The sequence below is a fragment of the Streptomyces sp. NPDC089424 genome, assembly GCF_044749345.1.
Lineage (GTDB): Bacteria > Actinomycetota > Actinomycetes > Streptomycetales > Streptomycetaceae > Streptomyces.
On record NZ_JBIVHU010000004.1, the window covers coordinates 98,001 to 210,012 of the forward strand.

At 71.1% G+C, this 112,012-nt stretch carries 106 protein-coding genes, 4 tRNA genes and 3 pseudogenes (1 of these 113 running past the window's edge); 56 read left to right on the forward strand and 57 right to left on the reverse strand.

All coding sequences use genetic code 11. The annotated features are described in order from the left end of the window. Positions 1-461: 461 nt before the first annotated feature. Positions 462-1,055: an HhH-GPD-type base excision DNA repair protein gene (locus ACIP2X_RS20095; protein WP_401674752.1), complete on the reverse strand. Its 594-nt coding sequence runs from the start codon at positions 1,053-1,055 to the stop codon at positions 462-464. Positions 1,056-1,205: 150 nt separating this feature from the next. Here ACIP2X_RS20095 and ACIP2X_RS20100 point away from each other — a divergent pair, with 150 nt between their 5' ends. The 5 genes from ACIP2X_RS20100 to ACIP2X_RS20120 all read left to right on the forward strand — a co-directional run bounded on the left by ACIP2X_RS20100 (position 1,206) and on the right by ACIP2X_RS20120 (position 4,839). Next, positions 1,206-1,382: a hypothetical protein gene (locus ACIP2X_RS20100; protein ID WP_401674755.1), complete on the forward strand. Its 177-nt coding sequence runs from the start codon at positions 1,206-1,208 to the stop codon at positions 1,380-1,382. Further along, positions 1,382-1,675 (forward strand): Dabb family protein, encoded by a 294-nt coding sequence (locus tag ACIP2X_RS20105; RefSeq protein ID WP_401674758.1) that lies wholly within the window; start codon positions 1,382-1,384, stop codon positions 1,673-1,675. The genes ACIP2X_RS20100 and ACIP2X_RS20105 overlap by 1 nt, the downstream gene beginning before the upstream one ends. Positions 1,676-1,820: 145 nt before the next feature. Further along, entirely contained in the window at positions 1,821-2,711 is an 891-nt protein-coding gene (locus ACIP2X_RS20110; RefSeq protein WP_401674761.1) for an RNA polymerase sigma factor SigF, read from the forward strand. A gap of 337 nt (positions 2,712-3,048) precedes the next feature. Beyond that, complete coding sequence (locus ACIP2X_RS20115; RefSeq protein ID WP_401674764.1) at positions 3,049-3,984, forward strand: RNA polymerase sigma factor SigF; 936 nt, start codon at positions 3,049-3,051, stop codon at positions 3,982-3,984. A 39-nt stretch (positions 3,985-4,023) separates the two neighbouring features. After that, positions 4,024-4,839, forward strand: coding sequence for a hypothetical protein (locus ACIP2X_RS20120; protein ID WP_401674767.1), 816 nt, complete (start codon positions 4,024-4,026; stop codon positions 4,837-4,839). 8 nt (positions 4,840-4,847) lie between these two features. Here ACIP2X_RS20120 and ACIP2X_RS20125 read toward each other — a convergent pair whose 3' ends face one another. Then, positions 4,848-5,042 carry a hypothetical protein gene (locus tag ACIP2X_RS20125; RefSeq protein ID WP_401674770.1) on the reverse strand — a complete coding sequence of 65 codons (195 nt, stop codon included), beginning with the start codon at positions 5,040-5,042 and terminating at the stop codon, positions 4,848-4,850. Positions 5,043-5,224: 182 nt separating this feature from the next. Here ACIP2X_RS20125 and ACIP2X_RS20130 point away from each other — a divergent pair, with 182 nt between their 5' ends. From ACIP2X_RS20130 to ACIP2X_RS20140, 3 genes are all read left to right on the forward strand, one after another. Continuing rightward, positions 5,225-5,674 (forward strand): MarR family winged helix-turn-helix transcriptional regulator, encoded by a 450-nt coding sequence (locus ACIP2X_RS20130; RefSeq protein WP_401674773.1) that lies wholly within the window; start codon positions 5,225-5,227, stop codon positions 5,672-5,674. 15 nt (positions 5,675-5,689) lie between these two features. After that, positions 5,690-8,197 (forward strand): MFS transporter, encoded by a 2,508-nt coding sequence (locus ACIP2X_RS20135; protein WP_401674776.1) that lies wholly within the window; start codon positions 5,690-5,692, stop codon positions 8,195-8,197. A gap of 75 nt (positions 8,198-8,272) precedes the next feature. Next, positions 8,273-9,094 carry a YceI family protein gene (locus ACIP2X_RS20140; protein WP_401674778.1) on the forward strand — a complete coding sequence of 274 codons (822 nt, stop codon included), beginning with the start codon at positions 8,273-8,275 and terminating at the stop codon, positions 9,092-9,094. A 12-nt stretch (positions 9,095-9,106) separates the two neighbouring features. Here ACIP2X_RS20140 and ACIP2X_RS20145 read toward each other — a convergent pair whose 3' ends face one another. Next, on the reverse strand, positions 9,107-9,871 hold the full coding sequence (locus tag ACIP2X_RS20145) for a GAF and ANTAR domain-containing protein (protein WP_401675807.1): 765 nt from the start codon (positions 9,869-9,871) through the stop codon (positions 9,107-9,109). Positions 9,872-10,086: 215 nt separating this feature from the next. Between ACIP2X_RS20145 and ACIP2X_RS20150 the strand changes: the two genes are divergently transcribed. Both ACIP2X_RS20150 and ACIP2X_RS20155 read left to right on the forward strand, forming a co-directional pair. Next, entirely contained in the window at positions 10,087-10,440 is a 354-nt protein-coding gene (locus ACIP2X_RS20150) for an STAS domain-containing protein (RefSeq protein WP_401674781.1), read from the forward strand. A gap of 56 nt (positions 10,441-10,496) precedes the next feature. Further along, complete coding sequence (locus ACIP2X_RS20155) at positions 10,497-10,967, forward strand: PPOX class F420-dependent oxidoreductase (RefSeq protein ID WP_401674784.1); 471 nt, start codon at positions 10,497-10,499, stop codon at positions 10,965-10,967. 21 nt (positions 10,968-10,988) lie between these two features. Here the strand turns inward: ACIP2X_RS20155 and ACIP2X_RS20160 are convergent, their stop codons facing one another. The 5 genes and pseudogenes from ACIP2X_RS20160 to ACIP2X_RS20180 form a co-directional block, all read right to left on the reverse strand. Continuing rightward, positions 10,989-11,750, reverse strand: a complete 762-nt coding sequence (locus ACIP2X_RS20160; RefSeq protein WP_401674787.1) for a TetR/AcrR family transcriptional regulator — start codon at positions 11,748-11,750, stop codon at positions 10,989-10,991. A 148-nt stretch (positions 11,751-11,898) separates the two neighbouring features. After that, positions 11,899-13,407, reverse strand: coding sequence for an MFS transporter (locus ACIP2X_RS20165; RefSeq protein WP_401674790.1), 1,509 nt, complete (start codon positions 13,405-13,407; stop codon positions 11,899-11,901). A 259-nt stretch (positions 13,408-13,666) separates the two neighbouring features. Further along, a pseudogene (locus ACIP2X_RS20170) lies at positions 13,667-15,044 on the reverse strand (ATP-binding protein); the annotation flags it as partial. Continuing rightward, positions 15,041-15,781, reverse strand: a complete 741-nt coding sequence (locus ACIP2X_RS20175; protein ID WP_401674793.1) for a response regulator transcription factor — start codon at positions 15,779-15,781, stop codon at positions 15,041-15,043. The pseudogene ACIP2X_RS20170 and the gene ACIP2X_RS20175, both read right to left, overlap by 4 nt. A 101-nt stretch (positions 15,782-15,882) precedes the next feature. Beyond that, positions 15,883-16,785, reverse strand: a complete 903-nt coding sequence (locus tag ACIP2X_RS20180) for a DUF2797 domain-containing protein (protein WP_401674795.1) — start codon at positions 16,783-16,785, stop codon at positions 15,883-15,885. Between the two features lie 109 nt (positions 16,786-16,894). Here ACIP2X_RS20180 and ACIP2X_RS20185 point away from each other — a divergent pair, with 109 nt between their 5' ends. Beyond that, entirely contained in the window at positions 16,895-17,251 is a 357-nt protein-coding gene (locus ACIP2X_RS20185; RefSeq protein WP_401674798.1) for a DoxX family protein, read from the forward strand. Between the two features lie 14 nt (positions 17,252-17,265). On the opposite strand, the gene ACIP2X_RS20190 is transcribed toward ACIP2X_RS20185, so the two are convergent. Further along, a complete protein-coding gene (locus ACIP2X_RS20190; protein ID WP_401674801.1) occupies positions 17,266-17,598 on the reverse strand; it encodes a hypothetical protein in 333 nt (110 codons plus the stop codon). Between the two features lie 135 nt (positions 17,599-17,733). Between ACIP2X_RS20190 and ACIP2X_RS20195 the strand changes: the two genes are divergently transcribed. Continuing rightward, complete coding sequence (locus ACIP2X_RS20195) at positions 17,734-18,303, forward strand: hypothetical protein (protein ID WP_401674803.1); 570 nt, start codon at positions 17,734-17,736, stop codon at positions 18,301-18,303. A gap of 77 nt (positions 18,304-18,380) precedes the next feature. On the opposite strand, the gene ACIP2X_RS20200 is transcribed toward ACIP2X_RS20195, so the two are convergent. Both ACIP2X_RS20200 and ACIP2X_RS20205 read right to left on the reverse strand, forming a co-directional pair. Then, positions 18,381-18,453: transfer RNA gene (locus ACIP2X_RS20200), tRNA-Arg, on the reverse strand. A gap of 193 nt (positions 18,454-18,646) precedes the next feature. After that, a tRNA-Ser gene (locus ACIP2X_RS20205) sits at positions 18,647-18,737 on the reverse strand. Between the two features lie 168 nt (positions 18,738-18,905). Between ACIP2X_RS20205 and ACIP2X_RS20210 the strand changes: the two genes are divergently transcribed. Both ACIP2X_RS20210 and ACIP2X_RS20215 read left to right on the forward strand, forming a co-directional pair. Next, complete coding sequence (locus tag ACIP2X_RS20210; RefSeq protein ID WP_401674806.1) at positions 18,906-19,412, forward strand: SSI family serine proteinase inhibitor; 507 nt, start codon at positions 18,906-18,908, stop codon at positions 19,410-19,412. A 285-nt stretch (positions 19,413-19,697) separates the two neighbouring features. After that, positions 19,698-24,068, forward strand: a complete 4,371-nt coding sequence (locus ACIP2X_RS20215) for a PAS domain-containing protein (protein ID WP_401674808.1) — start codon at positions 19,698-19,700, stop codon at positions 24,066-24,068. 167 nt (positions 24,069-24,235) lie between these two features. On the opposite strand, the gene ACIP2X_RS20220 is transcribed toward ACIP2X_RS20215, so the two are convergent. The 7 genes from ACIP2X_RS20220 to ACIP2X_RS20250 form a co-directional block, all read right to left on the reverse strand. Next, the gene (locus tag ACIP2X_RS20220; protein ID WP_401674811.1) at positions 24,236-24,976 is read right to left on the reverse strand and encodes a hypothetical protein; all 741 of its coding nucleotides are present in this window, start codon (positions 24,974-24,976) and stop codon (positions 24,236-24,238) included. A gap of 79 nt (positions 24,977-25,055) precedes the next feature. Next, the gene (locus ACIP2X_RS20225; RefSeq protein WP_401674813.1) at positions 25,056-26,711 is read right to left on the reverse strand and encodes a long-chain fatty acid--CoA ligase; all 1,656 of its coding nucleotides are present in this window, start codon (positions 26,709-26,711) and stop codon (positions 25,056-25,058) included. 151 nt (positions 26,712-26,862) lie between these two features. After that, the gene (locus ACIP2X_RS20230) at positions 26,863-27,420 is read right to left on the reverse strand and encodes a SigE family RNA polymerase sigma factor (RefSeq protein WP_401674816.1); all 558 of its coding nucleotides are present in this window, start codon (positions 27,418-27,420) and stop codon (positions 26,863-26,865) included. A 208-nt stretch (positions 27,421-27,628) separates the two neighbouring features. Then, complete coding sequence (locus ACIP2X_RS20235) at positions 27,629-28,768, reverse strand: lipid-transfer protein (RefSeq protein WP_401674818.1); 1,140 nt, start codon at positions 28,766-28,768, stop codon at positions 27,629-27,631. Continuing rightward, positions 28,765-29,160 carry an acyl dehydratase gene (locus tag ACIP2X_RS20240; protein WP_401674821.1) on the reverse strand — a complete coding sequence of 132 codons (396 nt, stop codon included), beginning with the start codon at positions 29,158-29,160 and terminating at the stop codon, positions 28,765-28,767. Before ACIP2X_RS20240 ends, ACIP2X_RS20235 begins: the two co-directional genes overlap by 4 nt. Next, positions 29,157-30,149 carry a bifunctional MaoC family dehydratase N-terminal/OB-fold nucleic acid binding domain-containing protein gene (locus ACIP2X_RS20245; RefSeq protein ID WP_401674823.1) on the reverse strand — a complete coding sequence of 331 codons (993 nt, stop codon included), beginning with the start codon at positions 30,147-30,149 and terminating at the stop codon, positions 29,157-29,159. The genes ACIP2X_RS20240 and ACIP2X_RS20245 overlap by 4 nt, the downstream gene beginning before the upstream one ends. Positions 30,150-30,368: 219 nt before the next feature. Further along, positions 30,369-30,692 (reverse strand): hypothetical protein, encoded by a 324-nt coding sequence (locus ACIP2X_RS20250; protein ID WP_401674826.1) that lies wholly within the window; start codon positions 30,690-30,692, stop codon positions 30,369-30,371. 362 nt (positions 30,693-31,054) lie between these two features. Here ACIP2X_RS20250 and ACIP2X_RS20255 point away from each other — a divergent pair, with 362 nt between their 5' ends. The 3 genes and pseudogenes from ACIP2X_RS20255 to ACIP2X_RS20265 form a co-directional block, all read left to right on the forward strand. Then, a complete protein-coding gene (locus ACIP2X_RS20255; RefSeq protein WP_401674829.1) occupies positions 31,055-31,930 on the forward strand; it encodes a bifunctional DNA primase/polymerase in 876 nt (291 codons plus the stop codon). A 9-nt stretch (positions 31,931-31,939) separates the two neighbouring features. Further along, entirely contained in the window at positions 31,940-32,371 is a 432-nt protein-coding gene (locus tag ACIP2X_RS20260; protein WP_401674831.1) for a hypothetical protein, read from the forward strand. A 24-nt stretch (positions 32,372-32,395) separates the two neighbouring features. Further along, positions 32,396-32,530, forward strand: a pseudogene (locus ACIP2X_RS20265) (SMI1/KNR4 family protein); the annotation flags it as partial. Between the two features lie 30 nt (positions 32,531-32,560). Here ACIP2X_RS20265 and ACIP2X_RS20270 read toward each other — a convergent pair. From ACIP2X_RS20270 to ACIP2X_RS20285, 4 genes are all read right to left on the reverse strand, one after another. Then, positions 32,561-32,932: an antibiotic biosynthesis monooxygenase family protein gene (locus ACIP2X_RS20270; protein ID WP_401674833.1), complete on the reverse strand. Its 372-nt coding sequence runs from the start codon at positions 32,930-32,932 to the stop codon at positions 32,561-32,563. 450 nt (positions 32,933-33,382) lie between these two features. Further along, a tRNA-Ser gene (locus tag ACIP2X_RS20275) sits at positions 33,383-33,469 on the reverse strand. Positions 33,470-33,565: 96 nt separating this feature from the next. Next, positions 33,566-34,435: a GNAT family N-acetyltransferase gene (locus tag ACIP2X_RS20280; protein ID WP_401674836.1), complete on the reverse strand. Its 870-nt coding sequence runs from the start codon at positions 34,433-34,435 to the stop codon at positions 33,566-33,568. A 133-nt stretch (positions 34,436-34,568) separates the two neighbouring features. Beyond that, a complete protein-coding gene (locus ACIP2X_RS20285) occupies positions 34,569-36,059 on the reverse strand; it encodes a S1C family serine protease (protein ID WP_401674838.1) in 1,491 nt (496 codons plus the stop codon). A gap of 237 nt (positions 36,060-36,296) precedes the next feature. Between ACIP2X_RS20285 and ACIP2X_RS20290 the strand changes: the two genes are divergently transcribed. From ACIP2X_RS20290 to ACIP2X_RS20300, 3 genes are all read left to right on the forward strand, one after another. Further along, complete coding sequence (locus ACIP2X_RS20290) at positions 36,297-37,124, forward strand: glycerophosphodiester phosphodiesterase (RefSeq protein WP_401674841.1); 828 nt, start codon at positions 36,297-36,299, stop codon at positions 37,122-37,124. A 139-nt stretch (positions 37,125-37,263) separates the two neighbouring features. Next, a complete protein-coding gene (locus ACIP2X_RS20295; RefSeq protein ID WP_401674844.1) occupies positions 37,264-37,902 on the forward strand; it encodes an ATP-binding protein in 639 nt (212 codons plus the stop codon). 640 nt (positions 37,903-38,542) lie between these two features. Further along, positions 38,543-39,508, forward strand: coding sequence for a DUF5926 family protein (locus tag ACIP2X_RS20300; RefSeq protein WP_401674847.1), 966 nt, complete (start codon positions 38,543-38,545; stop codon positions 39,506-39,508). 386 nt (positions 39,509-39,894) lie between these two features. On the opposite strand, the gene ACIP2X_RS20305 is transcribed toward ACIP2X_RS20300, so the two are convergent. Further along, positions 39,895-40,524 carry a hypothetical protein gene (locus ACIP2X_RS20305; RefSeq protein ID WP_401674849.1) on the reverse strand — a complete coding sequence of 210 codons (630 nt, stop codon included), beginning with the start codon at positions 40,522-40,524 and terminating at the stop codon, positions 39,895-39,897. A gap of 55 nt (positions 40,525-40,579) precedes the next feature. Continuing rightward, positions 40,580-41,245 (reverse strand): bifunctional DNA primase/polymerase, encoded by a 666-nt coding sequence (locus ACIP2X_RS20310; protein WP_401674852.1) that lies wholly within the window; start codon positions 41,243-41,245, stop codon positions 40,580-40,582. Between the two features lie 503 nt (positions 41,246-41,748). Between ACIP2X_RS20310 and ACIP2X_RS20315 the strand changes: the two genes are divergently transcribed. Beyond that, entirely contained in the window at positions 41,749-43,257 is a 1,509-nt protein-coding gene (locus tag ACIP2X_RS20315; protein ID WP_401675809.1) for a PP2C family protein-serine/threonine phosphatase, read from the forward strand. Positions 43,258-43,338: 81 nt separating this feature from the next. Continuing rightward, on the forward strand, positions 43,339-44,805 hold the full coding sequence (locus tag ACIP2X_RS20320; protein WP_401674854.1) for an aminopeptidase P family protein: 1,467 nt from the start codon (positions 43,339-43,341) through the stop codon (positions 44,803-44,805). 270 nt (positions 44,806-45,075) lie between these two features. Here the strand turns inward: ACIP2X_RS20320 and ACIP2X_RS20325 are convergent, their stop codons facing one another. Continuing rightward, positions 45,076-45,525: an ATP-binding protein gene (locus ACIP2X_RS20325; RefSeq protein ID WP_401674856.1), complete on the reverse strand. Its 450-nt coding sequence runs from the start codon at positions 45,523-45,525 to the stop codon at positions 45,076-45,078. Between the two features lie 268 nt (positions 45,526-45,793). On the opposite strand from ACIP2X_RS20325, the gene ACIP2X_RS20330 reads away from it, so the two are divergent. From ACIP2X_RS20330 to ACIP2X_RS20370, 9 genes are all read left to right on the forward strand, one after another. Next, positions 45,794-46,606, forward strand: coding sequence for a hypothetical protein (locus ACIP2X_RS20330; RefSeq protein WP_401674859.1), 813 nt, complete (start codon positions 45,794-45,796; stop codon positions 46,604-46,606). A 183-nt stretch (positions 46,607-46,789) separates the two neighbouring features. Continuing rightward, positions 46,790-47,566: a YcnI family protein gene (locus ACIP2X_RS20335; RefSeq protein WP_401674861.1), complete on the forward strand. Its 777-nt coding sequence runs from the start codon at positions 46,790-46,792 to the stop codon at positions 47,564-47,566. Between the two features lie 74 nt (positions 47,567-47,640). After that, positions 47,641-48,297 carry an SCO family protein gene (locus ACIP2X_RS20340; protein WP_401674863.1) on the forward strand — a complete coding sequence of 219 codons (657 nt, stop codon included), beginning with the start codon at positions 47,641-47,643 and terminating at the stop codon, positions 48,295-48,297. After that, on the forward strand, positions 48,294-48,737 hold the full coding sequence (locus ACIP2X_RS20345; RefSeq protein ID WP_401674865.1) for a copper chaperone PCu(A)C: 444 nt from the start codon (positions 48,294-48,296) through the stop codon (positions 48,735-48,737). The genes ACIP2X_RS20340 and ACIP2X_RS20345 overlap by 4 nt, the downstream gene beginning before the upstream one ends. Positions 48,738-48,750: 13 nt before the next feature. After that, positions 48,751-50,646, forward strand: coding sequence for a copper resistance CopC/CopD family protein (locus tag ACIP2X_RS20350; RefSeq protein ID WP_401674867.1), 1,896 nt, complete (start codon positions 48,751-48,753; stop codon positions 50,644-50,646). A gap of 7 nt (positions 50,647-50,653) precedes the next feature. Further along, the gene (efeB, locus tag ACIP2X_RS20355) at positions 50,654-51,976 is read left to right on the forward strand and encodes an iron uptake transporter deferrochelatase/peroxidase subunit (protein ID WP_401674870.1); all 1,323 of its coding nucleotides are present in this window, start codon (positions 50,654-50,656) and stop codon (positions 51,974-51,976) included. Positions 51,977-52,086: 110 nt separating this feature from the next. Continuing rightward, positions 52,087-53,019, forward strand: a complete 933-nt coding sequence (pheA, locus tag ACIP2X_RS20360) for a prephenate dehydratase (protein WP_401674873.1) — start codon at positions 52,087-52,089, stop codon at positions 53,017-53,019. Positions 53,020-53,557: 538 nt separating this feature from the next. Beyond that, positions 53,558-54,835: a serine--tRNA ligase gene (serS, locus tag ACIP2X_RS20365; protein WP_401674876.1), complete on the forward strand. Its 1,278-nt coding sequence runs from the start codon at positions 53,558-53,560 to the stop codon at positions 54,833-54,835. Next, positions 54,832-55,728, forward strand: a complete 897-nt coding sequence (locus ACIP2X_RS20370) for an HAD family hydrolase (protein WP_401674879.1) — start codon at positions 54,832-54,834, stop codon at positions 55,726-55,728. The genes serS and ACIP2X_RS20370 overlap by 4 nt, the downstream gene beginning before the upstream one ends. Positions 55,729-55,917: 189 nt before the next feature. Here ACIP2X_RS20370 and ACIP2X_RS20375 read toward each other — a convergent pair. From ACIP2X_RS20375 to ACIP2X_RS20400, 6 genes are all read right to left on the reverse strand, one after another. Then, positions 55,918-56,005, reverse strand: a tRNA-Ser gene (locus ACIP2X_RS20375). Positions 56,006-56,275: 270 nt separating this feature from the next. Next, the gene (locus tag ACIP2X_RS20380; protein ID WP_401674881.1) at positions 56,276-56,572 is read right to left on the reverse strand and encodes a hypothetical protein; all 297 of its coding nucleotides are present in this window, start codon (positions 56,570-56,572) and stop codon (positions 56,276-56,278) included. A gap of 98 nt (positions 56,573-56,670) precedes the next feature. Next, positions 56,671-57,390 carry an ABC transporter permease subunit gene (locus ACIP2X_RS20385; RefSeq protein ID WP_401674883.1) on the reverse strand — a complete coding sequence of 240 codons (720 nt, stop codon included), beginning with the start codon at positions 57,388-57,390 and terminating at the stop codon, positions 56,671-56,673. Positions 57,391-57,401: 11 nt separating this feature from the next. Continuing rightward, positions 57,402-58,313, reverse strand: a complete 912-nt coding sequence (locus ACIP2X_RS20390) for an ABC transporter ATP-binding protein (protein WP_401674886.1) — start codon at positions 58,311-58,313, stop codon at positions 57,402-57,404. Further along, positions 58,310-59,218, reverse strand: coding sequence for an ABC transporter permease (locus ACIP2X_RS20395; RefSeq protein ID WP_401674889.1), 909 nt, complete (start codon positions 59,216-59,218; stop codon positions 58,310-58,312). Before ACIP2X_RS20395 ends, ACIP2X_RS20390 begins: the two co-directional genes overlap by 4 nt. Beyond that, positions 59,208-60,209, reverse strand: coding sequence for an ABC transporter ATP-binding protein (locus ACIP2X_RS20400; protein WP_401675811.1), 1,002 nt, complete (start codon positions 60,207-60,209; stop codon positions 59,208-59,210). The genes ACIP2X_RS20395 and ACIP2X_RS20400 overlap by 11 nt, the downstream gene beginning before the upstream one ends. Positions 60,210-60,457: 248 nt before the next feature. Between ACIP2X_RS20400 and ACIP2X_RS20405 the strand changes: the two genes are divergently transcribed. From ACIP2X_RS20405 to ACIP2X_RS20430, 6 genes are all read left to right on the forward strand, one after another. Continuing rightward, positions 60,458-61,300: a M24 family metallopeptidase gene (locus ACIP2X_RS20405; protein ID WP_401674891.1), complete on the forward strand. Its 843-nt coding sequence runs from the start codon at positions 60,458-60,460 to the stop codon at positions 61,298-61,300. A gap of 2 nt (positions 61,301-61,302) precedes the next feature. Then, entirely contained in the window at positions 61,303-63,054 is a 1,752-nt protein-coding gene (locus ACIP2X_RS20410) for an SDR family oxidoreductase (RefSeq protein ID WP_401674893.1), read from the forward strand. A 13-nt stretch (positions 63,055-63,067) separates the two neighbouring features. After that, positions 63,068-64,003, forward strand: coding sequence for a MerR family transcriptional regulator (locus ACIP2X_RS20415; RefSeq protein ID WP_401674896.1), 936 nt, complete (start codon positions 63,068-63,070; stop codon positions 64,001-64,003). A gap of 123 nt (positions 64,004-64,126) precedes the next feature. Continuing rightward, the gene (locus ACIP2X_RS20420) at positions 64,127-64,675 is read left to right on the forward strand and encodes an RNA 2'-phosphotransferase (RefSeq protein ID WP_401674899.1); all 549 of its coding nucleotides are present in this window, start codon (positions 64,127-64,129) and stop codon (positions 64,673-64,675) included. Positions 64,676-64,784: 109 nt separating this feature from the next. Continuing rightward, on the forward strand, positions 64,785-65,687 hold the full coding sequence (locus tag ACIP2X_RS20425) for an LLM class flavin-dependent oxidoreductase (protein WP_401674901.1): 903 nt from the start codon (positions 64,785-64,787) through the stop codon (positions 65,685-65,687). Between the two features lie 153 nt (positions 65,688-65,840). Further along, entirely contained in the window at positions 65,841-66,710 is an 870-nt protein-coding gene (locus tag ACIP2X_RS20430) for an HAD hydrolase family protein (RefSeq protein ID WP_401674903.1), read from the forward strand. Between the two features lie 86 nt (positions 66,711-66,796). Here the strand turns inward: ACIP2X_RS20430 and ACIP2X_RS20435 are convergent, their stop codons facing one another. The 5 genes from ACIP2X_RS20435 to ACIP2X_RS20455 all read right to left on the reverse strand — a co-directional run bounded on the left by ACIP2X_RS20435 (position 66,797) and on the right by ACIP2X_RS20455 (position 75,901). Continuing rightward, complete coding sequence (locus ACIP2X_RS20435) at positions 66,797-67,855, reverse strand: peptidoglycan DD-metalloendopeptidase family protein (protein ID WP_401674906.1); 1,059 nt, start codon at positions 67,853-67,855, stop codon at positions 66,797-66,799. A gap of 171 nt (positions 67,856-68,026) precedes the next feature. Continuing rightward, positions 68,027-69,676: a GAF domain-containing sensor histidine kinase gene (locus ACIP2X_RS20440; protein ID WP_401674908.1), complete on the reverse strand. Its 1,650-nt coding sequence runs from the start codon at positions 69,674-69,676 to the stop codon at positions 68,027-68,029. Between the two features lie 82 nt (positions 69,677-69,758). Next, positions 69,759-73,319 (reverse strand): thiol reductant ABC exporter subunit CydD, encoded by a 3,561-nt coding sequence (gene cydD / locus ACIP2X_RS20445; RefSeq protein ID WP_401674911.1) that lies wholly within the window; start codon positions 73,317-73,319, stop codon positions 69,759-69,761. 51 nt (positions 73,320-73,370) lie between these two features. Further along, on the reverse strand, positions 73,371-74,375 hold the full coding sequence (gene cydB, locus ACIP2X_RS20450) for a cytochrome d ubiquinol oxidase subunit II (protein WP_401674913.1): 1,005 nt from the start codon (positions 74,373-74,375) through the stop codon (positions 73,371-73,373). Positions 74,376-74,395: 20 nt separating this feature from the next. After that, positions 74,396-75,901 carry a cytochrome ubiquinol oxidase subunit I gene (locus tag ACIP2X_RS20455; protein WP_401674915.1) on the reverse strand — a complete coding sequence of 502 codons (1,506 nt, stop codon included), beginning with the start codon at positions 75,899-75,901 and terminating at the stop codon, positions 74,396-74,398. A gap of 202 nt (positions 75,902-76,103) precedes the next feature. Here ACIP2X_RS20455 and ACIP2X_RS20460 point away from each other — a divergent pair, with 202 nt between their 5' ends. Continuing rightward, entirely contained in the window at positions 76,104-76,493 is a 390-nt protein-coding gene (locus ACIP2X_RS20460) for a cyclophilin-like fold protein (RefSeq protein ID WP_401674918.1), read from the forward strand. A gap of 163 nt (positions 76,494-76,656) precedes the next feature. Here the strand turns inward: ACIP2X_RS20460 and hisC are convergent, their stop codons facing one another. Next, entirely contained in the window at positions 76,657-77,736 is a 1,080-nt protein-coding gene (hisC, locus tag ACIP2X_RS20465; RefSeq protein WP_401674920.1) for a histidinol-phosphate transaminase, read from the reverse strand. 417 nt (positions 77,737-78,153) lie between these two features. Here hisC and ACIP2X_RS20470 point away from each other — a divergent pair, with 417 nt between their 5' ends. The 3 genes from ACIP2X_RS20470 to ACIP2X_RS20480 all read left to right on the forward strand — a co-directional run bounded on the left by ACIP2X_RS20470 (position 78,154) and on the right by ACIP2X_RS20480 (position 81,633). Beyond that, a complete protein-coding gene (locus ACIP2X_RS20470) occupies positions 78,154-79,266 on the forward strand; it encodes a LacI family DNA-binding transcriptional regulator (protein WP_401674923.1) in 1,113 nt (370 codons plus the stop codon). A 204-nt stretch (positions 79,267-79,470) separates the two neighbouring features. After that, entirely contained in the window at positions 79,471-80,574 is a 1,104-nt protein-coding gene (locus ACIP2X_RS20475; RefSeq protein ID WP_401674925.1) for a metallophosphoesterase, read from the forward strand. Positions 80,575-80,766: 192 nt separating this feature from the next. After that, the gene (locus ACIP2X_RS20480) at positions 80,767-81,633 is read left to right on the forward strand and encodes a hypothetical protein (protein ID WP_401674927.1); all 867 of its coding nucleotides are present in this window, start codon (positions 80,767-80,769) and stop codon (positions 81,631-81,633) included. Between the two features lie 139 nt (positions 81,634-81,772). Here ACIP2X_RS20480 and thiC read toward each other — a convergent pair whose 3' ends face one another. Beyond that, complete coding sequence (gene thiC, locus ACIP2X_RS20485; RefSeq protein ID WP_401674929.1) at positions 81,773-83,569, reverse strand: phosphomethylpyrimidine synthase ThiC; 1,797 nt, start codon at positions 83,567-83,569, stop codon at positions 81,773-81,775. A 533-nt stretch (positions 83,570-84,102) separates the two neighbouring features. Between thiC and ACIP2X_RS20490 the strand changes: the two genes are divergently transcribed. Then, positions 84,103-85,815: a YibE/F family protein gene (locus tag ACIP2X_RS20490; protein WP_401674932.1), complete on the forward strand. Its 1,713-nt coding sequence runs from the start codon at positions 84,103-84,105 to the stop codon at positions 85,813-85,815. 139 nt (positions 85,816-85,954) lie between these two features. Here ACIP2X_RS20490 and ACIP2X_RS20495 read toward each other — a convergent pair whose 3' ends face one another. The 4 genes from ACIP2X_RS20495 to ACIP2X_RS20510 all read right to left on the reverse strand — a co-directional run bounded on the left by ACIP2X_RS20495 (position 85,955) and on the right by ACIP2X_RS20510 (position 88,226). Continuing rightward, entirely contained in the window at positions 85,955-86,392 is a 438-nt protein-coding gene (locus ACIP2X_RS20495; protein WP_401674935.1) for an SsgA family sporulation/cell division regulator, read from the reverse strand. A gap of 99 nt (positions 86,393-86,491) precedes the next feature. Continuing rightward, a complete protein-coding gene (locus ACIP2X_RS20500) occupies positions 86,492-87,217 on the reverse strand; it encodes an IclR family transcriptional regulator (protein ID WP_401675813.1) in 726 nt (241 codons plus the stop codon). Between the two features lie 283 nt (positions 87,218-87,500). After that, positions 87,501-87,713 (reverse strand): DUF5326 family protein, encoded by a 213-nt coding sequence (locus ACIP2X_RS20505; RefSeq protein WP_401674938.1) that lies wholly within the window; start codon positions 87,711-87,713, stop codon positions 87,501-87,503. Positions 87,714-87,908: 195 nt separating this feature from the next. Then, positions 87,909-88,226: a cupin domain-containing protein gene (locus tag ACIP2X_RS20510; RefSeq protein WP_401674941.1), complete on the reverse strand. Its 318-nt coding sequence runs from the start codon at positions 88,224-88,226 to the stop codon at positions 87,909-87,911. A gap of 57 nt (positions 88,227-88,283) precedes the next feature. Between ACIP2X_RS20510 and ACIP2X_RS20515 the strand changes: the two genes are divergently transcribed. From ACIP2X_RS20515 to ACIP2X_RS20535, 5 genes are all read left to right on the forward strand, one after another. Next, the gene (locus ACIP2X_RS20515) at positions 88,284-88,661 is read left to right on the forward strand and encodes a phage holin family protein (protein ID WP_401674943.1); all 378 of its coding nucleotides are present in this window, start codon (positions 88,284-88,286) and stop codon (positions 88,659-88,661) included. Between the two features lie 5 nt (positions 88,662-88,666). After that, positions 88,667-89,158, forward strand: a complete 492-nt coding sequence (locus tag ACIP2X_RS20520) for a low molecular weight protein-tyrosine-phosphatase (RefSeq protein WP_401674945.1) — start codon at positions 88,667-88,669, stop codon at positions 89,156-89,158. Then, positions 89,155-90,312 (forward strand): cystathionine gamma-lyase, encoded by a 1,158-nt coding sequence (locus ACIP2X_RS20525; RefSeq protein ID WP_401674947.1) that lies wholly within the window; start codon positions 89,155-89,157, stop codon positions 90,310-90,312. The genes ACIP2X_RS20520 and ACIP2X_RS20525 overlap by 4 nt, the downstream gene beginning before the upstream one ends. A 230-nt stretch (positions 90,313-90,542) precedes the next feature. After that, positions 90,543-91,448 carry a LysR family transcriptional regulator gene (locus ACIP2X_RS20530; RefSeq protein ID WP_401674950.1) on the forward strand — a complete coding sequence of 302 codons (906 nt, stop codon included), beginning with the start codon at positions 90,543-90,545 and terminating at the stop codon, positions 91,446-91,448. An 88-nt stretch (positions 91,449-91,536) separates the two neighbouring features. Continuing rightward, entirely contained in the window at positions 91,537-92,019 is a 483-nt protein-coding gene (locus ACIP2X_RS20535; RefSeq protein ID WP_401674954.1) for an NUDIX domain-containing protein, read from the forward strand. 29 nt (positions 92,020-92,048) lie between these two features. On the opposite strand, the gene ACIP2X_RS20540 is transcribed toward ACIP2X_RS20535, so the two are convergent. Both ACIP2X_RS20540 and ACIP2X_RS20545 read right to left on the reverse strand, forming a co-directional pair. Continuing rightward, positions 92,049-93,659, reverse strand: coding sequence for a globin domain-containing protein (locus tag ACIP2X_RS20540; RefSeq protein ID WP_401675815.1), 1,611 nt, complete (start codon positions 93,657-93,659; stop codon positions 92,049-92,051). A gap of 687 nt (positions 93,660-94,346) precedes the next feature. Beyond that, on the reverse strand, positions 94,347-94,979 hold the full coding sequence (locus tag ACIP2X_RS20545) for an HAD family hydrolase (protein ID WP_401674957.1): 633 nt from the start codon (positions 94,977-94,979) through the stop codon (positions 94,347-94,349). A gap of 229 nt (positions 94,980-95,208) precedes the next feature. Between ACIP2X_RS20545 and ACIP2X_RS20550 the strand changes: the two genes are divergently transcribed. Beyond that, on the forward strand, positions 95,209-96,075 hold the full coding sequence (locus ACIP2X_RS20550) for a GNAT family N-acetyltransferase (RefSeq protein WP_401674960.1): 867 nt from the start codon (positions 95,209-95,211) through the stop codon (positions 96,073-96,075). Positions 96,076-96,151: 76 nt separating this feature from the next. On the opposite strand, the gene ACIP2X_RS20555 is transcribed toward ACIP2X_RS20550, so the two are convergent. Continuing rightward, on the reverse strand, positions 96,152-96,574 hold the full coding sequence (locus ACIP2X_RS20555) for a heme-binding protein (protein WP_401674962.1): 423 nt from the start codon (positions 96,572-96,574) through the stop codon (positions 96,152-96,154). An 86-nt stretch (positions 96,575-96,660) separates the two neighbouring features. Beyond that, positions 96,661-97,869, reverse strand: coding sequence for an MFS transporter (locus ACIP2X_RS20560; protein ID WP_401674964.1), 1,209 nt, complete (start codon positions 97,867-97,869; stop codon positions 96,661-96,663). 139 nt (positions 97,870-98,008) lie between these two features. Here ACIP2X_RS20560 and ACIP2X_RS20565 point away from each other — a divergent pair, with 139 nt between their 5' ends. Together ACIP2X_RS20565 and ACIP2X_RS20570 are read left to right on the forward strand one after the other, a co-directional pair. After that, positions 98,009-98,467, forward strand: a complete 459-nt coding sequence (locus ACIP2X_RS20565; RefSeq protein WP_401674967.1) for a MarR family winged helix-turn-helix transcriptional regulator — start codon at positions 98,009-98,011, stop codon at positions 98,465-98,467. Between the two features lie 9 nt (positions 98,468-98,476). Continuing rightward, on the forward strand, positions 98,477-98,929 hold the full coding sequence (locus tag ACIP2X_RS20570) for a GNAT family N-acetyltransferase (protein ID WP_401674969.1): 453 nt from the start codon (positions 98,477-98,479) through the stop codon (positions 98,927-98,929). Between the two features lie 57 nt (positions 98,930-98,986). Here the strand turns inward: ACIP2X_RS20570 and ACIP2X_RS20575 are convergent, their stop codons facing one another. Then, a complete protein-coding gene (locus ACIP2X_RS20575) occupies positions 98,987-100,372 on the reverse strand; it encodes a serine hydrolase domain-containing protein (protein WP_401674972.1) in 1,386 nt (461 codons plus the stop codon). A gap of 222 nt (positions 100,373-100,594) precedes the next feature. Between ACIP2X_RS20575 and ACIP2X_RS20580 the strand changes: the two genes are divergently transcribed. Further along, positions 100,595-101,158: a dihydrofolate reductase family protein gene (locus ACIP2X_RS20580; protein ID WP_401674975.1), complete on the forward strand. Its 564-nt coding sequence runs from the start codon at positions 100,595-100,597 to the stop codon at positions 101,156-101,158. 188 nt (positions 101,159-101,346) lie between these two features. Here the strand turns inward: ACIP2X_RS20580 and ACIP2X_RS20585 are convergent. From ACIP2X_RS20585 to ACIP2X_RS20595, 3 genes and pseudogenes are all read right to left on the reverse strand, one after another. Beyond that, positions 101,347-101,742: pseudogene (locus ACIP2X_RS20585) on the reverse strand (hypothetical protein). A 39-nt stretch (positions 101,743-101,781) separates the two neighbouring features. After that, positions 101,782-102,084, reverse strand: a complete 303-nt coding sequence (locus ACIP2X_RS20590; RefSeq protein ID WP_401675817.1) for a hypothetical protein — start codon at positions 102,082-102,084, stop codon at positions 101,782-101,784. Positions 102,085-102,142: 58 nt separating this feature from the next. Next, positions 102,143-102,478, reverse strand: coding sequence for a hypothetical protein (locus tag ACIP2X_RS20595; RefSeq protein WP_401674978.1), 336 nt, complete (start codon positions 102,476-102,478; stop codon positions 102,143-102,145). Positions 102,479-102,622: 144 nt separating this feature from the next. Here ACIP2X_RS20595 and ACIP2X_RS20600 point away from each other — a divergent pair, with 144 nt between their 5' ends. Further along, entirely contained in the window at positions 102,623-103,096 is a 474-nt protein-coding gene (locus ACIP2X_RS20600) for a hypothetical protein (RefSeq protein WP_401674980.1), read from the forward strand. A 22-nt stretch (positions 103,097-103,118) separates the two neighbouring features. Here ACIP2X_RS20600 and ACIP2X_RS20605 read toward each other — a convergent pair whose 3' ends face one another. The 3 genes from ACIP2X_RS20605 to dnaB form a co-directional block, all read right to left on the reverse strand. Next, positions 103,119-103,541, reverse strand: a complete 423-nt coding sequence (locus tag ACIP2X_RS20605; protein ID WP_401674983.1) for a LysR family transcriptional regulator — start codon at positions 103,539-103,541, stop codon at positions 103,119-103,121. Between the two features lie 256 nt (positions 103,542-103,797). Then, positions 103,798-104,421: a TnsA-like heteromeric transposase endonuclease subunit gene (locus ACIP2X_RS20610; RefSeq protein ID WP_401674986.1), complete on the reverse strand. Its 624-nt coding sequence runs from the start codon at positions 104,419-104,421 to the stop codon at positions 103,798-103,800. Between the two features lie 285 nt (positions 104,422-104,706). Further along, the gene (gene dnaB / locus ACIP2X_RS20615; protein WP_401674989.1) at positions 104,707-106,185 is read right to left on the reverse strand and encodes a replicative DNA helicase; all 1,479 of its coding nucleotides are present in this window, start codon (positions 106,183-106,185) and stop codon (positions 104,707-104,709) included. A gap of 460 nt (positions 106,186-106,645) precedes the next feature. On the opposite strand from dnaB, the gene ACIP2X_RS20620 reads away from it, so the two are divergent. Further along, positions 106,646-107,983, forward strand: coding sequence for an MATE family efflux transporter (locus ACIP2X_RS20620; RefSeq protein WP_401674993.1), 1,338 nt, complete (start codon positions 106,646-106,648; stop codon positions 107,981-107,983). A gap of 162 nt (positions 107,984-108,145) precedes the next feature. Here ACIP2X_RS20620 and rplI read toward each other — a convergent pair whose 3' ends face one another. The 4 genes from rplI to rpsF all read right to left on the reverse strand — a co-directional run bounded on the left by rplI (position 108,146) and on the right by rpsF (position 109,863). Further along, positions 108,146-108,592 (reverse strand): 50S ribosomal protein L9, encoded by a 447-nt coding sequence (rplI, locus tag ACIP2X_RS20625; protein ID WP_401674995.1) that lies wholly within the window; start codon positions 108,590-108,592, stop codon positions 108,146-108,148. A gap of 18 nt (positions 108,593-108,610) precedes the next feature. After that, on the reverse strand, positions 108,611-108,847 hold the full coding sequence (rpsR, locus tag ACIP2X_RS20630) for a 30S ribosomal protein S18 (RefSeq protein WP_003949403.1): 237 nt from the start codon (positions 108,845-108,847) through the stop codon (positions 108,611-108,613). A gap of 56 nt (positions 108,848-108,903) precedes the next feature. Next, positions 108,904-109,497 carry a single-stranded DNA-binding protein gene (locus tag ACIP2X_RS20635; RefSeq protein ID WP_401674998.1) on the reverse strand — a complete coding sequence of 198 codons (594 nt, stop codon included), beginning with the start codon at positions 109,495-109,497 and terminating at the stop codon, positions 108,904-108,906. 75 nt (positions 109,498-109,572) lie between these two features. After that, positions 109,573-109,863, reverse strand: a complete 291-nt coding sequence (gene rpsF / locus ACIP2X_RS20640; protein WP_019324683.1) for a 30S ribosomal protein S6 — start codon at positions 109,861-109,863, stop codon at positions 109,573-109,575. Between the two features lie 263 nt (positions 109,864-110,126). Between rpsF and ACIP2X_RS20645 the strand changes: the two genes are divergently transcribed. From ACIP2X_RS20645 to ACIP2X_RS20655, 3 genes are all read left to right on the forward strand, one after another. Next, positions 110,127-110,435 carry a hypothetical protein gene (locus tag ACIP2X_RS20645; RefSeq protein WP_401675001.1) on the forward strand — a complete coding sequence of 103 codons (309 nt, stop codon included), beginning with the start codon at positions 110,127-110,129 and terminating at the stop codon, positions 110,433-110,435. Between the two features lie 190 nt (positions 110,436-110,625). Continuing rightward, on the forward strand, positions 110,626-111,747 hold the full coding sequence (femX, locus tag ACIP2X_RS20650) for a peptidoglycan bridge formation glycyltransferase FemX (RefSeq protein WP_401675003.1): 1,122 nt from the start codon (positions 110,626-110,628) through the stop codon (positions 111,745-111,747). Between the two features lie 108 nt (positions 111,748-111,855). After that, a protein-coding gene (locus ACIP2X_RS20655) for an alanine racemase (RefSeq protein ID WP_401675005.1) crosses the window boundary here: on the forward strand, positions 111,856-112,012 show its 5' portion. It continues 875 nt past the right edge of the window; the window shows 157 of its 1,032 coding nt (coding positions 1-157); the start codon lies at positions 111,856-111,858; the stop codon falls past the right edge of the window.

A 112,012-nucleotide genomic window follows, 5' to 3' on the forward strand; every position in this document is an offset into this window, starting at 1 on the left:
GCCGGCGCACTCGCCCGTCCCGGCCGGCAGGCCAACCTGCCCGACCTGCGGCCCGCCTGTCCCAGCCCCCGGGCCTGTTTGTTCCAAGCGGCGGTCCTGCTCTCACCCGAGGTCCGGCCCGCTCGATACGGCCCTGCGCGCCTGCCTCTTCCGGCGTGCAGGGATGCCGCTTACGACCGCGGATCGGCCACCTCGAACCGGCGCACTCGCCCGTCCCGGCCGGCAGGCCAACCTGCCCGACCTGCGGCCCGCCTGTCCCAGCCCCCGGGCCTGTTTGTTCCAAGCGGCGGTCCAAGCTCTCACCCGAGGTCCGGCCCGCTCGATACGGCCCTGCGCGCCTGCCTCTTCCGGCGGGCGGGGCTGCCGCTTGCGACTGCGGGGCGGCCCGCTCGGGCCTGCCTGTGCCGGCCGGCAGGCCGACCTTGCTCGATCGGCAGGCCCGGCTGTTGCGGTCCGTGGGTCTACTTCTTCGCGGACTTCGCCGCCTTTGCCGCTGCCTTGATCTCCTGTTTGTGTGCCCGCACCTTGGCGAGTGACTCGGGTCCCGTGATGTCGGCGACGGACCGGAAGGCCTGCGGGGGGCCGTAGTCGCCCGCGGCCTCCCGCCAGCCGCGCGGCGTCACGCCGAGCTGCTTGCCGAGCAGCGCGAGGAAGATCTGCGCCTTCTGCTTGCCGAAGCCGGGCAGCTCCTGAAGCCGCCTCAGCAGTTCCGGCCCGTCGTCGACGCCCTCCCAGATGCCGCTCGGGTCACCGTCGTACGTCTCGACCAGGAATTGGCACAGCTGCTGGATCCGCTGTGCCATGGACCCCGGGTAGCGGTGCACGGCCGGCTTCTCGGAGAGCAGCGCCGAGAACGCCTCGGGGTCGTACGCGGCGATCTCCCGCGCGTCCAGGTCGTCCGCGCCCATCCGGCCGGCGATGGTCGCCGGTCCCTTGAACGCCCACTCCATCGGGATCTGCTGGTCCAGCAGCATCCCGATCAGCGCGGCGAGCGGGGAGCGGCCGAGCAGCTCGTCGGCCTCGGGGTCCTGTGCGAGGTGCAGTGTGACGTCCATGCACCGATGATCCCGCGCGGGCCGCCGCGCCGCCTCCTCGTGCACGGTCGCCGTTCAGCGCGCCGTTGGTCCTCAAATACGACGTGAAGCTATGCTCGCCGCCGGCAAACAGGCGTTCCAAACGGGCACAGCAGCGCAGGGGAGGCCGCGGTGGCGGTGAATTCGAAGAAGATCGCCGTCTATGTTGTCGTGGTCTTCGCGCTCTACGTGATCATCACCGATCCCGCCAAGGCCGCGGACTACGTCCAGATAGGCTTCGAGGGCATATCGGACGCCGCGCAGGCCATCGGCGACTTCATGACCTGGATCGCCAACGGAGGAGAGTGATGATCCGCCACCTGGTCCTCTTCAAGCTCGACGAGGGCGTCGAGCGCGACGACCCGCGCGTGGTCGCGGGCGTGGAGGCCTTCCGCGCCCTCGACGGCAGCATCGACGAGCTCCGCTCCTGGGAGCTCGGCTGGAACTTCAGCGACCGCCCCATCGCGTACGACTTCGCGATCAACTCCTCGTTCGACGACCGGGCCGCCCTGGGCCGGTACCTGGAACATCCGGACCATCAGGCGGGCGTCGCGCTGTGGCGGGAGTTCGCCACCTGGGTGATCGCGGACTACGAGTTCTAGACCCACGGCCACGAGCCCCCCACCGTGACGGCGGGGGGCTCACTTGCGTCTTATGCCCCAACTTGCCGTCAACACGGCATTATGCGGTGCTTGCACACAGTGCACATGTCTTGTGATGCTATGACCGCTTTTGACGGATGAGTTGATGGATCATGAGGTGGAGTTGACCGTGCCGGCCAGTACTGCGCCTCAAGCCCCGCCCCAGGAGACACCCGCCCCAGAAGCAGCCGCACCGGAAACGCCCGCCCCCGAACCCGCGCCCCAGCGCAGCAGCCGGGGCGCCGACACCCGGGCGCTCACCCAGGTGCTCTTCGGTCAGCTCAAGAACCTGGAGCCGGGCACACAGGAACACACCCGGGTACGGGGGGCGCTCATCGAGGCCAACCTCCCGCTGGTGCGCTACGCGGCAGCCCGCTTCCGCTCCCGCAACGAGCCGATGGAGGACGTCGTCCAGGTCGGCACCATCGGCCTCATCAACGCCATCGACCGCTTCGACCCGGACCGCGGCGTGCAGTTCCCGACCTTCGCGATGCCCACCGTCGTGGGCGAGATCAAGCGGTACTTCCGGGACAACGTCCGCACGGTGCACGTACCACGCCGGCTGCACGAGCTGTGGGTGCAGGTGAACAGCGCCACCGAGGACCTGACCACCGCGTTCGGACGCTCCCCGACCACCGCCGAGATCGCCGAGCGGCTGCGCATCACCGAGGACGAGGTGCTGTCCTGCATCGAGGCCGGGCGCTCGTACCACGCGACCTCGCTGGAGGCGGCCCAGGAGGGCGACGGACTGCCCGGACTGCTCGACCGGCTCGGCTACGAGGACCCGGCCCTGGACGGCGTGGAGCACCGCGACCTCGTACGGCACCTGCTGGTCCAGCTCCCCGAGCGCGAGCAGCGGATCCTGCTGCTGCGTTACTACAGCAATCTGACGCAGTCCCAGATCAGCGCGGAACTCGGCGTCTCCCAGATGCACGTCTCCCGGCTACTGGCACGTAGCTTCCAGCGCCTGCGCTCGGCGAACCGCATCGACGCCTAACTCCTGCGCCCCCTCGGGCGCAAGAGCGAACGGGATCACCGCGCAGCCGCGAATCGAACCGGCGCACAACCGAAAGCGGGCTCGACGCGTCACCGTGGAGAGCGAATCGCTCACCAGGCACTTTGGCGGTCCTTCCGTCCCGAATATCCGTCAGACCCCCTTCTGCCAGGGCGTATTCGCATCTCGCATGTCGACATGTCACTACAGCGCGTTGCCGACATGTGACATTCTGCGGGAAGCGCGTTTGCCGGTGCCCCGGCTCCGGTATTCAGGTGAAGGCTGCGCTCCGCAACGAGGAGCGTTCGCCGCGACCGTCCCGCGACCCAAAGGGGGTGGCATGTCCGCAGACCAGGGCAGCTCGAAGGTGCTGACGCTCACCAAGAGCGAGACAGCGCCCGAGGCGCTCGACGCGCACGACGCGCTCGACCCCATCGATGACGTCTCGGCCCTGGCGGCCGCACCGGCCCCGGCCCTCACGGCCGCGGACGTCCCGGCCCCGCAGGCTTCCGCGGACCTCGACACCCGCACCCTGTCCCGCTCGCTGTTCCTGCGGCTCGCCGCGCTCGGCGAGGACAGCCCGGAGCGCGCGTACGTCCGGGACACCCTGATCGAGCTCAACCTCCCCCTCGTGCGCTACGCGGCAGCCCGTTTCCGCTCGCGCAACGAGCCGATGGAGGACATCGTCCAGGTCGGCACCATCGGCCTGATCAAGGCCATCGACCGGTTCGACTGCGAACGCGGCGTGGAGTTCCCGACGTTCGCGATGCCGACCGTCGTCGGCGAGATCAAGCGGTTCTTCCGCGACACGTCCTGGTCGGTGCGGGTGCCGCGCCGGCTCCAGGAGCTGCGCCTTGCCCTGACGAAGGCCAGCGACGAGCTGTCCCAGAAGCTGGACCGCTCCCCGACGGTCACCGAACTCGCCACGGTGCTCGGCGTCTCCGAGGAGGACGTCGTCGACGGCCTCGCGGTCGGCAACGCCTACACGGCCTCCTCGCTGGACTCCCCGGCCCCCGAGGACGACGGCGGCGAGGGCTCGCTGGCCGACCGCCTCGGCTACGAGGACACCGCGCTGGAGGGTGTGGAGTACCGCGAGTCGCTGAAGCCGCTGCTGGCCAAACTCCCGCCCCGGGAGCGGCGGATCATCATGCTGCGCTTCTTCGCCAACATGACCCAGTCGCAGATCGGCGAGGAGGTCGGCATCTCCCAGATGCACGTCTCCCGGCTGCTCACCCGCACGCTGGCACAGCTGCGCGAGGGCCTCATCTCCGACTGACCGCTTCCTTCCTGACGCATCGTCAGCCACACTGGCGCGATGCGTGGGGCATGGAGCGCGTGGAGCACACGGTCGCCTCGCCGCCGTGGCGCCCTGCTGGGTGCCGCGGCGGCCCTCGTGTGCACGGGCGGCCTGCTGGCCACCTGCGGCGGCGGGGACGAGGGCGAAGGGTACGTCGCGGTCGGCCCGGCGGGCGGCCCGCCGCGGGCGCCCGGCACATCGGGCGCGCCGCCGGACGGGGTCACCCTGGTGCCGCTCGACGGGACCGGGACACCGGCCGGGACGGCACAGGGGCGCGACTCGCCCGGGAGCCACGAGGATCCGGCCGCCGGAGCACCCGCGGCCCCGGATCGGCGGCCGGGCGGCACCTCACCGTCCCCCGAGGCCTCCACCCCGGCGGACGACAGCCGCACGGCACCCTCCACGGACGCGGGCACCGACACAAGCACAGGCACCGGCACCGGCGGCACGACGACCGAGCCACCCGCGCCGACACCCACACGCCCGGGCAGCCCCTCACCGGCGCCCGGCCCGCCACCACCCCCCGGACCCGCCGAGGTGAGCATGGGCACGCCCGTGCGCGCGCCCGCGGACCAGCGGTGGTGCCAGCGGGTGACCGTCGCCTTCCACAACACCGGCGAGACAGCGGTGCGTTCGGGCACGGTCACCTTCGGCACGCACGTCGTCGGCGCGCTCGGGATCGACTGGGCGACGATCGAGTCGGCCGAAGCACTCCCGGCGCCGATCGCGGCCGGCGCGCGGAAGGAAAGGACCTGGACGGTGTGCGTGGACGCCTGGCGGGTGCCGCTCGGCATGCACGTGGAGACGCGGGACGTCTCCGTCCGGTGGGAGTGAGGGAGCGGTTACTTCAGCGCGAGCCAGGCGACCGCGGCGACGATGACGACGGCCGCCACGATACCGACGATCAGACCGATGCGCGGGCCGGCCGGCGCGGCCGCCTGCTGCCGGCCCTGCGGAGCCTCGTCGACGAAGGCGCGGAACATCTGGGTGTTGCCTGCGGGGTCGTGGTTGCCCTGGGGACCCGGGTTGTTAGCCATGCCCCGAGACCCTAGCGAAAAGGCCTGACGGGCCCAAGTGGGGGTCGCACCGGGCCCGACCTGCACGTTTACGGTCGCAATACTTGCCTTTGCCAAGTTTTTATGGCGCTGCACCCGATTTAATTTGCCTGCGGCAACCAACCTTTCTATGGTTGCTCTAAGCAACTGAACTGGGAGAGGTCATGGCAGAGCGGGCGCAGTACGAGGAACTGGCGCGTCAGTTCAGCGCCTTCGCGGCCGTCAAACGGGAGATGGGGCGGATCCTGCCGTCCGAGTGCCCGAGCGGCTCCGCCGCCGTCCTCACCCTGCTCGGCCGGTACGGCGACATGCGGATGAGCAGGCTCGCCGAGCTGCTCAGCGTGGACATGTCGGTCACCAGCCGCCATGTCGCGCACGTGGCCGGGCGGGGCTGGATCGAACGTAAGCCGGACCCGGCGGACAAGCGCTCCCGCATCCTCAGCCTGACCCCCAGCGGCCTGGATCAGCTCGACGAGCTGTCCCGGCGCACCACACACCTGCTCGCCCAGCGGCTGAGCGACTGGAACGACGACGAGGTCGGCCGGCTGATCGAACTGATGGCCAGGCTCCGGGCGAGCTTCGACGACTGCACCCGTACACCCGCAAACACGTAGGAGAAAAGGAAGCCCATGGCAACATCCACACCAGCCGGTGTGCGGGCCCACGCCAAGCACGGAGGCGGCGGCCACGGCTCGCACGCCTCGGGTGCCCCGATGACGCACCGGCAGATCATGGAGGCGCTGACCGGGCTGCTGCTCGGCATGTTCGTGGCGATCCTCTCCTCGACGATCGTCTCCAACGCCCTGCCCGACATCATCCAGGACCTCGGCGGCGGCCAGAGCGCCTACACCTGGGTGGTCACCGCGTCGCTGCTCGCGATGACCGCGTCCACCCCGCTGTGGGGCAAGCTCTCGGACCTCTTCTCCAAGAAGCTGCTGATCCAGCTGGCCCTCGTGATCTTCATGCTGGGCTCGGCGGCGGCCGGTCTGTCGCAGAACCCGGCGATGCTGATCACCTTCCGCGCGGTGCAGGGCATCGGCATGGGCGGTCTTTCCTCGCTGGCGCAGATCATCCTCGCCGCGATGATCTCTCCGCGGGAGCGCGGACGTTACAACGGGTACCTCGGCGCCACCTTCGCGACCGCCATGGTCGGCGGACCGCTCATCGGCGGCGTCATCACCGACACCGACTGGCTCGGCTGGCGCTGGTGCTTCTACGTCGGCGTCCCCTTCGCCGTCATAGCCCTGATAGTCCTCCAGCGCACCCTGCACCTTCCGGTCGTCAAGCGGCGGGTCAAGGTCGACTGGGCGGGCGCCTTCTTCATCACCGCCGCCGTCTGCCTGCTGCTGGTCTGGGTGACCTTCGCCGGCGACAAGTACGACTGGGTGTCCTGGCAGACGTACGCGATGGTCGGTGGCACGGTCGCGCTGCTCCTGATCTTCCTGCTGATCGAGACGAAGGCCTCCGAGCCGATCGTGCCGCTGCGGCTGTTCCGCAACCGCACCATCACGCTGGCCTCGCTCGCCTCGCTGTTCGTCGGCATCGCGATGTTCGCCGGCACCATCTTCTTCAGCCAGTACTTCCAGCTCGCCCGGGACGAGTCGCCGACCATGTCGGGCGTCCTGACCATCCCGCTGATCGCCGGACTGTTCGTCTCCTCCACCGTCTCCGGGCAGGTCATCACCCGCACCGGGCGCTGGAAGGCGTGGCTGCTGGCCGGCGGTGTGCTGGTGACCGGCGGACTCGGCCTGCTCGGCACGATCCACTACGACACCGAGTACTGGCACGTGGCGGTCTACATGGCGCTGCTCGGCCTCGGCGTCGGCATGATGATGCAGAACCTGGTGCTCGCCACGCAGAACCAGGTGGCCCCGAGCGACCTGGGCGCCGCGAGCTCCGTGGTGAACTTCTTCCGCTCCCTCGGCGGCGCCGTCGGCGTCTCCGCGCTGGGCGCGGTGCTCACCCACCGCATCACGGACTACGTCAAGGAGGGCGCGTCCGCGCTCGACCCGAAGTCGGCCGCCGCGCTCGCCGGTTCGAACTCCAGCGGCAGCATCCCGGACCTGGACGCGCTGCCCGGACCGCTGCGCACCCTCTTCGAGAGCGCCTACGGCGACGGCATCGCGGACGTCTTCCTGTACGCCGCGCCGGTCGCGCTGCTCGCGCTGGTGTGCTCGCTGTTCATCAAGGAGGTCCCGCTGAAGACCAAGGGCGCGCTGGCGCAGGCCGCCGACGACGCGATCCCGGCCCAGGCCGCCGCTCCCGCCGCCGAGCCGCTGCCGCGCAGGCCGGTCCTGGCGGACACGGAGGCCGGTCCCGACGGCACCCAGCGGCTCGCGGCCGCCGTCGCCGTGGCCACCGATCCGCCGGTCCCCGGCGGCATCCCGGTCCGCGGTCATGTCCGCGGCGCCGACAACGTGCCGGTCCCGCAGGCCGCCGTCACGCTGATCTCGCTCTCCGGCCGTCAGCTCGGCCGGTCGGTCGCGCAGGCCGACGGGGCGTACGCGGTGGACGCGCCGGGCACGGGTTCCTACGTCCTGATCGCCTCCGCCGACGGCTTCCAGCCGCAGGCCTCCACCGTGGTCGTGGGCGGCGAGCCGGTGTCGTACGACATCCTGCTCAGCGGCACCAGCGGGCTGACCGGTGTGGTGCGGGCGGCCGGGAGCGTGCTGCCCGTGAAGGACGCGATGGTGATCGTCACCGATGTCCGGGGCGACCTGCTGGCCAGCCAGACCACCGGAGAGCAGGGCGAGTTCGGCTTCGCCGAGCTGGTGCCCGGCCCCGTGACGGTGGCCGTCAACGCCGCCGGGTTCCGGCCGCGCGCGCTGCCCGTCGAGGTGGGCGGCACCGGCGTCACCCGGGTCGAGGTCGACCTGGACGCGGGGGCCCAGGTGCAGGGCGTCGTACGGGCGCCGCACGGGCCGCTGGCCGACGCGCGCGTGACGCTGGTGGACGCGGCCGGCAACGTCGTCGGCAGCGCCACGACCGGGACGGACGGGGCGTACGCCTTCACCGACCTGAACGCCGGCGACTACACGGTGATCGCGACCGGCTACCCGCCGGTGGCCACCGCGCTGTCCGTCGGCGGCACCGGCACCGACGGACACGACATCGAACTCGCCCACCCCGGCGAGTAGTTCCAAGAGGATCGGATCCGGCCCGTGGCGGGTGCCCCGTCACGGGCCGGTTCCAGTACAGGGAGTCACGAAGAAATGGGACTGACCGCGAGGATCCGTACGCGGGACGGATGGGCCGTGTCGCACGCGATCGTCACCGTGACGGACGCGAGGGGCACGCAGGTACTGCGGGCCGAGGCGGACGCCGAGGGCGCGGTGCGGGACGCCACGCCGCTGGAGCCGGGGGCGTACACGGTCGTCGTCACGGCGGTCGGGTACGTGCCCACGGCCGCCGGCGCGATCGTCACGGCGAGCGGGCGGGCCGAGGTCGGCGCGGTCACGCTGTCCCGGCAGGGCGGGGCGGAGCTGCCGCCACCGGGGCCGTGGACCATCGACCCGGCGCACTCCGGCGTGGCGGCGGTCGCACAGCACCTGGGCATCTCCAGCGTGCGGGGCCGGTTCACGGATTTCGCCGGCACGATCGAGATCGCCCCGGACGACATCGCCAAGTCCCGGGTCACGGCGGTCATCCGGGCCGCGACCATCGACACCGGCAACGGCATGCGCGACCAGCACCTGCGCTCCCCCGACTTCCTGGACGTCGAGCGGTACCCGGAGATCGCCTACCGGTCGACGGGTCTCACGGCGGCCGGGGCCGACCGGTGGACGGTGCACGGCGAACTCTCCCTGCACGGCGTCGTCCGCCCCGTCGACCTCGACCTCGCCTACCTCGGCACCGGCGCCGACACCTGGGGCGGCACCCGGGCCGCGTTCCGGGCGACGACCGAACTGCGGCGCGAGGACTTCGCCATGCACTACAACCAGGTCGTGCAGGCGGGCATCGCCGCCATCGGGACGACGCTCAAGGTGGAGCTGGACGTGCAGGCGGTGCGGGGGGAGTCGCTGCCGGCGGCGTGAGCCGGCCCCGGCTCACGCCGGGGGGTGCGCGTCCACGAGCCGGCGGGCGAGGTCGCGCAGCTTGATGTTCTCCCGCTGGGAGGCGCGCACGAGGCTCTCGAAGGCCTCCCCCGCGTCCATGTTCATCCGTTCCATCAGGATCCCCGTGGCCTGCCCGATCAGGTCGCGGGTGCGCATGGCCTCGGTGAGCTGCTCGCGCACGGTCGCGGAGTCCAGGGCGATGCTGACGTGCGCGGTGAACAGGCGGCCGATCCGGGTCGCCGTGTCGTCGAAGACGTGCGGCCCCCGGGCGTAGGCCGTCAGCACCGTCAGGCTCCGCTTGTCGGCCCGCAGCCGCAGCGCCAGCGCCGAGCGCAGCCCGAGGCCGGCCGGGCCTTCGCCGCCCTCCTCGGCCTCGCTGTCGGTGAGCCGTACCACGGGGGCGTTCCACAGCCTGGTCCAGTACGGGGGCCGGGCGCCGTCGCCGCCGAACGCCTCGACGGCGCGGACCAGCTCGTCGCTCCAGGCCACCGTGCGGCGGTCGCCGTCCCGTTCGATCACCGAGATCGCGGCGTACTCGGCGCCCGGCAGCAGCCGCACGGCGAGCTGCACGGCGGTGTTCAGGGTGGTGTCCGGAGTGAGGGTCCCGTGCAGTTGCTGCGCCGCCACCGTCAGCGCTTCGGCCAGCTCGAAACCAGCTGGAAAACGGTGCAAACCAGAAAACTCGGACGCAGTCACCACGAACCTCTTCAGCGAGCGCGGCCACAAGGCCGTGCGCAGGAGAGCTCCGCAGCACATTCCCGACTGCGAGCACAGGACGGACAGCACTTTATCTGCTCCGTTGCACTGAGGTGACGCCCGGCTGACGGTCTTTCCGGACACCTTTGAACCAGGCGGCAGCCGTGGTGGAATGGGCCGACGGGTCAGGAAGCGGCCTCTTCGGAATCGGAATTCGGAATTCGGAACCGGACGATCGTCTGCCGTCTGCCTATGCCGTCTGCCAGGTGAGTGCCGTGACCCCCTTCCCGACCCCGTGCCGGGTGCGCGACCTGCCGGGCTGCACCCTGCTCACCCTGCCCACCGAGATCGACCTCGGCAACGCCGCGGCCCTGTACGCCGCGACGGCCGCCGTCGCCGACGCCCGCGCCGGCGAGCTGCGGCTGCTGGTGCTGGACTTCACCGGCACCGAGTTCATGGACTCCCAGGGCGCCCGCCTCGTCGCGGACGTCCGCCATCATCTGCCCCCGCACGTCCGGCTCCGCGTGGTGGCACCCCCCGACCGCGTGCCGAGCCGGGTCCTGGAGGTGACCGGCGTCCGCCGGGACGTCCCGGTCCACCCCGACCTCTCGGAGGCACTCGACGCGTGACCCTGCCCCCGCCAGGGACACCCTCACCCGGCCCCGCCACCCCTAGGCTGCCGTCCATGGCACCGAACATCGCGACCAACACCCGCGTCTCGCTCGACGAGCTCCTGGAGTTCGTACGTCCCCGCCACCGCGCCCTGCTGCTCACCCGCCGCGCCGACGGCTCCCCGCAGGCGTCGCCGCTGACCTGCGGGGTCGACGACTCGGGCCGGATCGTCGTGTCCACCTACCCGGAGCGCGCCAAGACCCTCAACGCCAAGCGGGACCCGCGCGTCGCCCTCGTCGTCCTCAGCGACGACTGGAACGGGCCCTGGGTCCAGATCGACGGCACCGCCGAGGTGATCGACACCCCGGACTCCGTGGAACCGCTCGTGGAGTACTACCGCAACATCGCCGGCGAGCACCCGGACTGGGCGGAGTACCGGCAGGCCATGGTGAAGCAGGGCAAGTCGATCATCAGGGTGACTCCGGAGCGGTGGGGCCCGGTGGCCACGGGCGGCTTCCCGGCGCGGCTGGTCGAGGGGGACTAGAGCCTGTCCGACAGGCCCTGGTCAGCCGCGTTCGACCATGGCGTCGATGCCGGCCAGCAGGAGGTCCAGGGCGAAGGCGAAGTCCCGGTCCATCATCTCCGCGACCGTGTCACCGCCGCGGGCCGCCATGAGGCTCCTGGACTCCTCGATGACCTCGGCGGTCCGCGGCACCTCGCTCACCGAGCTCATGGCCTCCTGGAAGTAGACGTCCGGGGCCATGCCGGTCTCGGCGGCTCGGGCGAAGAAGTGGCCCTCGATCGTGCCGTAGCCGTAGACGAACTGGAAGACCGCCGAGATGGCGCCCGTCACGCCGTGCGCCGGAAGCCCGGTCCTGCGGATCACCCGCTGGACGACACGGGAGAAGGCGAGGTGGTTCGGCCCGATGTTGAGGTACGTCCCCGCGAGCGGCGACAGCCAGGGGTGGCGCACCAGCAGCGCCCGGTACTCGGTGGCGAGCGCGCGCAGTTGGTCGCGCCAGTCCTCGGCGGCGTCCGGGTCCGGCAGCCGCAGCTCGCCGAAGGCGGTGTCCAGGGCGAGTTCGAGGAGGTCGTCCTTGGTGTCGACGTACCAGTAGACGGACATCGCCGTGACGTTCAACTCGGTGGCCAGGCGCCGCATCGAGAACTTGGCGAGGCCCTCGGCGTCCAGCAGCCGCACGGTCGCCTCGGTGATCCGCCGGCGGTCGAGGCCCGAGGGCTGGCCGCTCCGGCCGCCACTGCGGCGCGTCCTCTCCTCCAGCCAGACGCTGGTCCGCGCCGCCCGCCCCGCCGCTGCCTTCGCCATGGCGCACCTTCCTCGACAGTGGGTCCCTGATCACAAGGCTAGGCCGCGACGCCCGATATGGGGCGGGCGCGGGGGACCGTGGCGAATCACTCCCTGCGGCCGGTGCCCGCGGGACGCCTGGCGACCCCGGGCTCCCGCGCTCAGGCGCTCAGGCGTCCGCCCGATCCGCCGGATCCGGCCGCTCCGCCCGCTTCAGCAACGCGGCCGCCAGCAAGCCGCCCAGCAGCACGGCCGCGGAACCGACCAGCAGGCTGGTCCGCAGCCCGGACGAGAACGCCTCGGTGATCTCCTGCCGCTCGGCGGACGACCCCGCCGAGGCCAGCGCGGCCGGCAACGACGTCGCGGCCACCGGGATCAGCGCCGCGAACCGGGAGTTGAGCACGGCGCCGAGCACGGCGACGCCCAGCCCGTTGCCGAACTCCGCGAGCGTGCCGTTGATTCCGGCGCCCATCCCCGCCTTGGCGGGCGGAATGGCGCTCATGATGGCGTGCGCCATCGCGGGGTTGGCGACGGCACAGCCCACGCCGATCAGCACCAGCCCGAGGAGCGTCCCGGCGTAGCCCTCGGAGGCCGGCGTCGCGATCGACACCAGCCCGGCCGACATCATCACCATGCCGAGCCCGATGGAGACCGGCGTGCCGAGCCGCACCGTCCACTTCGCCGACAGCCCCGAGAAGTTGAGCAGCACCACCACGAGGGCGAGCGGCGCCGTGCGCAGGCCGGCCTCCAGCGGCTCGTACCCGAGCACGTACTGGAGGTGCTGCGTGAGCAGGAAGAGCGCGCCGCCCATGCCGAAGGTGATCAGCACCGCACCGGCCACCGCACCCGTGAACCGCTGGTCACGGAAGAAGTGCAGATCCAGCATCGGGTGGGCGATCCTGCTCTCCCACCAGGCGAAGAGCGCGAGCGCGACCACCGCGACGCCGCCGCCGGCCAGCACCCGGCCCGACGTCCAGCCGTGCTCGGGACCGGAGATGATCGCGAACACCAGCGAGGACATGCCGATCGTGGAGAGCAGGGCACCGAGCAGATCGGGCCGGTCGCCCTGCGGGTTCTTCGACTCGGGCACCAGCGCCACCACCGCGACCAGGCCGATCGCCACCACCGGCAGGTTGATCAGGAAGATCGCGCCCCACCAGAAGTGGTCCAGCATGAAGCCGCCGATCAACGGGCCGGTCGCGAAGCCCAGCGCGTTGACGGCGCTCCAGATGCCGATCGCCCTCGGGTGCTCCTCGGGCGCGAAGATCTGCATCGCCACGGCGAGGGTGGTGGTCAGCAGCAGCGCGCCGCCGACGCCCATCCCGGCGCGCGCGGCGATCAGCTGCCCGGTGGTGTCGGCGACCCCGGCCACCAGGGAGCCGACGCCGAACAGGGCGAGGCCGGTGATCAGCATCTTCTTGCGGCCGTAGCGGTCGGCCGCGCTGCCCGCGCTGAGCAGCAGACCCGACTGCACGAGCGAGTAGGCGTTGATCATCCACTGGATGTCCGAGGTGGCCGCGTCCAGCTCCTGCGTCAGGGAGGGGATCGCCACGTTCAGCACGGTGTTGTCCAGCAGCACGGTGAGCTGCGCGAGGCAGATCACCCCGAGGATCAGCCAGCGCTGCGGGTGACCGGCCGGCGTCCCTTCGGGGGCCTTGACGGGGGAGGTCGTCGTCATGCCATACAGCGTATAGCAGCTCCCATACGGCGTACAAGAAAGCTCCTGGTACGGGGTACGGGCGTCAGCTCGTCGGCTGCGTCAGGTCGTGGAACACGGTCGAACCGACCGTCACCTCCTTGAAGTTCTTCTCGACCCAGGCGGTGATCTGGGACGACGTGCCGCCGGACGCGCCGCCCATGCCGCCGCCCGAGATGAAGTAGTGGATCCTGCCGTCCGCCACGTACTGCTGGAACTGCGACAGCGTGGGCGACGGGTCGGTCACGGCACCGCCGTGCGCGGCGGCGACGGCCCGCACGATGGCGAGCCCGAGGCCCGTCGAGCCCGTCGCCCGCGAGCGCGCCGAGTCGCCGCGCGCGAACCGTTCGAAGACATGCGGGAGCAGCGCGTCCGGGATGCCCGGCCCGTCGTCGTGGACGTCCACGCACAGCCACGGCCCGTCCCCGCGGACCCGTGCGGTGCGCGCGTTGGCGAGCAGATTGACGAGCACCTGCTGCAGCCGGGCGGAGTCCGCGTGGACCGGCGCGGGTTCGTCGGGCAGGTCGAGCCGCCAGATGTGGTCCGGCCCCGCGACCCGGGCGTCGCTGACGGTGTCCACGACGAGCGGTACGAGGTCGGTCCGCGCGAAGCTCAAGGGCCGCCCGGCGTCGAGGCGGGCGAGCAGCAGCAGGTCCTGTGCCGGGTGTCGGGCCCGGTCGGCTCGTGCCCCCGCCGGGTCAGTTCGGCGTAGCCGCGAATGGAGGCGAGGGGAGTGCGCAGCTCGTGGCCGGCGTCCGCGACGAACTGCCGCACCCGCGTCTCGCTCCGCTGCCGCGCGTGCAACGCGCCGTGCACATGGTCGAGCATGCGGTTGAGCGCGGCGCCGACCTGGCCGACCTCGGTCCGCGGGTCGGTCTCGGACTCGGGGACGCGCTCGCTGAGGTCGACCTCGCCGCAGTGCAGGGGGAGTTCGGAGACCCGGGTGGCGGTCGCGGCGACCCTGCGCAGGGGACGCGCGGCGAGGCGACGATGACCGCGCCGGCGAGCGAGGCGGCGATCAGACCGGCCGCGGTGACGCTGATCTCGACCAGGACCAGGGTGCGGACGGTGCTGGTGACATCGGCGGTGGAGAGGGCCACGTAGTAGCCGGTGCCGTCGCCGCCGGTGCGGTACTCGACCCGGCACGGGCCCAGGCCGGGGATGTCCACCGTGTGCCTGCGGCCGTCCTGGGGGACGGAGTTGAGCGCCTCGATCTGCGCCGCGCTCGGCGTGCCGGCGCTCATCCGGTACGCGTCCGTGCGGGTGCCGACCCTGGCGTCGGTGATCGTGCCGTCGTGCACCTCGGCCGCGATCGTGCCGCCGGGCTGCGGGCCGCGCGTGACGAACTCGGCGAGGTCGGTCTTCGAGGGCTCCCCGCTCCCCGGGAGCCCGTCGCCGTCCGGCCCGCCGCCGGGAGGCCGGCCCAGAGCCCGTGCCATGGCGTCGCCGAGCCGGCCGTCGAGCTGGTCGTACAGATGCGAGCGCAGCGCGAGCGTCGTGACGGTGCCGATCACCGCGCACACCACGGCGATCAGCACCACCGAGGCCACGACGAGCCGCGTCCGCAACGTGCGCGGCCGGACCGTCGGCCACGGGCGCGGCCGGCGGCGCCGGATCACGACACGGCAGGCTTGATCAGGTAACCCGCCCCGCGCCGGGTGTGGATCATCGGCTCCCGGCCGGCGTCGATCTTCCGCCGCAGATACGAGATGTACAGCTCGACGACGTTGGCCTGCCCGCCGAAGTCGTAGGACCAGACGCGGTCGAGGATCTGCGCCTTGCTGAGCACGCGCCGCGGATTGCGCATCAGGAAGCGCAGCAGCTCGAACTCGGTGGCCGTGAGATGGATGCCCACCCCGGCCCGTGTCACCTCGTGGCTGTCCTCGTCGAGCGTGAGGTCGCCGAGGACGAGCACCGAGTCCGGGTGCCGGTCGGCGGCACCGGACCGCCGGATCAGCCCGCGCAGCCGCGCGACGACCTCCTCCAGGGAGAACGGCTTGGTGACGTAGTCGTCGCCGCCCGCGGTGAGCCCGGCGATGCGGTCCTCGACGGCGTCCTTGGCGGTCAGGAACAGCACGGGCACGTCCGGCAGCTCCCGGCGCAGCCTGCCCAGCGCGGCCAGCCCGTCCATGTCCGGCAGCATCATGTCGAGCACGACCGCGTCGGGCCGGAACTCGCGCGCGGCCCGTACGGCCCCCTGACCGTCCCCCGCGCTGCGTATCCGCCAGCCCTCGTAGCGCAGGGCCATGGACAGCAGCTCGGTGATCGACATCTCGTCGTCCACCACCAGCACCCGGACGGGGCTCCCGTCCGGCCTCAGCAGTTCGGTGCGCCCCTGGGGCGAGATCGTGGTCATGCTCGTCACCCTGGCGGGCGCCTCTGAGAGCGCCCTTGCGGCAACCTGTGATTTGCCTGAGAAAGGCGCGGGCGGCGTGGGCCAGACGCGGGCGGCGTCGGTCAGAACAGACCGTCCTGTGCGGCGTCCGCCCGGGGGAACTCGCGGACGGGGAAGGTGAGGACGGACGCGCCTCGGCCCGCGGGAGCCGGAGCCCCGGCCGGCGACGCGATCAACTCCCACCCGCTCATCAGCCGCGTGTCCAGCACGACCACGCGCCCGCCGGTGTCGAGATGCAGATCGGGTCCGGCGGCGGCCACCAGCTCGCCGCCGGCCACCCCGCCGGCGACCAGCTCACTCACCTCGCCGACCGCGCCCGGCGCCGCGTCCAGCCCGAACGCCCGCACATGATCGACGGCGCGGAACGGCCTGCGCTCCAGCGACTCGGGCCACGCGGCAAGAGCGGTGGCCCGCGCGTGCAGCTCCGCGATCTCGGCGGCCCGCTCCGCCGCGGTCCCGGGCAGGGCGGCGCGCACGGCCCGCTTGGCGGCGTACGGAATCCGGTCGGGCACCCGCGAGGCGGCCCGCAGCATCTCCTCGGCCCGCCGGGCGGCCATCAAGGGCCCGGCACCCAGCCAGCTGAAGCAGACGGCTCCCTGTTCCAGCAGCCGGGCCTCGCCGCGCTCCACGGCGGTGATCCCGACCTTGACCATCCCGGGTCCGAACCACGCCAGATACACGTGGTATGTCCGCGGATCGTCGGGCACGGCATCGGCGGCCACCGAATGGGCCCGGTCCAGCCGCCCGCACTCCTCGCACCGCGCCCCCGTACTCCGCCCCGTCACGACGGCACCCAGGGGACACGCGTGACCCCTCGCCCCCACGCACCTGCGGACACCCCCCTCCACGACGCCGAAGGCGATCTTCTTCCCCCGGTCGAGCACGCTTCGCCGGCCCCCGCTCCAGACGAGCACGGGCGCACCGTCGGTCCACCGCAGCCCCGAGCACTTCCACACGTCAGCCATCGACGTCCGAGCGTAGGCGCAGCCACTGACAACGGCCGGTCACCTCTGCCCCGCCCGGACCGTCACACCGGTGACCGACCGACGACCACCGACCGAGCGGGAGCACGCCATGTCCACCCCCCACCTCGTCCTCACCCTGCTCACCACCGCGGCCACCGCGAGCGCGGCCGTCGCCGATCTGACCGGCCACCCCTACCCGAGGGCCCAGGCGGACCGCCTCGGCGTCCCCCACTCCTTGATCCGCCCTCTGGGCATCCTGCTGGCGGCGGCCTCGCTCGGCCTCCTGGCCGGTCTCGCCGTCCCCGCGCTCGGCACGTGCGCCGCGGCGGGCCTCGTCCTCTACTTCCTGGCAGCCCTCGGCGCCCACCTGCGCGTCGGCGACACCCAACTGGGCGCGTGGTCGGCGTACTTCATCCTGTCCCTGGCGACCCTGGCACTGAACGTGGCCCGTCTGGCCGGTCGATGAGGACACCGGCCCCGTCAGCAGGACCGCTGACCCGTGCGATACCCGACGTTGAAGCCGTCCTTGTATCCGCTGCGGTAGTCCCTGCTCTGCTCGGGGAATTGGCTGAGCGCCCGGCGGTTGTCGTACGCGTCGCACTTGCGCTCACCCTGGCGGAACCCCTGCTTGAACCCGTCGCTGAAGCCCCGGCGGTAGTCCCTGCTCTGCTCGGGCACCAGCGTCGCCGCACCGACATGGGTCCCGCTGGGCGTGGCCGCGGCGGCCTGCTGGAAGGTCACCGGCATCAGACCGAGACTCAGGGCGATCACCGCCGAACTCAGGACGGCGGCTCCTCTTCGTGAAGCGGGCATGCCTGCCCCCTCTCACACGCACTTCTTCCGGATATAACAACTCTAATCACCCGAATAGCCACCGCAACTCGCGCACGCGCACGACACGTTGATATCCGGTTTCCCGTCAGGGGCGCCGCTGCCACACTCGGTCGCGTGCCTCGCCCCGAACTCTCCGAACTGGACCACCTGCGGGAGATCGAGCGGCTCGCCAGGGCGGTGGCGGCCGCGGCGCTCGACGCGGGCCACCTCTCCTACGCACCCGACCCGGACGACGCCACCCCGCTGCAGCGCGCGGTGAACGCGCTCGCCCGGGAGATACGGCACCACCACTTCCCCGGCGACGGCTGCCTGCCCGAGGAGGACCGGCCCACGGTACGGCTGGCCGGCGTGGTCCTGCTCCGTCCGGCCCCCTCACCCCCGGCCACGGAGGAGACCTACGAGACGGCCTGCGCCCGCCTCGGGGTCGAGGCCCGCGCCGAGGGCTGGGCGCAGTGGAACACCTGGGGCAGCGGCGGAGCGAGGATCACCATGGTGGTCTCGTCGGTCGACACGACCCTCGGGCTGCTGGCGAACTGGGCGCGCGGCAGGGACGTCTACCCGGTGCGTCCGCTGCCGTCCCAGGTGGCGCTGGTCCGGCAGGGCTGGGCCGGCCCCATGACGCTCTCCCCATGGGGCGCCGCCCGCCTCGACCTCACGGACCAGTGGCCGACACCAGCGGAATGACCGCCGGCTCCCCGTCCCCGCGACGACACAAAGACCCGAGGCCCTGTGGATCGCTCCACAGGGCCTCGGGTTCACTGTGCACTCGGCAGGATTCGAACCTGCAACCTTCTGATCCGTAGTCAGATGCTCTATCCGTTAAGCTACGAGTGCTTGTTCGTTGTTCTGTTGTCTCCGCCGCTCCCGGCCCTTTCGGCCCGCTCGCGGCGACAGGAAGAACATTACATGACTGCCGCCGCCATGTGAAATCCATTAGCCGCACCCCTTGTGACCTGCGAAAACGCCATCAGGAGCGCTGAAACGACCGAAGCCCCGGTCCGGGGAGGACCAGGGCTTCGGTGATGCGCGGAGGCGGAGGGATTTGAACCCTCGATGGGCTTTAAGGCCCAAACCGCATTAGCAGTGCGGCGCCATAGACCGGACTAGGCGACGCCTCCAGCACAGCCGCTCTCGCGTGCGCGAGCGGTGTGTGCAGATGATGACACAGTCGAGCGTGCTGTCACCAATCGCCCCCCACGGTACTAGGCGGCCGGGTCGCAGGGCAAAGGGCTTCGCCGCCGGTGGGGCGCGCGCAACATCCGCGGCCGTGGGGCGTTAGTCAGGTCATGTTGCAGGTCATGAGCTTCACGCTGCCCCGGCTCGCCCTCGCCGCCGGTGCCTCCCTCGCCGCGCTCTCCTCCCTCTCCGCCCCCGCGGCCGCCGCCCCGCCCTCCCCCTTCCTGGGCGAGCACCGCGAGCACCCCGGGCACCGCGACCACCCCAGGCCCCACGCCGGCCGCGAGTCCGATCACCTCACCGTCACCGTGAGCGATGTGGGCGGTGGTGCCGACGGGACCTTCGAGGTGCGGTGCCACCCGAGTGGCGGGAGTCACCCGGACCCCGACGGCGCCTGTCAGGCACTGGAGAGGGAGACCCGCTGGGGACAGGACGTCTTCGCGCCGGTTCCCCGGGACACGATGTGCACCATGCAGTACGGCGGGTCCGCCACCGCCCGCGTCACCGGGACGTGGGCGGGACGCCCCGTCGATGCCACGTTCGACCGCAGCAACGGTTGCGAGATCTCCCGCTGGGACCGGCTCGTCCCGCTGCTCCCCGCGACGGGGCGCGCATAGATCCACCCATAAGCCTCGACCCCGCCGACCCGGGCCGCGCCCCCGCCCTCCCTCCACCCCCACACGTAAAGATCCGGCGCAGGGGGCGCAAACGGCGCGTGGCGGTGGTGTGCCGGGAGCCGGTACGCACTCCCGTTCGGTGTCACTTCGTCGTGCGACCTCTCTCTCATCCCGCGTCGCGAGGCCAACCCCAGCCCTTAGACTCCCTCGCGTGACACGTCGCGGGCCGGTTGGCAAGATGGCCCGAGCGGTCGGCAAGGTGCGGTAACAGGAGGGAAGCGTCTCGTGAGCAGCAGGCCATCCCGAGGCGCTGCTCGCCTCGCAGCCATACTGGACGCGCTGCCCGACGCGTTGGTCCTGGTCAACGCGAACGGGACCGTCGTCAACGCGAACACCATCGCGCTGGAGGCCTTCGAGGCGCCCGGCACCGCCCTGGTCGGGCGGGGGCTGCTGGATCTGCTGCCCGAGTTCGACTCGAAGCTCATCCCGGGCTCCATGCGGCGCCCCGACCACATCGACCCGCGCGGGCGGACCAAGCCGACCCGGATGATCGCCCGGCGGACGGACGGCAGCGAGTTCCCCGTCGAGGTCACCAGCGCCAACCTGGAGAACGGCCAGCAGGCCTACGACACTTACGGCTACACCAGCGACGAGCTGCTGATGCTCGTCGTGCGCGATCTGTCCGGCACCGTCGACACCGAGGCCGAGCTCGCCCGCTCGCAGCGGCAGACCGAGATGATCCTGCGCGCCGCGTCCGAAGGCGTCGTCGGCACCGACACCGACGGCCGGATCGTGCTCGTCAACCCGGCCGCCGCCCAGATCCTCGGCTACCGCGCCGGCGAACTCGGCGGCAAGGAACTGCACAACCTCGTCCTCCACTCCCGCGCCGACGGGTCACCCTTCCCGTACGCGGAGTCCGCGCTCGCCGACACGCTGCGCTCGGGGCGCAAGCACCGGGTCCGCGGGCAGGTGCTGTGGTCCAAGGGCGGGGACAAGGTCTCCGTCGACCTGACGACCGCGCCCGTCCGGGACGGCGACCAGCTCGTCGGCGCCGTGATGACCTTCGCCGACCGGCGCCCCTACGACGTCCTCGCCGAGGAGAAGTCCGCCGTCGAGAAGCGGCACGCCGACGAGCTGGAACGGCTCTCCGAGGAGCACGCCTCCGACCTCACCGCCCTGCGCCAGCAGCACGTGACCGAGCTGGAGGAGCTGCGCGAGCAGCACATGGAGGAGGTGGCGGCGAGCGAGGAGCGGTACGCCGCGCTCGCCGAGCGGGAGAAGGACCGCTACGAGGCCCTGGCCGGTCGCCACGACCAGCTGCTGACGCTGCTCGGCCGCTCCCTGCGCGGACCGCTCGACGAGCTGCGCCGCGATCTGGCGGCGCTGGCCGCGGACGACGCGGGCCAGCTGTGGCCCGAGGCCAACCAGGTCCTGCACCACCTCTCCGCCGGGTACTCCCGGATCACCCAGCTCATCGACAACGTCCTCGCCTACCAGCGCATCGACGCCGGCGCCGAGGCGATCACGCGGACGAAGGTGATGCTCGACGCGGTCGTCGCGGCCGGTGTCGACGGTGCCGTCGAACTCGTCGGCCCGGGTCGCGTGCAGTTCGCCGTGCACGCGCCGCCCATCGAGGCCGAGGTCGACCCGCAGCGCCTGGCCACCGCGCTCGCGCATCTCGTCGCGGACGTGGCGGGCGTGGACGCGACCGGGAACGCGCCGGTCTCCGCGGGCGGTTACATGGACAACACGGTCGTGGTCGCGGCGGCGCAGCGCGGCGAAGTCGTACGGATCGAGGTGCGGGGGCCCTACCCCGGGGGAGACCCGGTGCACGAGCCGATCGTGCGCGGGATCGTCCGCGCGCACGGTGGCGTGCTCCAGACGCACGAGGTGCCGGGTATGAGCGGCACCGCGTTCGTGCTCGAGGTGCCGCTCGGCGGCGGCGCGGGGGCGGTTGCCGCTCCGGCCGTGCCGGCCCTGCCGGAGGCCGCGCCCGAGGCCGAGGAGAGCTCGGGTGGCGGGCGCCGCCGGGCGCGACGGGCCTCCGTGGACGCCTTCCTGGAGAGCGAGGTGCCGCAGGCCGGGGCCGCCGAGAACGAGGGCGCTGCCCCGACCGGACGCCGTAGGCGGCGGGCCGCGTCCGAGGCGGCACCGGCAACCGCCGCGGCCGACCCCGCCGAGGCCGGTGGCGGCACCGGGCGGCGGCGCGGGCGTCCGGCCGAGGGTGCCGAACTTGCCCTGCCGGGCGGTACGACGGACGCGGCGGGGGACGACGTCAGTGAGGGCGCGGTCGTCACCGCCGCCGAGCATGCGGCGGGGACCGCGGCGACGGCGAGCGGCCTGGGCGGGACGGTTCCGCCGCAGGGCGTGCCCGGTTCCGGCACCGGGCGGCGGGCCCGGCGCGCGGCGGGCGAACAGCACGCTCTGCCCGCGGCGTTGCCCGCCGGTGCCCCGGACGCCGCGGCGGCTCCCGTGCCTGACGCGTCCGCCGCGGTCGTCCCGGCCGGGGCCGGCGCCGAGGGGCAGCAGGCGAGCGGGCGTCGGCGCCGGGCGCTGGCGGCGGCTCAGGAACGGGCCGCCGCGCAGGAGACGGGTCCGCGCACGGTGTTCGCGCTCCCGCCCGCCGACGCCGATCGGGGTGCGGCGGCGCAGACGCCGGTTCCCGCGGCCGGGCAGCCCCAGGGTCCGGGGCCGGCCGCGGTCCAGGTGCCGGGGCAGGGCGGTCCGCAGGCGGTCCCGCAGATCGGCACTGCGCAGGCACAGGTGCAGCAGGCACACGCACAGGTGCAGGTCCAGGTGCCTCAGGTGCCTCAGGTGCCTCAGGTGCCGAACCAGGGCTCGCCCGGCGCCCAGCACCCCGACGACCACGGGCGGCACGACGCCGTATCGCACGACCAGTCCGAGGACCACACTCCGCCGCAGCCGCATCCGGCGAGCGCGCCGACCGGGCGGCGCCGTCGGGTGGCCGCCCCGCAGGCGGAGGGCAACGGGGCGCCCGCGCAGGCCATCCCGGCCCAGGCGATTCCGGCCCAGGCCCAGCCGGCCGGCCAGCCCCAGACCCAGCCCCAGGCGGTCCCCGCCGCCCCGGGTGCGCCGCCGGCACAGGCTCCCCAGACCGCTCCCGCCGCGCCGCCGCAGGGCGTTCCCGCGCAGGCCGTCGCGCAGCCGCTGCCGGGTACGACCGGTACGGCCCAGCAGGCGGCCCCGGCCCAGCAGTCGGCCCCCGGCCGGCCCGTACCGGCGCAGCCGCATCCGGCGCAGACCGCCGTACCGTCGCAGGCCCCGGCCGCCGGACAGCCCCTGCCCGCCGAGGCGGGGACGACGCACGGCACGCCGCCCCCGCAGCAGTGGCCCGCCAGCGCCGGTGCCGACGAGACGTCCGGTGCGGGCGCGCCCGCCCCCGAGCAGGCGCCGCCCGCACCGCAGCCCCCGGCCCCCGCTGCCCCGCTGCCCCCGGAGACGGCGGCCGGCCCGACCACCGCGACCCAGGCACGCATGGCACAGCCGCTGCCCGCCGAGGCGGCCGGCGCCGCCGCGCCGGTGGATCCGAACTCCACGCAGGGCCGGGCGATCAGCGTGCGGACGCTGGGCCAGGGAGTGCCGTTCACCCGTCAGGCGGCCCAGGTGCAGCAGCCGTCGGCCGGTGCCACGCCGCCGCCGCACCACCCGACCGGTGGCGGCCGGCGCCGCAAGCTGGGCACGCCGCCCGAGCCGGCCGCCGCGCGCCCGCATCCGCAGGGTGAGCCGCCGTCCGCCCAGCAGAAGCAGTCGGGGCAGTCGCGGCTGGCCGGGCCGGCGAGTGAGGGCGCCGGGCGGTCGTACGCCATAGGGGCACCTGACGAGAACGCCGCCGAGGGGCCCGAGCCGCTGGACGGTCCCGGTGGGGCCGTCGAGGTCGCCGATCCGCCGCGCCCCCAGCCGATGGACGACGAGTTGCCACCTGAGCCGCTGGACAACCCGCGCCGGCTGCTGGTGTGGCCCGCGCCGGACGTGTCGACGCAGCAGGCGCTCAGCGACCGCGGCTACCGGCCGGTGGTCGTGCACTCGCGCGAGGAGGTCGACGCGCAGATCGCCGCTTTCCCGGCGGCGCTGTTCGTGGACCCGCTGACCGGGCCGATCACGCGGACGGCGCTTCAGTCGCTGCGTCAGGCGGCCGTCGCGGCTGAGGTGCCGGTCCTGGTGACGGCCGGGCTCGGGCAGGCGACGCGTGAGGCGGCGTACGGCGCCGACCCCGCCGTCCTGCTGAAGGCCCTCGCGCCACGGGACAGCGAGCAGCACCCGCCACGGGTGCTGCTCATCGAGGAGCACGCGGAGATCGCGCTGGCGCTGACCGCGACGCTGGAGCGGCGCGGGATGCAGGTGGCGCGGGCGGCCGGCGACGCGGACGCGGTGACGCTCGCGGGGCAGTTCCGCCCGAACCTGGTGGTGATGGACCTCATGCAGGTGCATCGCCGGCAGTCCGGGATCGTCGACTGGCTGCGTGCCAACGGGCAGCTCAACCGCACCCCGCTCGTCGTCTACACGGCCGCCGTCGACCAGGCCGACCTGCCACGGCTCGCCTCCGGCGAGACGGTGCTGTTCCTGGCCGAGCGGTCCACGAGCACGGAGGTGCAGAGCCGGATCGTGGAGCTGCTGTCACGTATCGGCACCAACTGACCCCACCGCCCCACAGGAACCCCACGCTCCCGGACCACCCTGCTCCACCGACGCCCGGTCACCCGCCCCGGCGGCGCTCTTCAGCGCGCTGAGGACGGCCCGTCGGCCGTGGCCTGCCGCGCTCACACGCCTCGACCCGGCCTCGACCCAGATCCGTCAGCAGCCGCTCACCTCACCCCGCCCGCGCTCCTCAGCGCGCTGAGGACTGCCTGTTCGCCGTGGCCGTGGACGGACTTCTCCAGGCTGTCGTCGACGCGGCGGGAGAAGCGTTCGCCGCGGGCCACGTCCTCCTCGGAGAGGGCCCGCCCGCACCATTCGCCCCGTCCCGCCACGCGGTCGTCGAACGGGAGGGCCGCGCCCTCGCCGAGCACCGCCCAGCCTCCGGCCGTCCAGCGCACGGCGAGCAGATAGGTGTGGCCCGCCTCCAGCCGGGGAGCGGAGGCGGCGGTCCGCTCGACGCGGTCGCCGCTCGTGCGCAGGACGCGCCAGCCGGGGGCGGTGAGTTCGAAGCTCTCGTCGATCGTCCGGCGCGGGCGCGGTGCCGACCAGAGGACGTCGTCCGTGCGCAAGGTGACCTCGCGGTCGATCCGGTAGCGGTACGCGCCCCTCTCGAACTCGCGGCGGTCGGTCTCCTGTTCGCCGACCGGCGCCGCCACGACGACGTGGTCGGCGTTCCCCACCCAGTCCTGGGCGGTCTGCGAGGGGAAGGGATCCTGCGCCGGACCGCAGCCGACCACCGTGTCCAGACCGCCTCGGCCGACCAGCACGGCTCCGGCGACACCGGCCAGGGCCAGGAACGCCGCGACCGGGCGGAGCGGGACGCCGCGCGCTGAGTACGTCAGGTTCATGACGTAGTAGACGATCATCCGGCCGGGCCGGTGCGCCGGACACGGTGCGTCGTGGATCACTTCCGCTGTGCTGTCGGCCGTCACGTCCGTGCGGCGGCGGCCGAGCGCGCCGCCGCCGCCGTACGGACGTCTGCGGCTGTCAGAGCTGGGTGACGTCCAGCTCCCCGGCCGCGTACTGCCTGCGCAGCACCTTCTTGTCGAACTTGCCGACGCTCGTCTTCGGGACCGCCGGGATGACGGTCCAGCGCTCCGGGAGCTGCCACTTGGCGATCTTGCCCTCGGCGGCCAGGAAGGCGCGCAGGGTCTCGAAGTCGGCCGAGGAGCCCTCCTTCAGCACCACCGTGGCCAGCGGCCGCTCGCCCCACTTGTCGTCGGGGACGGCGACCACGGCGGCCTCGGCGACGTCCGGGTGGGCCATCAGGGCGTTCTCCAGGTCGACCGAGGAGATCCACTCGCCGCCGGACTTGATGACGTCCTTGGCGCGGTCGGTCAGGGTGAGGAAGCCGTCGGGGCCGATCGTGCCGACGTCGCCGGTCTTGAGCCAGCCGTCCTCGCTGAACTTGTCGGCGGGGCGCAGCGGTTCGGCGTCGGGGCCGTTGTAGTAGGCGCCCGCGATCCAGGGACCGCGTACCTCCAGTTCACCGGCGGACTCGCCGTCCCAGGGCAGGCGCTCGCCGCCGGGACCGGTGAGCCGGGCCTCGACGCCGGCCGGGAAGCGGCCCTGGGTGAGCCGGTAGGCGAACTCCTCGTCGGTGCCGACCGCGTGGGCCGGCGGGCGGGCGACCGTGCCCAGCGGGGAGGTCTCGGTCATGCCCCAGGCGTGACAGACCCGCATGCCCAGCTCGTCGAAGGCCGTCATGAGCGCGGGCGGGCAGGCCGAGCCACCGATGGTGACCTGGGTGAGGGAGCGGACGTCGCGCGGGTTGGCGGTCAGCTCGGCGAGCAGTCCCTGCCAGATGGTGGGGACCGCGGCGGCGTGCGTCGGCTTCTCCCGCTCGATCATCTCGGCGAGCGGGGCGGGCTGGAGGAAGCGGTCCGGCATCAGCATGTTGACGCCGGTCATGAAGGTGGCGTGCGGCAGCCCCCAGGCGTTGACGTGGAACTGGGGGACCACCACGAGGGAGGTGTCCTCGTCGGTCAGGCCCATCGACTGGGTCATGTTGACCTGCATGGAGTGCAGGTAGACCGAACGGTGGCTGTAGACCACGCCCTTGGGGTCGCCCGTGGTGCCGGAGGTGTAGCACATGGCGGCGGCCTGACGCTCGTCGAGCTCCGGCCAGTCGTAGGTGACGGGCCGGTCGGCGAGCAGGTCCTCGTACTCGTGCACCTGGACGTCGGCCTCGGCGAGCAGCGAGCGGTCGCCCGGGCCGGCCACGACGACGTGCTTGAGCGTCTTCAGGTGCGGAAGCAGGGGCGCCAGCAGCGGGAGCAGGGAGCCGTTGGCGACCACCACGCGGTCGGCGGCGTGGTTGACGATCCAGGCCAACTGCTCCGGGGGGAGCCGAAGGTTCAGGGTGTGCAGGACCGCGCCCATCGAGGGGATCGCGAAGTACGCCTCGACGTGCTCGGCGTTGTTCCACATCAGGGTGGCGACCCGGTCGTCGGCCTCGACCCCGAGGTCGTCACGCAGGGCGTTCGCCAACTGGGCGGCGCGGGCGCCGATCTCGGCGTAGGAGCGGCGCTGCGGATCGCCTTCGCCGGTCCAGGTGATCACCTGCGACGATCCGTGGATCGTGGACCCGTGGGCCAGGATCCTCGAGATCAGCAGCGGTACGTCCTGCATGGTGCTCAGCACGGCGGTCCTCCCGGGGCGACATTGCCTACGCGGCGGTAAGGCGTGCGCTGATTCTGCGCACATACCGCGCGGTATGTCACTAGATCCGGCTGATCGATCACCTCACGTTGCCGGACAGAAGGCCGCGAGAGCGAACAACTCCCAGCTCAACTCATCGGACCAGCCCGAGTTCGGCGTCCTCGCGCAGCTTGCCCAGCGCCCGCGACACCGCCGACTTCACCGTGCCGACGGACACGCCGAGCACCTCGGCCGTCTGGGCCTCGCTCAGGTCCTCGTAATACCTGAGGACGACCATCGCCCGCTGCCGGGCCGGGAGTCTTGTGATCGCGCGCCACATGGCGTCGCGCAGCGCCTGCTGCTCGGCCGGGTCGTCACCGCCGGGCAGCGGCTCGGGCTCGGGCAGCTCGTCGCAGGCGAACTCGTCCACCCGGCGCTTGCGCCACTGCGACGTACGGGTGTTGAGCAGCGCGCGGCGGACGTAGCCGTCGAGCGCGCGGTGGTCCTCGATGCGCTCCCAGGCGACGTACGTCTTGGTGAGCGCGGTCTGCAGCAGGTCCTCCGCGTCGCACGGGTTCGCCGTGAGCGACCGGGCGGTGCGCAGCAGCACGGGCTGGCGGGCCCGGACGTACGACGCGAAGGACGGGTACGTGAGGGTCTGCGTGCGAGGTGCGGCCGCGTTCGATGCGGTGGTGCAGACGGGTGCGGTCATGGCTCCAAGCTAGGTTCGGGACCCCCTCGCGCGAATCGCCCGCAGGTCCCGAAGGCGGGTCCCCCTCAGGGTGTAGAGGTGGGGCTCGCTGCACCTCCTGGAGGTGGACGAGCGGTGGACCCCGACTGCGGGTGCGCCCCCCTGCTCCCCCTAGGGGGCGTACGGAACGCGGGCCTCCGGCGGCTTCCTCGACCGGCGCCGGGTCGGTTCACGTCCCGGGGGTCAGCACCAGTCCCGACGTCGGCACACCGGTCCCCGCCGTCACCAGCACCCGTTCCGCCCCCGGAACCTGGTTCACGGATGTGCCGCGCAGCTGCCGTACCGCCTCCGCGATCCCGTTCATGCCGTGCAGGTACGCCTCCCCGAGCTGTCCCCCGTGCGTGTTCATCGGCAGCCGGTCCTCGGCGACGAAACCGGCCGCCTCACCGCGCCCGCAGAACCCGTACTCCTCCAGCTGCATCAGCACGAACGGCGTGAAGTGGTCGTAGAGGATCCCCACGTCGATGTCGGCGGGGCCGCAGCCCGCCGTCCGCCAGAGCCGCCGCGCCACCACCGCGGCCTCCGGCAGTCCGGTCAGGTCGCCGGTGTGGAAGCTCGTCATCTGCTCCTGCGCGCGGCCCGCGCCCTGGGCGGCGGCCGCGATCACGGCGGGGGTGTGCCGCAGGTCCCGGGCGCGTTCGGGCGAGGTGACGACGAGGGCCTGGCCGCCGTCCGTCTCCTGGCAGCAGTCCAGGAGCCGCAGGGGTTCGGCGATCCAGCGCGAGGCGGCGTGGTCGGCGAGGGTGATCGGGCGGCCGTGGAAGTACGCCGCCGGATTGGCCGCGGCGTGCCGGCGGGCCATGACGGCGACCGGTCCGAAGGCCTCCTCGGCGGTCAGTCCGTACGTGTGCAGATACCGCTGCGCCGCCATCGCCACCCAGGACGCGGGCGTGAGCAGCCCGAACGGCATCACCCAGCCCAGCGCCACCCCCTCCGCCGTCGGCTCCCGGTGCCGGACGCCGGAACCGAAGCGGCGGCCCGAACGTTCGTTGAACGCGCGGTAGCAGACGACCACGTCCGCCGCCCCGGACGCCACCGCGAGCGCCGCCTGCTGCACGGTCGCGCACGCCGCGCCGCCGCCGTAGTGGACGCGGGAGAAGAAGGACAGCTCGCCGATGCCGCACGCCTGGGCGACGGTGATCTCCGGGTTGGTGTCCATCGTGAAGGTCACCATGCCGTCCACGTCGGCGGGCGTCAGCCCGGCGTCGTCGAGCGCCGCGCGCACCGCCTCGACGGCCAGCCGCAGTTCGCTGCGGCCGGAGTCCTTGGAGAACTCGGTGGCGCCGATGCCGGCGATCGCGGCCCTCACGGGGTGCCCCCGGCGGGCAGCGTGAGGGTCACCGTGCCGGTGACGTGCCGGCCGATGCCGTTGTCGCCGGTGACCCGGACCACGGCCGTCGGCCCGTCGAGCGCCTCGACGCGGCCGCTGAGCACCAGGGTGTCGCCGGGGTGGTTGGGCACGCCGAGCCGGATGGCCACCTTGCGCAGGACGGCGGCGGGGCCGAAGTGGTCGGTGACGTAGCGGCCGACGAGGCCGTTGGTGGTCAGGATGTTCATGAAGATGTCCGGCGACCCCTTCCGCCGGGCGAGTTCCGGATCATGGTGGACGTCCTGGTAGTCGCGCGAGGCGATCGCCCCGGCCACGATCAGGGTGCGGGTGATCTCGACGGCCAGCGGCGGCAGTTCGTCCCCCACGTTCACGACGGTCCTCCTCGGAAGACGGGCAGCACCAGACCGTCGTCGTAGCTGCGGAACTCCAGCCGCACCGGCATCCCGATCCGCACCTTGTCGTACGGCACCCCGACCACGTTGCTGACGATCCGCACGCCCTCCGCCAGGTCGATCAGGCCGACGGCGTAGGGCGGGTCGAAGGCCGGGAAGGGCGGATGGTGCATGACGACGTACGAATGGACCGTGCCGTGTCCGGACGCCCGCACGGTGTCCCAGTCGAGGCCGCCGCACGCGGGGCACCCGGGCAGCCAGGGGAAGCGCGGGGCGCGGCAGCCGGAGCAGCGCTGGATGAGCAGTTCGTGCCGCCGGACGCCCTCCCAGAAACCGGCGTTGTCGCGGCTGACGACGGGACGGGGGCGGATCGCCGCCGGGGTCTGCCGTCGCGCGGGGGCGTACTTGAGGATGCGGAAACGGTGGGTCCCGGCGAGTTCGCCCCCCGCGTGGACGCGGGTGCGGGTGGTGACGAAGTAGCCGGTGCCGAGCCTGGTGGTCTTTCTCGCGGAGACCGACTCGATCACCGTGTCGAAGGTGATCTCGTCGCCGGGGCGCAGCGGGCGCAGGTACTCCTGCTCGCAGTCGGTGGCGACGACCGAGGTGCAGCCGGCCTCGTCGAGCAGCCGCAGGAGCTCGTCGTACGCAGGGGTCCGGGCGGGAGGGCCGGCGGAGGCGGCAGGTGTGGAGGTGGCGGGGCCGGAGGTGGCGGGGCCGGAGGTGGCGGGGCCGGAGGTGGCGGGGCCGGAGGTGGCGGGGCCGGGGTAGCCGGTCATCGTCCAGGCCTGGAGCATGGTGGGCGGGGCGACGGCATCGGGGCCCGTGTACGCCGGGTTGGTGTCGCCGAGGGCCTCGCACCAGTGGCGGATCATCGGCAGGTTGACGGGGTCCTTGCCGGTGCCGGCGAGCGTGGCGGGGCGCCCTTCGCAGGCCTTGAGGCGCGCGAACAGCTCGTCGTCGTCGGCCATGGCCCGTACCCCTTCCCGAGGACAGTTTCTGACTGTCCGTCAGATCAGGAGGGCTGTCAAGGCCGGTGAACACGTGGCACGGGCCGGTCCGCGGGCGGCACGGGAAAACGCCTGCGCGGCGGTGCAGGAGCACCGCCGCGCCGGCTGACCTTGTTCACCCCACTGAACACGCCCCACGCGTGAGTCGAGAGGACCGGCGCCGCACGCCGGCCCCTCAGCTCACCACCAGGGGTAGAAGTTGACGGCGACGTTCTCGTTGCCCTGCTGGACGGCCGTGTACGCCGAGTCGTCGACCTGCGCGGTGTTGCTCTGGTTCGAGGCGCCGGCGCCGACCGCCTGCTGCTGCGTGGTGGACGAGTTGCCGTTGTTGTTGCCACCGACACCGCTGCCGACGATACCCGCGAGCGCGCTGGTGGCGGAGGCGGTCGATCCGTTGTCCGCGAAGGAGCCGTTGTCCGCCGTCGCAACACCGGCGAAGAGGGCGGCTGCGAGCGGAAGGGCGGAGACGGCGGCGACCACGCGAGCGGTACGGATGCTTGCCATGTTGGGTTCCTCCAGTAGCAAATACGCCCGGCCGGACGGCCTGGAGCGCGTGAAGTACGGCTTTCACCAGGGCAGTTGGCCGACCACCCCGGCGGTGTGAGCACGACGTCGCGAGATCAGGATTGCCCACCGAATCCCTGGCGAACCACCCCGGAAGCGGCGATTCGCCCTCAAGCGTGATGACAAGTCGATAAACCCCTTTGGCCATGTCGAGCCCGCGCTTCAGGGCACAGGGGACGCCTCCACTCCAAGCGGCACAAGAGGGGAAGCGTTCCGCCAACTTTTCCGACAATCGCCTGGCCACCGGCGCGTCGAACACACCCCCTCTTCCCTTCCTCGAACACTCGTACGAAAATAAAGTCATGGCCACCATCGACCGGCAGGCCACGACGCTGGCCCTCGCACACGCCCTGTCAGCCGCCGAACGCGGCCTGGCCGTCATCCCCCTGTCCCGGACCAAGCTCCCGGCCCTCCGCTCCCCCCACCGCACCGATCCGTCGGCCCCCGCGTGCCACGGCGAGTGCGGCCGCTTCGGACACGGGGTGTACGACGCCTCGACCGACCCGCGCCGGATCCGCGAACTGTTCGCCGCCGCACCCTGGGCGACCGGGTACGGCATCGCCTGCGGACTGCCCCCGCACCATCTGATCGGCCTCGACCTCGACACCAAGTCGGGCACGGACTCCTCCGCCGCCCTGCGCGAACTGGCGCTGCGGCATCTGTTCACCATCCCGCAGACGGTGGTCGTCCTCACCCCCAGCGGCGGCCGCCACCTGTGGCTCACCGGGCCCCCGGACACCGTCGTCCCCAACTCGGCCGGCCGCCTCGCACCCGGCATCGACATCCGCGGCGCCGGCGGCTACCTCGTCGGCCCCGGCTCCCGCACCGACCACGGCGTCTACGGCACCGCACCCGGGACGGCCCATCTGGCACCGGCCCCCTGTCCACCGGCCCTGCTCCGCCTGCTCCTGCCACCGCCGCGCACGCCCAACGCGTCGAACGCCCGCTCCGGGCACGGCGGCGGCCACGGTCAGGGCCTCGTCCAGTTCGTCCTCGCGGCGCACGAGGGGCAGCGCAACACCCGCCTGTTCTGGGCGGCCTGCCGCGCCTACGAGAACGGGCTGGCCCCGGACCTGATCCCCGCGCTCGTCGAGGCGGCGCTCGGGACGGGCCTGAGCGAACGGGAGGCTCGGGCGACGATCGCCTCGGCCGCCCGCCTGACCGGACACCGCCCGTAGGGTGGGCCCATGTCGTTGACCAAGATCGCCCTCTCCCGCGGCCGTTCGATCGAACTGACGGAACTGCGCATGTCGTCGACGTACGGCGACCTGCTGGAGGGCTACCCCTGCGCGCCGGTCAACGACATGAGGATCAACGCGCTGGTCCGAAGCACCCAACGGGCCTACCCGACGACGCGGGTGCACCTGGTCCCACCGCCGCGCGAGTACCCCGACCGGACGGCCGGTGCCTTCGGGCCGGTGGAGGTGCTGCCGGCGGTGGCCTGCGCGGGGGCGTTCCGTTCCACGCCGGTGAGCGCGTCCCACGACCCGGTCCTGTACCGCTCGCGGCTGACGGTGGTCTGGTTCCAGCCGACGCCGACGACGCCGTCGGGACACGAGGCGGATCCGGCCCTGCTGGACCTGGACTGGGAAGAGCTGGCCCAGGACCACGAACTCTGACCCACGCGCCCCGCACACGGCCTCCGACCGGAACGGGCCGTCTCTCCGCTCACGGCGACATGGCTGTCGGAGGAGGAGTTCGACGCCCGGACGGACTCCGTGTTCGACCACGGCTCACTGCTGCTGGGCACCGACGGCTGCGGCATGTACTGGTACCTGGGCCCAGGGGCGCTCCTGGTTCGCCGAGGCCTAGGGCAGCGGCGGGACCTGCGCTCGCGTGAAGTCGTGGCTCCGTTCCACTTTCGCCACATGCAGCGTGTAGCTCTGGTACCACTCGGCCCGCCCGCGCTTCTGCGCCGCACGGTGCTCGGCGTTGGTCCGCCACTCCGCGAGCGCGTCGGCGTCGCGGAAGTATCCGACGGTGATGCCCAGCCCGCCGGGAGTCTGCGCGTGGTCCATCCCGAGGAACCCAGGGACGTCCTTCACCAGCTCTTCCATGCGCGCGTCGGTCTCGCTGTAGCCGCTCTGGTCCTGGGTTCGCACCGTGGTGAAGACCGCCACGTAGTAAGGGGGTTCATACGCCGCGACGGGCACGACAGACACTTCCGACTGCTCGCTCATGGCGCCACGGTATGGCGGGACACCCCGACGATCCACCGGTCACCTGGCTTCAGTAGACGACGACTCTCCAGCGCTCGACCCACCGCAGCTCGCCACTGTCCCTACCGCGTACCTGGACGCAATCACCCTCCACCTGCCAGGCCTCTCCGTAGAAGGTGGCGTCGGGGAGGTCCACCCTGACGACGTCATGGACCTCCAGGTCGTCCTCGACCGGCCGAGACCACGTGTGCGCACAGTGATCGCAGCGGTAGCCGACTGCATCGTGCCCCGCAACGGTCATCGGCCTCCCCGCACGAATCGCCTCGACGAAGCACCGAGGGCAGGGATCGGCGGTATGTGCGCCTACTGATCGGGACATCGCGTCGGCACTCCGGGGAACGACGGTCACTGACAGGCATCGCGCATGGCGAGGCCCCTGACCGACGTTCCTGGTCAGGGGCCGTTCGCGTGCGGTGGGTGTGGGATTTGAACCCACGGTGACATCGCTGCCACGACGGTTTTCAAGACCGTTCCCTTAGGCCGCTCGGGCAACCCACCTCCGCGCCCACCAGTGGCGGAGCGGATACAGCGTACCGGGAGGTGCCGGTGTGTGGGGCTGTGGTCCGGGCAGGCCGCGGATCTCCCGCGGGGCTTTCAGTCCCCGTCGGGGAAGTCGCAAGACCCCCAGTCGTCGAGCGTGCGATAGCCGAGTCGCTGGTAAAGGGCGTTGCTGGTGGGGTTGGACCGGTCCGCGAACAGGACGACGTCGGTCGCGCCCGCGGCCAGCGCGGCGCGGCTCACCTCCGCCGTCACGGCGGCCGCGTAGCCGCGTCCGCGGACGTCGGCCGGGGTGTAGACGATGTCCACCTGGATCTGGCCGCCGATCAGCGGGTTCATGCCCGCGACGGAGACCGCGGTGCCGTCCGGGGTCTCCCAGAGCGTGTACCGCTTGTCGGCGAAGCGGCTCTCGGCCCAGGTGCCGGCGTCGAGGGTGACGTCCTCCCCGACGGCCTTCGCGAACTCGCCGCACCAGAACATCGCCTCGTCGAGGTCCCCCTCGCCCAGCACGCGACTGCGACCGGCCGGCGGCGGCTCCGGTGGGGTGAGCGTGCCGAGGCGGTACAGACGGAGCCGTATGTCGCGCGGTCTCGGCGTCACGCCGGTGTGGCGCTGCCAGGCCTCGGCGAAGGCGGTGACGGTGCCCTGGTCCGCGCTGACGGAGGGCACGGGGTGTCCGAGAGCGGCCAGGCGCGCGGCGAGGGAGTCGGCCTGCTCGGGGGTGAGGGGGGAGAGGCCGTAACCACGGGAGGGGAGGCGGTAGAAGGTGGCCTCGACCTTTCCCGCCCGCTCCAGCGCGCCGAAGACGGGGGACCCGGGTCCGAACGCGTGCGCCCCGCGCTTGCGCACTCGCTCGGCCCACGTCAGCTGCATGACGTGCCGGCCGGGCCGCGAGCGCAGGAAGTCCCCGGCCCGGGCGAGGAACTCGTCGACGTCGTCGGTCAGGTGCCAGTCATCGGGTCGCATGCCTCATGCTTTCGCATCCCGCGGACGCGCGTCCGTGATTCTCATCCCTGCCTCGCACCCCCGGGTGGCCATGCGGAAGGGGTGCCCCTCCGTGAGGGACACCCCTGTCGGCCGGCGGGCGCGCCCGCCGGGCTCAGCTGTCGCCGACGCGCGAACCCAGCGTGACGTCGACCGTGTCGGTCTTGCCGCCGCGTTCGTAGGTGATCGTCACCTTGTCGCCGGGCTTGTGGGTCCAGATCTCGCCGATCAGGGTCGGGCCGCTGTCGATCACCGTCTCGTCGAGCTTGGTGATGACGTCGCCCGGCTTCAGGCCGGCCTTGTCGGCGGGGCCGCCCGCCTCGACCGGGTCGGTGCCGCCCGCGCCGGTGTCGGTGATCTTCGCACCGCCGCTCGAGTCCTCCAGGGAGACGGACGCGCCGATCTTCGCGTACACCGGCTTGCCCGTCTTGATCAGTTCCTGGGCGACGTACTTCGCCTGGTTGATCGGGATGGCGAAGCCCAGTCCGATCGAGCCGGACTGACCGGTGCCGAAGCCGCCGTTGCTGCTGGACTGGATCGCGGAGTTGATGCCGATCACATTGCCCTTGGCGTCCAGCAGCGGGCCGCCGGAGTTGCCCGGGTTGATCGAGGCGTCGGTCTGCAGCGCGCTCATGTACGACGCCTGGCTGCCGGTGCCGTCGCTGGAGGCCACCGGGCGGTCCTTGGCGCTGATGATGCCCGTCGTCACGGTGTTGGACAGACCGAAGGGGGCGCCGATGGCGATCGTGGAGTCGCCGACGGCCACCTTGTCGGAGTCGCCCAGCGTGAGCGGCTTCAGGTCCGAGGGCGCGTTCTTGAGCTTGACGACCGCGACGTCGTAGCCCTGCGCGTTGCCCACGACCTCGGCGTCGTACTTCTTGCCGTCCGGGAACGTCGCCGTCAGCTTCCCGCCGTCGACCGCGTCCGCCACCACGTGGTTGTTGGTGAGGATGTGACCCTCGGTGTCGAAGACGAAGCCCGTGCCCGTGCCGCCCTCGCCGCTGCTGCTCTCGGCCTCGATGGTGACCGTGCTCGGCAGCGCCCTGGCGGTCACCGCGGCGACCGTGCCGGCGTCCCGCTTGAGGTCGCCACCGCTGTCCGAGGCGGAGACGGTGGTGGAACTGGAGTCGTCGTCCTTGGCCAGCGTGTAACCGATGCCGCCGCCCAGTCCGCCGGCCACCAGCGCGGCCACCGCCACGGCGGCGAGCAGTCCGCCGCGCCGCCCACGGGGCTTCGGCGCGGGCTGCGCGTACGGCGTTCCCCAGCCGGAGCCGTCACCCGGGCCGCCGGGGCCGGGCTCGGGGTAGGCGTGCGTGGGGGGCGGCGGGGGCGGCCAGCCACCCTCGGGGGCCCCGCCCGGGGCACCGCCGTGGGGGTTCGCGGACGCGTACGCCGGTATCCCAGGGGAGTGGGTCGGCTGCTCCGGGGCGCCCGAGGTGCCGGGAGCGCCGGGCGGTGTGACCGGCATCTGCGCCGTCGGGCCGTCCTCGGCGGAGGCGTAGGGGGCGTGTGCGGGTTGCTGCGGGGAGGCTGCGGGAGTGTCCACCGGCACGGGAGGTGCAGACGGGGCCGGGGGTACCGCAGTGCCCTCGTTCTCGGTGCTCACAGCTTGTCTCCTCGGTCCACTGCTGTTGGTCAGGCGCGATGCCGCTGTCGCTGCGCTCGCTGGTGCGTTTGTATGCCGTCAGCTTTTCCCACAGGCCGTCAGGGCACCATAAGCGGTAGCTGTGGGTGTTCGACTCACCTTTATATGGGACCAGTCCTATTAAAGAGTCGCATTCCGACCGCAGCCAAATCAGCTCCGCCTCCCCGGCTGCCCAGGGCCGATGGCACCATGACGCGGGTGACCCACGCACGACAGCACCAGATCCAGGTCGTCGCCCACCGCGGGGCCTCCGAGGACGCCCCCGAGCACACCCTGGCCGCATACAAGAGGGCGATCGAGGACGGGGCGGACGCCCTGGAGTGCGATGTCCGGCTGACGGCCGACGGACACCTCGTGTGCGTCCACGACCGTCGCGTCAACCGTACGTCCAACGGCCGGGGCGCGGTCTCCGCCCTGGAACTGGCCGACCTCGCCACCTTGGACTTCGGTTCCTGGAAGTACCGCGGGTCACTGCACCACCGGGACGAGGAGCCCGACTGGGTGCACCGCCCGGAGGACCCGGCCGAGACCTCCGTCCTCACCCTCGAACGGCTGCTCGAGCTGGTCGCGGACGCCGGGCGGCGGGTGGAGCTGGCCATCGAGACGAAGCACCCCACCCGTTGGGCCGGGCAGGTGGAGGAGCGGCTGCTGATACTCCTGAAGCGGTTCGGGCTGGACGCCCCGGCCTCGCCCGAGGAGTCCGCCGTACGCGTCATGAGCTTCTCGGCGCGCTCGCTGAACCGTGTCCGGATCGCCTCGCCGACGCTGCCCGTGGTCTACCTGGTGCAGTTCCTGTCCCCCCGGCTGCGTGACGGGCGGCTGCCGGCGGGTGTCCGAATCGCGGGCCCCTCGATGCGGATCGTGCGCAATCACCCGGCGTACATCCGGCGCCTGAAGAAGGCCGGGCACCAGGTGCACGTGTGGACCGTGAACGAGCCCGAGGACGTGGATCTCTGCGTTGACCTGGGCATCGACGCCATCATCACCAACCGGCCGCGCGCGGTGCTGGACCAACTGGGTCGCTGACCCATGAAACGAACCTTGACCTCCGGGCTTTCCTGCACCATTCTCCGATCTCGGCCACACCGTCGAAATCCAGCCATACGTTGACCGGTCCATTACAGGGAGTGCTCCGGCGCGTTCGTTCCGTGTTCGATCGTTGCGAATGCGTCTCCGGACCTGGAACGGCCGGTTTCCGGTACAGGCCAATGGGGCATCCACACCGTGGCGTGGGGCGAAGGAGGTCTCGGGGGTGGCGTTGGTGGTGGCACAGGAGGTGCCCACGTCGTCGAGCATGGCCGTACCCCATGGCCCTGCGGGCGTGGGCAAGGCGCGGCACCGGATGCGCGATCAGTTGCGCAGGGGCGGTGTGCCGGAATCGGTCATCGATGACGCCGTTCTGATCCTTTCCGAACTCTTGAGCAATGCGTGCAAACACGGTCGGCCGCTGGGTGAGGCCCTGGCCGGGGACGGTGACGTCCGCGCCGCGTGGCGCGTGGACCAGGGCGGCAGGCTGCTGGTCGAGGTGACGGACGGCGGCGGACCGACGCGTCCGGCCCCGGCGACACCCTCGGTGACCGCCCACGGCGGGCGCGGGCTCAACATCATCACGGCGCTGGCCGACGACTGGGGCGTACGGGACGACACCCAGGGCGAGGTCACGGTCTGGGTGGTGGTCCACGACGGCGTGCACGATCCGGCTGCGGGGCACCGCCGCGAGGACTTCGCTACGCGTGTCACAGCCCCACCCGTCTCGGCCCTGCCCGAGCTGGACTTCACGGACGCGTTCGACGACCTGGACTGAGCCCTGCTGCGGCCTTCGGCCGACACCGGCCGGGGCAACGGCGGAGCGCCTTCCGGCAGCGCGCCGCACTTGCGGGGGCTTGGTGCGACGAGCCCGGGTCCGGCTGGCCCCTTCCTGATCAACGGCCCGGCGTCGGCTGGGACCCCATCCGTGGCCGTCAATGGCACAAGGGCGGAGGGACCGTCCCGTCAACGGCCGGGCCGACTGAACCCGTCCCGGTCCACGGCCCGGCGTCAACCGGGACCCCACGTCACTGACCAGCGTCGGCAGCCCCGTCAACGGCCATGGGTCGGCTGCGTGCCCCCAGCGGCACGGGCCCGGCCGGGCCCCCACGCCTGCCCGGGGCAGGCAGAGTCCCTTCCGTCGACAGACCGAGGACAGCAGGGACCGCCCCGGTCGACGGCCCCGGGCCGACACAAACCGTCCGCCGGAAGACCCCACCGCAGGATCAGCGGATCGCCGCGCACTCACCGCCCCCGCCGAACGGCCACCCGTGGCATCGACCCGCCCGCCCGCCGGGCGCGGCCTCCACCTCGAGGGGTGTCCACAACGCCCCGTGCGTCCACAGGGTCCCGTCACCTCGCGCGCGAGCGGCTAGGCTCCCGCCGTACCAGACGAGCCGTAACCGGGAGACACCCACATGGCCAAGAAGCGCCCCCAGACGAAGGCCAAGCGCCCGCAGCTCACGGACGGAGAGATCCCGGTTGTCGGCGCCCGTGAGCCCTGCCCCTGCGGCAGCGGGCGCCGTTACAAGGCGTGCCACGGCCGGGCCGCCGCGCAGGCCGCGACCGAGCTGGTGCACCGCCCGTTCGAGGGTCTGCCCGGCGAGTGCGACTGGGTGGCCCTGCGCGAGCTGGTCCCGGCGGCGACCGCCGAGCTGACGCTGAAGGACGGCCTCCCCGAGGGCGTCCCCTCGGTCACGCTCGCCACGGTGCTGCCGATGGCCTGGCCCGCCCTGCGCCGCGACGACGGCTCGGTCCTGCTCGGCCTGCAGAACGACACCGCGTCCGGCGACATCAGCCGCGACCTCGCCGACACCCTGACGCGCGCCCTGGAGGCGCAGCCCGGCACGCCGGTCAAGGGCCGCCGCGCCCCCGCCGAGGGGCCCCGCCTGCAGGACCTGCTCGACCCCAAGGCGCCGTTCGAGCCCGTGGTGCACCCCGGTTTCGAGTTCTGGGTGCCGGACCCGGAGAACGCCACGCCGGACGTGACCGCCTCCCTGGAGCGGGCCAACGCCGCCGCCATCCCGACCGTCAAGCTCCAGGGCGTCGACTCGGCGTACTGGTGCGAGACCCCGGAGAAGAACCACCTGCGCTGGGTCATGCCGCACCCGGAGGAGCAGCTTCTGGACGCCCTCGCGCGGCTGCACGCGGCGGGGCGGTCCGGCCTCGGCGAGGGCACGCGGCTCGTCGGTTCGTTCCGCGGGCACGGCCTGACCGTGCCGGTGTGGGACCTGCCGAGCGGGGTCACCGCGGACGACATCGAGAAGCCGGCGGCCGAGTTCGCCGAGCGGCTCGCCGTCGCGCTGACCACGGACGCGCCGCTCACCGCGGACGAGCGCCGCGCGCGTGGCGGCCTGACCAACCGGCAGGTCACGCTCAGCTGACGCACAGCCCCTCGACGCCCTCGACGCCCTCGACGCCCTCCGACGCGTTCGGCTGACCGGTCGGTCAGCCGAACGGACTCCCCCGGAACGGGTGCGTCCCGCCGCAACTCCCGTTGTGGACAAGCCAGTCGGTGTCCGAAAGGCCGAGGAAAACAAGAGATCGAATTTGCGAACCGCCGATCTCTTGTTACCGTTTCAGTATCCCGGTTGCTGGTGCATCCCCCGTCGCCAGCAACCGGGTCTTTCCATGTGCGGCGCCACTCACGGAACGACGCGACGCATCAACTGCGCGTATGCGCGGCGGAGTTGCTCCCGGAATTACTTCCGAATGCCACTCTCGGAGTCGCGCGCGGAGCGATTGCCGCAGTCACTGCCGGAGGCAGGAGTCACTGCCGGAAGCCGGCGTCACTGCCCGAGCTTCCGCCGAGGTCGCCCCCCAAGGTGTGCCCGGAGTGGCTTCCCGAGCGCAGCAGCGCGGGCCCCGCCCCACCACGCGCACCGAACTCCGTGATCGCCGAGTAGGCCGCCGGCTCGCCGTGCGACCGCTCCCGGGGGGTCTCGCAGCTGGCCGGCTCGTCCTCGGCGCTCACCGTGCACCGCATCTGCACGGTCCGCCCGTCCGGCCCCATCATGCTGAGCACGGCGTCCAGGGCGTCGCCCGTCGCGTTGCGGTAGTACGTGCGAGCCCAGGTCTCCTCGCCCTGCGTCAGTACACAGGTCTGCGCCTCGATGCCGTCGGGCGAGGTGACCTCGGGGCCGCAGCGGGTGGCGGTGGCGAGCCCCAGCCCGAGGAGGTGGGCGGAGCGGGCGGGGTCGGGCACGGCGGCGTCCTCGCCGGGAGACCCGGCGTCGCCGCGCGGCCCCTCGTCGACCGGCGCCCTGACGGCACCGCGTCCGGCAGCCGGCGCGGCCTTGGCGTCTCGGTCGTCACCCGCGGGCCCCGCGGACGCCATGGCCAGCGGCAGCGCCACCGCACACGTCACGACGGCCGCGAGAGCGAGCAGGCGGAGATTCATGAGGGGACGATAACGACTGGTGCCGGGCACCCGGTTCCGCGCGCGCCCGACACCCTCAGAACTCGGGTGCGCTCACACCCGTACGAGTGAGCGCGTCGACCACTGCGTCCACCACGGCCTCCACGTCGGGCACCCAGGGAGCGGCCGAGCCGGGCAGCGGGGCACGCTCCCAGTGGATCTGCCCCTGACCGGTCTCCGACGGCGGCAGCGCGACGTAGCCGCCCTCGCTGTGGAAGCGCAGCGAGCCGGGCACGAAGTCCTTCGCGTACAGCAATTCGCCCAGCTGTTCCATGGAGTAGGGCCTGACGAGCACGGCCCAGCGGGTGCGGGACGCGAGGACCGGGCCGAGGCGCATGCCCGAGCGGTCCAGCGCGGCCAGGGCGCGGGCGGCCGCGGGGGCCGGCAGGCTGACCGCGCAGGGTGCCGTGCCGCCGGTGGCCAGGACGATCGGCGCCGTGGGCCGGTTGCTCCACCACCAGCGCACCATGCGCTCGTCGGTGCTGGCCGCGAGGAGGCCGGGGTCGAAGGGGTGCGCTCCCGGCACCGTGCACTCCGGATCGGGGCAGCCGCAACGGGCCCGGCCCTGCGGGTCCGTCGTGACGCCCGGGAGTACGGGCCATTTCCATTCCGTCGCAAAGGTCAGGGCCGCGCTGAGCATTTCAGGCTTCCCGTCGTTACGCCTGGTCAGGAGCCTGCGTCGCCTTCCGAGGATCTCGCGCATGAGCGCTCGTTCCTTTCCGTTGCACGCCTGGCAACACCGTGGTCCACATCACATCATGTGTCGATCACTTCACTGTGCGTACCTGTTGGCGCATCACATCCCGGCTATCCAGCACGGGTAACCCCTATGGGCCGAGCGTGGGCAGTGCCGCGCCCCTACGCAGTCCATCAAATGCACGGGCGTGGCGTGGGGTGGCGAAGTATGGCGTTTGCCGTCGCGCGTATTTCTCTTCGCCGCCGTCACGGGAGGATGGGGCTCGGTCGTCGATGGCTAGGACGCCCGGCTCCGTCACCAGGTTCCGGGTGCCCCCCAACCACCCCTGGCCTTCACCGAGTACGTACCCATCACGACCGCTGTGACGCTCCGTCGAGCAAGCCCAGTCGACCGCAATAGGGCATTACCCGAAGCAGTTTTCAGCCAACTTCCGCTTTCCGCAAGAGATCCCGGGAGATCCGTCCCGGAACCACAACAAGCCCATGGACACCAGGAATCCCAGCAGGACAATGCTGGACATCCCCTCACGAGTGCGTGTACATGTGGAGACACCGCTAGCGGCGCAAAATGACATGGGGGTTTGCGATGCTTCTGAGCAAAACGCACCGGTCGGAAAGCCGGACGCCATGAACGCCCCGCACCCTCCGAAAGTGGCCGGAATCGATTCTGCCGTTCCGCCCCCCGCACACACTGTCGCGCCCTCCTCACCGGCCACCGCCGCCGTCACCACCGGCCCCGGTGCCCTCCTGCAGGATCGGCTCGCCGGCTGGGTCTCGGACCTCACCACGCTGCACGAACTGACCGAACGCCTGGCCCGGACGGACTCCCTGGCCGCCGCCCTCCAGGAACTGCTGCGCGCCGGAGCCGCCCTGGTGGGCGCCCGGCGCGGTCTCGTCGTACTGGAACCGGCCGACGGCCTCGGCCCGTGCAGCACCATCGGTCTGGGCCTGGCCCAGGCGGATCTCGGACACATCGAGACCGTGCCGCGCGGCGCGATGCCCTACGGCGACCTGCTGGACACCCCGGTGGGCCCGCCGGGTGGTGTGCGGGAGATCGTCCGGCCCGATCTGTTCGCCGAGGACGGCCTCGACCCGCGCCACCGCGAGGTGGCCCGCCGTCTCGGCTACGCCGCGAGTTACGCGCTCCCCCTGTCGGCCGAGGCCGCGGGCCGCCTCGGCGCCGCCGTGTGGCTCTACGACGAACCGGCCGAGCCGGTCGAGCGGCAGCGCCATCTGGCCGGTCTGTACACCCGGTACGCCGCCGAGCATCTCGCCCGGCTGCTGGAGGTCGAGCGCACCCGCGCGAGCATGGCGACCATCGCCGAGGAACTGCTCCCCTCCCGCCTCCCCCGCGTCTCCGGCGTCCAGCTCGCCGCCCGGCACCGCACCGGCCCGCGCGGCGGCGGCGACTGGTACGACGCGCTGCCGCTGCCGGACGCGGCCCTCGGGCTCGCCGTCGGGTCCGTCACCGGGTCGGGGCCCAGCGCGGTCGCCGCGATGGGACGGCTGCGGGCCTCCTTGCGCGCGTACGCCGTGATGGAGGGCGAGGATCCGGTCGCCGTCCTGTCCGACCTGGAGCTGCTGCTCCGGCTGACCGAGCCCGCGCGTTCGGCCACCGCCCTGTTCACCTACGTCGAGCCCGCCCTGCACAAGATCACGCTGGCCGGTGCCGGGCACTGCCCTCCGTTGCTGATCGGGGAGCGGCGCACGGAGTTCGTGGAGACCTCGGTCTCGGCGCCGCTCGGCATGCTCGCCTGCTGGGAGGCGCCCAGCGTGGAGGTGCAGGCCGAGCCCGGAGAGACGGTTCTGCTGTACACCGACGGACTGCTCCAGCGCACCGGCGACCCGATGGACCGGGCGTTCGCCCGGCTGCACGCGGCGGCGGCCGGGGTGCCGCGGGCCAAGCGGCGGGACCCGGACGCGCTCACCGACCACGTCCTGCGCACGGTGCTGCCGGACGGACTGGACTCGGCCGACAGCGAGGAGGACGTGGTGCTGCTGGCGGCGCGGTTCGAGTGACGCCGGTCATGGGTCTTCCGGCCCTGGGCCCCCTTTCGTGCGACCGTACGATGGAGGAGGTCGAGTGCCGTATCGAGGAGGATGACCGTGGCCGAAGAGCTCCCGGAGACCCCGGTGGAGACTTCTGAGGAAGAGCCCATCAAGCAGCGGAAGAACGGACTGTACCCGGGCGTGTCCGACGAGCTGGCCGAGAACATGAAGTCCGGCTGGGCCGACACCGAACTGCACGACCTGCGGCCGATCCCGCAGGCCACCGAGACGGCCGCCCGCCGCGCCGCGCTCTCCGCCCGCTTCCCGGGCGAGCGCCTGGTGATCCCCGCGGGCAACCTCAAGACCCGCTCGAACGACACGGAGTACGCCTTCCGCGCCTCGGTCGAGTACGCCTACCTCACCGGCAATCAGACCGAGGACGGCGTCCTGGTCCTGGAGCCCGCGAACGACGGCCACAAGGCCACGATCTACCTGCTACCCCGCTCCGACCGCGAGAACGGCGAGTTCTGGCTGGACGGCCAGGGCGAGCTGTGGGTCGGCCGCCGGCACTCGCTGGCCGAGGCCGAGCAGCTCCTCGGCATCCCCGCCTCCGACGTCCGCGAGCTGGCCGACGCGCTGCGCGAGGCGACCGGCCCGGTGCGGGTCGTGCGCGGCTACGACGCCGGCATCGAGGCCGCGCTGACCGACAAGGTCACCGCCGAGCGCGACGAGGAGCTGCGGGTCTTCCTCTCCGAGGCGCGGCTGGTCAAGGACGAGTTCGAGGTCGGCGAGCTGCAGAAGGCGGTCGACTCGACCGTGCGCGGCTTCGAGGACGTCGTGAAGGTCCTCGACAAGGCCGAGGCGACCAGCGAGCGCTACATCGAGGGCACGTTCTTCCTCCGCGCGCGCGTCGAGGGCAACGACGTGGGCTACGGCTCCATCTGCGCCTCCGGGCCGCACGCCTGCACGCTGCACTGGGTGCGCAACGACGGGCCGGTGCGCTCGGGTGATCTGCTGCTGCTGGACGCGGGCGTGGAGACGCACACGTACTACACGGCGGACGTGACGCGGACGCTGCCGGTGAACGGGCGGTTCAGCGAGATCCAGCGGAAGATCTACGACGCGGTGTACGAGGCCCAGGAGGCCGGCATCGCGGCGGTGAAGCCGGGGGCGAAGTACCGGAACTTCCACGACGCCGCCCAGCGCGTGCTCGCCGAGAGGCTGGTCGAGTGGGGGCTCGTCGAAGGCCCGGTCGAGCGGGTGCTGGAGCTCGGGCTGCAGCGCCGGTGGACGCTGCACGGCACCGGGCACATGCTCGGGATGGACGTCCACGACTGCGCGGCGGCGCGGACCGAGACGTATGTGGACGGCGTCCTGGAGCCGGGGATGTGCCTGACCGTCGAGCCGGGGCTGTACTTCCAGGCCGACGACCTGACCGTCCCCGAGGAGTACCGGGGCATCGGCGTCCGGATCGAGGACGACATCCTGGTGACCGCGGACGGCAACCGCAACCTGTCGGCGGGTCTTCCCCGGCGGTCGGACGAGGTCGAGGAGTGGATGGCCTCGCTCAAGGGCTGAACCGGCCGAGTGACGAGCGGCGGGGGGGGGGGGGGGGGGGGGGGGGGGGGGGGGGCGCGCCGCCCCCCCGGGGGGGGGGGGGGCCCCCCGGGGGGGGGGGGGGGGCCCCGCGGGCCCCCGGGGGGGGGGGGGCCCCGGGGGGGCGGGGGGGGGGGGGCGGGGGGGCCCCCCCCCGGGGGCCCCCCCCCCCCCCCCGCCGGGGGGGGGGGGGGGGGCCCCGGGGGGGGGCCCCCCCCCGCCGCCGTCGCTGTCGGGAGGGTCGCCGGGCCGCTAGACGGCCATCAGCGGAGCGTCCTCTCTCCATTTGAGGATCTTGTCGAAACTCACCACCGCGCCGTCCCTGCCGGGGTTGTTGCCGATGTGGACGTGGTCGGCGAGCTCCTCGATGAGGCACAGGCCGCGGCCGTGTTCGGCGTCGGTGCGGGCGGGCACCGGGCGCGGATGGGGACGAGTGAAGCCGGGGCCGGAGTCGGTGACCTCGATACGGCACTTCTCGCCGTCGAGGTAGGCGGTGACGCGGTACGCCCCGGTGGAGACCCCGTGCGCGGTGTCGCCGCCGTGCTCCACGGCGTTCGCGCAGGCCTCGGTGAGGGCGACGGAGAGGTCGTACGAGACGTCGGGGTCGACACCCGCCGTCTCCATCGTGCCGAGCAGCAGGCGTCGGGCGAGCGGCACGCTCGCGGCCTCGCGCCGCAGATGGAGAGACCACCAGATGCTCATGCTCCAGCCTCCTGGCTGCGGCTCGACATACCGTTACGTATTACCGCCCGTACGCGTATGTAAGCGCGGAATCAACGTGATGCCGCCCATACGGGCGATGCGCCGAAGGCGGCGAACGGTGTATGTGGGACGTGAGTGTTCCGGACGGGTGACCGACGGCGGTCGTCGCACCTGACAGATCGGCACAAGAAGGAACCTTCCGGCCCGTACGGAATCTTGTGGACCTGCCGTATGGCGGCCTGGGGCGCAGTGCGATGATGAGGCCGCCATGTCTGCCCCCCACCGGCGCACAGCGCGCCCCGGAGCCGGGCTCCGGATCTCGCGGGCCGCGGTCCTCGCCGCGGTCTGCGTCGTGCTGTCCGGGGCGGGGCACGCCCTCGCCTCCTGCGCCACGGTGCCGTGGTGGACGCTGGGCGCCGGGTTCCTGGGCATGCTCGCGGTCGCGGTGCCGCTCGCCGGGCGGGAGCGCTCGCTGCCGGGGATCGCGGCACTGCTGGCGGTCGGACAGACCGTGCTGCACACCCTGTTCGGGCTCGGGCAGCACGCCACCGCGGCATCCGAGGCCACGCGCACCGACGCCACCTTGGTCGCGCAGGCGGCACGGCTGGTGTGCGGGGGCCCGGTCACGGCGATCAGCCCGGTACAGGCCCGCCAGATCCTCGCCGAGGCCCGGCTGTATCCAGGCGGCGGCACGGGCGCGCACGCCGCGCACCACCCGGCGGACGCCATGTCCACCACCACCGACTCCTCCGTCGCGCTGCTGCCGTCGCTGCCGATGCTGCTCTGCCACGTCCTCGCGGCGGTCGCCGCGGGGTGGGTGCTGCGGCGGGGCGATCTCGCCCTGCTGCGGATCAGCGAACTCTCGGCGCATCCGGTCACGGAGGGGACGCCCGTACGATCCCTGCGCGCGGCCTTCGCGCTGGCGCGCGCCCTGCGTGCCGGGCTCCCGGGGGCGTCGGGCATCCGTCCGCGGATCCGGCGCGTTCCCGTCCTCGCGGCACCCGAGCCGCGCACCACCGCACTCCAGCACACCGTGATCCGGCGCGGACCACCCGCCGCCGTGCTCGTTCTCGCCGCCTGACACGACGCGCGCCGCCACTTCCCTGCGTGGTCCGCCGCTGTCGCGCGGCACGCGCGCGTACCCGCTGTCCGGCGAACGCTCCCCGGTGGAACCGTCTTCGGTGACAAGCCCCACGGGCACCTCCACGCGCGCGTACCCCTCTTCACCAACGGATCCCTCACTCGAAGTGGAGTGCTCATCGCCATGAAGGCTTTCCGTCTCACCGCCGCCGCTGCCGTCGCCGCCGCCTCGGCCGTCGTCGTCCTGTCCGCCCCCGCCTTCGCGCACGTCAGCGTGCAGCCGGAGGGCCCGGCCGCCAAGGGCGGCTACGCGGTCGTCGACTTCAAGGTCCCCAACGAGCGCGACAACGCCTCGACCACCAAGCTGGAGGTCAGCTTCCCGACCGAGCACCCGCTGTCCTCGGTGATGCCGGAGCCGGTGCCGGGCTGGAAGATCGACGTCACCAAGTCCAAGCTGGACAAGCCGATCGAGGCGCACGGCCGGCAGCTCACCGAGGCCGTCAGCAAGGTGACCTGGACCGCCACCGGCAAGGGCGTCGAGCCGGGCTACTTCCAGAAGTTCCCGGTCTCGCTGGGCGCGCTGCCCGAGGACACCGACGAAATGGTGTTCAAGGCGATCCAGACGTACTCCAACGACGAGGTCGTGCGCTGGATCGAGGTGCCCCAGGAGGGCGCGGAGGAGCCGGAGAACCCGGCGCCGGTGCTGAATCTCTCCGCCGCCGAGGACGGCCACCACGGCTCCGCGGGTCCTGAGAAGGAGTCCGAGGCGCCGTCCGACGACGCCTCGGCCGCCGCCGAGTCCACCTCCACCTCCACCTCCACCTCCACCTCCGCGGCCGCCGAGCCGGCCGACAGCACCGACACCACGGCCCGTGTGCTCGGCATCGTCGGCATCGTCGTCGGCGCGGCCGGTGTGGCGTACGGCGTGCTGGCCGGCCGTCGGCGCGGCACCTCCGCCTGACGCCTCCCCTCCGACGGTGTGCGCCTGACGGCGTCCGGCGCACACCGGAGATCTCACTTCCGGGACATTTCTCCATGCGTAAGAAGAAGTTCGCGGCGGCCGCGCTGCTCGCCGCCGCCACCCTGACCCTGTCCGCCTGCGGCGACGGGGCCGACGACAGCGGCTCGCCCGTCTCCGTGGTCTCCGAGGAGGGCGGCGGCGACGCCAAGGCCGCCACCGTTCTCGACCAGCCGTTCGAGAAGCCGGACCTGGTGCTGACCGACACCAAGGGCGAGAAGTACGACCTCCGCAAGGAGACCGCGGGCAAGCCCACGCTGATCTACTTCGGCTACACCAACTGCCCCGACGTGTGCCCGCTGACGATGAACAACATCGCCGTCGCCAAGACCAAGCTGCCGGCGGCGGACCAGGACGAGCTGCGGATCGTGTTCGTCACCACCGACCCGGAACGGGACACCCCGGCCGCGCTCGGCACGTGGCTGAAGGGCATCGACCCGCAGGCCGTCGGCCTGTCCGGCGACTTCGCCACCGTCCAGGCCGCCGCCCGCACGCTCGGCATCTCCATCGAGCCGCCGCACAAGGAGAAGGGCAAGATCGTCTCCACCCACGGCACCCAGGTGGTCGCCTTCTCCCCGAAGACCGACGCGGGTTACGTCCTCTACGGCGAGGACGCCACCGTCGACGACTACATCAAGGACCTCCCCAAGCTGGCCAAGGGGGAGAAGCCGTGAGGCGGACGGCGCTGACCACGGCCCTGCTCACGGGGGCGCTGGCGCTCACCGGGTGCGGGCCGGACGCGGAGGCCGACCTCTCCGTCAGCGCCGCCTACATGCCGCAGCCCGTCTCGGACACCATGGCGGCGGGCTTTGTGACCATCGCCAACAAAGGCGGCACGGCGGACGAGTTGACGTCCGTGACCAGCGACATCGGCGAGGTGACCGTGCACGAGACGGTCGACTCGGCGATGCGCGAGGTCCAGGCGCTGCCGGTGCCCGCGCACGGTGAACTCGTGCTGGAGAGCGGCGGGAACCATCTGATGTTCGAGAACCTGAAGCGCAAGCCGAAGCAGGGCGAGACGGTCTCCGTCGAACTGCGCTTCGCCGAATCCGGCACGGTCACGGTGAAGATGCCGGTGAAGTCCGCCACGTACACCCCGGATTCCGGGCACTGAGGGAGGGACCACCTTGACACCGACCATCGCCCCCCGCTTCCGGAGCCTCGTGCTGCTGCTCCTGGCCGCCGCCGGGCTGCTGCTCGGCGGCGCCGGCACCGCCTCCGCGCATGCCGCGCTGACCGGCAGCGACCCCCGGCAGGGGGCGGTGGTCGACAAGGCCCCGGCACAGGTCTCGCTCACCTTCTCCGAGGCGGTCTCGCTCTCCGACGACTCGCTCCAGGTCCTCGACCCCCAGGGCGAACGTGCCGACACGGGCGAGGCCGACAACGTCAGCGGGACGACGTACGCCGTGAAGCTGCACTCGGGGCTGCCCGACGGCACCTACACGGTGGCCTATCAGGTCGTGTCCGCCGACAGCCATCCCATCTCCGGCGCCTACACCTTCTCCATCGGCGCTCCCTCGTCGACCTCCGTCTCGGTGGCGGACCGGACCGCCGGCGGCGGGGTCGTGGGGTGGCTGTACGGGATCGGGCGGTACGTGTCCTACGCCGGATTCATCGTGCTGGCCGGCGGGGCCGCCTTCGTGCTGGCCTGCTGGCCGCGCGGCGCGGGGGTGCGGGCCGTGCAGCGGCTCGTCGTCTCGGGCTGGGTGACGCTCACGGCGGCGACGCTGGGCCTGCTGCTGCTGCGCGGCGCGTACACGCGGTCCGGCTCGCTCGGCGACGCCTTCGACCTCGATCTGCTCGGGCAGGTGCTCCAGACCAAGACCGGCGCGGCGCTCGTCTCCCGGCTGCTGCTGCTCGCCGCGGCGGCGCTGTTCATCGCCGTGCTGTTCGGGGCGTACGAGAAGCGGGACGACGACGAGAAGCGGGATCTGACGTTCGGGCTGGCGCTCGGCGGGAGTGTCGTGGCCGTGGGGATCGCCGCGTCCTGGGCGATGGCCGAGCACGCCTCGAGCGGGCTCCAGCCGGGGATCGCGATGCCGGTCGACGTCCTCCATCTGCTGGCGGTCGCGGCGTGGCTGGGTGGGCTCGCCGCGCTGCTGGTGTCCCTGTACCGGGCGCCGGCGCAGACGCCGCTGGAGGCCGCCGCGGTACGGCGCTTCTCCCAGGTCGCCTTCGGCAGCGTGATCACGCTGGTCGTCACCGGCCTCTACCAGTCGTGGCGGCAGGTCGGCTCCTGGTCCGCGCTCACCGGCACGCGGTACGGGCAACTGCTGCTGGTCAAGGTGGCGCTCGTGGTGCTGCTGGTCGGGGTGGCGTGGATCTCGCGGCGGTGGACCGGGCAGCTCGTGGACACCGTGGTCGCCGGTGCCGCGGGCCGCAAGCGGGAGCGGGAGGGCGCCAAGGCCACGGCGTCGTCGCGGTCCGCCGGTTCCGGGGACTCCAAGCGGGCCGCACAGCTCGCGCGGCAGCGGGCCGCCGTGGACACCGCCCGGCAGAAGCGGGAGCGCGACGCCGATCCGCACCGTTTCGGACTGCGCCGCTCGGTGCTGGCCGAGGCGGGCGTCGCGGTGGTCCTGCTCGCGGTGACGACCGCGCTGACGTCCACCGAGCCCGGACGCACCGTGGAGGAGGCCGAGGCTGCTGCCGCCTCCTCGTCGTCCGCCGCGGCCTCCACCACCGGCGTGGTCACGCTGGACATCCCCTTCGACACCGGCGGCTCCGACGGCAAGGGCGTCGTCCGGATCGACATCGACCCCGCGCGGGTCGGCGGCAACGAGATGCACGTCTACGTGCAGCGCCCCAACGGGCGGGCCTTCGACATCCCCGAGGTGAAGGTCGCCTTCACCCTGAAGGCCAAGAACGTCGGGCCGCTGCCCGTCGTCCCCGACCACATCACCACCGGACACTGGTCGGCGAGCGGAGTGCAGATCCCCATGGCGGGCGAATGGGAGATCGCCGTGACCGTGCGCACCTCCGACATCGACCAGGTGACCGTCTCCAAGAACGCGCAGATCGGCTGAACGACCCATGGCTGAGCAGATGGCCGACCACACGACCGACCGGCCCGTCCCGCCGACGCGTGCCGACGAGGCGCCGGTGCCCGGCACCGTCCCCGCGGACGCGCCCCCCGGCGGGGGCATCTCGCGGCGGGCGCTGCTCGGTACCGCCGGCGCCACCGGTCTCGTCCTCGGTGCGGCGGGCGGTGCCGCCGGCTACGCGGCCGCGCCCGCGCAGGCGACGCCGCTCACCTCGCTGGGCGCCGATCAGGTGATGTTTCACGGGAAACATCAGCCCGGCATCACGACCCCGATGCAGGCGCGCGGCCACCTCCTCGCCTTCGACCTCGCCGCCGGCGCCGGCCGCAAGGAGGCCGCCGCACTGCTGCGCCGCTGGTCGGAGACGGCCCGGCGGCTGATGGCGGGCGAGCCCGCGAAGGACGGCGACACGGGTGTGGCGCTGGACGCCGGACCCTCGTCGCTGACGATGACCTTCGGGTTCGGGCACAGCTTCTTCGGCCGCACGGGCCTGGAGAAGCAGCGCCCCGTCGCCCTCGATCCGCTGCCCGCCTTCTCCTCCGACCAGCTCGACACGGCTCGGGGCGAGGGCGACCTGTGGGTGCAGATCGGCGCCGACGACGCCCTGGTCGCCTTCCACGCCCTGCGCGCGATCCAGCGGGACGCGGGCGGTGCCGCCCGGGTCCGGTGGCAGATGAACGGCTTCAACCGGTCGCCGGGGGCCACGGCCCACCCCATGACGGCGCGCAATCTCATGGGCCAGGTCGACGGGACACGCAACCCGAAGCCCGCGGAGCCCGACTTCGATCGGCGGATCTTCGTGCCGGAGTCGGGGGCGGCCGACCCGGCCTGGATGGCGGGCGGCTCCTATGCCGTCGTACGGCGCATCCGCATGCTCCTCGACGACTGGGAGCAGCTCTCGCTCCGGGAGCAGGAGGACGTCATCGGGCGGCGCAAGGCGGACGGGGCACCGCTGTCGGGCGGGACCGAGACGACCGCGATGGACCTGGAGAGGACGGACGCCGAGGGCAACCTGGTGGTCCCGATCAACGCGCACGCGCGGATCAGCCGGCCCGACCAGAACGGGGGTGCGGCGATGCTGCGGCGCCCGTTCTCGTTCCACGACGGCATCGACGGCGACGGGGTCCCGGACGCCGGGCTGCTGTTCATCTGCTGGCAGGCGGACCCCTTGCGCGGGTTCGTGACCGTGCAGCGGAAGCTGGACCGGGGGGACGCGCTGTCGCGGTTCGTGCGGCACGAGGCGAGCGGGCTGTTCGCCGTGCCGGGCGGGGCGGCGGAGGGGGAGTACGTGGGGCAGAAGCTGCTGGAGGGGTGAGCGGGCGGCGTCAGGGCCGAGGGGGTCGGCGGGGCGCCGGCGTTCACTCACCGGAGGGGCGTCCGTGAGACGCGTGAGCCGGGTGCGCGGAGGCCCATTAGGGTGAGGACATGCCAGCGAGCTATGCGTATCTCGGCCCCGAGGGCACCTTCACCGAAGTCGCTCTGCGCACGCTGCCGGAGGCGGCGACCCGCCAGCTGATCCCCTACGTGTCCGTGCAGTCCGCGCTGGACGCGGTGCGCGGGGGCGAGGCCGAGGCCGCGTTCGTGCCGATCGAGAACTCCGTCGAGGGCGGCATCACCACGACCCTCGACGAGCTGGTCGCGGGCAAGCCCCTGATGATCTACCGCGAGGTGCTGCTGTCGATCACCTTCGCGCTCCTCGTCAGGCCGGGCACCTCCCTGTCGGACATCAAGACGGTCTCCGCGCATCCGGCGGCCCAGCCGCAGGTGCGCAACTGGCTGCGCACGAACCTGCCCGACGCGACCTGGGAGTCGGCCGCCTCGAACGCGGACGCCGCCCGGCTGGTCCAGGAGGGCCGGTACGACGCCGCCTTCGCGGGCGAGTTCGCGGCCGCCCGGTACGGCCTGACGGCCCTGGAGACCGGGATCCACGACGCGGAGAACGCGCAGACCCGCTTCGTACTGGTCGGACGCCCCGCCCGGCCCGCGGCGCCGACCGGTGCGGACAAGACGTCCGTCGTGCTGTGGCAGCGCGACGACCACCCCGGCGGGCTGCGCGACCTGCTCGGCGAGTTCGCCGCCCGGGGCGTCAACCTGATGCTGCTCCAGTCCCGGCCGACCGGCGCCGGCATCGGCAACTACTGCTTCTGCATCGACGCCGAGGGGCACATCTCCGACCGCCGGGTCGCCGAGACCCTCATGGGACTCAAGCGGATCTGCCTCCAGGTGCGGTACCTCGGCTCGTACCCTCGTGCGGACATGTCACCGGCGGACGTGGGGGCTCCGCTTCCCGGGACGTCGGACGACGAGTTCACCTCGGCGGCGGACTGGGTGGCCCGCTGCCAGGACGGCCGGTTCTAGCCGGTACCGTTGGTCGACCTGCATATTTTAGTTATCCACAGGCGTTATCCACAGGTCCGCATCTCGACCTGGGGACAAGTCGACAGCAAGGTGTGACCCTGTCGACAAATCGCCCTACGGGGACCCTCGGTGTCCACCGGCCCGCAGGTCACCCTTCGTCCACTCTTTTCCTTGGGTCAACCCTTTGGGGCGACGCACCTCCACTCGAAAGTGGACGTAAGGGAGGTTTGCCATGGGAATCCAAAGTTCCGGCAAGATCCTTCGGATTGATCAATTCCGAATCCACAGATCTCCCACACAGCCTGTGGATAACTTTTCCGGGGGCGTGGATTCCTGTGGACAACCCGGGCCCCAAGCCCCGTTCCCCACAAGGAAATCCGGTCAACCGTCCGCCCGACGGCTGCCTCGATCAAGGGATCACGAAGATCTTTATTGACGAGGGCGTACAACAGCGGGCAATTGCCGCATAGCGGAGCGTAATCCGCAGTACGGAATAGTGAGTCGTGAGCGCTCACCCCGCACCGGTAGCCTGGTGCGCGTGATTGACCTTCGCCTGCTCCGTGAGGACCCCGACCGTGTGCGCGCCTCCCAGCGCGCCCGTGGAGAGGACGTCGCGCTCGTCGACGCTCTCCTGTCTGCCGACGAGCGGCGCAGGTCGTCCGGCGTCAGCTTCGACGAGTTGCGCAACGAGCAGAAGGGCCTCGGCAAGCTCATCGGCAAGGCCTCCGGTGACGAGAAGGCCGAGCTGCTGAAGCGGGCGAGCCAGCTCGCCGCCGACGTCAAGGCGGCCGACGCCGAGCGCGACGCGGCCGACACCGAGACCCAGGAGCTGCTCCAGCGGCTCGGCAACCTCGTCCACCCCGACGTACCCGTCGGCGGCGAGGAGGACTTCGTCACCCTGGAGACGCACGGCACCATCCGCGACTTCGGCGCCGAGGGCTTCGAGCCGCGGGACCACCTGGAACTCGGCCAGATCCTCGGCGCGATCGACGTCGAGCGCGGCGCGAAGGTCTCGGGCTCGCGTTTCTACTTCCTGACGGGCGTCGGCGCCCTGCTGGAGCTGGCCCTGGTGAACGCCGCGATGGCCCAGGCCACGGCGGCCGGCTTCACCCCGATGCTCACCCCGGCACTCGTCCGCCCGCAGTCGATGGCCGGCACCGGCTTCCTCGGCCAGGCCGCCCAGGACGTCTACCACCTCGCGGCCGACGACCTCTATCTCGTCGGCACCTCCGAGGTCCCGCTCGCGGCCTACCACATGGACGAGATCCTCGACGCGGACAAGCTCCCGCTGCGCTACGCGGGCTTCTCGCCCTGCTTCCGCCGCGAGGCCGGCTCGCACGGCAAGGACACCCGGGGCATCTTCCGCGTGCACCAGTTCGACAAGGTCGAGATGTTCTCCTACGTCGCTCCCGAGGACTCGCAGGCCGAGCACCAGCGGCTGCTGGAGTGGGAGAAGCAGTGGCTGAACTCGCTGGAGCTGCCGTACCGCGTGATCGACGTGGCCTCCGGTGACCTGGGCGCCTCGGCCTCGCGCAAGTTCGACTGCGAGGCGTGGATCCCGACGCAGGGCAAGTACCGCGAGCTGACCTCGACCTCGGACTGCACCGAGTTCCAGTCCCGCCGGCTGTCGATCCGCGTCCGCGAGGACAAGAAGGTGCGCCCGCTGGCCACCCTCAACGGCACCCTGTGCGCCGTACCGCGCACGATCGTCGCGATCCTGGAGAACCACCAGCAGGCCGACGGCTCCGTGCGGGTGCCCGAGGTGCTGCGTCCGTTCCTGGGCGGCCGGGAGGTCCTGGAACCGGTGGCCAGGTGAGCGACACGGCCTCCGCCACCGGGTTCCCCTACCGGCTGCTCGCCACCGACCTCGACGGCACCCTGCTGCGGTCCGACGAGTCGGTCTCGGGACGCACCCGCGAGGCGCTCACCGCGGCCACCGCGGCGGGCGCCGCGCACATCGTCGTCACCGGACGCGCGGTCCCGTGGACCCGGCACATCCTCGACGACCTCGGCTACACCGGCCTCGCCGTCTGCGGCCAGGGCGCGCAGGTCTACGACGCCGGCGAGCACCGCCTGCTGACGTCGGTGACGCTGGACCGGCAGCTGGCGGGGGTGGCCCTGGCCAAGATAGAGGCCGAGGTCGGTCCGCTGTATCTGGCGGCGAGCCGCGACGGCCTGGACGGCGAGGTGCTGGTCGGGCCGGGCTACGCGCTCCACGGCGGCCTGCCGGCGACGCCCTTCACGGAGGCGGCGGACCTCTGGTCGGCGCCGCTGAACAAGATCTACATCCAGCATCCGACGCTCGGCGACGACGAGCTCGCGGCGGTGGCCCAGCGGGCCGCCGGCGGGTTCGTGAGCGTCACCATGGCGGGCCAGGGCATAGTCGAGCTCCTCCCCCTCGGCCTCTCCAAGGCGACGGGGCTCTCGCTGGCGGCCCGGCGTCTGGGTATGAAGGCCGCGGACACCATCGCCTTCGGCGACATGCCCAACGACATCCCGATGTTCGCCTGGGCGGCGCGGGGTGTGGCCATGGCCAACGCGCACGAGGAACTGCGGGCCGTGGCCGACGAGGTGACCGCGTCCAACGAGGAGGACGGGATCGCGGTCGTGGTGGAACGGTTGCTGGCGGAGGCCTCTTCGGTCCGAGAGGCGGAGGCTCCCGTCCGACAGGACGAGGCTCCGGCCCGACAGACGTCGTCTTCGGTCTGACAGAGGTCGCCTTCGGCCTGACAGGCGTCGTCTTCGGCCCCGCAGGCGGAGCTCCGGTCCCTCCGGTGGAGGCTCCGGCCTGAGCATCGACTGCTGGCCGGTGTGCGTGTCGGTGGCGTCGAGGGGACTCAGGTCGCCTCGGCGCGAGGCGGCTCGGTGGTGGTCCGGCCGGGTGCCGGTTCGGTGTCGCGGAGGATGCACGGATCGAACGTGCGCGGGCTGGTGAGGCCCGACCACGGCTTAGCAAGCCGGTGCCTTACCACTCGGCCAATCCTCCGGGTGGGCGGCCCACGCGAGAGCGACATCGCGTGCTCGAAGCGGCCGCCCCGGGCAGCTCCCCGTGCGGGGCGGGCTCGGCGGAGCGGTGGCGACTACTCCGGAACCCGCCGCAGGCTGCCCTGACGGGAGCGGGACGTACTGCCGTGCAGGGACATCGTCCGGCTCCTCTCCCAGTACGTGGCGCCGGATCGATCCGGCGTCGGGGACACAACCACTCTGCCCTCACGGCGAGTTGGACGCCACCGATTAAAGGGGCCGCCGGGCCCCGCTACCGGCGGCGCCACCAGCGCCGACGGGCCTTGCTGAAGAACCACCCGGCAGGCGGTTCGTCCGAGCGCCAGGGCTGCGGCTCGGGCTCGTCCCGTCGCCAGCGCTCGGCCAGCATGCGGGCACGGGCCGAGGGCTCGGACGTACCGGCGCCGCGGACGAAGTCCTCGTCCAGGACGAGGTCGTCCCATCCGTCGCCCGCACTCCTCGCGTCGCCGGCCGGTTCGTCCGCGGCGCCCTCGCCCACGTCGCCGCCCGCGCGCCCGCGATCGTCGTGCTGGGGCGTCTCCTCCGTCATGCCGGCACCTCCCCGCCGTGCGTCCCCGTCCGCCCAGTGTGCCCGGAACGAGGTGAGGCCCCCGTCAAGAACCGAGGGCCTCACCTTCCGGGTCCGTGTCACTCCTCGCCGGCGAGCGTCAGCGACCGCAGCTTCTGTCCGGCGTACCAGGTCGCGAGGACGGTGACCACGACCAGCAGCACCGTCGCCGTCGTCAACCCGACGTCCGAGGTGACCAGTTCCCCGTTGCCCACCTTGTGGGCCACGGCCAGCGACCACTGCTGGACGCTGAGCGTGCGCGCGCCGGCCACCAGGGAGCCGAACAGGGCCTCCCAGACCAGCGCGTAGACCAGGCCGAACACCACCGCGTGCCGCGACACCGTGCCCAGCAGCAGGAACAGCGCGGCGTAGGCGATGGAGGCGACCAGCGCGGCCACCGTGTAGGCCACGGCGATCTGCTGGCTGTTGCCGTTCAGGATGAAACCGGCGATCAGCGTGGGCACGGCCGAGAACACCATCGTCACCGCGATGGCCACGATCAGCTTCGTGAAGATGATCGTCGGCCGCTTCACGGGCTTGGACAGCAGGTACACCACCGAGCCGTCGTCGATCTCCGGGCCGATCGCGCCGGTGCCCGCGATGACGCCGATGATCGGCACCATCGTCGCGAGCGCGAGGCCGCCCAGCAGGTCGGCGGCGGTCTGGTCGTCGGCGCCGGCCAGGGCGCGCACGACCACGGAGATCGCGATCAGCAGCAGGGGCAGGGCACCGAGGATGAGGGCACGGCGTCGGCCGAGCAGGGCCCGGTAGGTGAGCCGGGCGACTGTGGGGTCGTACATTCTTCGGCCTCCTACGCCGTGACCAGATACGAGAACACGGACTCGAGGGACTCGTCGGACGGCGAGACCGTCAGCAGACGGATGCCGTGGTCCCGGGCCACCCGCGGCAGCAGTGCGGTGAAGCGGCCGAAGTCGACCGCCTGGATGCGCAAGGCGCCCTCGGTGAGGTCCACTTCGATGCCGGACGTCGACGGGTCGGCGATCAGCGCGGCCGCGAGCGCGCGGTCGTCGCTGGAACGCACCAGGTAGCGGTGCGGCCGGTCCGTCATCAGACGGCGGATCTTGCGGAAGTCACCGCTGGCCGCGTGCCGTCCGGCGACCACGACCTCGATGTGCCAGGCGAGTTGCTCGACCTCCTCGAGGATGTGGGAGGAGAACAGCACCGTGCGGCCCTCGTCGCCCATCCGGCGCAGCAGGTCCATCAGCTGCATGCGCTGGCGGGGGTCCATGCCGTTGAAGGGCTCGTCGAGCAGCAGCAGCGACGGGTCGTGGACCAGGGCGGACGCCATCTTCACGCGCTGGCGCATGCCCTTGGAGTACGTGGCGATCTTGCGGTCCTGCGCGTACTCCATCTCGACCGTCGCCAGCGCCTTCTGGGCCGCCTTGGCGCCCAGGCCGTGCAGCTCGGCGTTGGCGACGACGAACTCGCGGCCGGTGAGGAAGTCGTACATCGCCTCGCGCTCGGGGACGATGCCGATCTGCCGGTAGATCTGCTCGTTGCGCCACACCTGCCGGCCGTCGAGCAGGACGGTGCCGGTGGAGGGGGCCAGGAAGCCGCCCATCATGTTGATCAGCGTGGACTTACCGGCGCCGTTGGGGCCGAGCAGTCCGGTGACGCCGGGGCCGATCGTCATGGTGATGTCGTTGACGGCGACCACGTTGCCGAACCAGCGGGAGACATGGTCGAGGGAGAGCGTGGTCACAGTCCCACCTTCTTGTAGCGGCGCACCAGGAGGCCGTAGCTCGCGGCGATCAGGCCGAGGGTGACGACGACGTAGACGACGCCCTCGGCGTTCGTCGGGCCGACTCCGCCGGGGAATGCCGATTGCGCGCCGAGGAAGGCGGACTGCACTCCGTCGACGAGGGTGATCGGGGAGAAGAGACCGATCCAGGCGATCGACTCCGAGGTGCCCTGCGCGTCCGCGATGGCCTGCAGGGTGGAGACCGCGCCGTAGGAGATGGTCAGCACGGCGATCACGGCCGCGATGCCGAAGCCACGTCGCGGGGTGACCGAGGCGATCACCAGGCCGATGCCGGCGAAGAGCAGTGAGAGCAGTGCCACGGAGACGAGTCCCTGTGCGAATCCCTTGGTCTGGTCGGCGAAGTCGAGCTTGGCCAGCAGCGCGCCCACGTAGAGGACGAGCAGCGGGGCGGCGGTCAGGATGAACATCGCCGAGGCCAGCGCCGCGAACTTGGCGCGCACGTAGTCCGCGGTCTCGATCGGCCGCGAGAAGTACAGCGGCACGGTCTTGAAGCGCAGGTCGCGCGAGACGGACTGGGGTGCCTGCGAGGCGATGTACAAGCTGATCACGGCCTGCATGATGATCGCGTAGCGCGTGTACTCCACGGGCAGGTCGTTGGCCTTGGTGGCGACCGCGACGGCGACCATGATGGCCGCGGGCACGCACATCACCACGAACAGCAGCATCGGCAGCACCTTGGACTTCACCGAGCGGCCGAGGCCGTAGGAGCCGCGCAGGGACTGCGAGTAGAGGGAGCGCGTCGCGTAGGAGCGGCCGAGGCGGGGGCCGTCGTACGTGCGGTAGCCGATGTTGTGGATACGGGTCTGGTCACCCGGCGCCGTGGGTACGGGCTGCTCAACCGCCATGGCGGACCGCCTCCTTCCGCTGCTCGTCGGTGCCGGTGCCGGTGTCCGTGTCCGTGCCGGTGTCCGTGCCGTTCGTGAAGACCTCGGAGATCTGGTGCCTGCGCTGTTCCATGCGCACCAGGCCCAGACCGAGGTCGGCGACCGTGTCCCGGACCACGTCGTAGGTCTCCTCGCCCTGCGCGGTGAGGAGCAGGACATGGCCCGCTCCGGGCAGTCCGCTGCCGGCGGCGACGGTCACCCCGCGCGCCTGGAGGGCGTCGCGCACCGCGCTGGTGCCGTCCGGGTGCTCGTCGGTGTCGGTGACCTCGAGGGCGAGGGTCGTCGTGGTCTGCGTGAAGTCCGTGGTGGAGCTGGAGCGCAGGAGCTTGCCGCCGTCGACCACGACCACGTGGTCGCAGGTGCGCTCCAGCTCGCCCAGCAGGTGCGAGGTGACCAGCACGGAGATGCCGAAGTCGGTGTGGATCCGGCGGATCAGGCCGAGCATCTCGTCGCGGCCGACCGGGTCGAGGCCGTTCGTGGGCTCGTCGAGGAAGACCAGCTGCGGGTCGTGGACCAGGGCCTGCGCCAGCTTGACGCGCTGCTTCATGCCCGTCGAGTAGCCGCCGATGGGGCGGTAGCGCTCCTCGTACAGGCCGACGTGGCGCAGCGTGTCCGCGGTGCGCTCGCGCGCGGCGGTGGGCGGCAGGCCGGACATGCGCGCCATGTGGACGACGAACTCGGTGGCCGAGACGTCGGGCGGCAGACAGTCGTGCTCCGGCATGTACCCCACGCGCTCGCGGATGGCGGCGCCCTTCGTGGCGACATCGAGTCCGAGCACTTCGGCTCGGCCCTCGGTGGCGGGGGACAGACCCAGCAGGATCTTGATCAGTGTGGACTTGCCGGCTCCATTGGCTCCGACGAGTCCGGTCACACCGGGCCCGACGTCCACGGAGAGCCGGTCAAGCGCGGTCACCCGGGGGAACCGCTTGCTCAGGCTTTCGGTCGCGATCACAGTCACGTCCACGACGGTAGTGAGGAGCGCCCCGCAAGTCGTCAGACCCCAGAGCAGTCTTCACGTCACTCTCGAGTATTACGGGACCCTGAGGGTCACCCTGAAGGTCGAACCGCACGTCACGAGTTGTCCACATCCGTGCGGTCGTCCACAGGCCGACACGGGCCTATTGACGCAGCCTCTAACAACTGTCACATTCACCGGTGTCAAGTTACGAGCACGTACCGCAACCGGTGGGACGGGGTGCCATGGCGACGGCAGTGACCGGTCAACGCTCGGCGGAGCTGCGCGGGTTCCGCAGAGTGCAGCGCCTCGCCTACGAGTGCGCGGAGGCCGTGGCCGCCCAGCTGAAGCCGGGCGTGACCGAGCGTGAGGCGGCGCGGATGCAGCGCGAGTGGCTGCGCGAGCGGGGGGTGCGGGACTGGTTCCATCTGCCGTTCGCCTGGTTCGGCGACCGCACGGCCTTCACGGACTTCCGCGTCCCGCTGCAGTTCTTCCCCACGAACAGGCGGCTGGAGCCGGGGATGCCGTTCATCCTCGACATGGCACCGGTGTTCGAGGGTCACACGGCGGACATCGGCTACTCGGGCTCGCTCGGCATCAACCCCGTGCAGAACAGGCTGATGGCGGACCTGGAGGCACATCGTGAGCTGATCCTGCGCGAGGTGCGTGAGCGTCGCTCGCTCCGGGAGATCTACGAGGACGTGGACCGCCTCATGGTCCGCCAGGGCTACGCCAACCGGCATCGCGCGTACCCCTTCGGGGTCATCGCCCACAAGGTGGACCGGGTGCGCGAGCGCCGCTGGTCACCGCGCCTGTTCGGATTCGGCACCCAGTCCCTCAAGGGGCTCGTCGGTGACGCGCTGCACGGCCACCGCGAGGGCTGGTCCCCGCTCTGGTCGCCGTACCGCTTCTCGGACCACCCGCCGCGGCCGGGCCTGTGGGCGGTCGAACCCCATCTGGGCTTCCGGGGCACGGGCGCGAAGTTCGAGGAGATCCTCGTCGTCACGGATTCCAGGGACCCCGAGGAGAGCGCGTTCTGGCTGGACGACGATCTGCCGCACGTGCGGCGCTGGGCGGAGGAGAAGTGACCATGCTTGCAGGCGCGCGGGAGCGCCGGGTGCGCACGGGCGGGGTCGAGCTGTGCGTGGCCGAGCTGGGTGATCCGGAGCAGCCGACGGTCGTGCTGGTGCACGGCTTCCCGGACAGCAAGGAGGTCTGGTCCGAGGTCGCGAACCGCCTCGCCGCCCGCTTCCACGTCGTGCTGTACGACGTCCGGGGCCACGGCGGGTCGACGGCGCCGCGACCGCTGCGCGGCGGCTTCACGCTGGAGAAGCTTACCGACGACTTCCTGGCGGTCGTGGACGCGGTGAGCCCGGACCGACCGGTGCATCTGGTGGGGCACGACTGGGGGTCGGTGCAGTCCTGGGAGTTCGTCACGGTCCGGCGCACCGAGGGCCGGATCGCCTCGTTCACCTCGATGTCCGGCCCGTCCCTGGACCACCTCGGGCACTGGATCAAGCAGCGGATCAAGCGCCCCACCCCGCGCCGGGTCGGCCAGCTGCTCGGCCAGGGGGCCAGGTCCTGGTACGTGTACCTGCTGCACACGCCGGTCCTGCCGGAACTGGCCTGGCGCGGGCCCCTCGGCACGCACTGGCCGCGCATCCTGGAGCTGATGGAGAGAGTCCCCGGTGACGGCTATCCGACCTCGTCGCTGCGCACGGACGCCGCGCACGGGGCGTGGCTGTACCGCGACAACGTACGACGCCGGCTGAACAGGCCCCGCCCGGACGCCTACGCGCACGCGCCCGTGCAGCTCGTCACCCCCCAGGGCGACGCGTTTCTCTCCGAGCGGCTCCACGACGAACTGGAGCGGTGGGCTCCCCAGCTGACCCGGCGGACCCTGCCCGCCCGGCACTGGATCCCGCGCAGCCGCCCGGACCAGCTGGCGGCCTGGATCGAGGAGTTCGTGATCGCCAACGAGGGAGGCAGGCCGGTGATCGAGGCGACGGGCCGGCACGCGGACCGTTTCGGCGGGCAGCTCGTGCTGGTCACGGGCGCCGGCAGCGGCATCGGAAGGGCCACGGCGTTCGCGTTCGCGGAGGCCGGCGCCCGGGTGGTCGCCGTCGACCGGGACGCGGAGGGAGCGGCCAGGACCGCCGAGATGTCCCGTCTGATCGGGGCGCCGCAGTCCTGGGCCGAGACCGTCGACGTCTCCGACGAGCAGGCGATGGAGAAGCTCGCGGAGAAGGTCGCGACCGAGTACGGCGTCGTGGACGTGCTGGTGAACAACGCCGGGATCGGCCTGTCCGGAGCCTTCCTGGACACCACCTCGGAGGACTGGCGCAAGGTCCTGGACGTCAATCTGTGGGGCGTGATCCACGGCTGCCGGCTCTTCGGCCGCCAGATGGCCGAGCGCGGGCAGGGCGGCCACATCGTCAACACCGCGTCGGCGGCGGCGTACCAGCCCTCGCGGGTGCTGCCCGCGTACAGCACCTCCAAGGCCGCCGTGCTGATGCTGAGCGAATGCCTGCGCGCCGAACTCGCGGGGCAGGGCATCGGCGTCACCGCGATATGCCCCGGCATCGTCAACACCAACATCACCTCGACGGCGCGCTTCGCCGGCGTGGACGCGGCGGAGGAGAAGCGGCGCCGGCAGCGGACCGCGCGACTGTACGGGATGCGGAACTATCCGCCGGAGAAGGTCGCCGAGGCGATCCTGCGGGCCGTCGTGCGCAACGAGGCGGTGGTGCCCGTGACGCCGGAGGCCCGTGGCGCCCACCTGATGTCGCGCTTCCTGCCGGGGGCGCTGCGCAGGATCGCCCGGGTGGAACCGCGGTTGTGAGGGGAGCACGCGCGTGAGCGGGCCGACGTACCGCATCGAGGACCTCGCCCACCTCACCGGCACCACGGTCCGCACCATCCGCGCCTACCAGGACCGTGGCGTCCTCCCCCGCCCGGAGCGCCGTGGCCGTGCCAACGCCTACACGGACACGCACGTCCATCGCCTCCGCCAGATCGCCGACCTCCTCGACCGGGGCTACACCCTGGCCTCGATCAAGGAACTCCTGGAGGCCCACGACACCGGCCGCGGCCTCGGCGGGGTCCTCGGACTCGTGGCCGAGGTGGACGGCCCGTGGACCGACGAGGAGCCCGCCCGGATCACCCGCGATGAGCTCGCGGACCGCTTCGGCGGCACCTCCGACGACGCGGCGATCGCGCGGGCCGTCGAGCTCGGCGTGCTGGAGCCGGTGCCGGGGGACGCGGACGTCTTCGTCGTCCCGAGCCCTCAAGAACTCTCTGTGGCTGTGGAGTTGCACGCGGCGGGGGTACCGCTGTCGGCGATCGCGGATCATCTGCGGGAGTTGAGGGCGCAGGTGGAGCACATCGCCTCCCGCTTCCTGGAGTTCACGACCGAGCACGTCTTCGCCCGCTACCTCGACGGAGCACACCCTCCTTCGGACGCGGACGCCGCGGAGGCGGCCTCTCTCGTACGACGGCTGCGCCCCCTGGCCCGGCACACGCTCGACGCGGAACTGGCCCGCGCCATGCGGGCGTTGTCGTCCCGGCATCTGCTCCGGCACCTCGGTGGGGACACCGGTGAGGAGAGCGAGGACGAGACGCGGCTGGTGCGGATACCGGCGCGGACGATGCGGGCCGTGGAGGCGCTGGTTGGCGTGGAGCAGGCCGGTACGTTCGTCGCTCTGGCCGCCGAACGGGAGATCCGGGCGCGCGCCTTGGATCGGCTGGCCTCAAATGGTATGAAAGGTAAAAATGTTGACCAAAGCCCCTAGGGTGGTGCGGCACTTGTCCACAGCTTCGCCAACTAGCCTGTGGATAACTACAGTTGGTTGTGGATCAAACCTGTGGAGCAAAATCAAGTGCGTGATCCAGCTCTCGCCCGGCACGCTGGTGGGATGGACGAAAGACGCACCGTGAAGGTGTCGAAGTACCTCGCGAAGCACCTTCGCCACCAACCCGAGCGGATCGGGCTCACGCTGGACGAGGGCGGCTGGATCGAGATCGAGACGCTGATCGCGGCGGCGACCGCGCACGGCTTCCGGTTCACCCGGGAAGAGCTGGACCATGTGGTCGCGGCCAACGACAAGAAGCGCTTCGCCGTCGAGGGCACGCGGATCCGTGCCAGCCAGGGACACAGCGTGCAGGTCGACCTCGGACTGCCCCCGGCGACCCCGCCCGCGTACCTGTACCACGGCACCGTGGCCGCCAGCCTGGACGCGATCCGCGCCGAAGGGCTCCGGCCCATGAACCGCCACGACGTGCACCTCTCCGCGGACCGCGAGACCGCGACCCGCGTCGGCGCCCGCCGTGGCCGTCCCGTGGTGCTGGCGGTGGACGCGGGCACGATGCACGACGACGGCCATGTGTTCCACGTCAGCGCCAACGGCGTCTGGCTCACCCAGGGCGTGCCACCGCAGTACCTGCGCTTTCCCGAGCGGCACTGACCCCCCTGCCGGGCCGCGCTCCGCCCGGCTCACCCCGGCCTCGTGGCCGAGCCGCGACGTACGGTGACAGTTTCACGTGAAACGGGGCAGGCCGCTTACGCTCGGATCCATGAGTCTGCGTCTGAGCACTGTGATCCTTCCCTACCGCCGGTGGCACGAGGGCGGCCGAGCGACCTGGCAGCGCGCTGAGCAGCTCGGCTTCCACACCGCCTACACCTACGACCACCTGTCCTGGCGCAGCTTCCGGGACGGCCCGTGGTTCGGTGCCCTGCCGACGCTGACCGCGGCCGCCGCCGTCACCGACCGCCTGCGACTGGGCACCCTGGTCACCTCGCCCAACTTCCGGCACCCCGTGACCCTCGCGAAGGAACTGATCTCTCTCGACGACATCTCCGGCGGCCGGGTCACCCTCGGCATAGGAGCGGGTGGCACCGGCTTCGACGCCACGGCGCTCGGACAGGAAGCCTGGACCCCCAAGGAGCGTGCCGACCGGTTCGGCGAGTTCCTCCCGCTGCTGGACCGGCTCCTCACCGAGGACTCGGTGTCCTACCGGGGCGACCACTACGCGGCGCACGAGGCACGCAACATCCCCGGCTGTGTGCAGCGCCCCCGGCTGCCGTTCGCGGTGGCCGCGACCGGCCCGCGCGGTCTGCGACTGGCCGCGCGCCACGGGCAGGCGTGGGTGACCACCGGCGACCCGAAGCTCTACGAGAACGGCACACCCGAGCAGTCGGTCCAGGCCCTGCACCGGCAGACCGAGAAGCTCGCCGACGCCTGCGCCGAGATCGGACGCGACAGCTCCGGCATGGACAAGGTCCTCCTCACCGGTTTCACCCCCGACCGCAACCGGCCGCTGGGCTCCCTCGACGCGTTCGTGGACTTCGCGGGGCGCCACCAGGAACTGGGCTTCACCGACATCGTGATCCACTGGCCCATCCCGGACTCGGACTTCGCCGCGGACGAGAAGGTCTTCGAACAGATCGCGATGGAGGCGCCGGCGCAGTTGGGCTGAGGTCCGCCAGGGATGCCCCGGCTCAGCTGGGCTGAGCCGACGACTTCTCGTGAGGCAGGGCCATCTCGGGACAACGGCGCAGGTGAGGGCGGTATTCACTCACCTGCGCGGGCTCCCGCACACCCGTGCAGGCGGGTGCGCGAGAATGGCCGGGTGACCTCAGCGACTCGACAGCCGAAGACCCCGGCAGCCGCGGTTCCGCCCCGGCTGATCGCCACCGACCTCGACGGCACACTGCTGCGGGACGACAAGTCGGTGTCCCCGCGCACCGTCGCCGCCCTCGCGGCGGCCGAGGAGGCGGGCATCGAGGTCTTCTTCGTCACCGGCCGCCCGGCCCGCTGGATGGACGTCGTCAGTGACCACGTCCACGGTCACGGCCTCGCGATCTGCGGCAACGGCGCCGCCGTGGTCGACCTGCACGGCGGCCCGGGCACCCACCGCTTCGTCAAGGTGCGGGAGCTGGCGCGGGAGAACGCGCTGGACGCCGTACGGCTTCTGCGCGACGCGGCGCCCGGCACGGTGTACGCGGTCGAGCAGACCTACGGCTTCTACCAGGAGCCGGACTATCCCAAGCTGCACATGGAGATCCCCGACACGCTCGCGCCGGCCGAGCGGCTACTGGCGCCGGACGCGCCCGGAGCGGGCGAGCCCGTGCTGAAGATCCTCGCCTTTCACCCCACGATCGATCCGGACGCCTTCCTCACCCTGGCCCGTCTCGCCATCGGTGAGCGCGCCAACGTCACCCGGTCCAGCCCCAGCGCCCTGCTGGAGATCAGCGGCCCCGGCGTCTCCAAGGCCAGCACACTCGCCCTGTGCTGCGCCGAGCGCGGCATCTCCCACGAAGAGGTCGTAGCCTTCGGCGACATGCCCAACGACGTCGAGATGCTCACCTGGGCAGGCCAGTCGTACGCCATGGGCAACGCCCACCCGGACGTCGTCGCCGCGGCCTCGGGGCGGACGGTCGCCAACAACGACGACGGGGTGGCGGTCGTGATCGAGCGGATGCTGGCGGAGCGAGTCTGATCACAGGCTCTCATCACGGGTCCGATCACAGGCGCTGCTCACGCGTCTGATCACAGGTCAGATCACGGGTCCCATCGTCCGCGTCGTCAGAGGTGGACCCCTCGTGCCGCGAGCCACGGCACCGGGTCCACGCCCGACCCCAGCTCCGGGGTGACGCGTACCTCGAAGTGCAGGTGGGGCCCGGTGGAATTGCCCGTCGTGCCGGACTGGCCGATCCACTGCCCCGGCACCACGGTGTCGCCCCGGTCGACGGCGACCGCCGCGAGATGGGCGTACTGCGTGTAGTAGCCGCCGGGGTGCGCGAGCACGATCTGGATGCCGAACGCGCCGCCGCAGGACACCTCGACGACCCGTCCGCCGCCCACCGACCGCACCGGGGTGCCGATCGGCACCGCGAAGTCCTGCCCGGTGTGCCTGTTCGCCCACCGCGCCCCGCCGCTGCCGAACCGCGCGGACAGCCAGTACTTCTCCACGGGCGCCACCCACGCCCGGGTGAAGGAACGGTCCGGCTGGTCGAGCCGGACCGCGCGGCGGCAGCTGCCCGAGGCGGTCGACGTGTCGGCCTGCGCCTGCAACCGCCGGCGGGCTTCCTCCAGCTTGCGCTCGATGCCGCTCTTCAGCTCCACCAGCTCGGCGTTCCGCCGCTCCAGCGCCTTCCACTCCGCCGCGGCCCTGGCCTCGTCCGCCGCCAGCCGGGCCTCCGCCCCACGGCTCTTGCTGATCGCCTTCTCCAGCGCGGTGTTCGCCTGTCTGCCCGCTTGCTGACCGCGCACCAGCGCCTCGGGATCGTCCCCCAGAAGCGCCCGCGCGCTGAGCGGGACGTCCCCGCCACTGCGGTACTGGGCACGCGCGAGCCGCCCCAGGTCCTCGTGCAGGACGGCGAGCTGCCGCCGTTCACGGTCGAGGAGTCCCTCCAGCTCACCCGCGCGTCTGCGCTGGGCCTTGGCCACGCGCCGCCCCTCCTCGTACTGCCGGGTCGCCGCCGCCGCGTCCTCGTACAGCCGCGCCACCTCGCCACTGACCCCGGGATCGGCACCACCCCGGGCCGGGAACCCCCCAGGCGTGTCGGTGGGCCGGGCGAGGAGCACGGCGAGCGCGCACAGCAGCGCCGGGAGGAGCCAGCGAGGGCGGCGGGAGGAGCGCATGCCAGCGATCCTGGCCCGCTCGGCCGCCCGAAGCCCTGTCGGAGTCGTACGCATGGGGGACCGACGCGGCCCGTTCGGAGCAGCCGTACGGCCGAACAGGCGTCTTCACGCGCCGGCCTGACGACACGTCGGCCGGTGCGCGGCGAAGGGCACCGCCGCCATTCCCCTCGGTCACAAGGGCGTCTGCCACACCACCGTCGTACCGCCACCGCCTTCGCCGTTGCCCGGCCCGTACCAACTGCCGCCGCCCAGCGACTCCGCACGGCGTTCGAGGTTCCTCAGGCCGCTGCGCCGGCCGCCCTCGGGAATGCCGACGCCGTCGTCCGCGACGGTCAGACGGACACCCCGACGGCCGTCCGGAAGGCTAGCGTTCGCGTCGACGACGACATCGACCCGGGAGGCGTCGGCGTGCCGGAGGACGTTGGAGAGGGCCTCGCGCAGGGCCGCGACGAGGTTCTCCCCGGTCGCGGCGGACACGGCGGTGTCGAGCGGGCCCACGAAGCGGTGCGAGGGCCGGAAGCCGAGGGGCACGGCCGCCGCGTCGATCTCGCGCAGCACGCGCGTCCGCAGCCCGGACGGGGCCTCGGCGGGGTCCTGCCGAAGGGCGAAGACGCTGCTGCGGATCTCCTGGATGGTGACGTCGAGTTCGCCGACGGCACTGCCGACCCCGTCACGGACCTCGGGCACGACGGACCCGCCCTGCGCGCTCTCCAGCAGCGTCGCCGTGGCGAACAGCCGTCGCACGACGAGGTCGTGCAGATCGCCGGCGATACGGTCGCGGTCCTCGTACACCGCGAGCCGCTCCCGGTCGCGCTGCGCCTCCGCCATCGTCAGGGCGAGCGCGGCCTGCGCGGCGAACTGGACGGCGAGCGTGCGCTCGGTCTCGGTGAACGCCCGCTCCCCGCGGGCCCGTGACATGACGAGTGCGCCGAGAACGCTGCCGTCGCTGCGCAGGGGCAGCATCATCGTCGGCCCGAACTCCCGCGCGAGCACGGCGACCAGGCGGCTGTCACCGGCACCGTCGGCCAGGAACACGGCCTGTCCGGCGAGGAGTTCCCCGGCGAAGGGGCTGTCCGCCGGAAGGACGGCGCCCAGAGCCTTCGTCGGCCGGTCCGAGGCGACGGCGGCGATCTCCAGACCGCCCTCCTCGGTCGGCAACAGCACCAGTCCGGCCGCCGAACCGGACAGGCGGCGGGCCTGTTCCGCCACGACCTGGAGCGCGTCGTCCGTGTCCCCGCCGGAGAGCAGGGCGGTGGTGACGGCGACCGACCCGTCGATCCAGCGCTCGCCCAGCCGCGCGGCCTCGTACAGGCGGGCGTTGCCGATCGCGATGCCCGCCTCGGTGGCCAGCACCTGCACGATGCCCAGGTCGTAGTCGCTGAACGGCTCGTCGCCGCGCTTCTCGGCCAGGTACAGGTTGCCGAAGGTCTCGCCCCGGACGCGGAGGGGAACGCCGAGGAAGCCGCGCATCGGCGGATGGTGGGCCGGGAAGCCGCAGGAGCGCGGGTCCTCGGTGAGATTCGCCAGCCGGACCGGCTCCGGGTCCCTGATGAGCGCCCCGAGCAGGCCCCGATGCCCGTCGGGCAGCCGCCCGATCCGCCGGGCGGTCGCCGCGTCCACCCCGTGGAAGACGAAGTCGGCGAGGCCTCTTCCGTCCTCGGCGATCACCCCGATCGCCGCGTATCGCGCGCCGACGAGCGACACGGCGGTCTCGCAGATCCGGTCCAGCGTCGAGTGCAGCTCCAGCCCGCTTCCGACGGACCGCATCGCCTCCAGCAACCGCTGGACCCGCTCGGACGAATCAGACGACTCAGCGGCCATACCTCGATCCTATTGATCCCCATATGCCCTGAACACCTGGTGAGGGACCGTCCCGGACACGGGCACGCGGCATCCGCGTCGGCTACGCCACCCCCACCAGCAGGTCCGCCTCCGCCTCCCGCTCGGCCATGGCACGCAACGGCCCCGCCACCCCGGTCAGCTCCGTGTACGGGCCGCGCTGCACCACACGCCCCTCGTCGAGCACGACCACCTCGTCCACGGCCTCCAGCCCGGCCAGCCGATGGGTGATGAGCAGGGTCGTACGCCCCTCGGTTGCGGCCAGCAGATCCGCGGTGAGCGCGTCGGCCGTCGGCAGGTCGAGGTGCTCGGCGGGCTCGTCGAGGACGAGGACGGGGAAGTCGGCGAGCAGTGCGCGGGCCAGCGCCAGTCGCTGCCGCTGGCCGCCGGACAGCCGTGCCCCGTGCTCGCCGACGAGCGTGTCGAGGCCGTCGGGCAGGCTCTGCGCCCAGTCGAGCAGCCGCGCCCGCCGAAGCGCGTCGCGCAGCTCGTCCTCGGTCGCGTCCCGACGGGCGAGCAGCAGGTTCTCGCGCACCGAGGTGTCGAAGAGGTGCGCGTCCTGCGCACACAGCCCGATCAGCCGCCGGACGTCGTCACCGGCCAGGGCGTACGCGTCCACGCCCCCCAGCGTGTAGGAGCCGGCGTCCGCGTCCAGGAAGCGCAGCAGCACCTGCGCGAGCGTGGTCTTGCCGGACCCGGAGGCCCCGACCACGGCGACGCGGCGCCCCTTGTCGAGCGTCAGGTCGAGCCCGGCGAGCGCGTCCCGGTCCTGACCGGCGTGCCGGGCGGTCAGACCTGTGACGGCGACCGGGAACGGCGACGCGGGCGCCTGCCGCGGACGCTGCGGCTCACGGACGGGCTCGGGGGCGTCGAGCACCTCGTGGACCCGCTCGGCGCTCTTGCGCACCCGCTGCCGGAACTGCGCCGCGAGCGGCATCCCGAGCACGGCTTCGAAGGCGGCCAGCGGGGTGAGCACGACGGCCGCCATGGCCACGCCGTTCAGCCGGCCGTCGGCCACCGCCTGCGCTCCCAGGAGGACGGCGGCCGTGACGGTCAGACCGGAGATCAGCGCGGTGAGTCCGTCACCGATCGCGGTGGCGGTGGCTGCCCGCGAGGCGATCCGGGTGAGAACGGTGTCGGCCTGCCGGGTCTCGGCGGTACGAGCCGGCAGGGCACCGGCGACGCTCAGTTCGGCGGTGCCGGTGAGCAGGTCGGCCACGCGCGTGGCCAGCACCCCCCGGGCGGGGGCCAGCCTGCGTTCCGCGCGCCGCGCCACGGCGGCGGTCACCAGCGGGACACCGGCGCCGGCCGCGAGCAGTCCGACGGCGAGCACCACCCCGGCCTCGGGCAGCAGCCAGCCGGTGAAGCCGGCGGCCGCCGTGGAGACGACGACCGCGGCACCGGCGGGCAGCAGCCACCTGAGCCAGTAGTCCTGCAGCGCGTCCACATCCGCGACGAGCCTGGAGAGCAGGTCGCCTCGGCGGGTCCGGCGCAGGCCCGCGGGCGCCAGCCGCTCCAGTCGGCGGTAGACGGCCACCCGGGTGTCGGCCAGCATGCGCAGCACCGCGTCGTGCGACACGAGCCGCTCGGCGTACCGGAAGACGGCCCGCCCGATACCGAAGGCGCGGGTGGCGGTCACGGCCACCATCAGATAGAGCACGGGCGGTTGTTGCGAGGCCCGGGAGATGAGCCACCCCGAGGTGGCCATGAGCCCTACGGCACTGCCCAGGGCGAGGCTCGCGAGCAGCAGGGCCAGGCCGATCCGGCCGCGCCGCGCACCGGACATGGCACGGACCCGGGCAAGGGCGCCACCGCCGCGGCCCGTCGCGGGACCGTCCACTGGTGTCTTCCGCAGGTTTTCCGGGCCCGGTTCGGTCGGGGCGGGCCGCGTGGTCTCCGGCGTGCGGCCGACGGCCAGGTCGGTGGGGGAGACGGCCGCGTCGACCGGCGTCGCCCGCTCCGCCCCGCCGAGCCGCGTCGTCCGCTCCGTCACGTCCAGCCGTACCACCCGGTCCGCCAGGCGCAGCAGCGCAGGCCGGTGCACGACCAGCAGTACGGTCCGCCCGGCCGCCAGGCGCCCGACCGCCTCCACGACGTCGGCCTCGGTCTCCCCGTCCAGGGCCGCCGTCGGCTCGTCGAGCAGCAGGACGGGCCGGTCCGCGAGGAATGCCCGGGCGAGGGCGAGCCGCTGCCGCTGTCCGGCGGACAGGCCCGCCCCGTCCTCGCCGAGCACGGTGTCGGTGCCCTGCGGGAGCGCCTCCACGAACGCGAGCGCCCCCGCGTCCCGCAGCGCCCGGCGCACGGCCGCCTCGTCCGCGTCGGGACGGGCCAGCCGGACGTTCTCGGTGATCGTCCCGGCGAAGAGGTGCGGCCGCTGCGGCACCCAGGCGATCCGCGACCGCCACTGCTCCAGGTCGATCTCGGCGAGATCCACTCCCCCGATCCGCACCCGGCCCTCGGCCGGACGCACGAACCCCAGCAGCGCGTTCACCAGCGTCGACTTGCCGCCACCGCTGGGCCCGACGAGCGCGACCGTCTCCCGGGGCGCGACATCGAACGTCACCTGCGCGACGGCGTCCGTGGTCCGCCCCGGATACCGGACGGTGACGGCCTCGAAGGACAGCGCACCCTCCGACGGGGTCCGCGTTCCCGACGCCGGCGCCGGTGTCTCCAGGACGGCGAAGATCTCCTCGGCCGCGGCAAGCCCCTCGGCCGCCGCGTGGTACTGCGCGCCCACCTGCCGCAGCGGCAGATACGCCTCCGGCGCGAGGATCAGGATGACCAGACCGATGTAGAGGTCCATCTCACCGTGCACGAGCCGCATGCCGATCGTCACGGCGACCAGCGCCACCGAGATCGTGGCGAGGAGTTCCAGCGCGAACGACGACAGGAACGCGATGCGCAGCGTCCGCATCGTGGCCTGCCGGTACTCACCGGTGATCCGCTTGATCGACTCGGCCTGCGCCTTGGACCGGCCGAACACCTTGAGGGTCGGCAGTCCCGCGACGACGTCCAGGAAGTGCCCGGACAGCCGGGAGAGCAGTCGCCACTGACGGTCCATCCGGGACTGGGTGGCCCAGCCGATCAGCACCATGAAGACCGGGATCAGGGGAAGAGTGGCGACGATGATGGCGGCGGAGACCCAGTCCTCGGTGACGATCCGCGCCAGCACGGCCACCGGCACCACCACCGCGAGTCCCAGCTGCGGCAGATAGCGCGAGAAGTAGTCGTCGAGAGCGTCGATGCCGCGCGTGGCCAGGGCGACCAACGATCCGGTCCGCTGCCCGCTCAGCCAACCGGGACCCAGCTGTGCGGACCGCTCCAGCAGCCGGCCCCGCAGTTCCGACTTCACCGCCGCGCCGGCCCGGTGCGCGGCGAGCTCGGTGAGCCAGGAGGTCAGCGCGCGGCCACCGGAGACGGCCACCAACAGCACCAGGGGGGTGCGCAGCTCGGCGACGGACATCCCGTGCTGGAAGGCGCCGACGACCGTCTCGGCGATGAGCATGGCCTGAGCGATGACAAGCCCGGCGCCGACGGCGCCCAGAACGACGACCGCCACGAGGAAGAGCCGGGTGGCGCGGGCGTAGCGCAGGAGACGTGGATCGATGGGTTTCACGTGAAACATGCCCTTCAGGCCCATGGGGTGTGTTTCACGTGAAACACACCCCAGCCGGACTCAGTGTGCGGGCTCGGCGATGTGCTGCGTGCCGATCCGCTTGCGGAACACCCAGTAGGTCCACGACTGGTAGAGCAGGACGACCGGTGTGGCGATCCCGGCGCACCAGGTCATGATCTTCAGGGTGTACGGGCTCGACGAGGCGTTGGTGACCGTCAGGCTCCAGTCCTCGTTGAGCGAGGACGGCATGACGTTCGGGAACAGCGACAGGAAGAGCATCGCGACGGCGGCGACGATGGTGACGCCGGACAGAGCGAACGACCATCCCTCACGCCCGGCCTGGTTGGCCACCAGGGCGACGACGAGCGCGGCCACCGCCACCACCAGGGCGACCAGGCTCTTGCCGTTGCCGCTCTCGACCTGCGTCCAGAGCAGGAAGACCAGCGCCAGCGCGGCGGCCACCAGACCGACTCGGGCGGCCAGCCTGCGGGCCCGTTCGCGGATGTCACCGACCGTCTTCAGGGCCGTGAACACCGCCCCGTGGAAGGTGAACAGCGTCAGCGTCACCAGACCGCCGAGCAACGCGAAGGGATTGAACAGGTCGCCGAGGCCGCCGACGTACTCGAAGTCCTGGTCGATCTTCACGCCCCCGACGATGTTGCCGAAGGCCACACCCCACAGGAACGCGGGGATCAGCGAGCACCAGAAGATCGCGTGCTCCCAGTTGCGCTGCCAGTTCTCCTCGGGCCGCTTGGCCCGGTACTCGAAGGCGACGCCACGGATGATCAGGCAGACCAGGATGAGCAGCAGCGGCAGGTAGAAGCCCGAGAAGAGCGTCGCGTACCACTCGGGGAAGGCGGCGAACGTGGCCCCGCCGGCCGACAGCAGCCACACCTCGTTGCCGTCCCACACCGGGCCGATCGTGTTGATCAGCACACGCTTCTCGGGCCGGTTGCGGGCCAGCAGCCTGGTGAGGACGCCGACCCCGAAGTCGAAGCCCTCCAGGAAGAAGTAGCCGGTCCACAGGACGGCGATCAGGACGAACCAGACGTCGTGCAGTTCCATGACTGTGCAGCTCCCTCGGCCTAGTAGGAGAAGGCCATCGGCTTGTCGGCGTCACGGGAGTCGCCGCCGATCTTCGTGGGCGGATTCAGGTCGGCCTCGGTGAGCTGGGGCGGGCCGGCCTTGACGTACTTCACGAGCAGCTTGACCTCGATGACGGCGAGGACGGCGTAGAGCGTCGTGAAGACGATCATCGAGGTGAGGACCTCGCCCTGGGAGACGCCGGGGGAGACCGCGTCGCGGGTCTGGAACAGGCCGTAGACGACCCACGGCTGGCGGCCCATCTCGGTGAAGATCCAGCCCCAGGCGTTGGCTATCAGCGGGAAGGCCATCGTCCAGACCGCGACCAGCCAGTACAGGCGGGTGAGTCGCGGCCGCAGCGGCTTCCTCAGCAGCACCAGATGGGGCACCTCGTCCTCCCCGGTCCGCGACGCGGCCGGGAGCAGGAACCTCTTGCGTGTGAGCCACAGCCCCAGCAGGCCGATGGAGAACGACGCCATACCGAAGCCGATCATCCAGCGGAAGCCCCAGTAGGCGACGGGGACGATGGGCTTGTAGTCACCGGGGCCGTACTTCTCCTGAAGGGCCTTGTTGGTGTCGTTGATCCCGGGGACGTACGACTCGAAGTCGCTGTGGGCCAGGAAGGAGAGCAGACCGGGTATCTCCAGTGCCACCTTGTTGTGGCCCTTGTCGACGTCCCCGTAGGCGAACACCGAGAAGGGTGCGGGCTCCTCGCCGTCCCACAGCGCCTCGGCAGCGGCCATCTTCATCGGCTGCTGCTCGTACATGACCTTGCCCAGGGTGTCTCCGCTGACCGCCGTGAGCAGGCCGCCGACCGCCACGGTGACCAGACCGAGCCGGAGCGACGTCCGCATCACCGGGATGTGCTTCTTGCGCAGCAGATGGAAGGCGGCGATACCCACCATGAAGGCGCCACCCGTCAGGAAGGCGGCCGAGAAGCTGTGGAAGACCTGGTTGAGCGTGGTGTTCTGGGTCAGCACCACCCAGAAGTCGGTGAGCTCGGCCCGGCCCTTCTCCTCGTTGATCCGGTAGCCGACCGGGTGCTGCATCCACGAGTTCGCCGCGAGGATGAAGTACGCCGACAGCAGCGTGCCGATCGAGACCAACCAGATGCAGGCCAGGTGGATCCGCTTCGGCAGCTTGTCCCAGCCGAAGATCCACAGCCCGATGAAGGTGGACTCGAAGAAGAAGGCGATCAGGGCCTCGAAGGCGAGCGGTGCGCCGAAGACGTCACCCACGAAGCGCGAGTAGTCGGACCAGTTCATGCCGAACTGGAACTCCTGCACGATGCCGGTGACGACACCCATGGCGATGTTGATCAGGAAGAGCTTGCCCCAGAACTTGGTCGCCCTGAGGTACTTCTCCTTCTCGGTGCGCACCCAGGCGGTCTGCAGGCCGGCCGTGAGCGCGGCGAGCGAGATCGTCAGGGGAACGAACAGGAAGTGGTAGACGGTGGTGATGCCGAACTGCCATCGCGCCAAGGTTTCCGGCGCCAAAGCCAATTCCACGTCGTCTCTCCTTACATCGCCGTGGACACTGCGGCAGTTTGCCCCTTTCGCCCTACACATCCAAGGCAATCGGGACGAGCTTGTGAACGCGTTCACATTCACAAGCCATTATGCCGCACAGATGACCGACACCCGAAGGGGGGTCCCCCTACTCCACGTCAACCCCTTGGCGGCAACTTCAACATATTGTTGAATTGACGGCATGCAGACGCAGCCGATACGGATCCGGATCTCCTGGCCCTCGGGGCACCTGACCGCGACCCTCGACGACACTCCGACGACGCAGGCCCTCACCAAGGCACTGCCGCTCGCCTCCACCGCGCACACCTGGGGCGAGGAGGTCTACTTCGACACAGGCATCTCTGTTTCACGTGAAACGGACGCCCGCCAGGTCGTCGAGCCCGGCACGGTGGCCTTCTGGAGCGACGGCGACGCCGTGGCACTCCCCTACGGGCCCACGCCCATCTCCCAGGGCGACGAATGCCGTCTGGCGAGCCCGTGCAATGTCCTCGGCCGCGTCGACGGCGACCCTCACGTCCTGGCCACGGTCCGGCACGGCGACCCGATTCGGGTGGAGATCGTGGACGCCTGATCACTGAGCGGGTGGGACCCGCTCATGGAGTCGGGGCGACCGCTTCCCGGCTGCGCCGGCGCGGTCGCCGCCCTCCTCCGCCTCGGAAGCTCCTGGGACCGGATACCCCCGAGGACCGGAACCTGCGAGGACCGGAACCTCCGAGGACCGGAACCTCCGAAGATCAGAGGCTCTTGATGAAGCCTTCCGTCACCTTCAGGAAGATGTCGTTGCCCTCGGTCTCACCGATCGTCACGCGCACACCCTCACCCGGGAACGGCCGCACGATCACGCCTGCCTGCTCGCACGCCGCCGCGAAGGCGACCGTGTGCTCACCGAGCGGCAGCCAGACGAAGTTCGCCTGGGTCTCGGGAACCGCCCAACCCTGGTCGCGCAGCCCTTCGGTGACACGGTTGCGCTCACACACCAGCGACCCGACCCGGCCGAGCAGCTCGTCCTCGGCACGCAGCGAGGCGATCGCCGCCTCCTGCGCGAGCCGGCTCACCCCGAACGGGACAGCCGTCTTGCGCAGCGCGGCGGCCACCGGCTCATGGGCGATGGCGAACCCGACGCGCAGCCCGGCAAGCCCGTACGCCTTGGAGAACGTGCGCAGCACACAGACGTTCGGCCGCTCCCGGTACAGCTCGACGCCGTCCGGCACCTCGGGGTCGCGAATGAACTCGCGATACGCCTCGTCGAGCACGACCAGGACATCGCTCGGCACCCGGTCCAGGAACCGCTCCAGCTCGGCCCGCCGTACGACCGTCCCCGTGGGGTTGTTGGGGTTGCAGACGAAGATCAGCCGGGTCCGGTCCGTGATCGCGTCCACCATGGCGTCCAGGTCGTGCACGGCGCCCGGCGTCAGTGGCACCTGCACCGACGAGGCACCGCTGATCTGCGTGATGATCGGGTACGCCTCGAAGGAGCGCCAGGCGTAGATCACCTCGTCGCCCGGCCCGCTGGTGGCCTGCACGAGCTGCTGGGCGACGCCGACGGAGCCGGTGCCGGTGGCCAGGTGGGAGACCGGGACCCCGAAGCGGTCGGCCAGTTCGTTCATCAGGTCCGTGCAGAACATGTCCGGGTAGCGGTTGAACGACGAGGCGGCGGCCGTCACGCTCTCCATCACGCCGGGCAGCGGTGGATAGGGGTTCTCGTTGGAGGACAGCTTGTAGGCAACCGGGCCGTCGGCCGCGGCGGGCCGGCCCGGCTTGTAGGTGGGAATCCCCTCCAGCTCGGCACGCAGCTTCGGGCTCGTCTCGCTCACCGCAGTCCTCCTCGCGACCACCGGGGCCCCTGACCGCCGCCGGCTTCCAATGCTTCTCACCTTATGAGGATTCGGGGCGGCTGCGAATGGGTGGGGCCACACCACATCAGCCCCACCGGCATCAGGGGCATCACCGCATGAAGGCGTACGAATCAGGGGGCGCGCCGCACATATATCTACGCGCCGGTGGCTCACGCCCTGGCGCGCATCGCCCGGTCAGGTGAGTTGAGACCTCTTCGAAACATCGGGGTCGTGGCAGGTGGGTGCTTCCCGACAAGTCACGTACTTCAATATGTGACCCCAACTCCCTTTATTTCTAAGGCATTTCACTCTCTATGACCTTGCAGAAACGTACCTGTCAACGGGTGCATATGCGTCCGCCCTACCCCACCGCATGAGCCCTACTATCGGCTCGCCATGACAGCAGCAGGGAAGCACCAGGTGAGCCGCGCGGAAACCTCTCGTCGAGGAAGTCGGCCAGGCCGGGCGGGCATCAGAGATGTGGCCGCCGCAGCCGGGGTCTCCATCACGACCGTCTCCGACGCCCTCAACGGGAAGGGCCGGCTCCCGGACGCCACCCGACGCCATGTCCGCGAGGTCGCCGACCGGTTGGGGTACCGCCCCTCGGCCGCCGCCCGAACCCTCCGTACCGGCAAGTCCGGCCTGATCGGTCTCACCGTGACGACGTACGGGGATGAACCTTTCACCTTCACGGAGTTCGCGTACTTCGCCGAGATGGCCCGCGCCGCCACCTCGGCCGCGCTCGCCCGTGGATACGCGCTCGTCATCCTGCCCGCGACCTCGCGTCACGACGTGTGGTCCAACGTGGCACTCGACGGCACCGTCGTGATCGACCCGTCCGACCAGGACCCGGTCGTCAGCGAGCTGGTCAGGCAGGGTTTACCGGTCGTCTCCGACGGCCGTCCCGCCGGCCCGCTCCCGGTCACCGCCTGGGTCGACAACGACCACGAGGCCGCCGTGCTCGGCATCCTCGACCACCTCGCCGAGGCCGGCGCCCGCCGGATCGGCCTGCTGACCGGGACCACGACGGACACCTACACCCACCTGTCCACCACGGCGTACCTGCGCTGGTGCGAGCGGGTCGGCCAGACCCCGGTCTACGAGGCGTACCCGGCCCACGACCCCTGCGCGGGTGCGGTCGCCGCCGACCGCCTCCTCGCCCGGCCCGACCGGCCGGACGCCGTCTACGGCCTGTTCGACCCGAACGGCACCGACCTGCTCGCGGCCGCCCGCCGCTACGGGCTGCGTGTACCGGACGATCTGCTGCTGGTCTGCTGCAGCGAGTCCACCGTGTACGCCAGCACCGAGCCGCCCATCACCACGCTCTCCCTGAAGCCGCGCCGGATCGGCACGGCCGTGGTCCAGTTGCTGATCGACGCCATCGAGGGCGTCGATTCGGACCAGCCGGTCGAGCAGGTGATACCGACGGAACTGATCGTGCGCACCTCGTCCCAGCGACGCTCACCGCGCACGACGGTCAGTCCGCCGCGTACGCCCGACGAGGGGTAGCGCACCACACGGAGGTGACGTCGCACGGACACCGGACGGGGGGAAAGCCCGGCTCAAACGGGGCGAAAGCCGCGATGAACCGGACTCCCGCTCCGATTCACCACCCCTGGGTCATCACACGGCGCGATCCGCATTCCTATGATGGGCCCACGACACCGCGGGCCGCTGCGACCAGGCAGTCCGACGCGGTGCAGATGCGGCGCGATGGTGGAGGGGTCGATGACTCAGGGGGCCGGTCAGGGACCCGAGGTGGAGCGCACGGCGACGTTGCGCGACTTCCGGGTGCCCGCTTACGTCCACGAGACCGGTCCGTACGACCACAGCGCGCACCCCGGTGACGTCGCGAGCCCCGTCGTGGAACCGGTGGAGCATCCGGAGGGATATACGCCCACCGAGCGCGACCTGCCGGTCATCAACCGCGGCGACACGGTGCAGGTGACCGTCGACCCGTCGGCCGTGCCGACGCCGGAGCAGCAGTCCACCACCGGGCCCGGGCCCCTGTTCGTGGTCGGCGACGTGCACGGCTATCTCGACGAGCTGATGGCGGCACTGCGCGAGAAGGGCCTCGTCGACGACGCCGGCCAGTGGTGCGCGGGCACGGCCCGGCTGTGGTTCCTGGGCGACTTCACCGACCGCGGTCCCGACGGCATCGGCGTCATCGACCTCGTGATGCGGCTGTCCGCCGAGGCCGCCGCGGCCGGCGGCTACTGCAAGGCCCTGATGGGCAACCACGAACTGCTGCTGCTCGGCGCCAAGCGGTTCGGCGACACCCCCGTCAACTCCGGCGCGGGCACCGCCACCTTCCAGGCGGCCTGGCTGCTCAACGGCGGCCAGAAGACCGACATGGACCGCCTCCAGGACCACCACCTGCAGTGGATGGCCCGGCTGGACGCGCTCACCGAGACCGACGGCCATCTGCTCGTCCACTCGGACACCACGGCCTACCTCGACTACGGCGATTCCATCGAGGCCGTCAACGACAACGTCCGCGAGGCCCTCACCCGCAACGACGCGGACGAGGTCTGGGACCTGTTCCGCAAGTTCACCAAGCGCTTCTCCTTCCGCGACGAGGGTGGCGCCGAAGCCGTCCGCTCTCTGCTGGATACGTACGGCGGCACCCGGATCGTTCACGGGCACAGCCCCATTCCCTATCTGCTGGGTGAGGTCGGGTCCGAGGACGGCGAGGACAGCGCGGGTCCGGTGGTCGACGGACCGCATGTCTACGCCGACGGACTGGCCATCGCGATGGACGGCGGCGTGACCATGGCCGGAAAGCTGCTGGTCCAGCAACTTCCCCTCGGCGACTGAGCGTTCCCCGGGCAGGCACGGCGGGCGCCGGACCGGCGCACCACCGCGCGGACCTGCGGCCAATTTCTGGAAACCCCCTGTCACGGCGCACCGTCGCCGCTCTACCATCGCCTTATCCGTAGCAGGCTCCCCTCCGTTTCTGCCCGACGGCTCGTCAGCGTGCGAGCCCCAAGCCCTACGGAGCATCGGGGGATGCACATGAACAGCGTTCCGCAGCACCTTTTGAGCGAGGACCGCCAAGAGTACGAGCGGCTCCTCGACGAGGCGCTGCGCTCGGCGCACCACCGACCCGAACTGGCCGCTGTCGGACAGCGGCTCAACCCGGAACAGCTGCGCACCATGGCGCTCAACGCCACCGCACTCATCACGGCGGCCGCGGCGACCGAGTACCAGCATTACGTCAAGGTCCGCGAGGAACTGCGCCGCCCGGCGCCGTCCACCCCGTCGGCCACCCGCGAGTCCGGCTCCGACGAGCCGGGCACGGGTGCCATGGGGCTCGCCACCACCATGGGAGAGGCCGCCGCCGAGACGGTCGGCGCGGGCGCCGTCGCGATCATCGCGGTCCTGGCACCCGTCCTGGCCGGCACGGCCGCGGCGATCTTCCTGCTCGTCGGCTACACCCTGAAGATGCTCGACCCCGAGCCGGGCATCGCTCAGACCATGGTCACCACCGGCTGGGTGTTCGGCGCCGTGACGGCGGTCGCCATCCTGCTCGCCGCCGTCGGCCTGTTGATCACCGCTCTGCGCAACCGGCCAGCACTGAACTCCGGTCCTTACGAGGAACTCAGCGGCGAGGTGGCCGCCGCGAGGGAGGCCTGGCGCCAGGCCTTGCTGGACAACGGCATCCTGCCGTTCCTCCGGGAGGCCCTCGCCACACCGGGCCAGGCCGCACTCCACCGTGCTGCCCCGACCATCCCGACCAGTCGTATGCCGCACCTGGGCTACGACCGTCCGGGCTTCACCAGCCCCGGTGACGGCCCGTCGGGCGCCCGCCCGAGCTTTTCGAGCCCGGACTACTCCAGCCCGGATTTCGGAGGCCCGGACCACAAGCCGGAATGATCTGCGGCTTGCGCCCCCCCGTGGTGCGCAAGCCACAGACCTGCGATGCCGTGTGCTGCCGTGTGCGGGCTGGACCGTCCCGGCGAGGACGGGGCCGGGGCCGTTGTACGGCCTGCGCGACCCCGTCGAACCGGGCGGGTCAGTCCGCGATCGGCAGATACACCCGGTTGCCCGCGGCGGCGAACTCCTTCGACTTCTCCGCCATGCCCTCCTCGATCTCCGCCCGCGTGCCGCCGTGTTCACGGCGGATGTCCTGGGAGATCTTCATCGAGCAGAACTTCGGCCCGCACATCGAGCAGAAGTGCGCGGTCTTGGCCGGCTCGGCAGGGAGGGTCTCGTCGTGGAACTCACGAGCCGTGTCCGGGTCGAGGGCCAGGTTGAACTGGTCCTCCCAGCGGAACTCGAAACGTGCGTCGGACAGCGCGTCGTCCCACTCCTGCGCACCGGGGTGCCCCTTGGCGAGATCGGCCGCGTGGGCGGCGATCTTGTACGTGATGACGCCGGTCTTGACGTCGTCACGGTTGGGCAGGCCGAGGTGCTCCTTGGGCGTGACGTAGCAGAGCATGGCCGTGCCCCACCAGGCGATCATCGCGGCACCGATGCCGGAGGTGATGTGGTCGTACGCCGGGGCGACGTCCGTGGTCAGCGGGCCGAGCGTGTAGAAGGGGGCTTCCTCGCAGATCTCCTGCTGGAGGTCGATGTTCTCCTTGATCTTGTGCATCGGGACGTGTCCCGGGCCCTCGATCATGGTCTGCACGTTGCAGCGCTTCGCGATCCGGTTGAGCTCCCCGAGCGTGCGCAGTTCGGCGAACTGCGCCTCGTCGTTGGCGTCCGCGATCGAGCCCGGCCTGAGGCCGTCGCCCAGCGAGTACGTGACGTCGTAGGCGGCGAGGATCTCGCAGAGCTCCTCGAAGTGCTCGTACAGGAACGACTCCTTGTGGTGCGCCAGGCACCACGCCGCCATGATCGAGCCGCCGCGCGAGACGATGCCGGTCTTGCGGTTCGCCGTCAACGGGACGTACGCGAGGCGGACACCCGCGTGGACCGTCATGTAGTCCACGCCCTGCTCGGCCTGCTCGACGACCGTGTCCTTGTAGATCTCCCAGGTCAGCTCCTCGGCCCTGCCGTCTACCTTCTCCAGCGCCTGGTAGAGCGGCACCGTGCCGATGGGGACGGGGGAGTTGCGCAGCACCCACTCGCGTGTGGTGTGGATGTTGCGGCCCGTGGAAAGGTCCATGACCGTGTCGGCGCCCCAGCGGGTCGCCCAGGTCATCTTCTCGACCTCCTCCTCGATCGAGGACGTCACGGCCGAGTTGCCGATGTTGGCGTTGACCTTCACCAGGAACCGCTTGCCGATGATCATCGGCTCGATCTCCGGGTGGTTGACGTTCGCGGGCAGGACGGCCCGGCCCGCGGCGATCTCCTCGCGCACGACCTCGGGCGAGACGTTCTCCCGGATGGCGACGTACTCCATCTCGGGCGTGATCTCGCCCCTGCGCGCGTACGCGAGTTGGGTGGCGGCCTGTCCGTCGCGGCTGCGGCGCGGCAGGCGGGGGCGGCCGGGGAAGACCGCGTCGAGGTTGCGCAGCCCGCCGCGCGGCGACGTGTGCTTGATCCCGTCGTCCTCGGGGCGGACCGGACGGCCCGCGTACTCCTCCGTGTCGCCGCGGGCGATGATCCAGTTCTCCCGCAGCGGCGACAGGCCGCGGCGGACGTCGGTCTCGACGATTGGATCGGTGTACGGGCCCGATGTGTCGTACAGCGTGACCGACTGCCCGTTGGTGAGGTGCACCTGACGGACCGGCACGCGCAGGTCGGGGCGGGAGCCCTCGACATACGCCTTGTGCCAGCCGATGGACTTCCCGGCCTCCCCGTCGTGCGCGTCGTCCGTCGCGTTCTGCGTGGAGGCAGGCGTGCGTGCGTCCTTGTTGGCCATGAGACCGATCTCCCTACGCCGGCATTACCCGGTAACAGGTTCGGCGGTCGACGCAGCGGTTCTCGTCTGTCGGCGTTTCATGGGAAACATCACTCATGTCGAGTCACGTTCCACGTGAAACATTGCGAAGACGAAGGTCAGCGCCCTCTCAGCCCGGTGCTCCGAGCTCCCGCGTGTACAAAGGTGTCTCCACGCTAGCGTCAATTCGGGCGCGGTGAACAGAGGGCCCCCGTCGTTCTTGCGATGATCGGTCGGTGACCACGAATCAGCAGCCCCCGTTCCCGCCGCACGAACCACCGCGCGGAACCGGCTCCGGCAGGGGGTCGGGACGCGGCTCGGACATGGGCGGGGGTGGCACTCGCGGCGGTCGTGGCGCTCCGGCCGGTGGCATGGGGCAGGCTCCCGGCATGAGACTCGGTGGCGGTTCTGGCGGTTCTGGCGGTCCTGGCAGTCCTCGCGGCGCCGGCGGAGGTGGCGCTCCGGGCCGGGGGCCGAGTGGCGCTCCTGGCGGCGCAGGGGGGCGTCCTCCCGGCATGGGGGCGGGCGCCGGGACCGGCTTCGGTCCGGGGAACGGGTCCGGCCTCGGTCCGGGGAACGGGTCCGGCCTCGGTCCGGGGAACGGGTCCGGCTTCGGTCCGGGTGGCGGCTCCGGCTCGGGCGGCTCGGGTCCGGGCGAAGGGTCGTACGTCGGCCGGGGTGGGGTTGCCTCGAACAGGGGGCCCGGCGGCTGGGACGAGCACGAGACCGGTGCCGGGGGCGTACCCGGTGAGGGTCAGGGGTGGGGCGGCGCTCCCGGCCACGGTTTCGGCCAGGGCGACGACGACGCGCACAACGGGCCCGGCGGCCAGGGACACGGCCACGGACCCGGCGGTGGCCAGGGCCCCGGAGACGGGCGGGGACACGGCTCCGGCGGCGGACACGGCCACGGGCACTCGCACAGTCACGCCCACGGCCCCGCGGCCCCCGTCTCCAAGCACCTGCGCAAGGTCATCGCCGCGGTGCTCATCCCCTTCGCCGCCGCCGTGGTGGTCGGCCTCGTCGTGTTGTGGCCCGGCGGCGCACCCCCGCACGAGCGCACCGGTGTCGGATTCGACCGGCAGACCCAGCAGGCCACGGTCACCAAGGTCGAGGAGCTGCCCTGCGACTCCGTCAACGGCTCGGCACCCACTCCGAACGGCGACACCTCCACCGCCGAGGGCTCCTCCGCCCAGCAGCAGGCGAGCGGCACCTGCAAGCGCGCGACGATCCGGATCGACACCGGCGAGGACAAGGGCCGCACCTTCACCGAGATCGTGCAGCCCGACCAGTCGCGGCAGTTGGAGGAGGGCGAGAAGGTCGTCGTCGCCTACGAGCCCTCCGCACCCGAGAACCTCCAGTACTCGGTCACCGATGTGGACCGCCGTCTGCCGATGACGCTGCTCGCCGGCCTCTTCGCGCTGGCCGTCGTGGCCGTGGGACGACTGCGCGGCGTGATGGCCCTGATCGCGCTGGCCATCAGCTTCCTGGTGCTCAACTTCTTCATCCTGCCCGCGATCCTCCAGGGCTCGAACCCGCTAGTCGTAGCCGTGGTCGGGGCGAGCGCCATCATGCTGATCGCGCTCTATCTGTGTCACGGCCTGTCGGCGCGAACATCCGTGGCCGTGCTCGGCACCCTGATCTCTCTGGTGCTGATCGGCATCCTCGGTCTGCTGTTCATCGACTGGGCGGCACTCACGGGCAACACCGACGACAACACCGGCCTCATCCACGGCCTCTATCCGACGATCGACATGAGCGGTCTGCTGCTGGCCGGCGTCATCATCGGTTCCCTGGGTGTCCTCGACGACGTGACGGTCACGCAGACCTCGGCGGTCTGGGAACTGCACGAGGCCAACCCCACGATGGGCTGGCGGGGCCTGTACCGGGCCGGCATCCGCATCGGCCGCGACCACATCGCCTCCGTCGTCAACACCCTGGTCCTCGCCTACGCGGGTGCCGCGCTGCCCTTGCTGCTGCTCTTCTCCATCGCCCAGAGCAGCGTGGGGACCGTCGCCAACAGCGAGATCGTCGCGGAGGAGATCGTGCGCACGCTGGTCGGCTCGATCGGCCTGGTCGCGGCGGTGCCGGTCACGACGGCACTCGCGGCCCTCGTGGTTGCTGCCGACAGGTCCGGTCAGACGCCCGGCACAGCGCCGGCCCCCGTCGGTGCGGGCGGTGAGGCTCCCGCACCCGCCCGCACGGGAAGGGGGCGGCGGCGCAAGCGCTGAGCGACATGGGGCGTGGCTCGGCCTGCCCGTCGCACCCGCAGAAGCGTTCCTGCAAGGTCGGCCCCCACAGCGAGGGCCGCCGGGGCCGCACCCACTCACCCCAGGCGAAGCGTTACACCAGCCTCATCCGTCACATGGCTCACCCGGCGCTCTGCTCCTCCGCCAGAATCCGGTCCAGCGCCTCGTCGAGATGCGCGTCGAAGTCGGCGAGCGCCCCCTCCTGGCCCAGCGGCACCAGCTTGTCCGTGCGGTCCAGGAAGGCGACCAGCGGCGCCGTGGAGGAACGGAACAACGCCTGGTCGCTGCCCACCTGAAGCCGGATCAGAACGTCGCCCAGCGACTCGGGCTCCACCGGCGAGACCCGCACATCGCCCTCGCCGCACGGCCGCCCGACCCCGTCGATCAGCAGCTCCCGGCCGAAGGCCCAGGTGACCGGGGCATCCCCGGGCAGGTGAAAGGTCAGCCGCACCGCGTAGGGATCGCGCGTCTCGTAGCGCAGCTCCACAGGGATGCGGAAGGAGAGCTCCTCGGAAACGAGAAAGCTCATCATGACCTCTGCCTGTACGGACTCGCGCATCGCCTACCCCGTCACTTGCCGTTCGATTGGCCGGGAATGAACCTGAATACCTGGTGGCATCTTGCTGAAAGTACACACCAGATCACAAGGAGTGAGTTTTCAGATACTGATAGAGAGCGCGAGTGACCCCACCGACCGGCCCACCTCGCTCCGCAACTGCCGTACCGCGGGCAGCAGTCGGTCCGCCTGGTGACTGGGAAGCGAGATCGCCATCGTTCCGGCCGTGTCACCCACAGTGAGGGGAATCGCGGCGCACACCGTGCCCAGCGCGTACTCCTGGCGCTCGGTCACCGGTTCCATCCGGTTCGTACGTTCGAGTCGTTGCAGCAGGGTGCGGCTGTCCGGGACGGTGTAGGGGGTGATGGACTGCACGGGATAGCGATCGAGGTGGTCCCGGCGGATGCTCTCGTCGAGCTGGGACAGCAGGCACTGTCCGATCGCGTGCGCGTGGCCGGTCTCGCGGAAGTCGGCCCACTCCTCCACCGCCGGATTGCCGGGAGTGTCGGAGACGCACATGATCTCGATCTCACCCTCGCGGTAGACCGCGTAGTAGACGGGCACACCGAGGGAGTCCCGCCAGCGCGCCAGGGCGCCGATGACCGTGCTGCGACGTTTCTGCTCCGCCCCGCTACTGCTCAGCCGTTCCGCCGCCTCACCGAGGAAGAACAGCCCCTTCTCCCGGCGCAGATAGTCCTCGTGCACCAGGGTGCGCAGCAGGTGGTACGTCGTGGGCAGCGCCAGGCCGGTCTCGCGGGCCAGTTGCTTGGCGGGGGCGCCGTAGGTGTGCGCGGCGACGGCCTCCAGCAGGCGGATGGCGCGCTGCACGGAGCCGATGAGGGTGGTGGGGTGAGCGGGTGTGGGGGCGCAGGAATCTGCGGGTGCGGTGTCTGCCGTGGCCAAGGGTCACTCCCGAAGCGCGAGGGGGGCAGCCCGTGCAGGGGTAACACGGGAGGGGGTGTACGGGTGCGTACGCCGTTCGCGGGGCGCTTCCCGCGTCGAGTTCCGGACTCTATTGGCCTGCCACCGCTCACAGACCGTCCGCCCGGGAAACTTCCCTCCCCCGAGGGAACCGGCGACACCTGGCGCCGGTTCCCGTCACCCTCTCCTCTTACCAGTCGCCACGCGACGAGGAGTTCGTCGTGAACTTGCGCACGACGTAGATGAGTCCGCCGACCAGGGCGACGAAGACCAGCACCTTGAACAGCAGCCCGATCACGAAGCCCACGACGCTGGCTATCACGCCGCCGAACACGACCAGGGCGATGACCGGCACCGCGATCCACTTAACCCACCACGGCAGACCCGCGAAGATCTCTCCCATCGCCCTTGTCCTTCTCTCCGCCCACCGGCCGCACGGCTCCCGCTGAGCCCTCCGGTCCCGCCAGGTCCTCTGATGTCCTGCCTCGATGCTAGGGCCGGCAGGGCGCCTCCCGGGGGCCCGGCAGCCCTTGTCCTCCCCTGACCGATCCCCTAGGGAATCCGGGCGAGACTCAACCGAAAACCCCGAGCCCGCCGGTCAGTTCCCGGGCGGCGAGAACACCACGAGCACCCGCAGGTCCTCGCTGATGTGGTGGAACTTGTGTGCCACACCGGCCGGGACGTACACCACGCTGCCCCGAGCCACCTCGGTGGTCTCCATGCCGACGGTGATCGCGGCCCGGCCGCTGACGACGAAGTACACCTCGTCCTGGTTGTGCGGTTTCTGCGGATCATGCTCGCCCGCGTCCAGTGCGTAGAGACCGACCGACATGTTCCGCTCCCGCAGAAACTGCAGGTAGGCGCCGTCGTTGGCGGCGCGCTCCGCCTCCAGTTCGTCCAGCCGGAATGCCTTCATCGCTTCGTCGCCTCACGCCCGTACTCGTATCCGATCTCGTCTGCCACGATCAGACACATGATGAATTTCCTAGTCAAGACGCTCGCCAATGCCGGTGCCCTGGCAGTCGCCGTGTGGCTCCTCGACAAGATCACCCTTACCGGGGACAGCACCGCCAAGAAGGCCGGCACGCTGCTCGTGGTCGCGCTGATCTTCGGTCTGGTGAACGTTCTGGTCAAGCCGCTCGTTCAGCTTCTGAGCCTGCCGCTGCTCATTCTCACGCTGGGTCTGTTCACCCTGATCGTCAACGCGCTGATGCTGTTGCTGACCTCGTGGCTGGCCGACAAGCTCGACCTGAGCTTCCATGTCGAGGGCTTCTGGACGGCCGTCCTGGGCGCCCTGATCATCTCGATCGTCTCCTGGGCCCTCAACGTCATCCTTCCCGACCGGGACTGAGCACCATGACCTACCGCATCTGTTTCGTCTGCACCGGCAACATCTGCCGCTCCCCGATGGCCGAGTCCGTCTTCCGGGCACGCGTCGTGGAGGCCGGTCTGGAAGGGCTCGTCGAGGTCGACAGCGCCGGCACGGGCGGCTGGCACGAGGGCGAGCCGGCCGACCCGCGCACCGTCGCCGTGCTCCGGGCACACGACTACGACGGGGCGCACGTCGCCCGGCAGTTCCAGCAGGCGTGGTTCTCGCGGCTCGATCTGGTCGTCGCACTCGACGCCGGCCATCTGACGGCGCTGCGCCGCCTCGCGCCCACCGAGCAGGAGGCGGCGAAGGTGCGCCTGCTGCGTTCCTACGACCCCGACGCGGGCGGCGACCTCGACGTCCCGGATCCGTACTACGGGGGCGCGGACGGCTTCGATGAGGTCCTTGAGATGGTGGAGGCGGCGAGCACGGGACTGCTCGCCGCGGTACGCGAGGACGTGGAAGGACGGGCGGCATGAGTGATGCGGCAGACGGTACGGGCGCGGAGCGGGGCCTCGGCGAGGGCACACGCGCGGTGCGGGCGGGACTGCCCGAGCCGGTGAAGCATGAGCCGACCCTGCCGGGTCCGGTGTTCGCCGCCCACTTCCACCTGCCGGGCGACCCGACAGGAGGGTACGCCTACGGCCGCGACGAGAACCCGACGTGGACGCATCTGGAGCGGGCGATCGGCGAGCTGGAGGCGCCCGGGCGGGGGGACGCCGAGACCCTCGTGTTCGCCTCCGGGATGGCCGCCATCTCGTCGGTGCTCTTCTCGCAGCTGCGGGCGGGCGACGCGGTCGTCCTGCCCAGCGACGGCTACCAGGTCCTGCCCCTGGTGCGGCAGCAGCTGGAGGCGTTCGGCATCGAGGTGCGCACCGCGCCGACCGGCGGTGACGCCCAGCTCGACGTCCTGGACGGCGCGAAGCTGCTGTGGATCGAGACCCCGTCGAACCCCGGTCTCGACGTGTGCGACGTCCGTCGCCTCGCCGAGGCGGCACACGCGCGCGGCGCCCTGGTCGCCGTCGACAACACGCTCGCCACACCGCTCGGGCAGCGCCCCCTGGAGCTGGGCGCCGACTTCTCCGTCGCCAGCGGCACCAAGCAGCTCACCGGGCACGGCGACATCCTCCTGGGCTACGTCGCCGGCCTCGACGCCGAGGCCATGGCCGCCGTACGCCGGTGGCGCAAGATCGTCGGGGCGATCCCTGGGCCGATGGAGGCCTGGCTCGCCCATCGGTCGATCGCCACACTCCAGATGCGTGTCGACCGGCAGAGCGTCGGCGCCCTGGCGGTGGCCGAGGCGCTGCGCGACTGGCACGAGGACCTCGGGGTGCGCTACCCGGGGCTGAAGAGCGACCCGTCCCACAAGATCGCCTCCGAGCAGATGCACCGCTACGGCTGCGTGGTGTCCTTCACGCTGCCCAGCCGCGCGCGTGCCGACCGCTTCCTGGACCTCTTGCGGCTCGTGGACGACGCGACGAGCTTCGGCGGGGTGCGCTCCACCGCCGAGCGGCGGGGGCGCTGGGGAGGCGACGCCGTACCGGAGGGCTTCATCCGGCTGTCGGTCGGAGCCGAGGACCCCTCGGATCTGGTCGCGGACGTGCTGCGGGCCCTGGACGAGTCGGCGCGGTGACCGCCCGCCGGACGCCCGGTGAGGGATCCGGCTACGCAGATCGGACGGTCCGAGCCTCCCCCCTCGTGGCTCGGACCGTCCGCGGTTCTCAGCGCTAAGAACCGCGCGAACAAGGCTAGTTGACTCTCTGTCAGTGTCCAATCACAGTAGCGACAGAGACCTACCGACTTATTTATAGTTGGGCCCTGCCTCAGGGGTGGGAGCAGTGCACGGGAAGGGGTGGGCGCGCCATGGATCTGGCCCTGCTGCGCACGTTCGTGACCGTGCACCGGGCCGGCTCCTTCACCCGCGCCGCGGCGCTGCTGGGCCTGTCCCAGCCGGCCGTGACCTCCCAGATACGCACGCTCGAACGACAGCTGGGTCGCCCCCTCTTCCTGCGCCAGGCGCGTGGCGTGACGCCGACCACCACGGGCGACGAGCTCGCGCACAAGGCCGCTCCGCATCTGGACGCGCTGGTGGAGATCGCCGAGAGCGGACTGGACGACGAGTCCTCGCTCCGTACGCTGCACCTGGCCGGCCCACCGGAGTTCACCGCCGAACGAGCACTGCCGGCGCTCGTGGAACTCACCGGGGACGACGGGCAGGGGTTCGCCCTGCGTGCCTCGTTCGGCAACGCCGAGGAGGCACTGGAGGGGCTGGCCGCCGGACATCATGATCTGGCCATCAGCACCGCCCGCCCACGCGGCGCTCTGCTCAGCGCGACTGCGCTCTGCGACGAGGAGCACGTCCTGGTCGCCGCCCCGCGCTGGGCCGAGGAGATCGACGCCGGGACCCTGCGCGACAAGGGCGCACCCGCCCTGGAGAACCTCCCCGTGGTGGAGGTGCACGAGTCCCTCCCGTTCGTGGCCCGCTACTGGGCCTCCGTCTTCGACTCCCGCCCCGCCGCCTCCGGCACCGTGATCGTTCCCGACCTGCGTGCCGTCCTCGGGTGCGCCGCCGCCGGTGCCGGGCTCGCGGTGCTGCCCCGCTATCTGTGCGGGCCCGCCCTGGAGCGCGGCGAGGTGGTCGCGCTGCATGAACCGGCGGTACCGCCGCTGCGCACGTACTTCCTGGTCGTACGCACCGGAACGCTGGCCATGCCGCATGTCGCGAGGGCGCACGAGTGGCTCCAGCGGGCGGCCGCCGACTGGTGCTGAGCGGGGCATCCGGGGGCTTTACTCACCGATACCCGGGGGTGACGATCCGCGATGTTTCACGTGGAACATCGCGGGCCACATTTCTCCCATGACCGTCCGACCCGTGGTCAAGCGCACCGCCCGCGCCGTTCTCCTGGACGGCGACGACCTCATTCTGATCAAGCGCACCAAGCCCGGCGTCGATCCCTACTGGGTCACCCCCGGTGGCGGGGTCGAGCCCGGCGACCCCACCGTCGTCCACGCCCTGCACCGCGAGGTGTACGAGGAACTCGGCGCCAAGGTCACCGACGTCGTGCCGTGCTTCGTCGACACCGTCGAGCACATCGGCGAGGACACTGCCTCGACCGGGGTGAAGGTGCAGCACTTCTTCGTCTGCCGGCTGGAATCCATGGACCCGTCCCTGCGGCACGGCCCCGAGGTCGAGGAGCCCATGGGTGAGTACGAGATCGTGAGAGTGCCGTTCACCCGCGTCGGGATCGCCTCCGTGCACCTCGTACCGCTGTCGCTGCGGCACTACCTCGACGGGAACATCGAGGGCGTACGGGCCATGCACGCGCCCGACCTCGGCTGAACCGGCCGCCGGGCCGGAGTTCGTACCTGTCAGCTGCCGGTGGCAACGAGTTCCTCCACCGAGTCGTGCCGTATACGCGCGGAAGGGATGCCGATGTCCCTCAGGGCGTGCACGCCGCTGCGGATCATGCCGGGCGGGCCGGAAAGGTAGGCGTCGTACTCGGTCCAGGGACCGTACTCCCGTATCGCGTCGGGGAGCTGGAGGTGCGACTGCTGGTCGATGATCGCGCGGACGGAGAGCCAGGGGTGGGCCTGCTGAAGCCGGAGCATCGTGTCGATGTCGTACAGGTCGTGGTCGGTACGGGCGCCGTAGAAGACCTCGACCCGCCGCCGTTCGCCGTGCTCGGCGACGTCCTCGACCAGGGCCTTGATCGGCGCGATACCGGTACCGCCGCCCAGGCACAGCAGCCCGCTGTCCGTGGTGTGGTCCACGGTCATCGAGCCGGCCGGCGGGCCGAGGCGGATGACGTCGCCGGGCCGGGCACGGTGGACCAGGGCGTTGGAGACCCAGCCCGCCGGGACCGCCTTCACATGGAAGCTGAGCAGGCCGTCGGAGCGCGGCGCCGAAGAGAAGGAGTAGTGCCGCCAGACGCGCGGCCACCACGGTGTCTCCAGACTCGTGTACTGCCCGGCGAGGAAGGGGTAGGGCTGGTCGGGGCGGACGGTGACGACCGCGACGTCAGGGGTCCTGAGGTCGTGCGAGACGACCTCCGCGTGCCACCACGCCGGGGAGCGGAGCTCGTCGGCGGCCGAAGCGTCGATCATGACCTGCGAGATCGTCGTGTACGCCCGCACCCAGGCCGCCTCCGTCTCGTCGTTCCAGACGGACTCGGCGTACCGGCTCAGCGCACCGATCAGGCACTCGCCCACGGCCGGATAGTGGTCGGGCTGCGTGCCGTACTTGCGGTGCCCGCGGCCCAGGTTCTGCAGGTAGGGAACGAGCACGTCACTGTTGTCGATGTGCTCGGCGGCCGTGAGCAACGCCTTGAGCAGGCGGTCCCGCTGTGCGTCCATCGCGGCGGGGAAGAGGGGGCGCAGATCGGGGTGGCGCACGAAGAGCAGGGCGTAGAAGTACGAGGTGACCTTGTCCGCGACGGGGGCGACGGTGGACATGGTGCGCCGGATGAGGACCGCGTCCGGGGAGGCGTCCCGGGGGGAACCGGAGACGGACGGCTCTGCGGGCGGGGCCGGGTCGGCGGGCGCGGCTTGCGGGGCGGAGGCGGCGGGGGCGGTCTGCGGGGGCGCGGTCGGTGCGTAGGGGTGTGATGCCGGGGTCGGTGCGGGTGAGGCCGTAGCGGGCGGGTGAGGGGCCGCGGCGGGGGCTTGAGGGGCCGCGGCGGGGGCGGGGGCCACGGCCGACTCGGCGTGCGGAGCCGGTGTCGTGTGCGGAGCCGGTGCGGCGGAAGGGCTGCCGCCGGCTGTGAAGAGCGACGGCTCGGTGTGGTCTGCCGGAGCCGGACGCTGCGAGGGCACGCGACGAGGGGCGGGCGGGGCCTCGGTGGCGGTGGTGGCACGCTGGTCGTACGGCCGGGCTTCGGTACGGTTCGGGGGCGGCGCGGGCGTCGACACGGCCGCCCGGCTTATTCGTTCATGGTCCGCCGCGACCTCGGCCGCGACGCCCTGAGCGGTCGACGTACCCATGGCACCCGACGGGACTGCGTGCGACGACTCTGTCTCCGCCTCCCGTGCCCACGGGGTGGGCGCCTGGGGCCTGGAGAGGGCCTCGGTGACGTACGGCCGGGCGAGCGGCTCTTCGGCTTCGGGATGCCCCTGCGGCTCGGGCCGGTGCGAGGCGGGGTGCGGTGCGGCCTGATCCGCCGGGCCGCCCGAGTCGGTGCCGGGCGTGGCCCTGCCCACCGTGCGCATGCCGGCCAGGCGGCTGCCCTCCGGGGCTTCCCGATCGGTTCCCTGCACCGGCGCCGGCTGTTTGCGCGGCGTGAACCAGCCGCCTCCACCGTCCGAAGTGCCTTTGTCGGCCGACTTGGTGGTCGGAGCGTCCATGGTGTGCCTCGCCTCGAACATCTTTCGGTCGGTCTGCGCACTTCCTCAGTCGGAAGATGCCTGCTTCCTCCGCAGCCGGTTGCTTTCCCCGTTCGGCGTCGCGGCCCATGCAGCCATAGTCAACTCTTGTTCCCAATGCGTACGGACAAGTACGAGGAGAGTGTGACATTGGCCGCAGTGCATTGCCCTGCTCTCGGTTCCGACGGGAAGAGTGCTCCGTCTTCCACACGGGAACCGGAGTCGACCCTACCGGCCCCCGGCCCGCACACAAGTCCCCCCTTGCACGCCCACGAATTTGACTATGGGGAGATCCAGCGATTCCCCCAATTACTGGGCGTGCCGCACCAATTCATAGGCATCCCACAGATCCCTCCCCGCATACGAGTGCGTCGCCAGACCGGCCAGTTGCCGATCCGCATTGACGGCGACGGAAACCGGGACGACCCCGAACAGTTCCTTGTCCGAGGACGAGTCCCCGTAAGCGACACAGTCCGCCCGTGTCACCCCGAACTCCCGGCACAAGCGGTCGGCGATGAGCACCTTGGCCGCGGCATTGAGCACCCCGGCGGGGTCCAGCGGCTGGGTGAACGGCACGGCAGGAAAGAGCGAGCCGTGCGCGGCATGAGCGCCCCAGGTGGTGAGCCGTTCGACGAAGAACGAGGGGGACAACGACACCACCGCGCAGTAGTCGCCCCGGCGCCGGATCTCCGCCCAGACGTCACGGATTCGATTCAGCCAAGGCGCTCCGTCGAAAGCGGCCAGCACATGCGCTTCGGTGAGCCCGGCCCACATCGCGTGCACGCGATGCGCATACTCCGGCGGGCCGATCAGTCCCGCCGCGATCTCCCGTTCGAGCGCCACCGTCTCGGCTTCCAGTCCGAGTTGTCGCGAGATCTCCAGGGGCGCGGTGCTGCCGTGGAGCAATGTGCCGTCGAGATCGAAGAGATGAAGTCTCGCCATGACACCGGAGGCTAGTGGGCCGAGGTGTCGCCTTTTCGAGACACGTCCGAGCGGACCGTGCGATGCCGGGTCGCGGGACTGATGGACGCTCGCCGTTCGCCGATGTTTCACGTGAAACACCGCGCGCTCGTCCATGTGTCCGGCCGCACTCCACGAGTTGGCCAAAAGGGCGTACGTCTCTTCCGAAACAGGTGGACGTCAAGGGCACCGGTCAGACAGCCTGACCTGCGTGCCTACTCCTTCCCTCGCTGCACTGCCGATCCGCCGCCTGACCCGTCGCGACCTCGACGTCTGCGCCGACTTGTCCGAGGACCGGGGGTGGCCGCGCGAGGAACACAAGTGGGGCTTCCTCCTCACCGCCGGGAAGGGATACGGCATCGACGACCCTCGGGGAGGGCTCGTGGCCGCCTGCGCGGTCACCGAGTACGGACCACAGGAACGCCCCGAACTGGGGGCCGTGGGAATGGTCCTGGTCGCCGAGCGTCACGCACGCCAGGGCATCGGGCGCCGGTTGATGCGACATGTGGTGTCGCTGATGGGCACCACGCCCCTGACACTGCACGCGACGCCGAACGGACGACCGCTCTACGAAGAACTCGGCTTCAAGACAACCGGCCGCGCGGAGATGCTGCGCGGCTTTTTCATGCCCGGCGGACCCGAGCCCAGGGTGGCCACCCGTCCGGCGACCGGTGAGGACCTGCCCAAGATCCTCCGGATCGACGCCGAGGTGTTCGGTGCCGACCGCACGCACATCGTCACGCGGCTGCCCGCCTTCGCCGATCAGGTCCGGGTCGCCGAGGAGGACGGCCGGATCATCGGCTACGCGGCCGTGTGGCCCAACATGGAGACGCATGTCGTGGGCCCTCTGATCGCGCGCGACACGGAGACCGCGAAGGCCCTGATCGCCTCGCTCGCCGCCCATACCGACCGGCCGCTGCGCACGGACATCGACGTACGGCACGAGGAGCTGCTGACCTGGGCGAAGCAGCGCGGGCTGGAATCGGTGGCCTTCAACGCGGTGATGACCTACGGGGTGCCGGAACTCCCGGGTGACTGGCGACGGCGCTTCGCCCCGCTGACGGTCGCGGCCGGCTGACTTCCGCACGGCACGGCAAGGACGCCGGTCCGCGAGGGGACCGACCGGCGTCCTGACCCGACGCGCTCAGGCACTGTCAGACGAGCGTCTCCACGGCGGCCGTGGCGAAGCCGTGGTCCTGCTCCGGCGCGCCGCCGCCCACTCCGATCGCCCCGATCAGCCGACCGTCACGGTGGACCGGCAGGCCGCCCGCGATGAAGAGCAGCGGCCGGTCGAGCGCGGTCTGCAGGGAGTGGAACGGCCCGTCGGGCTTGACCACGTCGACGAGGTCGGCGGTCGGCGCGTTCAACTGAAGGGCGGTGTACGCCTTGCGGGTGCTGGTCTCTCCGGAGATCAGCACGGCCTGATCGTCGCGCCGGAAGGCGAGCAGATGCCCGCCGGCGTCCAGAACGGTCACACTGACGGTCGCTCCGGCGGCCTCGGCGGCCCGGCGGGCGGCGCTGACGAGAACCTCGGCGTCCTGGATGGTCAGGGGCGCGACGGCGGTGGTGGTGCTCATTTCGTGTCTCTCCTTGCGTGTGTTGCCGGTGAGGGTGCCGGCCGGGCGGCGCGGGGACTGCCCTGGCCCCGCGAGGACCCGGCAGGTCAGTGACGGACGGCCGTTCGTTCCTCGACGGGGGCACCGGCCGCGACGAGGGCGCCCGGGGTGCCACCGCGACGCTCCAGGGCGGCCGAGAGGACGGCGAGGACCAGCGCGGCCGCGGCCAGGACGGCGCCGACCCAGTTCGGAGCCGTGTAGCCGAGCCCGGCCGCGATGACGAGGCCGCCGAGCCAGGCCGAGAGGGCGTTGCCGAGGTTGAAGGCGCCGATGTTCACGGCGGAGGCCAGCGTCGGGGCGCCGTGTGCCTGGTCGAGGACGCGCTTCTGCAGCGGCGGGACGGTCGCGAAGCCCAGGGCACCGATCAGCGCGATGCTGACGGCCGAGAGGATCTTGTCGTGCGCCGTGAGCGTGAAGAGCGCGAGGACGACCGCGAGCGCGCCCAGGGAGACGTACAGCATCGGCATCAGGGCCCGGTCGGCGAACTTTCCGCCGACGAGGTTGCCGGCCACCATGCCGAGGCCGAAGAGCACCAGCAGCCAGGTGACGGAGCCGTCGGCGAAACCGGCGACGTGGGTCATCATCGGCGCGATGTAGGTGATGGCCGCGAAGACACCGCCGAAGCCGAGGACGGTCATCGCCATGGCGAGCAGGACCTGGACGTTCTTGAAGGCGGCCAGTTCGTGCCGCAGGTGCACACCTTCCGGCTTGGGCGTCTCCGGCACGAGCTTGGCGATGCCGGCCAGGCCGACGACACCGAGCGCGGCGACGACGGTGAAGGTGACGCGCCACCCCAGGGACTGCCCGACGAGCGTGCCCAGCGGGACGCCGACGACATTGGCGACGGTCAGGCCGGTGAACATCATCGCGATGGCTCCGGCCTTCCTGTCCGGGGCGACCAGCTCGGCCGCCACCACCGAGCCGATGCCGAAGAAGGCACCGTGGGCGAGCGAGGCGACCACCCGGCCGATGAGCATGACCGAGAAGGCGGGCGCGAAGGCCGAGAGCAGGTTGCCGACGATGAACAGTCCCATCAGCACCATCAGCATGCGCTTGCGGGAGATCTTGGTGCCGAGCACGGTCATCAGCGGGGCACCGAACATCACACCGAGCGCGTAGCCGGTCACCAGGAAGCCGGCGGTCGGGATGGAGACCCCGAAGTCGGCCGCGACCTCGGGCAGCAAGCCCATGATCACGAATTCGGTGGTGCCGATTCCGAAGGCCCCGATCGCGAGGGCCAGAAGCGCGAGAGGCATGGGGGGATACACCTTCTCAGAAGATTGCAGGAGCGCTTTGCGTGCGTCCACAATAGTTGCACGCGCGGGATACCCGCAAACGCTGACTATTGCGCGGCTGCTCTATCCTGGACGCAGCAGCTCCGGGACGGAGGAACCCATGACAGCGACGGACCCCGCACTCACCGCCCTCGCACAGGGCTGGTGCGCCCTCTCCCTGCTGCACGGGAGGATCGAGGCGCACATCGAGCGCGCCCTGCAGACCCGACACGGCTTGAGCGTGCGCGAGTACTCCCTGCTCGACGTGCTCAGCCGACAGCACGACGGCGATGGCGGGCATCTGCAGATGAAGCAGGTCGCCGACGCGGTCGTGCTCAGCCAGAGCGCCACCACCCGGCTGGTGACCCGTCTCGAGGACCGTGGCCTGCTGGAGCGGTATCTGTGCCCCACCGACCGCCGCGGCATCTACACGAACGTGACCGAGGCGGGGCTGAAGCTGCTGGAGGAGGCACGGCCGACGAATGACGCCGCCCTGCGCGAGGCGCTCGACGAGGCGTCGAAGGTTCCCGAGCTGGCTCCGCTGGTCCGGGTCGTGGAGTCGGTGAACGTGCCCGCATAGGGTGCGAGCATGGGAGATCTTGAAATACGAGCGGCTGTCACGGAGGACCTTCCCGTGATCGTCGGCATGCTCGCCGACGACCCGCTGGGCGCTCAGCGCGAATCACCGGACGACCTGGCTCCGTACCGGGTGGCACTGGAGCGCCTCGACGCCGACCCGAACCAGCATCTGGTCGTCGCCGTTCGACAGGACCGCGTCGTCGGCACCCTGCAGCTCACGATCATTCCCGGACTGTCCCGGCGCGGAGCCACCCGGTCGATCATCGAGGGCGTCCGCATCCACAGCGACGAACGGGGCAGCGGTCTCGGAACCCAGCTGATCGAGTGGGCCGTCGAGGAATCCCGCCGCCTGGGCTGCCAGCTGGTGCAGTTGACGTCCGACACCTCTCGTGTGGACGCACACCGCTTCTACGAACGGCTCGGCTTCACGGCGTCCCACGTCGGTTTCAAGCTCCAGTTCTGACGAAGGGCCATGTTTCACGTGAAACATGGCCCTCGCCGGCCGCCTGGGCTCCGACGCCTAGCCGATCCCCCGCCACCCCTCCGGGTCCACTCCACCCGGCACGTCCGCCGCCTCCTCGTAGGGCTGACGCGTGAAGACGAACGACCCGAGGTCCAGGTGGCTCAGGGAGCCGTCAGGCCGCCGTACGGGCGCCAGCAGCTCTCCGGCGTAATAGCCCTCCAGGCCGGTCCAGGTGCCGTCGCCGTTGGCCCGGAAGCGGGCGCCACGCCCCTTCCCTGACAGCGGCTCCAGCGACACCCCACCACCGCTGGTGAGGCGCAGCCCGAAGGCGTACGTCCCCCAGTACCACTGGCCCGCCAACTCGAGGACGGACGGGTCGGCTTCGGGCAGCGGTCGCCACGGCTCAGGAATGCGCGGCTCGGCCTCGGCGACGATGCGCACGAGGTCGGCCCCCACCATCGACAGGAACGGACCCGAGGTGCAGTTGGCGAGCACCACCGCCGCGACGTCGTCCGCCACGCCGAGGGTGAGATTCGCGAGGAAACCCGGCAGCGAGCCGGAGTGGCCCACGAGCATCCGGCCGTCCCGCTGCTGGACCTGCAACCCGAGCCCGTACGAGGCCCCGTCGGCGAGATCCGCGGCCTCGGCCGGAGCGGCGGGCGCCCGCATCTCGCGTACGGTCTCCGCGCTCAGCACCCGCTCGTCGCCCCTCGCGAGGAACACGGCGAACCGCGCCAAGTCCCCGGTCGTCGACCAGAGCTGCCCGGCGGGAGCCATGCGTCCGAGATCCTCGGCAGGCTCCGGAAGCAGCACATCGGCCCAGGGATGCACCGCCCAGCCCCCGGCGTGCGGCGCGGACGGCTGGCCGCTGGTCCGGTTCAGGCCCAGGGGCTCGAGCACCTCGCGTCGCAGCACGTCTTCCCAGGGGGCGCCGCGCAGCCTCTCCACGAGCGCCCCCAACAGCGTGTAACCGGGGTTCGAGTAGTGGAAACGCCGACCGGACGGATGCAGGAAGGGGTGGTCCCCGAGCACATCGGAAAGCTCCGGTCGCAGCGACCCCGGGCTGCGTTCCCACCAGGGCGCCGGGGACTCCGCGGCCAGTCCGCTGGTGTGCGCCAGCAGTTCGGCGACGGTGGCCTCGCCTGCGCTCGTACCCGGCAGATGCTTCTCCAGCCGGTCACCGAGGTCGAGGAGCCCTTCGTCGCGCAGCCGCAGCACGAGAACCGCGGTGAAGGTCTTGGTGATCGAACCGATCCGGTACTGGACGTTCTCGTCCGGCACCTCACCGTCCACCGACGAACGGGCCCCGTGCCACACGACGCGTCCGTCCCGCACCACCGCCGCGACCATCGACGGCGCACGCCCCTCGGACTGCGCCACGGCCAGCCGGTGCAGCAGGGCCCGCCGCGTACCGGGAAGCAACTCTTCCTGAGATGAAGTCATGCCCCCAGTCCATCCGCCCGGACGACGAACGTCGAGCACATTTCCCAGCGAGCGACAGCCGAGCAACAGCAACCCACAGGAGTCAGGCCTTCTGTGCGTCCGCGATCCACCCCTGGCCAGACTGCGGGGCCGCGGTGGGCAGGCGGGCCTGATCGCGCACCGATGCGTTTCCCGTGCCGCGTCGGTGCGTACCCGGAGTCCGACTCGCGGAAGGCTGGCGGCATGCGGAGACTGATCTACGGCATGAACCTGAGCCTGGACGGATACATCGCCGCGCCCGGCGACGACATCGGCTGGAGCGTGCCGAGCGACGAGCTGTTCCGGTTCTGGTCCGACCAGTTGCAGGCGACCGAGCTGACGCTGTACGGGCGCAAGCTGTGGCAGACGATGAGTTCCTATTGGCCGACCGGCGACCAGCGGCACGACGCCACCCCGGCGGAGAGCGAGTTCGCGCGCCGCTGGCGGAACATGTCGAAGGTGGTGTTCTCCTCGACGATCGACAAGGTCGACTGGAACTCCCGCCTCGTCACCGGCGACGCCGCCGCCGAGATCACCCGGCTCAAGGCCGAGGACGGCGGCCCGATGGACATCGGCGGCGCGACGCTCGCCAGGGCGGCCCTGCGCGCCGGGCTGATCGACGAGTACGTGCTGGCCACCGCGCCGGTCCTGGTGGGCGGCGGCACGCCGTTCTTCACCGTGCTGGACAGCTGGGTGAACCTGAGTCTGGTGGAGACGCGGACGCATCCCTGCGGCGTGATCCTGACCAGGTACGAGCCGAGGCGCTGAGTACCCGTCACGCGGCCCGACCGCCTGCCGGGTCGTACGTCGAACATGTAGGTTCTCGCTTTCGGTGTCATGTGCCGACGCTGTGACCTGGACGTCCCTCTTCAGTCTCACGGCATGTCGGTCGGCATCTGTCTCAGATCAGTGTCATTTCCTCAGACTGTCCAGCCGCCCCACCACTGTCCGGGGCGTCACGAACCAGCGTCGGCAGCCGTCCGTTCCATCCACTCCCGCACCCTCACTGCTTGCTCGATGCGGTTGACGATGTCCTTCTTGGATGCCGTGTCCAAGGTCTCCGGGATCTTGTCGAAGGTGTCGGGAAGGACGTCGAGGAGACCCCAGATCTGCTCGCCGGTGCTGACGGTCAGCAGTTGCTGGCACCTCCACTGCAGCGGCACCTCGGGACGGTGCGTGAGCCGCTGCACGAGTGTCGGGAACAGGTAGTGCGTCGCTTCTGCGGCGAGGTGTTCTCGTAGCCAGTCGACCGGGAGCCGCTGGCTGAAGCCATGCATGGCAGCCTCCTAGGCCAGGTCCAGGAGCTGAGCGGTGTCGACGGCCCGGACGGTGCGGGGAAGGGTCGGGTTCATGTCGCGATGATGCCAAGAAGCCAGTGCGGCGCCGAGAGGTCAGCTGGTCCGGGATGCGATCTGCTGACGGGCAGGGCCCCAGACATCCTCGAACTCCTCGAAGGTGAGTTGTTCGGGGTCGTGGCCTTCCCATTCCGAGACGGGCAGCTCAGCGGTGATCCCGAACCTGCTGTCGTACTCGTCGAGGTGGCCTGCGTCGCGGGCCCGCTGCCACTCGGCGAGAGAGGCAGCTGCGATCGGGGTCAGCTCAGGCCCTTCGAGTTCGACCTGCCGGATCACCCAGCCTTCGGCGTCGACCTCGAAGTAGAACCAGGTGTCTTCCTCGTCCCAGTAGCAGCGCATCCATGTGGTCACCAGGCCATGATGCCGGGCCGGATGCGCCGCCCTACTCCGCTCTGTCTCATGACTGGGCGATGAATCCTGCGGATCGGTCGAGCTGGAAAGGAGAACCGACCCGGGTTGGATCCCAGCCTTGATCCCGTGCCTCTCGAATGCTGGCAGCAACGTGAGCCGGACGAATGGGCTCCGTCGCGACGCCCACCCAGTTGCTGGGATGGGCCTGACCGCTGGTGACGATCAAGGTCGTGCCCGGCTGGCTGTCGCTGGCCGCTTCAACCGCATAGGTCATCGGTGTCCAGCAGAGTCCCTGCATGTAGGAGGGCTTCCTGCGGATCCGCCAGCGGTACTCGATCCCGTCAACGGTTATGCGCCGGGAACCCTTCTTGTTCAGCGCCATCTTCGCCTCCTCCGCTGTTGGACTCTAGGGCCGTGCAATAGGTCCGTCTCAGCCGGAATCTTCCGGGCCGCCGGGCAGCACGCCAAAACCCGAGTGCCGTGCAGGCTGTGGTCGCCGTAGTGTCCCAGGCGAAAGGCGGTTCCGGTGGAGATTACGGTTCAGTGGATCAGGACGTCCTGGACGAAGCACTCCAGGGGCGGTGACGCTGCTGCCCGTAGGAACTCAGCGCCAACGGGGTTCCTGGTGTCACCAGTGCCGTCTTCCTTCGCCCAGGTCATCCAGATGTCCGAGCGTGACGGTTTCGAGCCGCACGAGAGTGAGAGGGACTTGCGCCAGGTCGGACTCAGCTTGCGAGACGAGGGCGATCGGCTCCGCGTGCTGGCGCGTGTGGAGCCGTTGTTCGGATTGCCGCCGCGCCCGCGGCGGCCGCCGGCGGTGCGCCTGGTCCCGGGGCAGTGGGTCCGTTGGCAGTTGAACTATCGGTTCAGTAGCGCCGCCGGAATACGGGACTGGTCGTACTGGCTCGACACGTTCAACGTTGCCTATGGGCCCGTCGACCCGAACGTCTTCCTGTCGGAGCCGACCATTCTGGTCAATGAGTGCGGTCCTGTTCGATAGCCGACCGCCGACGATCGGCTGGTCATGGGTTCTGCCTGGAGGCGGGAGGAATGCCGGTCTCGATGGTGTTGCCGCCTGGTCGGAGGCCTTCGCTGTCGGTCAGCGCGTCCATCACGGCTTGTCCGGCCTTGGTGGGGCGGAGTGATTCGCCCCGGCGGGGGCGGATGTAGAGCTGGACGCCCAAATCACCTTCCAGGGCAGCAAACTGGGTGTAAAGGACCGAGCGAGTGGTTCCGAGCTGGCGTGATGCCTCGGCGAGGGTGCGATGCTTCATGGCTTCTCGAAACCGCTGAAGGCGGCCCCAACAGCGCCGATCTGTGAGGGCCGGCCTGATCAGCGGCGGTACTGAGTCGAGTTCCGATTGACTCACGGCCCGGCGTCCGCCGCGTGGACGGAGTGCGATGCCCATGGCCCGGAGGCGGCGTGTCAGGGTCGTTGGGCTCATGTCCAGCTCACAGCTGGCTCAGCACGACACCAGCGACGTCTTCGTCGTCGTCACCGGACGGGCCCGGAGCATCCGGGATCACACGAACTCGATCAGACAGCAGCAGCTCCTTCACTGCCAGTCTCAGCAGCTTCCCGCGGCCGTTCTTCAGTACCGCCTCGTTGCCGTTCGCGGTGATCGCCAGCTCGATGACCTCAACGGTCTCGCCGTCATAGCGGAACCGTGTACCAACCCCCCACGCGGACTCCGGCCCAGCTCACTTCGAAGCCTTCAGAACGTGATGACCGCTGAGCGGGGTAGTCAAGTCGGTGACCAGCTCACCACGCCAGAGAAGGTGAAGGACCCCAGCACGGACCTCCTCCGGTTCCCGTCCGGCGAGTGCGTCATCGAGTTCGCCAAGTGTCCGGCAATCCAGCCCCATCGCTCGAAGTTCGTCGAGCAGGAGACCATCGAAAAGCCAGTCACGTCGGTACCCGGCGAGGAACCGAAGGTTCTCGAGTTCCGCCGGCGCAGGTTCGCTCCACACGACGTATCGCCATCCGCGTGTCTCCACCAGCCGCCGCGTCCAGTCGAAAGTGAACGCCACCTCTGGCTTGGCCACCCGGTGCCTCGGCTTGACGTCGACCACGACCGGACCGTCCTCGCTGATTAGCAGGTAGTCCGGAATGTGTTTGCGAACCTTGCTTTCCACCTCGGCTTTCAGCAGGAAGGGCTGAGCAAGGATGTGGCGGACGGATGGGTCGAAGTCGTCAAACAGCAGTCGAGCAAGTTCATGGTCGAGGACCAGTAAGTGCCCGAGTAGTGCTTCTGGCCGTCGTACCACCGGAATGTCCGCCATGGAGACGCTCTCGCTAACGTCGCGCTGCTGACGCTCTCCCACGGCTCGTCTTCGAACCCCTGGCCCGATGTACGGAACACACCATTGCCGACTCAACTGGCACGAGCACCCCCACTCCCGGAGCATCAGGTTCGATGCGATCAAGCAGTCGGTGACAGCCTGGGCCGTACGGCAGTACGTGCACCAAGAGAGCTTGGAACGTCCACACGTTTGAGCGAATCCGGCCTCAAGAGTCTGGCCAATCTCACGACGATGTCGTATCCGACATCCATCCGACATCGATCGTGAGATTCCGACACGGAAAATGAGGCCCTACAAACAGCTCGGTCAGGTCTGGGCCATGTCCACGAAACGGGAGTAGTGGCCCTGGAAGGCCACCGTGATGGTGGCGGTCGGGCCGTTTCGGTGCTTGGCGACGATCAGGTCCGCCTCGCCCGCGCGGGGCGACTCCTTCTCGTAGGCGTCCTCGCGGTGCAGCAGGATCACCATGTCGGCGTCCTGCTCGATGGAGCCGGATTCGCGCAGGTCGGAGACCATCGGCTTCTTGTCGGTGCGCTGTTCGGGACCACGGTTCAGCTGGGAGAGCGCGATGACCGGGACTTCCAGCTCCTTGGCAAGGAGCTTGAGGTTACGGGACATGTCCGAGACCTCCTGCTGACGGCTCTCGGCGCGCTTGGAGCCGCCGGACTGCATCAGCTGGAGGTAGTCGATGACGACCAGGCGGAGGTCGTTGCGCTGCTTGAGGCGGCGGCACTTGGCGCGGATCTCCATCATCGACAGGTTCGGGGAGTCGTCGATGTAGAGGGGAGCGGCGGAGACGTCGGGCATCCGGCGCGCCAGCCGCGTCCAGTCCTCGTCGGTCATCGTGCCGGAGCGCATGTGATGCAGTGCGACACGGGCCTCGGCGGACAGCAGACGCATCGCGATCTCGTTGCGCCCCATCTCGAGCGAGAAGATGACGCTCGGCAGGTTGTTCTTGATCGACGCGGCCCGGGCGAAGTCCAGCGCCAGCGTCGACTTACCCATCGCGGGACGCGCGGCAATGACGATCATCTGGCCCGGATGCAGACCGTTGGTGAGCGAGTCGAAGTCGGTGAAGCCCGTGGGCACCCCGGTCATCTCACCGGTGCGCGAGCCGATGGCCTCGATCTCGTCGAGCGCGCCCTCCATGATGTCGCCCAGCGGCAGGTAGTCCTCGCTGGTGCGCTGCTCGGTGACGGCGTAGATCTCGGCCTGGGCCCGGTTGACGATCTCGTCGACGTCGTCGTCGGCCGCGTATCCCATCTGAGTGATACGGGTGCCGGCCTCCACCAGCCGGCGCAGTACGGCCCGTTCGTGAACGATCTCCGCGTAGTACTCGGCGTTCGCCGCGGTCGGCACCGTCTGGACGAGCGTGTGCAGATACGACGCCCCGCCGACCTTGTTGATCTCACCGCGCTTGGTGAGCTCGGCGGCGATGGTGATGGGGTCGGCAGGCTCGCCCTTGGCGTAGATGTCGAGGATCGCCTGGTAGATCGTCTCGTGCGCGGGCTTGTAGAAGTCGTGTCCCTTGAGGATCTCCACGACGTCGGCGATGGCGTCCTTGGACAGCAGCATGCCGCCCAGCACGGACTGTTCGGCGTTGAGGTCCTGTGGCGGCACCCGCTCGAAGGACGAACCTCCCCCACCGTCCCAGGAGTCGCCCTCCCGGCCCCGCTCGTGTTGTTCCTCTCTGCCTCGGCCGCCGTCCGGACGGCGGCGGGAGGGCAGACGATCGCTGGGACCGCTGTCGGCCCACGGGTCGTCCAAGGGCTCGGAAATGCTCACCGAGCCACCTCCTCCCGTCCGCCGAGCGGACCTCGCCGTGCCCCTCTTTTCTACGGCACGGCACTGACAACTAAGAGGCCCGGCTCCGGTTCTGACGCGTCGGTTTTGTGACGGTTCCACGAGCCGGCGGAGGGAGCGGGCGCCGGACCACGTTAGGCCCCCGGGCACCGTCAGCCAATCTGGTTATCCACAGGCCATGTGGACGACGGCCCCGATGCTGTGGAGAACTCCGCGAAACCTGTGCACGACACGGTGGACAGGCCTGTGAACAAGCCCGCATCGCCTTCTGGTTATCGCCCCCGACCTGCAACTTTCCCGTCCACCGGCTGTGCAGAAGAAAAACTTCCCCGGTCGGCCCAAGATCGCTTCGAACAGTGCGCGACACTACGCTGAGCGACGGACTGAGTAAGGGTCACATCGGCATTGCATCTCTTACCTGTGGAAGATTAGATTGGTGCTCATGACACAGGCTCCCGCGACCTCCCGGGCCGGCCGGCGACACCACGATCGAGAGATCGTCTCGCTGGCCGTTCCGGCTTTCGGCGCCCTGGTCGCCGAGCCCCTTTTCGTCCTCGCCGACAGCGCGATCGTCGGCCATCTCGGCACCGCTCAGCTCGCCGGACTCGGCATCGCGTCGGCGCTCCTCACGACCGCCGTCAGCATTTTCGTCTTCCTCGCCTACGCCACCACGGCGGCCGTGGCCCGCCGGGTCGGCGCCGGTGATCTCCCGGCAGCCATCCGCCAAGGCATGGACGGCATCTGGCTGGCCGTGCTGCTCGGGGCCGGTGTCATCGCCGTCGTCCTGCCCACGGCACCGTTCCTCGTGGAACTCTTCGGCGCCTCGGACACCGCGGCCCCTTACGCGATCACATACCTGCGGATCTCTTCCCTCGGCATCCCCGCCATGCTCGTCGTCCTGGCCGCGACCGGAGTACTGCGTGGCCTGCAGGACACGAGGACACCGCTTTACGTCGCCGTTGGAGGCTTCGTCGCCAACGGCGTCCTCAACGTACTGCTCGTCTACGGCGCCGGCTTCGGCATCGCCGGCTCCGCCTGGGGGACGGTGATCGCCCAATGCGCGATGGCCGCGGTCTACCTCGTGGTCGTCGTCCGCGGCGCCCGTAGACACGGCGCCTCGCTACGACCGGACGCCGCCGGGATCAGGGCGTCCGCACAGGCCGGCGTGCCTCTGCTGGTCCGCACGCTCTCGCTCCGGGCGATCCTGATGATCGCGACAGCGGTCGCGGCGCGTCTCGGTGACGCCGACATAGCCGCGCACCAGATCATCCTCTCGCTGTGGAGCCTGCTGGCCTTCGCGCTCGACGCCATCGCGATCGCCGGGCAGGCCATCATCGGGCGCTACCTCGGCGCCGACGACCCCCAGGGAGCACGCGACGTCTGCCGCCGCATGGTGCAGTGGGGCATCGCGGTCGGCCTGGTCCTCGGCCTGCTCGTCATCATCTCCCGCCCGGCGTTTCTGCCGCTGTTCACCAGCGACTCGACCGTGAAGGACGCCGCTTTCCCCGCCCTGTTGGTGGTGGCGCTCTCCCAGCCGATCTGCGGAGTCGTCTTCGTCCTGGACGGCGTGCTGATGGGCGCCGGCGACGGCCCCTATCTCGCCTGGGCGATGCTCGTCACCCTGGCGGTCTTCACGCCCGTGGCGCTCCTGGTGCCCACCGCCGGAGGAGGGCTCACCGCACTCTGGGTGGCCATGACGCTGATGATGACGGTCCGCCTGCTCACCCTGTGGCTTCGCACCCGCTCGGGCCACTGGCTCGTCACCGGAGCGACCCGCTGAGCGAAACTGCTGGGGAAGTAGACGGAGTTGTACCCGCCTCGGTGTTTCACGTGAAACAGCGCTGATTGCCGATGTTTCACGTGAAACGCCCGACGACACCACGCGAGTGGGGCCGCACCCCGAAGGGTGCGGCCCCACTCACTGCTTCAGCGAACGCAGCACTCAGGCGGCGACGACCTCGACGTTGACCTTGGCGGCAACCTCGGGGTGCAGACGCACGGACGTCTCGTGGGCGCCCAGCGTCTTGATCGGCGAACCGAGCTCGATGCGGCGCTTGTCGACCTCGGGGCCACCAGCAGCCTTGATCGCCGAGGCGACGTCGGCCGGGGTGACGGAACCGAAGAGACGGCCGGCGTCGCCGGAGCGAACGGCCAGACGGACCTTGACGCCCTCGAGCTGGGCCTTCACCTGGTTGGCCTGCTCGATGGTCTGGATCTCGTGGATCTTGCGAGCACGACGGATCTGCTCGACGTCCTTCTCGCCACCCTTGGTCCAGCGGATAGCGAACTTCCGCGGGATCAGGTAGTTGCGAGCGTAACCGTCCTTGACGTCGACGACGTCGCCCGCGGCACCGAGGCCGGAGACCTCGTGGGTGAGGATGATCTTCATGAGTCGGTCACCCTTCCCTTATCGCGCGGTGGACGTGTAGGGCAGCAGCGCCATCTCACGGCTGTTCTTCACGGCCGTGGCGACGTCACGCTGGTGCTGCGTGCAGTTGCCGGTCACGCGGCGGGCACGGATCTTGCCGCGGTCGGAAATGAACTTCCGCAGCATGTTCGTGTCCTTGTAGTCCACGTACGTGACCTTGTCCTTGCAGAAAGCGCAGACCTTCTTCTTCGGCTTGCGCACAGGCGGCTTCGCCATGGTGATTCTCCTGTGTGATCAAGAAGTGTGGGTGGGCCCACCTTCGGCCGTGAGGCCTAGAAGGGGGGCTCGTCCGAGTAGCCGCCACCGCTGCCGCCGGAGCCACCGCCCCAGCCGCCGCCACCGCCGCCGCCCTGGTTGCCGCCGGCGGGAGCGCCTGTCGCCCAGGGGTCGTCGGCAGGAGCGCCGCCGGCCTGCTGGCCGCCACCGGGGCCACCGCCCCAGCCGCCGCCACCCTGCTGGCCGCCACCGCCACCGCCGCCGTAACCGCCCTGGCCACCTCGGCCGGCGGTCTTGGTGACCTTGGCCGTGGCGTTGCGCAGGCTGGGGCCGACTTCCTCGACGTCCAGCTCGAAGACCGTGCGCTTGACTCCCTCACGGTCCTCGTAGGACCGCTGCTTCAGCCGGCCCTGCACGACGACGCGCATGCCTCGCTGGAGCGACTCGGCGACGTTCTCCGCCGCCTGGCGCCAGACCGAGCAGGTCAGGAACAGGCTCTCGCCGTCCTTCCACTCGTTGGTCTGACGGTCGAAGGTCCGGGGCGTGGACGCGACACGGAACTTCGCGACCGCCGCACCGGAGGGGGTGAAGCGCAGCTCGGGGTCGTCGACAAGATTGCCGATGACCGTGATGACGGTCTCGCCTGCCATGGGGGAACCTCTCGGCGGGTTTGCTGCTGGCTGCTGGTGGTGCTACTCGAATCCCGGGATCAGCTGAGCGAGAGCTCAGTGGGTCTCGGGACGGAGGACCTTGGTCCGGAGGACCGACTCGTTCAGGTTCATCTGGCGGTCGAGCTCCTTGACGACCGCAGGCTCGGCCTGCAGGTCGATGACCGAGTAGATGCCCTCGGGCTTCTTCTTGATCTCGTACGAGAGACGACGACGGCCCCAGGTGTCGACCTTCTCGACCTTTCCGCCGCCGTCACGGACGACAGAGAGGAAGTTCTCGATCAGCGGGGAGACAGAGCGCTCCTCGAGATCGGGGTCGAGGATGACCATCACCTCGTAGTGACGCATGTGGAACCCACCTCCTTTGGACTCAGCGGCCACGGTCGTTCCGTGGCAGGAGGGTCGTGATGCGTAGCAACGGTATCGGCCACCACTGACAGTCGGAGGCCCTTGTCGGGGCTTCCTGCCAGGGCCTGGGCAGACACCGGTGCGGACGGTACAGAGTACCCGCACAGCGGCTTCCGGTTGAAATCCGGCCGTGGTGCCCGTCAATCTGTACACGTCGGGTGTGTATGGCGCTACGATGCGCCGTTTTCCGCAGGAGGTGCCCTATGGCACAGGCTTTGCGACCCAACACCGCCGGATCCCTGCTCGCCACGGACGGGAAGCGGCGTCCCCTCCAGGACACGCTGCTCTGGGTGACCGCTGTCCTCGGGGTGACCGCGTTCGTGACGGCGATGTTCGACAGCCTTCATCTGATCAGCTCCTGGACCGGTCTGGTGGGCATCCTCACCGGTGCCTACGGCCAGTGGATCTCGGAGACGACCCGCGCACGCTTCGCACTGGTGATGGGCCTCGGTGCCTCGGCCATCGGCTTCTTCCTGGGCATGGCCCACGGAGGACTCTTCGGCGGTCTCTGACCCGTCCGGCCCCCTGCCCTCCGACCGGACGCCGAGCCCCCCAGGGCCCGCAGCGCACCGCCGCGGCCATGTCCGCCGCGGCGAAGGTGACGCACGCCCAGTGAGGGCGGTCGTGGGGCGCAGTAGGCTTCGGCGCGAGAGCCGGAGCCCCTGAACCCATGGGGACACACCAGCCCGAGGAGCGCCCCGAATGAGCCTGACCCTGAGGACCATCAGTCGAGAGCAGCATCTGGCCTATGTCCAGAGCCTGCCGTCGGCTAGCCACATGCAGGTCCCGGCCTGGGCTGACGTCAAGGCGGAGTGGCGTTCCGAGAACCTCGGCTGGTTCGACGAGCGGACGGGCGAGCTCGTCGGCGCGGGACTGGTCCTCTACCGCCAGCTGCCCAAGATCAAGCGCTACCTCGCCTACCTTCCCGAGGGCCCGGTCATCAACTGGTTCGCGCCGAATCTGGACGACTGGATCCAGCCGATGCTTGCCCACCTCAAGCAGCAGGGCGCCTTCTCCGTGAAGATGGGCCCGCCGGTGATCATCCGGCGCTGGGAGGCCACGTCCATCAAGAGGGGCATCCAGGACCCGGACGTCAAGCGCCTGCGCGACATCGAGGCCGACTTCATCGAGCCGCGCGCTTTCGAGGTCGCCGACAAGCTCCGTCGGATGGGCTGGCAGCAGGGTGAGGACGGGGGCGCCGGCTTCGGTGACGTGCAGCCCCGCTACGTCTTCCAGGTGCCGCTGGCGAACCGCTCCCTGGAAGAGGTCCACAAGGACTTCAACCAGCTGTGGCGCCGCAACATCAAGAAGGCCGAGAAGGCCGGCGTCGAGGTCGTCCAGGGCGGCTACCAGGACCTGGAGGAGTGGCAGCGGCTGTACGAGATCACGGCGGTGCGCGACCACTTCCGGCCCCGCCCGCTGTCGTACTTCCAGCGCATGTGGACGGCCCTCAACAGCGAGGACCCCAACCGCATGCGGCTGTACTTCGCCCGCCACAACGGAGTGAACCTGTCTGCGGCGACGATGCTGATCGTCGGCGGGCACGTCTGGTACTCCTACGGCGCCTCGGACAACATCGGCCGTGAGGTCCGGCCCTCGAACGCGATGCAGTGGCGGATGCTGCGCGACGCCTACGCGCTCGGCGCCACCGTCTACGACCTGCGCGGCATCTCCGACTCGCTGGACGAGTCCGACCACCTCTTCGGGCTGATCCAGTTCAAGGTCGGCACCGGCGGGCAAGCGGCCGAGTACCTCGGCGAGTGGGACTTCCCGCTGAACAAGCTGCTCCACAAGGCGCTCGACATCTACATGTCGCGCCGCTGAGCGACGCCGGCGGCACCACCGCCGGCCTGGGCAGCTCAGTTCGCTGCCCCACCCCCGACACACCGCAGCTGACTCACCGCAGCCACCAGAAAGGTTCCAGGTCCGGCCATGGCGCTCACGCTCTACGTCGACACCGCGCGCTGGCGGGCGCACCACAAGCACGTGCAGGAGCAGTTCCCGGGTCTCGTCCCGGTCTGCAAGGGCAACGGCTACGGCTTCGGACACGAACGCCTGGCGGAGGAGGCCACTCGTCTGGGCTCGGACG

Excerpts from the sequence above, each read along its gene's own strand:
- ACIP2X_RS20175 (WP_401674793.1), bottom strand. The coding sequence starts at position 15,781 with ATGACCACGATCTCGCCCCAGGGGCGCACCGAACTGCTGAGGCCGGAC.
- ACIP2X_RS20310 (WP_401674852.1), bottom strand. The coding sequence starts at position 41,245 with ATGCGCGAGATCCTCGGAAGGCGACGCAGGCTCCTGACCAGGCGTAAC.
- ACIP2X_RS20595 (WP_401674978.1), bottom strand. The coding sequence starts at position 102,478 with ATGGCGCTGAACAAGAAGGGTTCCCGGCGCATAACCGTTGACGGGATC.
- ACIP2X_RS20425 (WP_401674901.1), top strand. The coding sequence starts at position 64,785 with ATGAGTCTGCGTCTGAGCACTGTGATCCTTCCCTACCGCCGGTGGCAC.
- ACIP2X_RS20405 (WP_401674891.1), top strand. The coding sequence starts at position 60,458 with ATGGCGACGGCAGTGACCGGTCAACGCTCGGCGGAGCTGCGCGGGTTC.
- ACIP2X_RS20385 (WP_401674883.1), bottom strand. The coding sequence starts at position 57,390 with ATGTACGACCCCACAGTCGCCCGGCTCACCTACCGGGCCCTGCTCGGC.
- ACIP2X_RS20555 (WP_401674962.1), bottom strand. The coding sequence starts at position 96,574 with ATGAGCACCACCACCGCCGTCGCGCCCCTGACCATCCAGGACGCCGAG.
- ACIP2X_RS20180 (WP_401674795.1), bottom strand. The coding sequence starts at position 16,785 with ATGGCTGACGTGTGGAAGTGCTCGGGGCTGCGGTGGACCGACGGTGCG.
- ACIP2X_RS20575 (WP_401674972.1), bottom strand. The coding sequence starts at position 100,372 with ATGACTTCATCTCAGGAAGAGTTGCTTCCCGGTACGCGGCGGGCCCTG.
- ACIP2X_RS20380 (WP_401674881.1), bottom strand. The coding sequence starts at position 56,572 with ATGACGGAGGAGACGCCCCAGCACGACGATCGCGGGCGCGCGGGCGGC.
- ACIP2X_RS20140 (WP_401674778.1), top strand. The coding sequence starts at position 8,273 with ATGGGACTGACCGCGAGGATCCGTACGCGGGACGGATGGGCCGTGTCG.
- ACIP2X_RS20110 (WP_401674761.1), top strand. The coding sequence starts at position 1,821 with ATGGATCATGAGGTGGAGTTGACCGTGCCGGCCAGTACTGCGCCTCAA.
- ACIP2X_RS20620 (WP_401674993.1), top strand. The coding sequence starts at position 106,646 with ATGACACAGGCTCCCGCGACCTCCCGGGCCGGCCGGCGACACCACGAT.
- ACIP2X_RS20145 (WP_401675807.1), bottom strand. The coding sequence starts at position 9,871 with ATGTGCTGCGGAGCTCTCCTGCGCACGGCCTTGTGGCCGCGCTCGCTG.
- ACIP2X_RS20480 (WP_401674927.1), top strand. The coding sequence starts at position 80,767 with ATGCACATGAACAGCGTTCCGCAGCACCTTTTGAGCGAGGACCGCCAA.
- ACIP2X_RS20105 (WP_401674758.1), top strand. The coding sequence starts at position 1,382 with ATGATCCGCCACCTGGTCCTCTTCAAGCTCGACGAGGGCGTCGAGCGC.
- ACIP2X_RS20120 (WP_401674767.1), top strand. The coding sequence starts at position 4,024 with ATGCGTGGGGCATGGAGCGCGTGGAGCACACGGTCGCCTCGCCGCCGT.
- ACIP2X_RS20510 (WP_401674941.1), bottom strand. The coding sequence starts at position 88,226 with ATGAAGGCATTCCGGCTGGACGAACTGGAGGCGGAGCGCGCCGCCAAC.
- ACIP2X_RS20340 (WP_401674863.1), top strand. The coding sequence starts at position 47,641 with ATGCGTAAGAAGAAGTTCGCGGCGGCCGCGCTGCTCGCCGCCGCCACC.
- ACIP2X_RS20440 (WP_401674908.1), bottom strand. The coding sequence starts at position 69,676 with ATGGCCGCTGAGTCGTCTGATTCGTCCGAGCGGGTCCAGCGGTTGCTG.
- cydB (WP_401674913.1), bottom strand. The coding sequence starts at position 74,375 with ATGGAACTGCACGACGTCTGGTTCGTCCTGATCGCCGTCCTGTGGACC.
- pheA (WP_401674873.1), top strand. The coding sequence starts at position 52,087 with ATGCCAGCGAGCTATGCGTATCTCGGCCCCGAGGGCACCTTCACCGAA.
- ACIP2X_RS20530 (WP_401674950.1), top strand. The coding sequence starts at position 90,543 with ATGGATCTGGCCCTGCTGCGCACGTTCGTGACCGTGCACCGGGCCGGC.
- ACIP2X_RS20185 (WP_401674798.1), top strand. The coding sequence starts at position 16,895 with ATGTCCACCCCCCACCTCGTCCTCACCCTGCTCACCACCGCGGCCACC.
- ACIP2X_RS20335 (WP_401674861.1), top strand. The coding sequence starts at position 46,790 with ATGAAGGCTTTCCGTCTCACCGCCGCCGCTGCCGTCGCCGCCGCCTCG.
- ACIP2X_RS20135 (WP_401674776.1), top strand. The coding sequence starts at position 5,690 with ATGGCAACATCCACACCAGCCGGTGTGCGGGCCCACGCCAAGCACGGA.
- ACIP2X_RS20165 (WP_401674790.1), bottom strand. The coding sequence starts at position 13,407 with ATGACGACGACCTCCCCCGTCAAGGCCCCCGAAGGGACGCCGGCCGGT.
- ACIP2X_RS20255 (WP_401674829.1), top strand. The coding sequence starts at position 31,055 with ATGGCCACCATCGACCGGCAGGCCACGACGCTGGCCCTCGCACACGCC.
- ACIP2X_RS20460 (WP_401674918.1), top strand. The coding sequence starts at position 76,104 with ATGCAGACGCAGCCGATACGGATCCGGATCTCCTGGCCCTCGGGGCAC.
- ACIP2X_RS20495 (WP_401674935.1), bottom strand. The coding sequence starts at position 86,392 with ATGCGCGAGTCCGTACAGGCAGAGGTCATGATGAGCTTTCTCGTTTCC.
- thiC (WP_401674929.1), bottom strand. The coding sequence starts at position 83,569 with ATGGCCAACAAGGACGCACGCACGCCTGCCTCCACGCAGAACGCGACG.
- ACIP2X_RS20125 (WP_401674770.1), bottom strand. The coding sequence starts at position 5,042 with ATGGCTAACAACCCGGGTCCCCAGGGCAACCACGACCCCGCAGGCAAC.
- ACIP2X_RS20300 (WP_401674847.1), top strand. The coding sequence starts at position 38,543 with ATGGCCAAGAAGCGCCCCCAGACGAAGGCCAAGCGCCCGCAGCTCACG.
- ACIP2X_RS20250 (WP_401674826.1), bottom strand. The coding sequence starts at position 30,692 with ATGGCAAGCATCCGTACCGCTCGCGTGGTCGCCGCCGTCTCCGCCCTT.
- ACIP2X_RS20115 (WP_401674764.1), top strand. The coding sequence starts at position 3,049 with ATGTCCGCAGACCAGGGCAGCTCGAAGGTGCTGACGCTCACCAAGAGC.
- ACIP2X_RS20580 (WP_401674975.1), top strand. The coding sequence starts at position 100,595 with ATGCGGAGACTGATCTACGGCATGAACCTGAGCCTGGACGGATACATC.
- ACIP2X_RS20330 (WP_401674859.1), top strand. The coding sequence starts at position 45,794 with ATGTCTGCCCCCCACCGGCGCACAGCGCGCCCCGGAGCCGGGCTCCGG.
- ACIP2X_RS20560 (WP_401674964.1), bottom strand. The coding sequence starts at position 97,869 with ATGCCTCTCGCGCTTCTGGCCCTCGCGATCGGGGCCTTCGGAATCGGC.
- ACIP2X_RS20435 (WP_401674906.1), bottom strand. The coding sequence starts at position 67,855 with ATGCGCTCCTCCCGCCGCCCTCGCTGGCTCCTCCCGGCGCTGCTGTGC.
- ACIP2X_RS20420 (WP_401674899.1), top strand. The coding sequence starts at position 64,127 with ATGGACGAAAGACGCACCGTGAAGGTGTCGAAGTACCTCGCGAAGCAC.
- ACIP2X_RS20570 (WP_401674969.1), top strand. The coding sequence starts at position 98,477 with ATGGGAGATCTTGAAATACGAGCGGCTGTCACGGAGGACCTTCCCGTG.
- ACIP2X_RS20515 (WP_401674943.1), top strand. The coding sequence starts at position 88,284 with ATGATGAATTTCCTAGTCAAGACGCTCGCCAATGCCGGTGCCCTGGCA.
- ACIP2X_RS20260 (WP_401674831.1), top strand. The coding sequence starts at position 31,940 with ATGTCGTTGACCAAGATCGCCCTCTCCCGCGGCCGTTCGATCGAACTG.
- femX (WP_401675003.1), top strand. The coding sequence starts at position 110,626 with ATGAGCCTGACCCTGAGGACCATCAGTCGAGAGCAGCATCTGGCCTAT.
- ACIP2X_RS20280 (WP_401674836.1), bottom strand. The coding sequence starts at position 34,435 with ATGCGACCCGATGACTGGCACCTGACCGACGACGTCGACGAGTTCCTC.
- ACIP2X_RS20605 (WP_401674983.1), bottom strand. The coding sequence starts at position 103,541 with ATGAGCCCAACGACCCTGACACGCCGCCTCCGGGCCATGGGCATCGCA.
- ACIP2X_RS20270 (WP_401674833.1), bottom strand. The coding sequence starts at position 32,932 with ATGAGCGAGCAGTCGGAAGTGTCTGTCGTGCCCGTCGCGGCGTATGAA.
- ACIP2X_RS20410 (WP_401674893.1), top strand. The coding sequence starts at position 61,303 with ATGCTTGCAGGCGCGCGGGAGCGCCGGGTGCGCACGGGCGGGGTCGAG.
- ACIP2X_RS20305 (WP_401674849.1), bottom strand. The coding sequence starts at position 40,524 with ATGAATCTCCGCCTGCTCGCTCTCGCGGCCGTCGTGACGTGTGCGGTG.
- ACIP2X_RS20095 (WP_401674752.1), bottom strand. The coding sequence starts at position 1,055 with ATGGACGTCACACTGCACCTCGCACAGGACCCCGAGGCCGACGAGCTG.
- efeB (WP_401674870.1), top strand. The coding sequence starts at position 50,654 with ATGGCTGAGCAGATGGCCGACCACACGACCGACCGGCCCGTCCCGCCG.
- ACIP2X_RS20505 (WP_401674938.1), bottom strand. The coding sequence starts at position 87,713 with ATGGGAGAGATCTTCGCGGGTCTGCCGTGGTGGGTTAAGTGGATCGCG.
- ACIP2X_RS20230 (WP_401674816.1), bottom strand. The coding sequence starts at position 27,420 with ATGACCGCACCCGTCTGCACCACCGCATCGAACGCGGCCGCACCTCGC.
- ACIP2X_RS20155 (WP_401674784.1), top strand. The coding sequence starts at position 10,497 with ATGGCACCGAACATCGCGACCAACACCCGCGTCTCGCTCGACGAGCTC.
- ACIP2X_RS20315 (WP_401675809.1), top strand. The coding sequence starts at position 41,749 with ATGCTGGACATCCCCTCACGAGTGCGTGTACATGTGGAGACACCGCTA.
- ACIP2X_RS20160 (WP_401674787.1), bottom strand. The coding sequence starts at position 11,750 with ATGGCGAAGGCAGCGGCGGGGCGGGCGGCGCGGACCAGCGTCTGGCTG.
- cydD (WP_401674911.1), bottom strand. The coding sequence starts at position 73,319 with ATGTTTCACGTGAAACCCATCGATCCACGTCTCCTGCGCTACGCCCGC.
- ACIP2X_RS20545 (WP_401674957.1), bottom strand. The coding sequence starts at position 94,979 with ATGGCGAGACTTCATCTCTTCGATCTCGACGGCACATTGCTCCACGGC.
- ACIP2X_RS20525 (WP_401674947.1), top strand. The coding sequence starts at position 89,155 with ATGAGTGATGCGGCAGACGGTACGGGCGCGGAGCGGGGCCTCGGCGAG.
- ACIP2X_RS20210 (WP_401674806.1), top strand. The coding sequence starts at position 18,906 with ATGTTGCAGGTCATGAGCTTCACGCTGCCCCGGCTCGCCCTCGCCGCC.
- ACIP2X_RS20635 (WP_401674998.1), bottom strand. The coding sequence starts at position 109,497 with ATGGCAGGCGAGACCGTCATCACGGTCATCGGCAATCTTGTCGACGAC.
- rpsF (WP_019324683.1), bottom strand. The coding sequence starts at position 109,863 with ATGCGTCACTACGAGGTGATGGTCATCCTCGACCCCGATCTCGAGGAG.
- rplI (WP_401674995.1), bottom strand. The coding sequence starts at position 108,592 with ATGAAGATCATCCTCACCCACGAGGTCTCCGGCCTCGGTGCCGCGGGC.
- ACIP2X_RS20470 (WP_401674923.1), top strand. The coding sequence starts at position 78,154 with ATGACAGCAGCAGGGAAGCACCAGGTGAGCCGCGCGGAAACCTCTCGT.
- ACIP2X_RS20475 (WP_401674925.1), top strand. The coding sequence starts at position 79,471 with ATGGTGGAGGGGTCGATGACTCAGGGGGCCGGTCAGGGACCCGAGGTG.
- rpsR (WP_003949403.1), bottom strand. The coding sequence starts at position 108,847 with ATGGCGAAGCCGCCTGTGCGCAAGCCGAAGAAGAAGGTCTGCGCTTTC.
- ACIP2X_RS20245 (WP_401674823.1), bottom strand. The coding sequence starts at position 30,149 with ATGGCCGACGACGACGAGCTGTTCGCGCGCCTCAAGGCCTGCGAAGGG.
- ACIP2X_RS20395 (WP_401674889.1), bottom strand. The coding sequence starts at position 59,218 with ATGGCGGTTGAGCAGCCCGTACCCACGGCGCCGGGTGACCAGACCCGT.
- ACIP2X_RS20295 (WP_401674844.1), top strand. The coding sequence starts at position 37,264 with ATGCGTCTCCGGACCTGGAACGGCCGGTTTCCGGTACAGGCCAATGGG.
- ACIP2X_RS20535 (WP_401674954.1), top strand. The coding sequence starts at position 91,537 with ATGACCGTCCGACCCGTGGTCAAGCGCACCGCCCGCGCCGTTCTCCTG.
- ACIP2X_RS20325 (WP_401674856.1), bottom strand. The coding sequence starts at position 45,525 with ATGAGCATCTGGTGGTCTCTCCATCTGCGGCGCGAGGCCGCGAGCGTG.
- ACIP2X_RS20565 (WP_401674967.1), top strand. The coding sequence starts at position 98,009 with ATGACAGCGACGGACCCCGCACTCACCGCCCTCGCACAGGGCTGGTGC.
- ACIP2X_RS20590 (WP_401675817.1), bottom strand. The coding sequence starts at position 102,084 with ATGCGCTGCTACTGGGACGAGGAAGACACCTGGTTCTACTTCGAGGTC.
- ACIP2X_RS20540 (WP_401675815.1), bottom strand. The coding sequence starts at position 93,659 with ATGGGTACGTCGACCGCTCAGGGCGTCGCGGCCGAGGTCGCGGCGGAC.
- ACIP2X_RS20490 (WP_401674932.1), top strand. The coding sequence starts at position 84,103 with ATGGGGGCGGGCGCCGGGACCGGCTTCGGTCCGGGGAACGGGTCCGGC.
- ACIP2X_RS20320 (WP_401674854.1), top strand. The coding sequence starts at position 43,339 with ATGACCGTGGCCGAAGAGCTCCCGGAGACCCCGGTGGAGACTTCTGAG.
- ACIP2X_RS20645 (WP_401675001.1), top strand. The coding sequence starts at position 110,127 with ATGGCACAGGCTTTGCGACCCAACACCGCCGGATCCCTGCTCGCCACG.
- ACIP2X_RS20130 (WP_401674773.1), top strand. The coding sequence starts at position 5,225 with ATGGCAGAGCGGGCGCAGTACGAGGAACTGGCGCGTCAGTTCAGCGCC.
- ACIP2X_RS20190 (WP_401674801.1), bottom strand. The coding sequence starts at position 17,598 with ATGCCCGCTTCACGAAGAGGAGCCGCCGTCCTGAGTTCGGCGGTGATC.
- ACIP2X_RS20520 (WP_401674945.1), top strand. The coding sequence starts at position 88,667 with ATGACCTACCGCATCTGTTTCGTCTGCACCGGCAACATCTGCCGCTCC.